Source organism: Bradyrhizobium sp. CIR48, from assembly GCF_014198315.1.
In the GTDB taxonomy this organism is placed as follows: domain Bacteria; phylum Pseudomonadota; class Alphaproteobacteria; order Rhizobiales; family Xanthobacteraceae; genus Bradyrhizobium.
In genome coordinates this window covers 1-111,015 of sequence record NZ_JACIHG010000009.1, presented here as the reverse complement: position 1 = coordinate 111,015, position 111,015 = coordinate 1, and the positions used below count along the sequence as shown (strand labels likewise).

Here is a 111,015-nt window from a genome sequence, read left to right as displayed (position 1 = left end):
GGCACCATCCGCGGCGTCGAGAGCCGCGGCATGCTGTGCTCGGCGGCCGAGCTGCAGATCTCCAACGACCATGACGGCATCATGGAATTGCCGGCGGATGCGCCTGTTGGCGCCGGCTATGCCGAATGGGCCGCGCTTGGCGATCCCGTGGTCGAGATCAATCTGACGCCGAACCGGCAGGACTGCACCGGCGTGCACGGCATCGCGCGCGATCTCGCCGCCGCCGACATGGGCAAGTTCAGGGATCCCGCGATCAAGCCAATCAAGGGCGAATTCGCGTGCCCCGTGAAGGTCACGGTCGAGGATTCCACGCTGTGTCCGGGCTTCGCACTCCGCCTCGTGCGTGGCGTCAAGAACGGTCCGTCGCCGGAATGGCTGCAGAAGCGGCTGACCGCGATCGGGCTGCGCCCGATCAACGCACTGGTCGACATCACCAACTTCATGACCTACGACCGCGCGCGGCCGCTACACGTGTTCGACGCCAGGAAGGTGAAGGGCAATCTGGTCGTGCGCCGCGCGCGTGAGGGCGAAACCCTGCTCGCGCTCGACGGCCGCACCTACAATCTCGATCCCGCCATTTGCGTGATCGCGGACGAGCACGGCGTCGAATCGCTCGCCGGCATTATGGGCGGCGAAGCCTCCGGCTGCGACGAAGACACCACCGACGTGCTGATCGAATCGGCGCTGTGGAACGAGATCAACATCGCCCAGACCGGCCGCAAGCTCGGCATCAATTCGGACGCGCGCTACCGCTTCGAGCGTGGCGTCGATCCGGCCTTCATGGTGCCGGGTCTGGAGCTGGCGACCAAGCTGGTGATGGAGATGTGCGGCGGCACGCCGTCCGAGACCGTCGTGGTCGGCAAATCCTTCGGCGACGACCGCGTGATCGACTTCCCCGTCACCGAGGTCAAGCGTCTCTCCGGCATCGAGGTGCCGCAGGTCGAGATGAAGCGCATCCTGACCCATCTCGGCTTCATGATGGCGGGCCCCGGCCCCGTCGTGAAGGTCGCGGTGCCCTCGTGGCGCTCGGATGTCCACGGCAAGGCCGACATCGTCGAGGAGATCGTCCGCATCTTCGGCGTCGACAAGGTGCCGATGACGCCGTTCGAGCGCGGCGAGGACGCGCGCAAACCGGTGCTGACGCCACTGCAGCTGCGCACCCGCCGCGCCAGGCGCGCGCTCGCGAGCCGCGGCATCATCGAAGCGGTGACCTGGTCCTTCATCACGAAGTCCGCGGCAAAATTGTTCGGCGGCGGCCAGCGCGAGCTCGAAGTCGCCAACCCGATCGCGTCTGATCTCTCCGACATGCGCCCGACGCTGCTCGCGGGCCTGATCGCGGCCGCACAAGCCAACGCCAATCGCGGCGTCAGCGATGTCGCGCTGTTTGAAGTCGGCCAAATTTTCAAGGGCGATCGCCCGCAGGATCAGTTCATGGCGGCGAGCGGCGTGCGCCGCGGCTTTGCCTCCTCTGAAGGTCTGGGACGGCACTGGTCGGGCTCGGCCCAGGCTGATGTGTTCGACGCCAAGGCGGACGCGCTGGCTGTGCTGACTGCGGCCGGTGCGCCGATGCAGGCGCTGCAGATCGTCGCCGGCGGTCCGGCATGGCTGCATCCGGGTCGCTCCGGCACGATCCAGATCGGGCCGCAGAACGTGCTCGGCTATTTTGGCGAGGTGCACCCCCGTGCGCTCGAGGCGCTCGGCGCCGACGGCCCGCTGATGGTGTTCGAGGTGATCCTCGACCGCATCCCCGAGGCGAAGAAGAAGCCGACCCGCGCCAAGCCCGTGATCGAGCTGTCGGCATTCCAGCCCGTCACGCGCGACTTCGCCTTCATCGTCGATCGCACCGTGAAGGGTGGCGACATCGTGCGGGCCGCGCAAGGCGTCGACAAGAAGCTGATCACCGGCGTGAACGTGTTCGACGTCTACGAGGGCAAGGGCATCGACGACGACAAGAAGTCGATCGCGATCGCGGTGACGATCCAGCCGCGCGAGAAGACGCTGACCGATCAGGAGATCGAGGCTGTCGCGGCGAAGGTCGTGGCCGAGGTCACGAAGAAGACCGGCGGCACGCTGCGGGGATGAGTATTGCGGACTTCCTTCCGAAGGACGTCAGCCTCACCATCGCGATGGCGCTCTGCGCCGTCGCCTTCGTTTCCGGCACTGCACGCGGCTTCTCGGGCTTCGGCTCGGCGCTGATCTTCATGCCGCTGGCAAGCAGCATTGCTGCGCCACGGCTCGTCGCCGCCTTGCTTCTGGTGATCGATTTCGTCGCGGCGGCGCCGCTGCTGCCGGACGCATGGCGGAAGGCCGACCGCAAGGCGACCGCGGTGATTGTGCTGGGCGCGCTGGTCGGCGTGCCCGTCGGCACATACTTTCTCAGCGTACTCGAACCCGTCACCACGCGCTGGATCATCTCCTGCTTCGTCGCGGCGCTGTTGCTCCTGCTGCTGTCGGGCTGGCGCTATCGTGGCAAGGACCACACCTGGCTTTCGGTCGGCATCGGCGGCCTCTCCGGCTTCTGCAGCGGTCTCGCGCAGACCGGCGGCCCGCCGATCGTCGGCTATTGGCTCGGCCGTCCGATCGCGCCGATCGTCGCGCGCGCCAACATCGTGCTGTTCTTCGGCGCGTCTGACTTCTTCTCGATGATCAGCTACGCGGCCACGGGGCTGATCAGCCGCGAATCGCTCGCGCTCTCGCTGATCGTCGGCCCGGTCTATGCGATCGGCGTCGCATTCGGCGCCTCGCTGTTCGGCCGCGCCAGCGAGCGGGTGTTTCGCGCGATTTGCTATGGTCTGATCGCGATGGCGGTGATCGCGGGACTGCCGGTGCTGGACGGTGTGTTGCGGTAACCACCGCTGTCGTCCCTGCGAACGCAGGGACCCATACCGCGTGATCTATCGATAAGACACAAGTGACAGTCCCGACGACGATCTCTCAACTGCGAGGCTTCGTCAAATGTCTCCCTGTGGTTATGGGTCCCTGCGTTCGCAGGGACGACGGCGGAGTGTTTGGCGGCTTGACTGCCTTACTACCTTGGCGCCCGCCGCTTCTTCGTCGACTGCGTCGGCACATCCGCCGAATCGTCCTTGAGCGCACCGATCTTGCGCAAGGCTGCGTCCGCGGCGCGCTCGCCGCTTTCCCAGGCGCCGTCGACGGTGCCCCACAGCGTCTCATGCGTGGCTTCGCCGGCGAGGAACACATTGCCGATCGGCTCGCTCAGAATTTTTCGCGAGAGCTGACCGCCGGGGGAAGCCGCCGACATCGCACCCAGGACGTAGGGCGAGGCGTTCCAGCGCGTAGCGCTGGTCTTCCCGACGGTAGCCGCAGCCTCGCTACCGAACAATTTCGTGATCCATTCCCTGGCGAAGGCGACCATCGCCTTCTCACCCTGCTCGGAGAGATCGCGGCCAAACGCGCCGCCAACGTCAATCGAGCACAGCGAAGAGCCGCCGATATTGGCGAACATCAGCGCGGTGCGTGTCGAATTGCTTTGCTCGATGAGGCTATCGTCGCGCGATAGGCCGAGCGGATTGCCCGGCAATTGCAGCACGATGCGATCATAGCTGCCGAGGCCGAGCTTCGACGCCGCGTCCAGCGTGCGTTTGGGAATGTCGGGCGTGAACTTGATCACGCCCGATGTCAGCACGTTGGTCGAGACCGTGACGATGACGGCGCGCGCGGCGATCTTGCCGGCTGGCGTCTCGACGCTGACGTCGCGGTTGCTCCAGCTGATGCGGCTCGCCGGCGTCGACAGCGCCACCGGCGCCTGCTCCCCGAGTTTGGTGATCAGCGTGCCCAGACCCTGACGGCAGGCGATCGCCGCGTTGCGATCCTGCGCGCGTCCCTTGTCGATCGCCGACAGCTCCTTCAGGTCCTTGCCGGCAAAGCCCGCGCCCAGCATGAATTCGGCCGCGCCGGCCCAGTCGCCGAGATCCTTCGGCAGCACGGAGGCGCAAGAGGTATCCAGCTTAGCCCGCGAGGCATCGTCGATGGCGCGGTTGGCGCGCACCAGCGCCGCCAGGAATTGCTCGGTCTCGCCCGCGCGCGCGTTACGGCGGCCGATGCGCATCTTCTGGCCCGATGGCGCCGGCAGCACGTCCAGCCCGACACTGCGCGCCAGCCGGATCATCGGATTGGTGTCGGGATTGTGCATCCAGCGTGCGCCGCGGTCGAACGGCACCTCGAAGGTTGTGCTGTCGGTGATACAGCGGCCGCCGATCTGCGATGCCGCTTCCATCACGACGACCTTGCGGCCCGTTGCCATGATGCGCCGCGCCGCAGCGATTCCCGCGGCTCCCGCACCGATCACGACGATGTCGGCCTCGCGCGGCAGGGGCGCGGCGGTTGCGCGCAGGACCGGCATTGCTGCAAGGCCCGCCGACGCGACAAGGAAACCGCGGCGCGTGATTGTCATGTCATGGTTTCCGAGGACTTGCGGCGAACGGGAACAGTCAGCGAACCTTGCCGCATCTGATGTTGCACGGCAACCATCATGGTGAATCAATCGTGCTTGATGTCACGGAGTGATGAACCGAATTGCAACACGTTCCGACCATGATAGAGAAGGGAAAAAGACGGCCGCAAAAGGTCGTGGGGGGAGTTGGAAATGGGGACGGTCCTAGATTCAGTCGGCAAGCTGATTGCCGCGTACCTCTCCAAGGAGGTGCCGGGCTACGAGCCGTTCACGCCGAGCGACCCGGAGCACCTGCGCGGCGTGATCGAGCCAGGCGACGTGCTGCTGGTCGAGGGCAACAACCGCATCTCCGGCATCATCAAATATCTGACGCAGTCGACCTGGTCGCATGCCGCGCTCTATGTCGGCCCGGTCGAGGGCGCCACGGAGCCCGACGGCGAACCGCATGTGCTGATCGAGGCCAATATCGGCGAAGGCGTCACCTCTGCGCCGCTGTCGAAATATTTCCCCTATCACACCCGCCTCTGCCGCCCGGTCGGGCTGTCCTACGAGGACCGCACCACCGTCTGCCGCTATGCGATCAACCGCATCGGCTTCGGCTACGACACCAAGAACATCGTCGACCTCATGCGCTTTCTGTTCCCGTTGCCGGTGCCGCAGCGCTGGCGGCGACGCATGATCGCGATCGGCTCGGGCGATCCGACCAAGATCATCTGCTCGGCGCTGATCGCACAGGCGTTCGACGCGGTGCGCTATCCGATCCTGCCCAAGATCACCAAGGCCGGCAGCCGCGCCGCCCGCCGCGAGATCCTGCACATCCGCGATTCCTCGCTCTACATGCCCCGCGACTTCGACATCTCGCCCTATTTCGAAGTCGTCAAACCCACCATCGTGCACGGGTTCGACTACACCGCCCTGCACTGGGCCGACAAGCAGAAGCCGCTCGAGGAGGTAGCGGGCACATTCAGTGTGTTTCCAGAAACGATCAGTGCGCCGCCGCTCGTTCCTGAGGCGGTTGACCAAGAAGCGCCGGCTGAAATTCCGGCTGCGCAAATGAGTGAGTGCCTTGCGGGGACGTCTGAACGCGTTCCCGGGCATGTCCCGCTGCTGAAGAAGCTGGCGATGTACCGCCCGAGGCGCCGTGGCCGGGTGCGCGAGAGGGCGGCGTAACGGCTGTCGTCCCTGCGAAAGCAGGGACCCATACCGCGTGATCTATCGGCTGCGCACGGTAGAAATCCCGAACTCCCAGTCTTCGTCAAACCCTTTCCTGGGGTTATGGGTCCTTGCGTTCGCGGGGACGACGCCTGTGAGTGTGGCGCGAGCACCTCAACGACCGTTATTGCAAGGAGCTCTTGCCACGAAGCAATCCAGACTACTTCCTCGGGGACAGTCTGGATTGCTTCGCTCGCAATGACGGGAGTAAAGACCTACCGCTCCGCCCGCCCGATCACCGCCATCAGCTCTGCGATCTTCTCGCGTTGGTCGGCCTTGTCGCCGCTCGCGATCGCGTGCTCGACGCAATGGGCGACGTGGTCCTTCAGGACCTCCTCCTCGACCCGGCGCAGTGCGGCTCGCACCGCCGAGATCTGCGTCACGATGTCGATGCAGTAGCGGTCCTCCTCTACCATTTTCGAGAGGCCGCGAACCTGGCCCTCGATCCGGCCGAGGCGTTTTCCGATAGATGCCTTGATGTCCTTGCGCATGAGGCCTATATACCCCTACCGGGTACGGGTTGCAAGACCCTGGGTACAAGGCCGGAGCAAGGCAATGAACGAACACAGGCATCATCAGGGCGCGGACGGACATTCCGGATGCGGTTGTTCCGGCAAGACGGAAGCGGCCAAGACGGAAGCGACCAAGCCGGCGGCCTCCTGCTGCGGCGGGCACGGCGATCATGCCGGCCACGACCATCATCACGCGCATGACCATGGCGATGCGGTCAGCAAGGTGCACGATCCCGTCTGCGGCATGACGGTCGATCCCGCGACCTCGAAGCACCGCTTCGACCATCACGGACAGACCTTCCATTTCTGCTCGGCCGGCTGCCGCACCAAGTTCGCCGCCGATCCCGCCAAATATCTCGCCAAGGACAAGGCGCCCGAGCCGGAGATGCCAGCTGGCACGATCTACACCTGCCCGATGCATCCGGAGATCCGCCAGATCGGACCCGGAAGCTGTCCGATCTGCGGTATGGCGCTGGAGCCGGAAGTGGCAAGCTTGGAAACCGGCCCCAACCCCGAGCTCGCCGACATGACGCGGCGGTTCTGGATCGGCGGCGCGCTGGCACTGCCGGCCGTGGTGCTGGAGATGGGCGGTCATCTCGCGGGCCCGCACAACTGGATCGATCAGACGCTGTCGAACTGGATCCAGCTCGCCTTCGCCACCCCGGTCGTGCTGTGGGCCGGCTGGCCGTTCTTCGTTCGCGGCTGGCAGTCGCTGCTGACGCGCAACCTCAACATGTTCACGCTGATCGCGATGGGCACCGGGGTTGCCTATGTCTACAGCATCATCGGCACCGTCGTGCCGCAGATCTTCCCTGCGACGTTCCGCGGCCATGAGGGTGCGGTCGCCGTCTATTTCGAAGCGGCTGCCGTCATCACCGTGCTGGTGCTGCTCGGCCAGGTGCTGGAGCTGCGGGCCCGTGACGCAACCTCCGGCGCGATCAAGGCGCTGCTTCAGCTCGCGCCGAAGACCGCGCGCCGCGTCGATGACGACGGCAGCGAGCACGAGGTCGAAATCGACGCGCTCCATGCCGGCGAACATCTGCGCGTCCGTCCGGGCGAAAAGGTGCCGGTCGACGGCGTGATCCTCGAGGGCCGCTCCTCGCTCGACGAATCGCTCGTCACGGGCGAATCCATGCCCGTCACCAAGGAAACCGGCGCGAAGGTGATCGCCGGCACGCTGAACCAGTCGGGCAGCTTCATCATGCGCGCCGACAAGGTCGGCCGCGAGACGCTGCTGTCGCAGATCGTGCAGATGGTCGCAGACGCGCAGCGCTCGCGCGCGCCGATCCAGCGGCTGGCCGATCAGGTCGCGGGCTGGTTCGTGCCGATGGTGATCGTCGTCGCCCTCGCCGCCTTCGGCGCCTGGGCCTGGTTTGGTCCGGAACCGCGGCTGGCCTTCGGTCTCGTCGCCGCCGTCAGCGTGCTGATCATCGCCTGCCCCTGCGCGCTGGGCCTCGCAACCCCGATGTCGATCATGGTCGGCGTCGGCCGCGGTGCGCAAGGCGGCGTGCTGATCAAGAACGCCGAGGCGCTGGAGCGGATGGAGAAGATCGACACGCTGGTGGTCGACAAGACGGGCACGCTGACCGAGGGCAAGCCCAAGGTGGTCGCGATCGTGCCGGCGTCAGGCTTTGCGGAGGATGATATCGTCAAGCTTGCCGCCAGCATCGAGCGCGCCAGCGAGCATCCTTTGGCTGATGCCATCGTGCGCGCGGCCAAGGAGAAGCAGCTGGCCCTCGGCCAGGTCGAGCACTTCGACTCGCCGACCGGCAAGGGCGCCACCGGCAAGGTCGACGGCAAGACCATCGTGCTCGGCAATGCCAGGTATCTGACGTCGATCGGGATCGACACCAAAACGCTCGACGCCGAGGCCGAGCGGCTGCGCGGCGACGGCGCCACGGTGATCAACATGGCCGTCGACGGCCGGCTCGCCGGCCTGTTCGCGATCGCCGATCCGGTCAAGGCCTCGACCCCGGAGGCGCTGAAGGCGTTAGCTGCCGAAGGTATTAAGGTCATCATGCTGACGGGCGACAACCGCACCACGGCGGAAGCGGTGGCGCGCCGGCTCGGCATCGCCGAAGTCGAGGCCGAGGTGCTGCCGGATCAGAAGAGCGCGGTGGTGACGAAACTGCAAAAGGCCGGCCGCAGCGTCGCGATGGCCGGTGACGGCGTCAACGACGCGCCGGCGCTGGCCGCCGCGGAAGTCGGCATCGCCATGGGCACCGGCACGGATGTGGCGATGGAGAGCGCCGGCGTGACCCTGCTCAAGGGCGACCTCGTCGGCATCGTCCGGGCGCGAAAGCTGTCGCAGGCGACGATGAGCAACATCCGGCAAAACCTGTTTTTCGCCTTCATCTACAACGCCGCCGGCATTCCGATCGCGGCCGGCATCCTCTATCCCGCCTTCGGCGTGTTGCTCTCGCCGATCATCGCCGCGGCGGCGATGGCGCTGTCCTCGGTGAGCGTGGTCGGAAATGCGCTGCGGCTGCGGGCGACGCGGCTGTGAGGACACTGCGTAGCCCGGATGGAGCGCAAGCGAAATCCGGGGGTCTTGCCCGCAAATTGGTACCGTCCCGGATTGCGCTTCGCTCCATCCGGGCTACGGTTCACGGAACACAGGCGAGGCACGCGGGGAATATCTGATGCAGCGAATTACCATCACGATCGAGGACGATCTGTTGGCGGAGATCGACGCGGCGGCGGAAGCGCGCGGCTACCAGAACCGCTCCGAGATCATCCGCGACCTCGCCCGCGCCGGCCTGCAGCAGAGCACCGAGGACACCGCGCAGACCGGCCAATGCGTGGCCGGTCTCGTCTATGTCTACGACCACGCCGCCCGCGATCTGTCAAAACGCCTGGTGCAGGAATTCCACGGCCATCACGACCTCGCGCTGGCAACGCTGCACGTCCATCTCGACGACAACAATTGCATGGAGATGACGGCGCTGCGGGGGTCGGCGGATGAGGTCAAGCATTTCGCCGACCATATCATCGCCGAACGCGGCGTCCGCTACGGCCGCGTGATGATGATCCCGACCGGCGAAGGCAAGGCGGTGAAGGCGCGAAAGCATGGGCACCGGCACGAGTAGGCTATTCTAGGAGAGCGTGGCGGCTCTTACCCTCCCCTGGAGGGGGAGGGTCGATCGCGCGCAGCGCGAGCGGGGTGGGGTGACGGTCTCTCCGCGTCGAACAGTGCCCGTGGGGAGGGTAAGCAAGGGCTCGCGCCGCGTTTGCGGCCGTCAGCAGCGCGGCAAGCCCTCCCTTGCCGAAGCCGCATTGGGTGTCTACCTCTCGCGCAGTGTTTACCTCAGAGGGCCCCTCCGATGCTGGATGCCGCCGTGAAGGCGCTGTCGCAAATGATCTCGCCGCCGATGCGCTCGATCCTGTGGCGGTCGATCGGGCTTGCGCTCGTGCTGATCACCGCGCTGGCGATCGGCTTGCAGCGGCTGCTCAGCTGGTTTGCGACCCATGGCGAGGTCTGGTTGGAAGGCCTGCTCGGGCCGGGCTGGCACACCTCTCTCGAGGTCTTGTCCTGGATCGTCTCGATCGCGGCGGGCCTCGGCGTCGTGTTCGGCGGCGTCTTCCTGATGCCCGCGATCACCTCGCTGGTGGCGAGCCTGTTCGTCGACGACGTCGCCGACATCGTCGAGCGCGAGCATTATCCCGCCGAGCAGCCGGGGCTCGCGCTGCCGTTCAACCAGGCCATTTTCGAGGGCATCAAGACCGCGCTCCTGACCATCCTGGTCTATCTGATCGCGTTGCCGCTGGTGCTTTTCGCCGGCGCAGGCTTCCTGATCTTCTTCATCGCCGCCGCCTGGCTGCTCGGCCGCGAATATTTCGAGCTCGCCGCGATGCGCTTCCGCTCGCCGGAAGAGGCCAAGGCGATGCGGCGCGACAATGCCGCCACCACCTTCACTGCCGGCCTCTTCATCGCCGCCTTCGTCTCGATCCCGATCGTGAATCTGGCGACGCCGATCTTCGGCATGGCCTTCATGGTCCACATGCACAAGCGGCTGTCGGGCCCGAGGCCCGAGCTGATCGAGCCGGCGCGGCAGATGCGGTAACGCGCTTCACGTCACCTGCACGCCGCACTTCCGCAGCACCGTCTTGGCGAAGCCGAACGGCGCCGGCGTGAACGGGCCGGGCGGGGCGCGAGTGATCAGTGCGAGGACACCGAGCGCGGCTATCGCGAGCCAGAAGCACAGCCAGAAGCCGTCGACATAGGCGAGCACATTGGCCTCGCGCTGCACGATGCCCGCCAGCGTGCCGAGCGCGCGCGGCTGCGCCAGCCCGGCGCCGTGGGCAGCGAAGTGATCGGCAAGCTGCTTCAGGACGCGGACCACATCGACGTCGCCGACGCCGAGGTTCTGGCCGAGATAGAAGGAATGGACCTGCTCGCGGACCCGCAGCCATGTCCCCATCAGCGCCACGCCGATCTCGGCGCCGCCGAGCCGCATGATCTGGATATAGGCGGCAAAGGAGGTGGCGCGGCTCGGATCGGAGTTCGACAGCAGCGTGATGATCAGCGGCAGCAAGGTCAGCGACTGCCCGATCGCCTGGAGCAGCACGATGCCGACAAAGTCCTCGCGCGCCCAGTCATGGGTGAGCTGCGTGCCCCAGAGATTGGCGGCGGCGAAGCAGGCGAAACCCACGACAATCACGGTGCGCGTATCGAAATGCCTGAGCAGCCAGATCGAGAGCGGCACCAGCACGAACATCGGCAATGCGCCATAGGTGAGCAGCAGCAAGCCGCTCTGCTCCGGCCTGAGCAGCGCGATGGCGGCAAGGAAGTTCGGCACCAGCGAGGCGTTGGACAGGCTCGTCAACGTGTAGAGCAGGATCAGCACCAGCCCCAATCCGATATTGCGCGAAAACAAGACGTTCACATGCGCCCAGGGCTGCCGCACCAGCGACTCGTTGAGGAGGAAGCCTGCGAACAGCACCGCGCCACTGGCGAGCAGCGCCATCACCGTCCCCGAGCCGAGCCAGTCCAATCGATTGCCCTGATCAAGCCCGGCATAAATCATCGAAACGGATGCGCCGAGCAGCAGCATGCCGCCCCAATCGGCCTCGCGCAGCAGCGCGCGGTTCACGGGCTCGTTCGGCGTGCCGAGATAGACCATCAGGCCCATCAGCGGCGCGATCACGACGCTCTGCCAGTACAGCCATTGCCAGCCGAGATGGTCGACATAGAAGCCGACCAGCGAGGTCGAGGTATCCAATGCGAAGCCGACGCGGATCGAATAGATCGAGATCGCCGGCAGCCACCAGCGGATCGGCAGATTGCGGAACACGATCATCAGCGTCGCCGGCACGAAGGTGCCGAGCAGCAGGCCATGCACGACGCTGAGCGCGAGCAGCGTCGGATAGTCGTGCACGAAGGGAACGATCAGCGAGACGGCGGCATAGATCAGGCTCGGAATGCCGAGCACGCGGCGCAGCCCGAACACGGTCGCGAGCCATGCCACTGCGGGCGCGATGAAGATCTGCGAGCCGATGCCGGCGGTGGAGAGCCAGGCGCCCTCGTCGAATGAGAGCGAGAACGCGCCGCGCAAATCGGGCAGGCCAACCGTGGTCAGGCGGCTGTCGAAATTGGCGAGAAAGGAGCCGAGCAGCACCGCCGCCACGGCGAACAGCGGCTGCGGCGCAACGCCGCCGCGCGAGAGCGGTCCGCGGTCTGTGTCGTCATTTTCCGCCATTGCCGGCCTTGGTGTCGATGCTGGTGACGACCGACATGCCCGGCACCAGCCGCGCCAGCAGCGGCTGGCCGTCGTCGAGCTGAATCCGCACGGGAATGCGCTGCACGACCTTGGTGAAATTGCCGGTGGCGTTATCAGGCGGCAGCAGCGCGACCTGTGATCCCGTCGCCGGCGCGATGCGCTCGACCTTGCCGCGCAGCGTCTCGCGCGGAAAGCTGTCGACGGTGATCTCGACCGGCTGGCCCGGCTGCACATGAGTGAGCTGGGTCTCCTTGTAATTCGCGATCACATAGACCTGCGGCAGCGGCACCACGTTGATGAGGTTGGTGCCGATATTGACGTAGTCGCCAGGTTGCACCTGGCGCTCGCCGACGACGCCGTCGAACGGCGCCGATATTCTGGTGTAGCCGAGCTTGAGCTTCGCACCCGCCAGCGTTGCCTTGGCCGCCGCGACATCGGCGGCACGCTGCTTCCGGGTGCCTTGCAGGACTTCGAGCTGGTGCTGCTGGGCTGCGATCACCGCGCGGCTCGCACGCACGTCGGCCTGCGCCTTGGCGTAAGCAGCCACCGCCTGCTCGAGCCGCTGCCGCGTGCCGGATTCGGTCTGCGACAGCGATTGCTGACGCTCCTGCTCCTGCCGTGCCTCGACTTCCATGGCTTCCGCGGAAAGCCGCGCCGCCTGCGCCTGCGCGATCGTCGCATATTGCAGCTCGACCTGGTTGGCCAGATTGTCGAGCGCGGCCTGAGCGGCGGCGACCGAAGCTTCGGACTGCGCGACCTGGGCTTCGTAATCGGCGGGATCGATCTGGATCAGGAGATCACCGGCCTTGACCCGCTGGAAGTCGGTGACGGCGACGGTCAGCACTTCACCCGAGACGCGGCTCGAAAGCCGTGTTAGCTCGGCGCGCACATAGGCATCATTCGTGGTCTGGATCACGGCATTGCCGACCCATTCGTCGAAGCGCAGCGTCGCCAGCGCGACGAAGCCGAGCGCGACGATCACAGCGAATAGCGGGATCGCGAACCGGCTCCACAGCGAAGTCGCTGGCCGCTGCGTCGGCTTCGGTGGTGGGACAGGCGTTGCAGCGGCAGCCGGGGGTGGGACTTGTTCCTGCTGACTCACGATTTTACCCCAAGACGCTCTGCTCTCACCGCCATCACACCGTCTTCTCCGGCCACCGGCACAGATCGTTGATCAGACAGACCTCGCAGCGCGGCTTGCGCGCGAGGCAAGTATAGCGCCCATGGAGGATCAGCCAATGATGGGCATGCAGCATGAACTCGGCCGGGATCACCTTTTCGAGACCAAGCTCGACCTCCAGCGGCGTCTTGCCGGGCGCAAGTGCCGTGCGATTGCCGACGCGGAAGACATGCGTGTCGACCGCCATGGTGTGCTCGCCGAAGGCCATGTTGAGCACGACGTTGGCGGTCTTGCGGCCGGCGCCGGGCAACGATTCGATCCCGGCGCGCGTGCGCGGCACCTCGCCGCCGAACTCGCTGAGCACCTTGGCCGACAGCGCGATCACGTTCCTGGCCTTGGTGCGGTAGAGGCCGATCGTCTTGATGTACTCGCGTAAAGACTCCTCGCCGAGATCGAGCATCTTCTGCGGAGTGTCGGCGACCTCGAACAAGGCGCGCGTCGCCTTGTTGACGCCGGCATCGGTTGCCTGTGCCGACAGCACCACGGCGACCAGCAGCGTGAACGGATTGACGTGCTCGAGCTCGCCCTTCGGCTCCGGATTGGCCTTGCGGAAACGGCTGAAGACCTCATGGACCTCGGCCGGCGTCCAGCGCTTGATCGCCTTGAGCGTCTTTTTGGCGGGCGCGTTCGGCTTTGCGACGACCGCCTTTGCCTTCTTCTTCGGCACCGGCGCTTTGCGCGGAGCCGGCTTGCGGGTGATTTTCGCCATGATCGGGATATACTGAGGGACGATGAGCACAGGCAACGAAATTGACGGCAGCGATCCTGATCCGCGCGACGCGCAGATCTTCTCCGCGCGGCTGACGCCGCACCGCTCGCTGAACCGCACCGGCTTCCTCGCCGTGATGCTGTTCCTGAGCGTGGTCAGCTTCGTCACGGGCCTCGCCTTCCTGATGATGGGTGCCTGGCCGGTGTTCGGTTTCTTCGGCCTCGACGTTCTCGTGATCTGGTGGGCCTTCAAGGCCAATTTCCGCGCGGCGCGGGCCAGCGAGGAGATCGTGGTCACGCCGTCGGAGCTGCGCGTGCGCCGCGTCAGCCATCGCGGCCAGGTCTCGGAATGGACATTCAATCCGCTCTGGGTCCGGATCGACCAGGAGGTCGACGAGGAATACGGCATCGAGCACCTCTATCTGATCTCGCGCGGCCGCCGGATTCTCATTGCCGGCTTTCTCGGGCCGGAGGAAAAAGCGAGTTTTTACAATGCCTTGGTCGGCGCCCTGAATGCCGCCCGGCGCGGCCCGACCTACAATCCGGTGACCTGAGCGCAGTCAGAAATCGGGTGGTTTCCCACCCGTCCCTCTCCTACATTTCCAGTCATGATGACACTCGCCATACATGACCAGCGCCTGGCCAGGCCGGGCACCCAGAACGCCGCGCTGCGCGACTATGATTCGGTACGCCGGGCGATCGCCTTCATCTCGGAGAACTGGCGCGCGCAGCCGACCATCGAGGCGATGGCGGATGCGGCCGGGGTCACGCCGGATGAGCTGCACCATCTGTTCCGCCGCTGGGCCTCGATCACGCCGAAGGCTTTCATGCAAGCGCTGACGCTCGATCACGCCAAAGGCCTCTTGCGCGATTCCGCGAGCATTCTCGACGCCGCGCTCGACTCCGGGCTGTCAGGCCCGGGACGGCTGCACGATCTCTTCGTGACCCACGAAGCCATGTCGCCGGGCGAATGGAAGAACGGCGGCGCCGGCCTGACCCTGCGTTACGGCTTTCACCCCTCACCGTTCGGCACCGCGATCGTGATCGCGACCGACCGCGGCCTGTCGGGGCTTGCCTTCGCCGATCACGGCGAGGAGAAGGTTGCGCTCGCTGACATGACCCGGCGCTGGCCGAACGCCACCTATGTCGAGGATCACGAAGGCACCGCGCCGCTCGCCGCACGCATCTTCGATACGAAGCTGTGGCGGCCGGACCAGCCGCTGCGCGTGGTGATGATCGGCACCGATTTCGAGGTGCGGGTATGGGAGACGCTCTTGAAGATCCCGATGGGACGCGCGGTGTCCTATTCCGACATCGCCTGCAACATCAACAGCCCGAAGGCCTCACGCGCCGTCGGCGCGGCGGTCGGCAAGAACCCGGTCTCGTTCGTCGTGCCCTGCCACCGCGCGCTCGGCAAGAGCGGCACGCTCACCGGCTATCACTGGGGCATCACCCGCAAGCAGGCGATGCTCGGCTGGGAGGCCGGACAGCTGGGGATGCAGTAGGCACCGCAAGCACACTGCCGTAGGGTGGGCAAAGCGAAGCGTGCCCACCTTACGTCAGCTATCATGGAAAGATCGTGGGCACGCGCTGTGCGCCTTTGCCCACCCTACGGGACCGTCCTTAATCCGCCAGATCGAGCTTCGAGGCCACGGTCGAATCCGCGTTAAGGCGGTAGATGATCGGCACACCCGTCGCCAGCTCGCGCTTCAAGATGCCTTCGGGCGAGAGCTTTTCCAGCACCATGATCAGCGCGCGCAGCGAATTGCCGTGGGCGGCGACGAGGGTACGCTTGCCGTTGAGCACGCCGGGCAGAATCTCCTGCACGTAATACGGCAGCGCGCGCGCGAGGGTGTCCTTCAGGCTTTCGCCGCCGGGCGGCGGCACGTCGTAGGAGCGGCGCCAGATCAGCACCTGGTCCTCACCCCATTTCTTGCGCGCGTCGTCCTTGTTGAGGCCGGAGAGATCGCCGTAGTCGCGCTCGTTCAACGCGAGGTTCTTCGTCGTCGGCAGGCCCTCCTGGCCGAGCTCGCCGAGAATGAGATCGAGCGTGTGCTGCGCGCGCGTGAGCACCGAAGTGTAGGCGACGTCGAACACGAGGCCCTGCGCCTTCAGCTTGCGGCCGGCGTCCGTGGCTTCCTTGACGCCGAGCTCGGTGAGGTCAGGGTCCTTCCAACCCGTGAACAGGTTCTTCAGATTCCATTCGCTCTGGCCGTGGCGCACGAGCACGAGAAGACGTTCGCTCATTGACTGCTTTCCGTTAAGTTCGATTAGATGTCGGACAGGCCGAGCACGTCGGCCATGGAGTAGTGCCCGGGCTTCTTGCCGTGTGCCCAGAGCGCCGCCTTCAGCGCGCCATGCGCGAACAGCATGCGGTCCTCGGCCTGATGCGACAGCGTCAGGCGCTCGAACGGGCCGAGGAAGGTGACGCTGTGATCGCCGGCGACGGTGCCGCCGCGTAACGAGGCGAAGCCGATATTGCCCGGCCTGCGCGCGCCGGTGATGCCGTCACGGCCGCGCTCGGAATGGTCATCGAGGGTGACACCGCGACCGCTGGCTGCGGCCTGCCCCAGCATCAGCGCGGTGCCGGACGGCGCATCGACCTTCATCCGGTGATGGGTCTCGACGATCTCGATATCAAAACTCTGGTCGAGCGCCTTGGCGACGCGCTTGACCACGGCGGCCAGTAGATTGACGCCGAGGCTCATATTGCCTGATTGCACCACGACGGCGCGGTTGGTGACGCTCTTGATCACGGCGTTGTCGGAGCCGGACAATCCGGTCGTGCCGACGACATGCACGATCCCGCGCTGTGCCGCGATCGCGACATTGGCAATGGTCGCCGCCGGAACGGTGAAGTCGAGGATGCCGTCGGCCTCCTTCGACATCGCCCAGAGGTCAGCGGAGAGCTTGATGTCGTTGGCCGGCAGTCCTGCGAGCACACCGGCATCCTTGCCGAGCAGCTCCGAGCCGGGGGCCTCGAGCGCGCCGGCCAGCACCGCGCCTTTGCTCTCGGCAATCGCCCGCACCAGCGCGCGGCCCATCCGGCCACCGGCTCCAGCAACAATCAGGCGCATGTCGGACATGGTGTGATCCTCTCACGGCCGTTGTAGCGGGGGGACGCAGTTCCGGCAACCGAGGGGGATTTACCTAGATCGCAGCGACGCGCCGCCTCTTACCCTCCCCTGGAGGGGTCCGAGACGAGCGTAGCTCGCTCGTGGGCGCTGGGCATGCAGCGAAGCGGAATGCACAGCGGGGTGGGGTGACGGTCTCCCCCCCGGCGCACAGTGCCCGAGTGGAGAGATCACCCCACCCCGCTCGCGCTGCGCGCGATCGACCCTCCCCCTCCAGGGGAGGGTAAGAGAGCGCCGCAGTCGAAATCTACGAGTCAGACGGCTGCGGGCCGTCATACCCCTCGATGATGATGAGGTCGGCGACCGAGTGGGGCTGGCGCACCTTGATGTTGGCCTGGTATTCCGGCGAATTGTAGCAGGCGATCGCGGTCTCGTAGTCCGGGAATTCGATCACGACGTTGCGGGTGCGGCTGGCGCCTTCGACGGTGGTGAACTTGCCGGCGCGGACAACGAAGCGGCCACCCCACTTCTTGAAGATCGGACCATTGGCGACGGCATAGGGCTTGTAGCCCTCGTCACTGCTCACATCGACGCGCCCGATCCAGTAGCCTTTTGCCATTGTTCTTCTCCCTTGTTTGTTGATTAGCCGAGCGCTTGCGCGATCTCGGCCTGGATGGCTTCCGCAATCGCCTTCGGGTCGGCGGCTTCGACGACCGGGCGTCCGACGACGAGATAATCGGCGCCGGCCGCGATCGCGCGGCCCGGCGTCATGATGCGCTTCTGGTCGCCGGTCGCCGAACCGACCGGCCGGATGCCGGGGGTGACGAGATGCATCTGGTGCCCGACGATCTTGCGCAAGGCCCCAACCTCCTCAGGCGAGGACACCAGTCCGTCGATGCCAAGCACCTGGGCCTGCTGCGCGCGGGCCTCGACCAGCTCGGAGACGCCGAGCCGATAGCCGGCCGCGTGCAGATCGTCCTCGTTGTAGGAGGTCAGCACCGTGACGGCGAGGATCTTCAGGCTGGAATTGCCGCGGCCTTCGACCGCGCCCTTCATGGTCTGCGGATAGGCGTGCACGGTGAGGAATGTGGCGCCAAGCCTGGTGATGCTTTCGACGCCTTGCATTACGGTGTTGCCGATGTCGTGCAGCTTGAGATCGAGAAAGACCTTCTTGCCCTGGTCGGCGAGCTTGCCGACCAGCGGCAATCCGCCGGCATAAGCGAGTCGGTAACCAATCTTGTAGAAGCTGACGCTGTCGCCGAGACGGTTGATCGTCGCCTCCGCGGCATCGACGCTGGGCAAATCGAGCGCGACGATCAGGCGGTCCTTTGGGGCGATCTCGGCTGGCGTCATGTCACCTCACATCATGCGTTGGGAAATGTCGATCAATTGCGCCACCAGCTCCTTCAACGCGGCGATATCACCCTCGTTCTTGAGCCTGTCCATATCGTCATAGGCCTGGTCGGCAAAGGCGAGCGTGAGCTGGCTGGCAATCACATTGGCGTGGCAGGAGGACAGGATCAGCCGCAACGCCTGCAGCGCGCGAGCCGCACCGAGCCGGCTCTGCGAGGCGCCGGCGAGCGCGAAGGCGCGGTTGCGAAACACATCGCCGCGCGCCTCGTGCAGATCGTGCACGCGGCTGACCCAGTCGATCGCGTTCTTGAGCAGCGGCGGCACCGAGGCATTGTATTCGGGCGAGACGATCAGCACGCCATGATGCGCGCCGATCATGCGCTTGAGGTTGATCGCGTGCTTGGGCAGGCCGGACTTGGCCTGGAGATCGCCGTCATAGATCGGCAGCGGAAAATCGGCGAGCGAGATGCGGGTGACGTCGACGCCGGCCCGGGCGAATTCATAGGCTATGACGGCCGCCAGCTTCGCATTGTGCGAGCCGGTGCGCAGCGAGCCGGGAATGATCAGGATCTTGGGAGCTGACATTCAATCCAATGCGTTCGGCGAAACGAGCCCGCCGCGCAAAGAACCAAGCCGGCGGAATTAGTCCTTGCGATACACCCAGACGCGGGCCGGCGGAAGGTTCATCCAGATCCGTTCCGACGCCTCTGTGGACACGCCGGGCAGCGATTTCGGGATCGGCGGCACCACCGCATAGGTGAACTGGACGAAGGGCGCGCCGGGCGCGAGCGCCGTGAAGGCGTCGCGGATCAGCCGCAGCCGCGTCAGCATCGGTTTCGTCACCAGCGGCAGGCCGGAGACAACTGCGGAGGCCGGCGCGCTCAGGACGTTCCAGAGCGTGTCACGCAGGCGATAGGCGTCGCCCTGCACCACTTTGGCCTGCGGATAGCGGTCGCGCAGCAGCGCGCAGAAGCCGGGATTGTATTCGACGAGGACGAGACGTTTCTGGTCGACGCCGCGTTCGATCAGGGCTGAGGTGATTGCGCCGGTGCCAGGCCCGAGCTCGACCACGGGCGCGTCTGAATCGACATCGACATAATGGGCCATGGTCCGGGCCAGCAGCTTGCCCGACGGCATCACGGCGCCCATGTGCAGGGGCTTTTCGATCCATGATCTGAGGAAGCGCACCTCGTCATCGAGACGAGGCTTCTTCAACGCACGCGCGGACGATGGCAATGGCATGTCAGGACCGGACGGGACCGCGGGACCGCGTGTCAGAAAATGGTCATAAAGACGTATAGGCCGAAAGCGGTATGGTCAAGCCGGGTCAACTCGCCCGATTACCGAAGAAATCCTTGACCTTGGCGAAGAAGCCCTCGGATTCCGGCTGGGTGTTGCCGCTTGACAGCTTTTCGAACTCGGCCAGCAATTCCTGCTGCTTCTTGGTGAGGTTCTGCGGAGTCTCGACCACGACCTGAACATACATGTCGCCCATCTGGCGCGACCGCAGCACCGGCATGCCTTTTGATGCAATGCGGAACCGGCGGTTGGACTGGGTCCCGGCCGGCACCTTCACCTTGGCCTTGCTCTTCTCGATGGTCGGCACCTCGAATTCGCCGCCGAGCGCGGCCGTCACCATCGAGATCGGCACACGGCAATGCAGATCGGCGCCATCGCGCTGGAAGAACTGGTGCTGGGCCAGCGACAGGAAGATATAGAGGTCGCCGGGCGGACCACCGCGGACCCCGGCCTCGCCCTCGCCGGCGAGCCTGATCCTTGTGCCGTCCTCGACACCCGGGGGAATGTTGACCGAAAGATTCCGCTCGCGGGTCACGCGGCCTTGGCCCGAGCAGGACGGGCAGGCATCCTCGATCATCTGGCCGCGGCCCTGGCAGCCCGGACAGGTGCGCTCCAGCGTGAAGAAGCCCTGCGACTGCCGCACGCGGCCGGCGCCGCCGCAGCTCGAACAGGTCTTCGGCTTGGTTCCCGCCTTGGCGCCGATGCCCGAGCAGGCCTCGCAGGTGACCGAGACCGGAATCTCGATCTGCGCGGTCTTGCCGCCGAAGGCTTCCTCAAGCGTGATTTCCATATTGTAGCGCAAGTCGGCGCCGCGCTCGCGGCCGCCGCGGCCGCGCTGCCCGGCCATGCCGAACAGATCTTCGAAAATGTCGGAGAAGGAAGAGGCAAAGCCCGCACCGAAGCCGGCGCCGCCGCCGCCCTGCTCGAAGGCGGCATGGCCGTAACGGTCATAGGCGGCGCGCTTGTCCTTGTCCTTGAGGACCTCGTAGGCCTCGTTGATTTCCTTGAACTTGACTTCGCTGGTGTCGTCCCCGGGATTGCGGTCCGGATGGAACTTCATCGCCAGCTTGCGGAACGACGATTTCAAGACGGATTCGTCGGCATCGCGCTCGACTTCGAGGGTTTCGTAATAGCAGCGCTTGGTGGACGTGGACATGTGGGACTCGGTCTATCCAATCGCGATTCAAGTCGGAGCGAAACGACGTCGCCACACGACGATATAGGCAGCCTTCTGCTTGGCGGCAGAGGGCGGCGTGGCGGCGTTCAGCATAACGGCTGGGAATTGATCGATCGTAACGGGCGACCCGCCCGTCCGTCCCGACACGGCGGCCTCCCCCGCGAAGGAGGAGGCCGGTAGAGCGTGTGGGGTCCAAGCCGTCCGCATCATGACCCTCTTGGGGTTCAGGCGGACTTCTTGTTGTTCTTGTCGTCGTCGACTTCGGTGAATTCCGCGTCGACGACGTCGTCCTTGGCCGCGTCCTTCTTGGCGTCGGCCTCGGCCTGCTGCTTGTACATGGCCTCGCCGAGCTTCATCGAAGCCTGGGCCAGCGTCTGGGTCTTGGCCTTGATCGCCTCGGCATCGTCGCCCTTCAGCGCTTCCTTGAGGTCGCCGACGGCATCCTCGATGGCGCGGCGCTCGGTCTCGCCGACCTTCGAACCGTGCTCGGCCAAAGCCTTCTCGGTCGAATGCACCAGACCATCCGCCTCGTTCTTGGCGGTGACGGCCTCGCGGCGCTTCTTGTCGGCCTCGGCATTGGCCTCAGCGTCCTTGACCATCTTCTCGATGTCGGCTTCCGACAGGCCGCCGGAGGCCTGGATGCGGATCTGCTGCTCCTTGCCGGTGGCCTTGTCCTTGGCCGAGACGTTGACGATGCCGTTGGCGTCGATGTCGAAGGTCACCTCGATCTGCGGCATGCCGCGCGGAGCCGGCGGAATGCCCATCAGGTCGAACTGGCCGAGCATCTTGTTGTCGGCCGCCATTTCACGCTCGCCCTGGAAGACGCGGATGGTGACCGCGTTCTGGTTGTCCTCGGCGGTCGAGAACACCTGGCTCTTCTTGGTCGGGATCGTGGTGTTGCGGTCGATGATGCGGGTGAACACGCCGCCCAGCGTCTCGATGCCCAGCGACAGCGGGGTGACGTCGAGCAGCAGCACGTCCTTGACGTCGCCCTGGAGCACGCCGGCCTGGATCGCAGCGCCGATCGCCACGACTTCGTCCGGATTGACGCCCTTGTGCGGCTCCTTGCCGAACAGCTGCTTCACGACTTCCTGGACCTTCGGCATGCGCGACATGCCGCCGACCAGAACCACTTCGCCGATCTCACCGGCGGTGACGCCGGCGTCCTTCAGCGCCTTGCGGCAGGGCTCGACGGTCTTCTGGACGAGGTCGTCGACCAGCGCTTCGAACTTGGCGCGGGTCAGCTTCATCGTCAGATGCTTCGGGCCGGTCTGGTCCGCGGTGATGAAGGGCAGGTTGATCTCGGTCTGCGTCGTCGAGGACAGCTCGATCTTGGCCTTTTCAGCGGCTTCCTTCAGGCGCTGCAAGGCGAGCTTGTCGTTGCGCAGGTTGATGCCCTGCTCCTTCTGGAATTCGTCGGCGAGATAGCCGACCAGGCGCATGTCGAAGTCTTCGCCGCCGAGGAAGGTGTCGCCGTTCGTCGACTTAACCTCGAACACGCCGTCGCCGATCTCGAGGATCGAAATATCGAACGTGCCGCCGCCGAGATCGTACACGGCGATCGTGCCGGTCTTGGTCTTGTCGAGTCCATAGGCGAGCGCGGCCGCGGTCGGCTCGTTGATGATGCGCAGCACTTCGAGGCCCGCGATCTTGCCGGCGTCCTTGGTCGCCTGGCGCTGGGCGTCGTTGAAGTAGGCGGGAACGGTGATGACGGCCTGATCGACTTTCTGGCCGAGATGGGCTTCCGCGGTCTCCTTCATCTTCTGCAAGATGAACGCCGAGACCTGCGAGGGCGAGTAGGTCTGGCCGTCGGCCTCGACCCAGGCGTCGCCGTTGGAAGCCTTCACGATCTTGTAGGGGACGAGCTTCTTGTCCTTCTCGACCATCGGGTCGTCGTAGCGGCGGCCGATGAGGCGCTTCACTGCGAAGAAGGTGCGCTCGGGATTGGTGACGGCCTGGCGCTTGGCCGGCTGGCCGACGAGGCGCTCACCGTCGTCCGTCACGGCGACGATCGAAGGCGTCGTGCGCATGCCTTCGGAATTCTCGATGACTTTGGCGTTCTTGCCATCCATCACGGCGACGCACGAATTCGTGGTGCCGAGGTCGATCCCAATGACCTTTCCCATGGTCCTGATATCCTTGTTTTTGCGGCAGGTTGGCTGGGCCCAGAAGGCACCCGACCGAAACCCCCTAAGATCAAACATCCGCGATATTGCGATGATTGAGGCTCATATAGGAGGGGGGGAGGGGCCCGCAAGGACCGAAGCTACGTTTCTGCCGTGAAAACATTGGGTTTTGGACGATGATATCCGGGCTTCACCGCCCTTGCGGGTGAGGAATTATTAACAGGTTCAGGCTTCAGCAAGCCCCCGCTACCGCAAGTCCGCCCGCCCTGTTGCCGCACGCCCAAACCCGGTAAAAGGCGGACCGGCCGGTCAGCCGCCACAGCTGCTTCGCGCGACAATGCGGCCCGGTGGCCGACCATCGAACGGCCTCAATGTGAACCAATCAGAGTGCCCATGAAGCTGATCCGCCCCCTCGCCGCGCTCGCCCTCCTGATCGCCTCAGCGTTTCCGGCCCTCGCCGCCGATGCCGTGTTTCCGCCCGGCTTGCGCCTCGGCATGGTGCCGCTGGTCGGTCTCAGCACGGCAAAAACCTTTCCGGGCTTCGAGAGCGAGGACGGCAGCGTCAAGGTGTTGATCACCGAGCTGCCGCCGGCGGCCTATGGCGAGGTCGTGAGCGCCTTCAATTCCAATCCGGCCGGCGCCGGCGGCGTCAAGCAGGACAAGATCGAGACGCCGGCGGGCCTCGCCTATTTCACCACCGAAAGCGGCAAGGCCGGCGACACCCCGGTGAAGCGCTATTCGATGATCGTGCCGGGCGCCGGCTTCTCCGGCTATGTCGCGGTGCAGGTCCCGGAGAATGCGACCAAGATCTACACGGATGAAGCGGTGCGGCAGATGTTCGCCAGCACCGTCACCCGCAAGCAGGTCTCGGTCGAGGAGCAGATCGCGCTGATGCCGTTCAGGATCACCGATCTCGCCGAATTCAAGGACATCCGGACCCTCGCGCCGGGCAGCAGCATCATCCTCGCCGACGGCAATGAGAGCGCAGGCTATGAGTCGAAGCCATTCATGATCCTCGGTCTGATCGGCGCCACGCCGCAAGCCGCCGACGACCGCGCCCGCTTCGCCCAGGAGGCGGCGCTGCAGATCCCCGGCGTGCGTGAATCGCGCGTCACCATGTCCGAGCCGATCCGCATCAACGGCCAGCAGGGCTTCGAGACCCGGATCGACGGCGTCAGCGGCAAGGACAAGGTCCCGGTGACCGTGGTGCAGTGGATCCGCTTCTCGAGCGGCGGCGCCTCGCTGCGCATCATCGCCAGCGCGCCGCGCGACCAGTGGCTGGCCGCCTTCACCCGCTTCCGCGCCGTGCGCGACGGGATTCAGCCGAAGGGCTAGGCTACATCTCCGACCGAAATGCGCTCCCTCCCCCGCTTGCGGGGGAGGGTTGGGGAGAGGGTGCTTCCGCATAGGGGCACTCCCGATGTGGAGAGAGCCCCCACCCGGCCCTTCGCGCCGACCTCCCCCGCAAGCGGGAGAGGTTGCACCGAGCACGCGGCAACAGCCCACCCCCCTCGCCAATACCGGCCGCATTTTCGGGCTTCTGTTCGTATACGAACGGAACTAGGCTTCGTCTCCGTTGGATCATCCTGGAGGGAGGCGAACGATGCTGGATCGGCGACAAGTCTTGGCAATGCTTGGAACGACGGCGCTGGTGACTCTCGCGCCCAACGCGCTCTTTGCAGCGGCATCGATCAAGCCGGACGATGCCTCCGCGCTGCTGGTGATCGACGTGCAGAACTGCTTCCTGCCGGGCGGCAGCCTCGCCGTGAAGGAAGGCGAGCAGGTGGTGCCCGTCATCAACAAGATCTCGAAGGCGTTTGCCAACGTGGTGATGACGCAGGACTGGCACACGCCGGGCCACATCTCGTTTGCGTCGGTGCATTCCGGCAAGAAGCCGTTCGAGACCGTCGACCTTCCCTACGGCAAGCAGGTGCTGTGGCCCGACCATTGTGTGCAGGGCACCGACGGCGCTTCGCTCTCGAAGGACCTTGCAATCCCGCACGCCGAGCTGATCATCCGCAAGGGCTTTCATAAGGACGTCGACAGCTATTCGGCCTTCCTCGAAGCCGACGGCAAGACCTCGACCGGACTTGCCGGCTATCTCAAGGGGCGCAAGATCAAGCGCGTCTTCGTCGCAGGGCTCGCGACGGATTTCTGCGTCGCCTGGACCGCGCTCGACGCGCGCAAGGCTGGCTTCGAGGTCTATGTGGTGGAAGACGCCTGCCGCGGCATCGACAATCAGGGCTCGCTGGCAAAAGCCTGGGCCGATATGGCCAAGGCCGGCGTGAAGCGGATTCAGTCCGCGGATATCTCGGTGAGCGCGTAGGACTCGCGCGACACTGTCAGACCCTCATCCTGAGGAGCGCGCTTCTTCGCGCGCGTCTCGAAGGATGCAGGCCCCGCCGTTGCATCTTGGCCTTCATGGTTCGAGACGCCGCGCAAACGCGCGGCTCCTCACCATGAGGGTCTGAACCTCAATTCGCCGCGCCGCTCGACTCGTTGTTGTTCGCCGCGGCCGCCGCCTTCGCGCCGCCCTTGGCGACACCGACCAGAGCCGGGCGCAGCACGCGCTCGCCGATGGTGTAGCCGGCCTGCATGATCTGCACCACGGTGCCTGACGGCACCGACGGATCAGGCACTTCGTACATCGCCTGGTGGAAGTTCGGGTCGAACTTCTGGCCCTGCGGATCGAGCTTCTTGACGCCGTGCTTTTCCAGCGCGTTGAGCAGCGAACGCTCGGTCAGCTCGACGCCCTCGATCAGCGCGATCAGGCCGGGATCGGCTGCGGCACGGGCCTCGGCCGGAACGGCATCGAGCGCGCGCTGGAGATTGTCGGCGATGTCGAGCACGTCGCGGGCAAAGCCGGTGATGCCGTAGAGGCGGGCGTCGGCGACCTCCTTGGTGGTCCGCTTGCGCAGATTCTCCATCTCGGCCAGCGTCCGCAACATGCGGTCGCGCGCCTCGGCGGCTTCCTTCTGCAACAGCTCGACCGAGCCGGGCTCGGGATCGTCGGGCATGATGTAGGGTTTTGACACCACGGGCTCGCCGGTCGCTGCAGTCGTGTCTTCGGGTTGCCGGTCTTGCTCGGTCATCGGCTCTAATCTCGAACTCGTTTCCAGGGATTGTTGGCCCGGATATCGTGCCTAAAGCGCCGAAAATCAAGCGCCCGTGATCGGCGGAAACGCCGGTCAGCCTCCCAAAAGGCGGCTGACGATGCGGGCGGCGTAGTCCACGGTCGGGATCACACGGGCATAATTCAGCCGTGTCGGCCCGATCACGCCCAGAACGCCGACGATATGGCCGGCGGCATCCCGATACGGCGAGATGATGGTGGAGGACCCCGAGAGCGAAAACAGCTTGTTCTCGCTGCCGATGAAGATGCGCACGCCCTCGGCGGTCTCGGCGCGTCCCAGCAGGTCGATCACGCCGCGCTTGGTCTCGAGATCGTCGAACAGCAGGCGCACCCGTTCCAGATCCTCCAGCGCGTGCAGGTCTTCGAGCAGATTGGCGTGGCCGCGGACGATGAGCTGGCGATCCTCGTTCTCGCCGCCGGACCAGCTGGCGATGCCGGCGGAAATCACCTTCTGTGCAAGCTGATCGAGCTCGGCGCGGGCCTGTCCAAGTGCCGTCTCGAGCTCGAGCCGCGCCTCGGCCAGGGTGCGGCCACGGATGCGCGCATTGAGGAAATTGCCGGCCTCGGTGATTGCCGAGGAGGGAACTCCGGGGGGTAGCGACAGCACGCGGTTTTCAACCTGGCCGTCCTCACCGACCAGGATCACCAGCGCCCTCTCGGGTTCCAGCCGGACGAATTCGATGTGCTTCAGCCGCGCATTGGATTTCGGCGTCAGCACCACCGCGGCGGCCCGCGTGAGGCCGGACAGACGCGTCAGCGCCTGGTCCAGCGCTGCCTCGACCGATTGGGCCTGGCCGACGGAGGTGAGTTGGCTCTGGATCGATTGCCGCTCGGCCTCGTTGAGGTCGCCGACCTGCATCAGGGCATCGACAAAGAAACGCAGCCCGAGTTCCGTCGGCAGCCGGCCGGCGGAGGTGTGCGGGGCGTAGATCAGACCGAGCTGTTCCAGATCGGCCATGACGTTGCGGACCGAGGCCGGCGATAGCGGCATGGCGATGAGGCGCGAGATATTGCGCGAGCCCACCGGCTCACCGGTCGCGAGATAACTTTCGACAATTTGACGAAAGATGTCGCGAGAACGCTCGTTGAGCTGGGCGAGGCCTGCGCGCGGCGCGATCAGATGGATCGGATCGTGATGGGCCACAGACGGTAACTCCTCTCAGATGCTCATAATTTGTCCATCCAGGAGGGTTCTGACAAGCGTCGCGTTTGCAGGGTGGAAAACCGACGGTGAAAAAGCCTTGTCCTTTCCCCTTGCCGCATACCCTCACCCCACCTACAAGCACCGCGAACAGCCCTATACCGACGAGTTTTGGAGGATTTCCCATGCGGCCAAGCCGCCGTGCGCCCGACGAATTGCGCCCCGTGACGCTGGAGCGCGGCGTGGTCAAATATGCGGAAGGCTCCTGCCTGGTGAAGTTCGGCGACACCCATGTGCTGGTCACCGCCACGCTGGAAGATCGCCTGCCGCCGTGGCTGAAGGGCCAGGGCCGCGGCTGGGTCACCGCTGAATACGGCATGCTGCCGCGCGCGACCTCCGAGCGCACCCGCCGCGAGGCTTCCGCCGGCAAGCAGAGCGGCCGCACCGTCGAGATCCAGCGCCTGATCGGCCGCTCGCTTCGCACCATCGTCGATCTCGAAGCGCTCGGCGAGCGCCAGATCACGGTCGATTGCGACGTGCTCCAGGCCGACGGCGGCACGCGCACGGCCTCGATCACCGGTGCCTGGGTCGCGCTCGCCGATTGCATCAACTGGATGAAGGCGCGCAACATGATCAAAGCCAACGTGATGCGCGACAACGTCGCCGCGATCTCCTGCGGCATCTACAACGGCACGCCGGTGCTCGATCTCGACTATGCCGAGGATTCGGAAGCCCAGACCGACGCCAATTTCGTCATGACCGGCGATGGCCGCATCATCGAGGTGCAGGGCACCGCGGAACGCGAGCCGTTCACGCAGGACGAGTTCCTGAAGCTGATCGCCCTGGCGCAAAAAGGCATCGCGCGTCTCGTGGACTTGCAGAAACTGGCTGTGGCGTAGTCAATAGGCCCATGCACCGCCGAATCACCGGAAAGCTCGTCATCGCCACCCATAATCCCGGCAAGCTGGCCGAGATGAAGGAGCTGCTCGCGCCGTACGGCATCGAGGCGGTGTCGGCCGGTGAGCTCGGCCTCGCCGAACCGGACGAGACCGGCAACGATTTCCGTAGCAATGCCGCGATCAAGGCGATCGCGGCGGCGCAGGCGACCAGGCTTCCCGCCTTTGCCGACGATTCCGGCATCGTGGTCGACGCACTGGATGGTGCGCCCGGCATCTACAGCGCGCGCTGGGCCGGCCCAGGCAAAGACTTCAACGCGGCGATGGCACAGATCGAACGCCTGCTGCAGGAGCGTGGCGCGACGAGCCCGGAGAAGCGCAAGGCGCATTTCGTCTCCGCGCTCTGCGTCGCCTGGCCCGACGATCATCTCGATGAGGTCGAGGCGCGCGTCGACGGCACGCTGGTCTGGCCGCCGCGCGGCACCGCCGGGTTTGGTTACGATCCGATGTTCCTGCCTGACGGATATGATCGCACCTTCGGCGAGATGGAGAGCATCGAGAAGCACGGCCTGCCGCCGCTTGGCCTCGGCCTGTCGCATCGCGCCCGCGCCTTCGTGAAACTGGCGGAGATCTGCCTTGAGCCGCGATAGAGCGTTTTCGAGCGAAGTGGATACCGGTTCGCGCCAGGAAAACGCGTCAAAACAAGAATCCGCAGCCTTCGGCGTCTACGTGCACTGGCCGTTCTGCCTGTCGAAGTGTCCCTATTGCGACTTCAACAGCCATGTCCGTCACGCCGCGATCGACGAGGCGCGCTTCGCATCCGCCTTCGCGCAGGAGATCGCGGCCACCGCCGAGCGCTCGCCCGGCCGTGAAGTCACCTCGATCTTTCTCGGCGGCGGCACGCCCTCGCTGATGCAGCCCGCAACCGTCGGCGCGGTGCTCGACGCGATCGGCAAGCACTGGACCGTCGCCGGCGATGTCGAGGTGACGCTGGAGGCGAATCCGACCAGCGTCGAAGCCACGCGCTTTGCCGGCTATCGCACCGCCGGCGTAAACCGCGTTTCGCTCGGCGTACAAGCGCTCGATGATGCCTCGCTGAAAGCTCTGGGCCGCCTGCACAGCGCGCGCGAGGCGCTCGATGCGGTCGCGATCGCGCGCCGCTCGTTCGATCGCTATTCGTTCGATCTGATCTACGCCCGTCCCGACCAGACGCCGGCGATGTGGGCCGATGAACTGCGTCTCGCTATCGACGAAGCGGCCGAGCATCTGTCGCTCTATCAATTGACGATCGAGGAAGGCACGCCGTTCTTCGGCCTGCACCAGGCCGGCAAATTGAAGACGCCGGACGAAGCGGTCTCGCGCGCGCTCTACGACGTCACGCAGGAGACCTGCGACAAGCTCGGCCTGCCCGCCTACGAGATCTCCAATCACGCGCGGCGCGGCGCCGAGTGCCGGCACAATCTGGTCTACTGGCGCGGTGAGGAATATGCCGGCATCGGCCCCGGCGCGCATGGCCGGCTCGACATCGACGGCGTCAGGCATGCGACCGCCACCGAGAAGCGTCCCGAGGCCTGGCTGATGCGGGTCGAGACCAACGGCCATGGTGTCGTCACCGACGATCTCCTCAACAGCGAAGAGCGCGCCGACGAATTCCTGCTGATGGGATTGCGTCTCGCCGAAGGCATCGACCCCGAGCGCTACAAAGCCCTCTCCGGTCGCCCGCTCGATCCGAAGCGCATCGCGCTCCTGCGCGAGGAAGGCGCGATCACGGTGGATGCGACGGGCCGGCTGCGCGTGACCAGCAGCGGTTTTCCGGTGCTGGATGCGGTGGTCGCGGATCTCGCGGCGTAGCGAGATGCCGTAGGGCGGGCAAAGGCGCACTTGCGCCGTGCCCACCTTCTCTCAGCAATTCGCATGAAGTTCGTGGGCACGCTTCGCTTTGCGCACCCTACGGCACCGTCGTCCTGAGCTACGCCCCAAAACTCTTCGGCGAGCCCGCGACCGCAACGCCGCCGCCGTTCGTCACTTTCATCACCGCAAGCCCGCGCTCATTGGTGCCATCCGCGCGGAAACGAAACAGGCCGTCGATGCCGGCGAAGCCGGACGGATTGGTCAGCACGTCGGGCGAGAAGCGCGTGGTGCCTTGCGTCCGCGCCAGCGCGGCGACCAGAGCGACCGCGTCATAGGCCAGCGTTGCGGTGCGAATCGGCTCCGCGCCGTATTTGGTGCGGTAGCGACCGGAGAAGGCGCGGAAGCCGGCCGGGTCGGGCGCGGCATAGAGGCCGCCTTGCAGGTTCGCATTCGCATAGACCCGCGGATTGTCCCACAGGCCGGTGCCGAGCAGCTGGATGTTGCGTAAGTTCGCGCCCGCCGCGGTCATCGCATCTGCGACCGTCACCACGGCATCGCCGTCATCGGCAATGAACAACGCATCCGCGCTGCCGAGCTGCTGCGCCACGGTGCGCGCCGGTGTGGCGCGATCGGCGCCGTATTTCTCGAAGGCGACGATGCGCCCGCCCCGGCGCGGCACGGCCGCCTTCACCGCGGCCTCGACGACATTGCCATAGGCATTGTCGGGCACCAGCACGGCGACGGAACGCTTTCCGATGCTGGCGGAATATTCGACGATGCGATTGACGTCGGACTCTGGCAGGAAGGAGAGCAGATAGACGCCGCGGCCGGCGATGCTGGAATCGGTCGAGAACGCGATCACCGAGATGCCGCGCGTGCGCGCGACCTGCGCCACCGCCGGCACCGATTGCGCGAACAGCGGTCCCAGAATGATCTCGGCGCCTTCGTCGACGGCCTGCTGCGCGGACGCCTGCGCGCCCTGCGGGCTGCCATTGTCGTCCTTGATCAGCAGCTGGATGTTCGGGTTCTGGAACTCGGCCAGCGCCATCTCGGCGGCGTTGCGCATGGATTGTGCGGCCAAGCCGGCATTGCCGGCGGCCGAGAGCGGCAGGATCACGGCGACCTTCACGCCGCCGGTGCCGGCGGTCGTCGCCTGTTGCGGGGGACCTGCGGGTTGAGCCGGCGGCGTCGAGCTCGAGAACGGGTTGGAGAACTGGCTCAGGCTCTGCTGCACGCCGGCGCAGGCCGACAGCAGGGGCGTGCCGAGCAACAGGCCGAGCGCGCTCCGGCGGGTCGCCCCTGACATCAGGGACCCCGGAACGGGAGATTTTGGATGACGCGGGCCCACCATTTCAGCTTCTCTTCTGACCCGCCGGCGCCGGCCAGTCACGACATTCTTTCCACGACACAAGCCGCGGATTCAGGCATATTGTCGGCAAATAGTTAACCGAAACAAAAGGATAATAGCCGCTTAACGCGGCCGCCTTGCTGTCCCGGCAGCTGTTTGCCCTCGCTCATTCAGCAACAAGGCGGCGTTTCGGTCGCGAATATGGCGTGAGAGCCCTCACTCCCCCTCGACGTGATCCTGGATCGATCACATTCCCGTCCGTTCCTCGCCCCTCACCTCGGCACGATCTTTTTCGGCGAGCCGGTTCCCAGCCCTGCGGATCGTGCCTAAGTTGCTTTCATTATGCGCGCAAAGCCGGCCCCGATAAATACGCCTGAAGCTCAAGACGCCGCCTCGCGCGGTTTCTCCATCGATGCCCATCGGCTTGCGGCGCCGAAGGCGGCACCGGGCCTCCATCTGGTCGCAACCCCGATCGGCAATCTCGGCGACATCACGCTGCGGGCGCTGCAGACCCTCGCTGGCGTCGATGTCATCGCCTGCGAGGATACCCGCATCACCCGGCGCCTGACCGAGCGCTACGCCATCGCCGCGCAGCTCAAGCAATATCACGAGCACAATGCGGAAGCCGCGCGTCCAAAAATCCTGGAGGCGCTGGGGCAGGGCGGCTCGATTGCACTGGTCTCCGACGCCGGCACGCCGTTGATCTCCGATCCCGGCTTCAAGCTGGTGCGCGAGGTCTGCGCCGCCGGCCATGCGGTGTATGCCCTGCCCGGCCCGTCCTCGGTGCTGGCGGCGCTGTCGGTCGCGGCACTGCCGACCGACCGCTTCTTTTTCGAAGGCTTTTTGCCGGCGAAGTCAGCCGCGCGAAAGGCGCGCTTGACCGAGCTCGCGCGCATCGATGCGACGCTGGTGATGTTCGAGTCCGGCAACCGCGTGCAGGACACGCTCGCAGAGCTCGCCGAGATCATGGGAGCGCGCGAGGCCGCGATCTGCCGCGAGCTGACCAAGCTGCACGAGGAGATTTCGCGCGCACCGTTGAGCCAGCTGGCGCGCGAGGCCGATACGCTGGAGACGCGCGGCGAGTTCGTGCTGGTGATCGCTCCGCCAGCGGCCGACGCCGAGATGCTGACATCGGATGCGCTGGACGATCTCCTGCGCGAACAGCTTGCCGCGCACAGCGTCAAGGACGCCGTGGCGCATGCGGTCGCGCTCTCGGGCCGGCCGCGCCGCGAAGTCTATGCCCGCGCGCTCGAGCTTGCCAAAGACTTAAGGGGCGGCGATGGCAAAGACTGAGGTCCCGGCGGAACCGAAGGTCGCCTCGCCCGAGCGCGTCGCCGCGTTTCACACCGGCATCTCCGCGGAGAGCCGCGCAGCGGCCTATCTGATGGCCAAGGGTTACCGCATCCTGGCCAAACGCTACCGCACCCCGCATGGCGAGATCGACATCGTGGCACGCCGCCGCAATCTGATCGCCTTCGTCGAGGTCAAGGCGCGGGCCACGCTGGATGACGCCGCCTTCGCCGTGACGCCGCGCCAGCAGCAGCGCATCATCGCCGCCGCGCAAGGCTGGCTCGTGGCGCATCCCGAGCATGCCGAATTCGAATTGCGATTCGACGCCATGCTGATTGCGCCGCGCTCACTTCCGCGCCATGTGTTGGCGGCATTCGACGCCTCGACCTGAAAGGCAGACCATGAAACTGAACGTCGCCGTCCAGATGGACCCCATCGCCCGCATCAACATCAAGGGCGATTCCACCTTTGCGCTGCTTCTGGAGGCGCAGAAGCGCGGCCACGGCCTGTCCTATTATACGCCCGACAAGCTCTCGATGGTCGGCGAGGAGATCGTGGCGCCGGTTCAGCTCCTGACCGTGCGCGACGAGTCCGGCGACCATTTCACGCTCGGCGAACCCAGGCGCGAGGCGCTGAACGGCTTCGACGTGGTGCTGCTGCGCCAGGACCCGCCGTTCGACCTCGCCTACATCACCTCGACGCATCTTCTGGAGCGCATCCATCCGAAGACGCTGGTGGTCAACGATCCCGCCTCGGTGCGCAACGCGCCGGAAAAACTGTTCGTAATGAATTTTCCGCAGTTGATGCCGCCGACCCTGATCTCGCGCGACTTAGATGAGATCAACGCGTTCCGCGACAAGCACGGCGCCGTCGTCATGAAGCCGCTGCACGGCCATGGCGGCGCGGCGGTATTCCGCGTGATGCCGCAGGACATGAATTTCGGCTCGCTGTTCGACATGTTCTCGGTGACGTTCCGGGAGCCCTGGGTGATCCAGCAATTCATCCCCGAGGTGAAGCACGGCGACAAGCGCATCATCCTGGTCAACGGCGAGTTCGCTGGCGCAGTGAACCGCGTGCCGGCCACCGACGACCTCCGTTCCAACATGGTGCGCGGCGGCGCGGCGCAGGAGACCGAGCTCACCCCGCGCGAGCGCGAGATCTGCGCCACCGTCGGCCCGGCGCTGCGCGAGAAGGGCCTGCTGTTCGTCGGCATCGACGTCATCAACGGCAATCTCACCGAGATCAACGTGACCTCGCCGACCGGCATCCGCGCGATCGCGCGGCTTGGCGGGCCGGATGTGGCGGCGAAGGTGTGGGACGTGATCGAGCAGAAGCGGGCGAAGTAGCACTCTGCAATGATGACGTTGGGGAGCGCGCGAACTCTCCTCAACGTCGTCCCGGCGAACGCCGGGACCCATACTGCGGAATCTATCCGGGGAGCTTGGTCGCGGTACCGGGCGCTCAATCTTCGTCAAACTGCTCCCTGGGGTTATGGGTTCCGGCGTTCGCCGGGACGACACCGATGTTGTGGAGCGCTGCTGCGATCCCATTGGCATGATCGCACCCACCCACCACTAACCACCCATTCACCATGACGCCGCGCATGTCATTCGAACGGACGCTCCGTACTGCGTGAATCTACGGGGCCGCTGGCCGACCGGATAACGCCGCGTTCACCATCTGCCGAAAACCAGCATCGTGGCCGGCCATCGCATTCGGCCTCGCAACACCCCTTATACTTTTACTCCCTACTCATCGACGCGGGGGAACACGCCAGGTGCGGTTCGAGTGCCCCGCGTATGAGTAAAAGCGTATGAATACCGCACGCATTGTCGTTCTCGTCATCGCGCTGGGCGCCGGCGGCGTCGCGGCGTATCTGGCGAGCGGCTTCGACAACAAGCCCGCAACCGTTCTGCCCGCCGCCGAGAAGCTGCCGACCGTCGAGGTCCTCGTCGCCAAGTCCGACATCGGGCTCGGCCAGGCCGTGAAGCCCGAGGACCTGCAATGGCAGGCCTGGCCGGCAGCGACCGCGAGCAGCGCCTTCATCCGCCGCGACAGCAGGCCCGAGGCGCAAACCCAGATCGCCGGCTCGATCGCCCGCGTCCCGCTGATGCAGGGTGAGCCGATCCGCGAGCAGAAGCTGGTCAAGGCCGACGGCTCCGGATTCATGGCCGCGATCCTGCCCGCCGGGATGCGCGCCGTTTCCACCGAGATCTCAGCCGAGACCGCCGCTGGCGGCTTCATCCTTCCGAATGACCGCGTCGACATCGTCCTGACCCGCCGCCTGAAGAACCCCGACGGCGCCAACAACAACGGTCCGACCGGCGGCAACGATCTCGTCCTGTCCGAGGTCATCCTGACCAATATCCGCGTGCTCGCGATCGACCAGGCGCCGAAGGAGAAGGACGGCCAGAACGCCGTCGTCGGCAAGACCGTCACGCTTGAGCTCCGGCCCGACCAGGTCGCAGTGCTCGCAGCCGCGCGTCAGGGCGGCACGCTCCAGCTCGCGCTGCGGAGCATCGTCGATGCCAACGCAGTGGACGGCACGCCTGAGGACCAGGGGATCAAGCGTGCGGGCGGCGTGAACGTAATCCGTTACGGGGTGCAGGCACGGCAATTGACGTCACAGAAGTGATGATGGGGATAGCATGAACTACGGGGATGATCGGACGGGCGTGCGCCCTCGGGGGAAGCGCACGCGCTCGTTCTGGACGGGGACGATGCTGATGCTGGGGCTGCTCGCAGCCCCCGACCTGGTCAGCGCGACGGATGCGCCGGTCGGCGACCAGGCGCCGATGCAGGCACCGGATTTCGGCGTGTCGTCGGTCGCGACCATCGCACCGGCGAAGACGCGTTTTCTCTCGCTTGGCGTCGGCAAGTCCGTCGTCATCGACCTGCCTCGGGAGGTCAAGGACGTGCTGGTGGCCGATCCCAAGATCGCCAATGCAGTGATCCGCTCGGCCCAGCGCGCCTATATCATCGGCGGTCAGGTCGGCCAGACCAACGTCGTGTTCTTCACCGCCGACGGCCAGCAGGTCGCCTCCTATGACATCGCAGTGAAGCGCGACCTCAACGGCATGCGCGCGGCCCTGCGCCAGTCGCTGCCGGGCGTCCAGATCGAAGGCGTCGGCGACAGCGTGATGCTGACCGGATCGGTGTCGAGCCCGGTCGAGGCCCAGCAGGCCGGCGAGGTCGCCGCAAAGCTGGTCGGCGGCTCGGACAAGGTCGTCAACAGCATCGTCGTGCGCGGCCGTGACCAGGTGATGCTCAAGGTCGTCGTCGGCGAAGTGCGCCGCGACATCGTCAAGCAGCTCGGCGTCGATCTCAGCGCCAGCCTGAACGCCGGCACCGCGGTGGTGAATTTCAACAATTCCAACCCGTTCTCGGTCTCGGGCGGACCGATCGTCGGCAGCAACGGGCTCGGCGTTGCCGGCCTCGCCAAGGGCGTCGCCACCGTCAGCGCCACCATGCGCGCAATGGAAAGCGCCGGCGTCATGCGCACGCTCGCCGAACCGAGCCTGACCGCGATCTCCGGCGAATCCGCCACCTTCATTGCCGGCGGCGAATTCCCGATTCCGGCAGGCTATTCCTGCGATCCGGTCACCCACGTCTGCACCACCCAGGTCACCTACAAGAAGTTCGGCATCTCCCTGAACTTCACCCCGGTCGTGCTCAGCGAAGGCCGCATCAGCCTGCGCGTGATGACCGAGGTCTCGGAGCTGTCGAATACGAATTCGATCACGTTGACGCAGGCGGTGTCCTCGACCTCGAGCAACTCGATCACCATCCCCTCGATCCAGACTCGCCGCGCCGAGACGACGCTGGAGATTCCCTCCGGCGGCTCGATGGCGATGGCCGGCCTGATCCAGCAACAGACCAAGCAGGCGATCAACGGCCTGCCCGGCGTCGACCAGGTGCCTATCATCGGCGCGCTGTTCCGCAGCCAGGACTTCGTCAACAACGAGACCGAGCTGATGGTGATCGTGACGCCCTATGTGGTGCGCGCGGTTGCCCAGAAGGAATTGGCGCGGCCCGACGACGGCTTCGCCCCGGCCTCGGACGCGCAGACCGCGCTGCTCGGCCGTATGAACCGCCTCTATGGCATCGCGCGTCGCGTCGATCCGATCGCCGGCGCGCCCGGCGATTTCGGCTTCATCATCGACTGAGACGAACGGACGGCTGGAGAACGGGGCGGGATTTGGGGCAAGAGGGGATGAAGCGATGACGAAGACGACAGCCGATCGACGTCGCAATCTGGGCGTCGCGCTGGCACTGACGGGACTCTCCCTCATGCTGGGCGCCTGCAACACCACCGGCGAGATCGTCACCCAGACGGTGCCGACCGACTATCGCCAGCGCCACCCGATCGCGGTGCAGGAAGGCAAGAAGTCGATCGTGATCTTCGTCGGCAAGGCGAGGGGTGGCCTGTCGGCCGCGCAGCATTCGGACGTCGCGGGCATCGCCCGGGACTGGGTGCGAGAAGGCACCGGCTCCGTCGTCGTCGACGTTCCCGTCGACAGCGCGAATTCGCGCGCGGCGGCTGCGACCTATCGGGAAATCCGTTCCGTGCTCGCATCCAGTGGCGTGCCGTCGCGTGCCATCGTCCAGCACCCCTATCGCCCTGAGGATCCCGGGCTGCTGCCCACCATCCGCCTGAGCTATTCGAAGATCGCCGCGGTCGCCGGCCCTTGCGGGCTGTGGCCGGAAGACCTGGGTCCTAACATCCTCGATCCCGGCTACAACGAGAATCGGCCCTACTTCAATCTGGGCTGCGCCAGCCAGCGTAATCTCGCCGCGATGATCGACAATCCGGCCGACCTGGAGCAGCCGCGATCCGAGACGCCGGCCTATACCGCGCGGCGCGACATCGCCTTTGATCGCTATCGCAAGGGCACTGCGATCTCGACTCCCAATTCCGAGGCCGACAAGGCCAAGCTCAGCGACACAGGCAAATGACGGGCATTCACGACGAAGAAGCGGACGATCCGCAGCACCCCGAGGAACACATTGCGCCGGTTCCCCGCATCTCGGTGCAGGCTTTTTGCGAGACCGATAAGACGCTCGCCGCGGTGACCGCGGCAGGGCAGGACCGCCGGCTCGCCAAGGCGCACCTCACCGCCAAGGACGGTGGCCTTGCCGCGGCGATCGAAGTCTATGAATCGATGCCGACGCCGAACGTGATCGTGATCGAATCCGACGGTACGCGCGACATTCTCGAGGGACTGGACGACCTCGCCGGCGTCTGCGACCCCGGCACCCGCGTGGTCGTGATCGGCAATCCCAACGACACCGCGCCCTATCGCGAGCTGGTGCGCCGCGGCGTCAACGATTACGTGGTGGGACCGGTCGAAACCCTCGACGTCGTCCGCTCGATCTGCAGCCTGTTCTCGGCCTCCGAGGCCATCATCACCGGCCGCGTCATCGCGGTGGTCGGCGCCAAGGGCGGCGTCGGCGCCTCCACGGTCGCACACAATGTGGCCTGGACCATCGCGCGTGACCTCGCGCTCGATTCCGTCGTGATCGACCTCGACCTCGCCTTCGGCACCGCGGGCCTCGACTACAACCAGGACCCCGTGCAGGGCATCGCCAACGCGGTGCTGTCGCAGGACCGGCCGGACACGGCGCTGATGGAGCGCCTGCTCTCCAAATGCACCGAGCGCCTCAGCCTGCTCGCGGCGCCTGCCACCCTCGACCGCGTCTATGATTTCGGCGCCGAAGCTTTCGACGCCGTGTTCGACACGCTGCGCATGACCACGCCCTGCATCGTGCTCGACGTTCCCCACCAATGGTCCGGCTGGACGCGGCGCGCACTGGTGAACGCCGACGACATCGTCATCGTGGCCGAGCCCGATCTCGCCAATTTGCGCAACACCAAGAACATGCTGAGCGTGCTGAAGGCGGCGCGGCCGAACGATCGGCCGCCGTTGTACTGCCTCAACCAGGTCGGCATGCACAAGCGCGCGGAGATCGAGGTCAAGGCGTTCGCCAAGACCATGGAAAGCCAGCCGATCGCGGTGATCCCGTTCGATTCGAAACTGTTCTCCACCGCGGCCAATAACGGCCAGATGATCGCGGAGGTCTCCAAGAGTCACCGCACCACCGAGCTGTTCCAGAACATGGCGAACCGCCTTGCCGGACGCGGCGAGGTGAAGAAGCCGAAGCGCTCGCTGCTCGGACCGCTGCTGAAGAAGCTGAAGGGCAAGTCAAGCCGCAACTCGGCGCCGCATCGCAAGGCGTCGTAAGCGTACACCAAAAGGGGCGGATTACTTGTCCGCCCGCTGCTGCTTCTTCGCCAGCAGCTGCCGCAGCGCCGCGACCTTGGCCGCGGCCTGGTCCGGCGGCAAATCTGCCTTCACGAGGATTTCGGCCTCGGCCTCGCGGCCCTGCAATCCCAGCACGAGCGCGAGATTGGCCCGGACCCGCGCATCGTTCTGATTGCGCTGATAAGCGCGGCCGAGCACCTGTTCGGCCTTCGGCAAATTGTTTTGCAGCATATAGGACAGGCCGAGATTGGACAGCACGGTCGGCTCGTCCGGCACGATCTTCAACGCCGCGGCATAATATTGCTGCGCCTCCTCGTTGCGGCCAAGCTGATCGAGCGCCGCACCCTGCGCCGACAGGATGCGCCAGTCCGGATCCTCGGGCGTATGCGCGCGGCTGAGGACGTCGAAGGCCTGCTGGAAATTGCCGCTGTCGGCAAGCGCGCGGCCATAGCCGGCGAGCAGCGCCTTGTTGCTGGGATGGGCGAGCACCGCCTGCTCCATGACCGCAACCGCCTGCGCGCGCTGGCCGGACTCGCGCAGCGCCTTGCCGTAGGCAAGCGCAATGTTGGGATCACTGGGCTTGGCGCGATAGCGCTCGCGCAACGCATCCATTTCCGGCTTGGCATCGGCCTTGACGGCCGTTTCCGATCTGACACCGAGCGCGCCGGTCACATCCTCGATGCCGGCGGTCTGGCAGCCACCCAAGGCGAGCACCAGGAGTGCGGGAAGCAGCAATCTCGCCGGGGGAGAGGCGAGGGACGAACGCTTGGACATACTCTGATCACTCGGCAACTGATCAGAGATGCTTACCGATTAACGCTAAATTCCCGTTAAGGACGCGGCTTGGGAGATCTCAAAGCATGATCCGGAAAAGTGCGCAGCGGTTTTCCGAAAAGACCTTGCTTGAACAACAACCTAAAGCGCGATGCGATTCATCCTCATCGCGTCGCGCTTTAGTCGGTGAACTCGGCACCGAATTCGCAGCCGATGCGCCAGCGCAGGCGGCACTGGCGGGAATAATCGGGTGCGAAGATGATGGTGAATTGCGGCGGCACTTCCAGGAATTCCGCCACCACTTTCACGCCGCCATCCGAAATATCGGTGATCGTGCAGTCCCGCGGCAGCGAGCCCGCGCCAAAATGGATCTTGGCGAGCCGGCTGCATACCCGACGTTCGCTTCTCCGGCGATTTGCAAGCATTTGAATTGTTCACCCGTTAGACCACGGCCCATCCCGCAGCCTTAGGAGTAGCGGACATTCGTTGGAATGTGCTGAGGACAGAAGCCGGCATTCGAGGCTTAGTGTCGGCATGTCGTTTACGACTGGTTAGGGCTGCTCCCCGCCCCAGATCGTTCCCGTATTGTTCTTGCGGAAACCGCCCGCCTCTGCTACCCCTAATTGTGCGAGAGGGGCAGGCTGGTTTGAGCATGGTTCAGCGGGTTTCCACCGTCGCCTTTGAGGGGATCGAGGCCCGTGCGGTCGACGTGCAGGTGCAGGTCGCGCCGGGCCTGCCGGCCTTCGCGATCGTCGGCCTGCCGGACAAGGCGGTGTCGGAGGCGCGCGAGCGGGTGCGCTCGGCGCTGATCGCCTCGGGGCTGGCACTGCCGGCGCGGCGGATCATCGTCAATCTGGCGCCGGCCGACCTGCCGAAGGAAGGCAGTCATTACGACCTGCCGATCGCACTCGGCCTGATGGCGGCGATCGGCGCGATCCCGCCGGATGCGCTGACCGGCTTCACCGTGCTCGGCGAGCTCGGCCTCGACGGCTCGATCGCGCCCGTGGCCGGCGTTCTTCCCGCCGCGTTCGGCGCCAATATGCGCGAGGAAGGGCTGATCTGCCCGGTCTCGTGCGGTTCTGAAGCGGCGTGGGCGAGCCCGGACATCCAGATCATCGCGGCAAGCTCGCTAATCCAGATCGCCAACCACTTCAAGGGCACGCAGGTGCTGTCGCGGCCATCACCGAAGGTGCATGAGCCCGCGGCCTCGACGCTCGACCTGCGCGACATCAAGGGCCAGGAAAGCGCCAAGCGCGCGCTGGAGATCGCCGCCGCCGGTGGGCATCATCTGCTCATGATCGGCGCGCCCGGCGCCGGCAAGTCGATGCTGGCGGCGCGCCTGCCCTCGATCCTGCCGCCGCTGTCACCGAGCGAACTGCTCGAGGTCTCGATGATCGCCTCCGTCGCCGGCGAGATCGAGGGCGGCGCGCTGACCGCGCGGCGGCCGTTCCGCTCGCCGCATCATTCCGCCAGCATGGCCGCGCTCACCGGCGGCGGCATGCGCGCAAAGCCCGGCGAGATCTCGCTGGCGCATCAGGGCGTGCTGTTCCTCGACGAATTGCCGGAGTTCGATCCGCGCGTGCTGGATTCACTGCGGCAGCCGCTGGAGAACGGCGAAGTCGCGGTGTCGCGCGCCAATCACCGCGTCACCTACCCTGCCCGCTTCATGCTGGTCGCGGCGATGAATCCGTGCCGCTGCGGCAACGCGTTCGAGCCGGGCTATGCCTGCAAGCGCGGCCGCGTCGACCGCTGCACCGGCGACTATCAGGCGCGCATCTCCGGCCCGCTGATGGACCGCATCGACCTGCGCATCGAAGTGCCGGCCGTGACCGCGGCGGATCTGATCCTGCCACCGCCGGCGGAAGGCTCCGCCGAGGTCGCCGCCCGCGTGGCCGCGGCGCGCGACATTCAGCTCGCGCGTTATGCCGATGCCGGCCTGCCCAAGGTTCGGACCAATGCCGAGGCCCCAGCCTCCGTGCTGGAGGAGATCGCAAAGCCGGACGCGCAGGGCCAGAAGCTGCTGCGCGACGCCGCCGAGACCATGCGGCTGTCGGCGCGCGGCTATCACCGCGTGCTGCGGGTGGCGCGCACGCTGGCCGACCTCGATCGCGCCGACAAGATCGGCCGGCTGCATCTCGCCGAAGCCTTGTCCTACCGCGCACTCGCGGAGGATGTGCGGCAGATGGCTTGATCATTCCGCGCATCAACCCGGTGGTAACGAGTTTCCTTTACGCTCTGCAAACCATAAGGCCCGCTAAGTTTCGATTACGAGTTCCCGGGGCCCCGGCGAGTAGAGTGTCATGTTGCGTTTCAAGATCCTGACCTCGGTTGTTCCCTTGTTGGCGGCTGCGGTGTTCGCCCGCGCGGAGATCGGTTCGGTCTCGCATCCCTGCATCGCCCTCGGCGAAACCTCGGTCGAGCTCACCTCCCTGTTCTGGACGGCCGCCGTCCATGTCGCCTTCACCGAAGATCCCGCCCGGGCCACAGTGCGGGTTCAGACCACCGACGATGCCGATACTGCGGACTTCGCCGTGGTCGACGACGGTCTCGGTTCCGAGCCGGATTCCTGTCAGGCCAATCCCTCGACGCGCCTGGTCTCGATTGCCGCTCAGCCCGTCGATGGCGGCCAGGTGATCTATCTCTCCACCGAAGGGCCGGCGGATTACCGCATCTATGTGCGCTCGAAGTCGTTCTCGCAGCGCGAGGCCGCGGCGCTGATCGTCGGCGCCCATGGTGGCCATCGCCCGCTCCCGCTCCAGGCCGCCTCGCTCTGAAGCGTTAACACCTCGTCAACCCTGTTTGGAGGCAGCGCCAAAGCCTCAAGCTGTTCGCAAGGTCGGCGCGACATCGTCGCAGACGGCGGGTGGCGGGATTCGAAAAAGAGTCGGGGTCGGTGCGATGGGTCGGACGTTCCGGATCAAGGTGCGCATGCGCCGTTTCAGGCGACAGCATCCTCGCATCGCCTTCGCGATCCGCTCTTTCATGATCTTCTCGGCGACGTTCGGCGGCGCCTATGGTTTCGTGTCCGGCAGCCGGTCCGAAAGCTCCGGCTACGATCCCCACACCTTTGCGATCGGCGCGAGCTTCCTGTTCGCGCTCGCCTGCCTCGGCCTTGCGACGCTGAGCATGCGCCTGCGTTTCGTGAACAAGCGGCTGCGCACCCTCGCCGCCCACAACGAGGCGCTGATCGACCGCAATTGGGAGCTGAAGGAAGCGGAAGAACGCGCCCGCAGCCTATTCGAGCAACAGGGCGACCTCATCGTGCTGCGCGCTACCGATGGCCGCATCACCTTTGCCAACGAAGCCTATTGCGCGCTCGCAGGACAGACGCGCAGCGCGCTGGTCGGCACGCGTTTCGATTTCGACCTGCTGGAGCAGGGCGACAGCGCCCGCGAGAGCAGCGGCACACGCATCCACGACCAGAAGATCGCAACCCCGCTCGGCGCGCGCTGGATCGCCTGGCGCGAAGGCTATGTCCGCCTCGATGCCGGACAGCCCGCCGAATTGCAGAGCGTGGGGCGCGACGTCACCGACCGCACCGAGACCGAACGCGCTCTGTCCGACGCGCGCGACCAGGCCGACGCTGCCAACCGCGCCAAATCGCGCTTCCTCGCGATGGCTTCGCACGAAATCCGCACGCCGCTGAACGGCATCATCGGCATGGGCGGCCTCCTGCTCGACACCAATCTGACTCCGGAGCAGGGGACGTACGCCAAAGCGGTGAAAACCTCGGGCGAAGCCTTGATGGCGCTGATCGAGGAACTGCTCGACTATTCCAAGATCGAGGCCGGCAAGCTTGATCTGGAGCAGCGTCCCTTCGCGCTCTCGACCCTGGTCGAGGAGATCACCGAGTTGCTCGCGCCCCGCGCGCAGGCCAAGACGCTGGAGATCGCCGCCTATGTCGACGAGCGCCTGCCGCTGGAGGTGGTCGGCGATGCCGCGCGGCTGCGCCAGGTGCTGCTCAATCTCGCCGGCAACGCCATCAAGTTCACCGGGAGCGGTGGCGTCGCGCTGATCGTCGAGCCCGGTATCTGGCCGAACGAGATCAGCTTCCTGGTCCGCGACTCCGGTATCGGCATTGCGCCGGAGGCGCAGCAGCGCATCTTCCGCGAATTCGAGCAGGCCGACGAGCGCGTCGCCCGCACTTATGGCGGCACCGGGCTTGGCCTTGCCATCAGCGAACGCATCGTCAAGCGCATGGGCGGCCGGATCACGCTCGCAAGCGAGCCGGGCAAAGGCTCGACCTTCGAGATCGCGGTGCCGCTTCCGCCCTCGCAAGCCAGTGCGGGACAGACGGCCTTTCCGAGCCCCGACCTCACCGGCAAGTCGATGCTCCTCGTCGCCGACGGCATCGAGGCCTCGCTGATCGCGCGGCGCCTCGAGCGCTGGGGTGGCCAGACCTGCATGGTTGCGGATGCCGCGGTCGCCGAAGCGCTGCTGCCGGAACGCTCATGGCACGCGGTGCTGATCGATCGTGGGATCGGCCCTGCCGCGGCCGACCAGCTGGGCGAACTGGCCCGCGCGCATGCGCTGCAGCGCCTCGTGCTGCTGACCTCCAGCTCGCGCCACGAAAAGCTGTCGCCGGCCTTCACCGGTTTTCTGGTGAAGCCGCTTCGGGCGGCCTCGCTTGCCGCGCGCCTTGCGATGACGCCGGAGGTGGCCTCGCCCGATCTGGCGCCGGAACCGCCGGTGGAAGCTGCCGGCGCGACACCGGCCAAGGGAGCGACCAAAGGCCTGTCGATCCTCGTCGCCGAGGACAACGAGATCAACGCGCTGTTGATGCGCTCGCTGCTGACGAAGCTCGGCCATCGCGTCGTCATCGCCGTCCACGGCGAGGCCGCGCTGGAGTCCTGGCTCGCCGCTTCATCGGCGGGCACGCCCTATGATCTCGTGCTGATGGACATCCAGATGCCGCAGCTCGACGGCATCGAGGCGACGAAGCGCATCCGCGCGCATGAGGCCGCGACCGGCGGCCACCACACGCCGATCCTCGCGCTCACCGCCAATACGCTGGTGGAGGACCGCTATGCCTGCTTCGAGGCGGGCATGAACGGATTCCTGATCAAGCCGCTCGATCGCGACAAGCTGGACGAAGCGCTGGCAGGGCTGGCGGCGTCACGGCGGCTGGCTGTCTGATCCGAAAACATCACGGGAACTTCGTCCCGTCAGCAATCGATAATTGAAATCGACCGCGTTGCGCGCCACCATCCTCCGGGGGCCTTTGCAGGAGGGTTTCGCGCATGACCGTGCTTTGCCGCCTCGTATTCATTGTTCTTCTCGCTGGATTTTCCCGACACGCCGCGGCCGATACGCCGGAGCTCATCGCCTCGCTCAAGCAAGGCGGCTACGTGCTGATCTTTCGGCACACCGCCACCGACGACAGTCAAAAGGACGTCTACCCCTTCAAGTTCGACGACATGAGCGCCCAGCGTCAGCTCAGCGAAAAGGGCAGGGACATGGCGCGCCAGATCGGGGCAGCGATCAAGGACCTCGAGATTCCGATCGGCGATGTCTACACCAGCCGACTCAACCGTGCGATCGAGGCCGGCAAGCTGATCTCCGGCCGCGAGGTCAAGCCGGTCGACGCGTTGACGGACAGCAGCAGCGCCAGCGCATCGGGAATGGCAAACCCGACCGGCGCCAATGCAAAGGCCGGACAGGCGGTGCGCCAGCTCGTCGACGCGCCGCCGAAAGCTGGTACCAACAATTTCCTGGTCACCCACAAGACGAACGTCGCCGATGCCTTTGGCAAGGAGGCCGGTGACGTCGGGGAAGGCGAGGCTTTCGTTTACAAGGCCGGCAGCGCCGGCCCCGCCACCTTTGCCGGACGCATCAAGCCTGCGGATTGGAGCGCCAAAGCCGGCAAGTGAAGCGCCCGCCTTCGACCCTGTTCGCTGGTGTGATGGAGGGGCCGGATTTCCCCGGCCTCGACGAGCCGGCTCACGTGGAGGGTATCCGGCCAAAGTCTCGGCAACTGAGATTTGCCGAGACATTGCCGAAACGCCGCGGACAGATTGACCTTGTCCGACTTGCCCCCGCACGATCGTCTTGTGATACCCACGTCTTGCGAGTTCCGACTGAAAGGCTGGCGAACACGTGAGAACATCGGAAGACCGCTCATTTCTAGTATTGCTTGCCGCAATCACGGTCGCGTTTGGCTGGGTGCTTTGGCCTTTCTCCGGAGCATTGCTGTGGGCCACGCTGCTGGCCATCATCTTCGCCCCGCTCTATCGACGCTTCCTGGAAACCCTGCCGGGAAAGCGTAACCTTGTCGCATTCTCCACCGTCGTCGTCGTGGTGGTGATCGTCTTGATCCCTGTCGCGATCGTCATCGCCTCGCTCATCGACCAGGGAGGGGAGCTGTATCAGCGGGTTCAGTCGGGGGAGATCAGTTTTGCTCATCCGCTTCAGCAGCTGAAATCCGCACTGCCCGACTGGGCTGCTCCCATGGCGGATCGCCTCGCCAGCATCGATTTTTCGGCCCTGAAGGAACGCCTGTCGGGTCTGCTCGTCCCGGCCGGCCAGCAGCTGGCCGGGCACGCGATCAACATCGGTCAGTTGACCCTCGAATTCGTCGCAAGCTTGCTCGTGATGTTGTACCTGCTGTTCTTTCTGCTGCGCGACGGTGACGAGCTGAACGCACGCATCCGCGACGCCCTGCCGCTGCGTGCGAGCCACAGCGCCGAGATTCTGACTGCGTTCACCCTGGCTGTTCGCGGGACGATCAAGGGAATTATCCTCGTTGCCCTGATTCAGGGCGCGCTTGGCGGGGTGATCTTCTGGTTGCTCGGACTGACCGCACCGCTCCTGGCCGGCGCGCTGATGGCGCTGCTCTCGCTTCTGCCCGTGCTCGGCTCCGCGCTGGTGTGGTTTCCGGCCGGGCTCTATCTGCTCGTGGCAGGCTCAGTCACGAAGGGAATCATCCTGCTCGCTTTTGGCACCTTCGTGATTGGCCTTGCGGACAACTTTCTTCGCCCCATCCTGGTCGGGCAGTCGATCCGGATGCCAAGCTACATTGTGTTGCTCGCCACCCTGGGCGGCCTTGCGGCTTTCGGTGCAAACGGCTTCGTCATCGGCCCACTCGTCGCGGCCATGTTCCTGACGGCCTGGCAGGTCTACGTCCGCTCGAAAGAGCAACAGGAAGCCCGGAAATGACCTGCTACGCGGCGTAAGCGATGAAGCGCGGCGCGGAGAGCTTGTCGGGCGGCCCCGGAGTGTTCTGGAAGACGGTGTCCGTTTTTGCCGCCCGCTTGCAATGCGGGCATACGAAGAGATGCGCGATCACCGGAACCGGCTCGTCCGCGAGCAGTTCCGAGCGGAACCACCTCATCTCGACATGGCAATCCGGACAGGTCGGTGCTTCGAGTTGTTCCGCAGCACTTCTGAGACGATCAACCATCGAGACCTCGCGTTTTCCAAGGTCTTAGCCCAATACCTCTCGTCGGTCTGCAACAAAAGACACCGCTGCACGAACGCGCAGGATCCGCCGACCGCCGCGATTACAAACGCCTGAGCGCCACGCTCTCCACGGTGTGGTCGGCGCCCTTCTTCAGGATCAGCGTCGCGCGAGGGCGGGTCGGCAGGATATTGTCCTCGAGATTGGCGAGGTTGGTGCGTTCCCAGATCGCGATCGCGGTGGCAGTGGCTTCCTCGTCCGACAACAGCGCATAGCGGTTGAAGTAGGACTTCGGATTGGTGAATGCGGTGTCGCGCAGCGCCAGGAAGCGCTTGATGTACCATTGCCGCAGCGCGGCTTCGTCGGCGTCGATATAGACCGAGAAATCGAAGAAGTCGGAGACCACGGGCACCGCCTTGCCGTCGCGCGGCAGCTTGCCGGTCTGCAGCACGTTGACGCCCTCGACGATCAGGATGTCGGGCTGGTCGATCTCGGCCCACTGGTTCGGCACGATGTCGTAGGTCAGATGCGAGTAGACCGGCGCACGCACATGGCGGCGGCCGGACTTGATGTCGGACAGGAAGCTGAGCAGCAGCGGCAGGTCGTAGCTTTCCGGAAAGCCCTTCTTCTGCATGATGCCCTGCCGGTCGAGCACGGCGTTCGGATAGAGGAATCCGTCGGTGGTGATGAGTTCGACCTTCGGACGCGGCGACCAGCGCGCCAGCAGGGCCTGGAGCACGCGGGCCGTGGTGGATTTTCCGACCGCGACCGAGCCGGCGACGCCGATGATGTAGGGCACCTTGCGGTCGCGGATGTTGAGGAACTGGCGCTCCGCATAATACAGGCGCTGCATCGCATCGACATAGATCGAGAGCAGGCGTGACAACGGAAGATAAATATCCTCGACTTCCTTGAGATCGAGGCGATCGTGCAGCGAGCGCAGCCGGTCGAACTCGCCCGGCTCCAGCGTCATCGGCGTATCGTCGCGCAGACGTGCCCACTCCTCACGCGAATAGATGCGGTACGGATTATACTGCTGCTCGGGTGCGCGGATATCCATAACGCGACCTTTCCGTTGCGGCTTATACTAGCCCTTACGCGACGCTTTCTCTTCCAACCCTGACATATTCGTCCGCTTGTCGAGCGCCGCTTCCACCTCTTCCAGCTTTACGCCGCGGGCCTTGAGCAAGACAAGGAAGTGATAGAGCAGGTCTGCGCTCTCCGCGATCAGATGCGCGCGATCGTTTTCGACTGCTGCGATTACGGTTTCGACTGCTTCCTCACCGAACTTCTTGGCGCAATGCTCGGCGCCCTTGTCGAGGAGCTTGCGGGTATAGGACGCTTCGCCGCCCGCCGCCGCGCGGGCGTCGATGGTCTCGGCCAGATCGTGGATCGTGAAACGCGGCATCGGAATTACTCGGAAACACGCTTGGCAACACACTTGGCCACGGAGGCCATTCCCCGCTACCTCATGTAGCACTTTTATGAACGGGAGTCGTCATGCATCGAGGCGCATGGCCAGTCCGCGCCGGGCCATGTGCTCCTTGGCTTCGCGGATGGTGAATTCCCCGAAATGGAAGATCGAGGCGGCCAGCACGGCCGTGGCGTGGCCGTCGCGGATACCGTCAACGAGATGGTCGAGATTGCCGACGCCGCCCGAGGCGATCACGGGGACGGCAACGCTGTCGGCGATCGCCCGGGTCAGCGGGATGTCGAATCCCTGCCTCGTGCCGTCGCGGTCCATCGACGTCAGCAGAATTTCACCGGCACCGAGCGAGACCACTTCCTGGGCATATTCGATCGCGTCGATGCCGGTCGAGTTGCGCCCGCCATGGGTGAAGATCTCCCAGCGGTCGCCGCCGGGGCGCTTGACGCGCTTGGCATCGATCGCAACTACCACGCATTGCTCGCCGAATTTTTCGGCCGCTTCCTTGACGAACTCGCGCCGGGATACAGCGGCGCTGTTGATCGAGACCTTGTCCGCACCGGCGCGCAGCAGCGTCTTGATGTCGTTGACCTCACGCACGCCGCCGCCGACGGTCACGGGCATGAAGCAGGCCTCCGCCGTGCGCCGTACCACGTCCAGCATGATGCCGCGGTTCTCATGGGTCGCGGTGATGTCGAGGAAAGTGAGCTCGTCAGCGCCGGCGGCGTCATAGGCGATGGCGGCTTCGACGGGGTCGCCGGCATCTCTGAGATCGACGAAGTTGACGCCCTTGACGACGCGGCCGTCCTTGACGTCGAGGCAGGGGATCACGCGCACCTTGAACATGTGTCAGCTCCTGCGCGCGTCGCGGATCAAGGTGAGGGCCGCAGCTGGATCGAGCCGGCCGTCATAGAGCGCCCGGCCGGCAATCGCGCCAGCGAGCTTCCTGGCGCGCGGCGTCAGCATGGCTTTCACATCTTCGATCGAGGCGAGGCCGCCGGAGGCGATCACGGGAATCGAGATGGCGTCGGCCAGCGCAATGGTCGCATCGAGGTTCAGGCCCTTGAGCAGGCCGTCACGCGCGATGTCGGTGAAGATGATGGCGGCAACGCCGGCATCCTCGAAGCGCTTTGCGATCTCCAGCACGGTCACTTGCGAGGTTTCGGCCCAGCCTTCGACCGCGACCTTGCCGTCGCGGGCGTCGAGCCCGACCGCAACACGGCCGGGAAATTTCTTCGCGGCAGCCTTTACCAGCTCCGGATCGCGCACCGCGGCGGTGCCGATAATGACGCGGGTGATGCCCTTGTCGAGCCAGGCTTCGACGGTGGCGAGATCGCGAATGCCGCCGCCAAGCTGCACCGGAATCTTGATCGTCTTCAGCATCGCCTCGACGGCCTCGGCATTCACCGGCTTGCCGGCGAAGGCACCGTCGAGGTCGACGACGTGGAGATACTCAAAGCCCTGCTCGGCAAAGCTCTGCGCCTGCGCCGCAGGATTGAGGTTGAACACCATCGCACGCGCCATGTCGCCTTGCTCGAGGCGCACGCATTGGCCGTTCTTGAGATCGATCGCGGGAAAGAGAATCATGATTGAGCCAGAATTTTTCCGCGCACACAGTGCGCTCCCTCCCCCCTTGTGGGGGAGGGTTGGGGAGAGGGGTAAGCCACGGGCACCGCCGTTGCCGCTACCCCCCTCCCGAATGCTGCGCATTCGACCTCCCCCACAAGGGGGGAGGTAACAAGAGCGGTAGGCATCACGGTTTCCATCGCAAAAAATTCGAGATCAGAGCGAGGCCAAAGCGCTGGCTCTTCTCGGGGTGGAATTGGGTGCCGATGGCGGTGTCCTTGCCGACGATCGCGGTGACAGGCCCGCCATAATCGACGCGCGCGAGCACGTCCGCTTCGTTGGCGGCGTTGAGGTGGTAGGAGTGCACGAAATAAGCGTGCTGGCCCTTCGGACCGAGCGGCAGCTTGTTCAGCACCGGATGCTCCTGCAGCACGTCGAGCGTGTTCCAGCCCATGTGCGGGATCTTCAGGCTTTCGTCGCGCGGCGTGATCTTCTCGACATCGCCGCCGATCCAGTTCAGGCCATCGGTCGTGACATGCTCCTTGCCACGGGTCGCCATCAGCTGCATGCCGACGCAGATGCCGAAAAAGGGCCGCGCCTTGACGCGCACCGCCTCCGTGATCGCCTCGACCATGCCGTTGACGGCGTCGAGCCCGCGCCGGCAATCGGCAAAGGCGCCGACGCCCGGCAGCACCAGACGGTCGGCCTCATAGGCCTGATCGGGATCACTGGTAACGAAGACCTTCTGCGGATTTTCGAGGCTGCGCGCGGCGCGCTCGAACGCCTTGGCGGCGGAATGCAGATTGCCGGAACCGTAATCGATGATGGCGACGCTCATCTTGACCCTCCCGGTTCTGGAAACAACCCGATGATGCCGCCGGCCGGAAGCGGCGGCGGATTCGAGAATTGCTGACCCGGCACGCTGCGGGTCGGCGGCGGGCCACCGCGATCGACCGCCCATTGATCGTTGACGATGCCGTGCTGCTTCTGGCTCCAGCGCTCGAAGAAGCGGCGCTCGGCGGTGTCCTCGTCATCGCCAACCACCACGTCGAGCTGTCGCCATTTGCCGCGCGACAGCGTCCAGCGGCGCAGGCTCGAGGCCTCGAAGCCCATCAGCAGCGCGACGATGAGATCGGCGAAGAAGATCGAGCCGCGTCCGACGCCGAGGCTCGACAGTCCCGCATTGAACGCCGCCACGAAAACCACCCAGCCGATCAGCGCCAGCCACAGCCGATTCCACAGCAGCCAGAACGGACCGAGGATCATCGCCCAGAAATGGAATCCGTCGCGCACGAACACGAACTTGTCGGTCGCGCGCAGATCGGCTCCGGCAGGGGAGGGAGCATGAACTGTGTAGACAGGCATGGTAATGCCCCGTTCTTAAGGATTCAGTGATGCCGCAAGCGGCGCGTGCCGCTAGCCGAAAGAGGTCAGCCGCCGAGCGAGCCCTTGGTGGACGGGATTTCTCCCGCCGCTTTCGGATCGATCGCGACCGCGGTGCGCAGCGCCCGCGCCAGGCCCTTGAAGCAGGACTCGGCGATATGGTGGCTGTTATCGCCATATAGGGTCTCGACGTGGAGAGTCACGCCGGCGTTCATGGCGAAGGCCTGGAACCACTCGCGCACCAGCTCGGTGTCGAACTCGCCGATCTTGTCGCGGGGGAAGTCGGCCTTGAACACCAGGAACGGGCGGCCCGAGATGTCGATGACCACGCGCGACAGCGTCTCGTCCATCGGCATGTGCACGCCGGCATAGCGGGTGATGCCCGCCATGTTGCCGAGCGCCTGCTTGACCGCCTGGCCGAGCGCGATGCCGGTGTCTTCGGTGGTATGGTGGTAATCAATGTGCAAATCGCCCACCGCCTTGACCGTGAGGTCGATACGGGAATGGCGGGCGAGGAGATTGAGCATATGGTCGAAAAAGCCAATGCCGGTCGTGATGTTGGCCACGCCGGTGCCATCGAGGTTCACGGAGACCTCGATGTCGGTTTCCTTGGTCTTGCGCTTGATCGTCGCGGTGCGCATTGAAACTAGCTCTCATCCTGGCTCGGGGCCGAAAACGCCGGTCTTTTAACAGCCAAATGACGCCTTCGCTACCGCGGGATCGCCTTGGCAGGCCGGCACTTCCACCTATGGTGAGCGAAATTCGGCCCGGAACGGCCCGTTGTGCCCCCGCCCCCGACCGCCTAAATCAGGCCGAACAACGAGGATCATTCATGCAGGATTCCCAGAACAGCTCGCCAGGCTGGCACGGCACCACGATCTTGACCGTCCGCAAGGGCGGCAAGGTGGTGGTCGGCGGCGACGGCCAGGTCTCGATCGGCCAGACCGTGATCAAGTCCAACGCCAAGAAGGTCCGAAAACTGGGCAAGGGCGACGTGATCGGCGGCTTTGCCGGGGCCACCGCCGACGCCTTTACCCTGTTTGAGCGGCTGGAAGCCAAGCTCGAGCAATATCCGGGGCAGCTGACCCGGGCCGCGGTCGAGCTGGCCAAGGACTGGCGTACCGACCGTTATTTGCGGCGGCTGGAGGCCATGATGATCGTGGCCGACAAGGACGTCTCCCTGGTGCTGACAGGCACCGGCGACGTGCTCGAACCCGAGGCCGGCGTGATGGCGATCGGCTCCGGTGGCAATTACGCGCTGGCGGCGGCACGGGCCCTGCTCGACACCGACAAGGACGCCGAGACCATCGTCCGCCGCTCCCTCGACATCGCCGCCGACATCTGCGTCTACACCAACCGGAATCTCACCATCGAGAGCCTGGCAGCGGGATAAGCCATGGCGCCCGCCTACACCTTCCGCCCGATGACCGCGGCCAATCTGCCGATGATCCGGCGCTGGCTGGACGCGCCGCACGTTGCCGAATGGTGGCATGATCCGGAGACGCTCGAGTTCGTCGGCGGCGACCTCGAGCATCCCGACTTGGCGCAGTTCATCGTCAGCGTTGACGGCCGGTCTTTCGCCTATCTGCAGTGCTACCAGATGAGCGATTGGCATGTTAGCTTCGGCCCGCAGCCCGTAGGGACCCGCGGCCTCGATCAGTTCATCGGCGAGGCCGACATGCTCGGATGCGGCCACGGCTCCGCTTTCATCCGCGCTTTCATCGACCAGCTCTTTGCCCGCGGCGTGCCGCGCATCGTGATCGATCCCAGCCCCGCCAATCCGCGCGCAATTCGTGCCTATGAGAAGGCTGGATTCGTGCCGCAGCACGAGATCGTTACGCCCGATGGTCCCGCCCTCCTGATGATCCGACAGCCATGACGCTTGCCGCAACCACCACCGTCAAGACGGCGTTTCCGCCGCTCGCCTGGGCCGGCATCGCGCTGCTGCTGCTGGCGCTGCAGGCCGCGATCCTGTTCGCGATGGGGCGGGTGCCGATCTGCACCTGCGGCTATGTCAAGCTGTGGCACGGCGTGGTGAACAGCTCGGAGAATTCCCAGCATATCGCCGACTGGTACAGCTTCTCGCATGTCCTCCACGGCTTCCTGTTCTACGGCCTGACCTGGCTGCTGTTTGCGCGATTGCCCCTGCTGTCTCTGTCCTGGCCGGCCCGCCTGATCATCGCCATGCTGATCGAAGGCGCCTGGGAGATCGTCGAGAACTCGCCCTTCATCATCGAGCGCTACCGCGCCGGCACGATTTCGCTGGATTATTACGGCGACAGCATCGTCAATTCGGTCTCCGACAATCTGGCCATGATCCTGGGGTTCCTCGCTGCACGCGCGCTGCCTGTCAGTGCGACGGTTCTGCTCGGGCTCGCCTTCGAGATCATGCTGGCGCTGCACATTCGCGACAATCTGACGCTCAATATCCTGATGCTGATCCATCCGATCGAAGCCGTGAAGCAATGGCAATCGGGTCCGCCCATCATCTGAGCTAAAAAGCGACTTGTCCTTAACCGCCTCCCGCCCTAGCTAGACAGACATGACAGACTTCTCTCCCCGCGAAATCGTTTCCGAACTCGACCGCTTCATCGTCGGCCAGGCCGACGCCAAGCGCGCCGTCTCGATCGCGCTGCGCAACCGTTGGCGCCGGCAGCAGCTCGAAGGCTCCTTGCGCGAAGAGGTGCTGCCGAAGAACATTCTGATGATCGGCCCCACCGGCGTCGGCAAGACGGAAATCGCGCGGCGGCTCGCCAAGCTGGCGAATGCGCCGTTCCTGAAGGTGGAAGCGACCAAATTCACCGAGGTCGGCTATGTCGGCCGCGACGTCGAGCAGATCGTGCGCGATCTCGTCGAGGTCGCGATCGCCCAGGTCCGCGAGAAGAAGCGCAAGGACGTGCACGCCCGCGCGCAGCTCGCCGCCGAGGAGCGTGTGCTCGACGCGCTGGTCGGCGCCAATGCCTCTTCCGCGACGCGTGAATCCTTCCGCAAGAAGCTGCGTGCCGGCGAGCTCAACGACAAGGAAATCGAGATCGAGACGCAAGGCGGCGGCAGCGGCATGCCGATGTTCGAGATTCCGGGCATGCCGGGCGCGCAGATGGGCGCGATCTCGATCGGCGACATCTTCGGCAAGCTGGGCGGGCGCAGCAAGACTCGGCGGCTGACGGTCGAGGGCTCGCACGAGATCCTCGTCAACGAGGAATCCGACAAGCTGCTGGACACCGATCAGCTGACGCTGGAGGCGATCAACGCGGTCGAGAACAACGGCATCGTGTTCCTCGACGAGATCGACAAGATCTGCGCGCGCGAAGGCCGTGCCGCCGGCGACGTCTCGCGCGAGGGCGTGCAGCGCGATCTGTTGCCCTTGATCGAGGGCACCACGGTCTCGACCAAGCACGGCGCGGTCAAGACCGACCACATCCTGTTCATCGCCTCCGGCGCCTTCCACGTCGCAAAGCCGTCGGACCTGCTGCCGGAATTGCAGGGCCGCCTGCCGATCCGCGTCGAATTGCAGGCGCTGACCCGCGACGACATGCGCCGCATCCTGACCGAGCCCGAGGCCTCGCTGATCAAGCAATATGTCGCCTTGATGCAGACCGAGGGCGTGACGCTCGACATCACCGACGGCGCCATCGACGCGCTCGCTGACGTCGCGGTCGCCGTCAACTCCACCGTCGAGAACATCGGCGCGCGCCGGCTGCAGACCGTGATGGAGCGGGTGCTGGACGAGATCTCCTTCACCGCGCCCGACCGCAGCGGCGAGACCGTCAAGGTGGATGCGGATTTCGTGCAGAAGCACGTGGGTGATCTCGCCAAGAACGCGGATTTGAGCCGGTTTATTTTGTAATTTGGATTCAGTCCGCTATCTATTCCGCTGTCGTCCCCGCCTAGTGCGCTATTGCGCACGGGCGCGGGGACCCATAACCACCAGCGGTCCTTGTTAGAAAAGATGGCGGCTCCAGCCTTGGCTCAAACAGCGTCCTGTGGTTATGGGTCCCGGGTCGCGCTTCGCTTGCCCGGGACGACAGCGGTGGTCGATCGCGCCAGCTCAGGTGCGGCGTGATCGCTCAAATTCAGAAAAATCCCTGGCGCCTTCTGCTCGTGGTCAACGCCGCCATCCTCGTCGGCGTGTTCGTTCACAAGATCCAGCTGCCGCCTTACGTCCCCTACATCCATCTCGTGGTCGACTACCATTTCGGCTTCATCAAGCGCGCGCTGATCGGGGCCATCGTCGCGCTGTTCACGGACAAGGTGCCGGTCTGGTCGGTGTTCGCGATCGGCGGGGTGACGTGGCTGGTGACGCTGGCCCTCTACGCAAGGCTGTTTCAGAAGAGCTTTGGCTTCACCGCAAAGACGTTGCCGCTGTTCGTCTTCGTCGCGGGCTCGCCGTTCTTCCTGAAAAATTTCATGCACACGCTCGGCCATTTCGACATCTATGGTTGTGCGCTGGCGATCGTCCTGCTGCTGATGCCGGCGGGATCGCTGCTGTTCGTGGCGACGGCTGCGCTGTTCGCGATCGTTCTCGTGCTGATCCACCACATTCACCTGCTGATGTATGTGCCGACGATCGTCACCATCGTCGTGATCAGGCACTATCTCGCTTGCGGGCTCAATCGCGGCAACGTCGCCTTCGGCATCGTCGCCCTGCTCATCGTCGCGGTGCTGTTCTTTGCGGCGCAATTTTTGGGAACGATGCCAATTCCCGAAGCGGATTTCGTCGCGTATCTGAAAACGCGGATGGCCGACCCGTCGCGAACCGACCTGCTGCAATTCGCTTACATCTGGTACCAGCCGCTGGCGAAGGAGGTCTCGGATACCTGGGGGCGCCTGCCGCACAACATCCTCGGCGTGCCCGTGTTCGCGCTGCTGATCTGGCTGCACACGCCGCTGTGGCGCTATTTTGCCAGGCTGATCGCCGCGCTCGCAAGCGAGACGCACCGCCGCCTCGTGCTCGCGGCGCTGACCGGCGTCAGCCTCGCCTATCTCGTGATGTTCGCGATGGTGTTCGACTATTCGCGCTGGATCTCGAACTGGGCGGTCTGCATGTTCCTGATCCTGCATGCGGTGAAGATGCTGCCGGCCGCGCGTGAGACGGCGCTGATCGCAGCGGAGGATCGGAAGACCAACGTCTTCGGCCTGATCCTCACGCTGATCCCGCGCGTCGGAATCATCCGGCCGTTTTAGAATCTCGCCCGCCTGATCCGCACATACAGCGCGCCCTCGCCGCCATGGCCGATATGCGCCGTCTCGAAGCCGACGACGAAGGCGCGGAATTCCGGCAGGCTCAGCCATTCCGGCACCAGGCGGCGCAGCACGCCGCTTTCGCCGCCGCTGCGGCCCTTGCCGGTGATGACGAGCACGAAGGTCATGCCGTCGTGATGAGCGCGGTGCAGGAAGCCGGTCAGGGCGCGATGCGCGCGGGTCTGGGTCATGCCGTGCAGATCGAGCCGCGCCTCGATCTCGCTGCGGCCGCGCGACAGTTTTGTACGCTCGCGCTTGCCGAGCGGCGCCAGAGGCGGGACGGCCGGTTTTGCGGCGCGCGGCGCCGGTGCAGCAGCGACCGGCCGTGGCGATGACGCAGGCCGCGTGACCGGGGCTGCGGGCAAAGGCTCTGTGCGCGGAGCGGCATGCGCCTTCGCCGCGCGGTGCTTCCGCAGCGGCTTGACCTGCTTGGCAACGACCTCCCACAGCGCGCGCTCCTCCTCGCTCAGCGCGCGGCGGCGCGGCGAGGGGCGAGGCTCCAGCACGGGCGGACGGGACGATCGCTTCATTGCTGCCGATGGGGACGTTTCTTCGCCGGCCGCTGCGGTTCGGAAGCGGGCTCGATCACGGGACGCGGCGTGGGCAGCGGGACTGGACCCGCGATAGCGACCGTGTCGGTCTTGGCTTCCACAGGACCGGCGGCAGCAGCGGGCTTGGCCGTCACCTTCCCAGGATCGGTCTGCGGAAACAGCTTTGCGATCTTCTCCGAGGGCCGCGGATCGGGCACCGGCAGCCGCACAGCCCGCGCCGAGGGATCGAGGCCCTTCGGCACCAGCATCACGAAATGCATGGGATGGCGCAGCCGGCCGGAGACGCGGCCGGCCTCTTGGCCCGCGCCGAAAAACAGATCGGCGCGCGCGGGTCCGATGATGGCCGAGCCGGTGTCCTGCGCGATCATCAGCCGATGGAACGGTGTCTTGGAGCGCTCGGAATCGATCGGCAGCTCGCCCTCGATGAAGAACGGCGTGCCGTAGACATGCAGCGCCTTGTCGACCGCGATCGAGCGTCCCGCCGTTAGCGGAATGCCTTGTGCGCCCACCGCCTCGTCCTTGTCGGAGAGATTGATCTCGCGGAAGAAGATGTAGGCGCGGTTCGCGCGCCGCAGCTCCTTGGCGCCATCAGGGTTTTGCGTCATCCACTCCCTGATCTTCTGCATCGACATCTCTTCCTTCGGAATGATGCCGCGCTCGATCAGGATGCGCCCGACGGCGGTGTAGGGATAACCGTTATAAGCGTCGTAATTGAGCCGAACCGAGCTGCCGTCGTCGAACTTGATCCGCGCCGAACCCTGGATCTGCGCGAACAGCAGATCGGTCGGATCCTTCAGCCAGGCGATCTCGAGCCCGCGGCCCGCGATCTTGCCGTCCTCGATCTCGCCGCGGTCGTAATAGGGCACCAGCTTGCGGCGGCCGATCTTGCGATAGACCGGGCCCTTGTTGGGCAGGCTCACCGAATCCTGCTTGTAGCCGCGCACGAACAGATTCGACGGACGGCGGTAGACCGGAACATTGTAGACGTCGGTCTGGGTGCGCGATCCCTCCAACACCGGCTCGTAATAGCCGGTGACGAAACCGTCGGGCTCGCCGAGTCGCGAGATCCGCAGCGGCGCGAAGTTCTCCTCGAAGAAGGTCTTTGCCTTGGCGTCGTCGCTGAGATCGAGCGCTTTTGCCGACCGGCAAGGTTCGTTCAGCGAGCCTGCCAGCGCCTTCGGTTCAGTCGCGCCGGTTTGTGCATTGATCGTCTTGCAGCTGGCGCGGAACGTCTTGTACGCCGCGAGATGATTGTCATCGCTCCAGCCTTTCACGTCCGCCCAGGCCAGCGGCAGATATTGCGCGCCCGGAATTTCGAACGGCAGCGGGAGCTGCGGATAGGGCAAGGCCCGCGGCGGAGCGGCAGGCAACGCTGGAGCATGATGGTGATGGCTGCGATAGTGGCGCCGCGCCGCCTCGGCGCCGAGCGAAAACGACGACAGCACGACGACACCTGCGCAAAGCGCCGTCGCGCCGGTCTTCAGATAGACCTTAATTCGCGCTTCCGGTGCCAACCAGCTTCCAGTTCGGATCGCGAGAGGTGACGTCGCGGGCGAAAGTCCAGATATCGGTGATGTCGGCGACCGTGTCGGCGCTGCCGTCGACGATGTTGCCGGCCTTGTCTCGGGTGGCCGAGATCATCTGCGAGACGAAGCGGATCGTGAGCTGGGCGGTACGGTCGCGCAGCTCGGCGCCGACGAGCTCGGCCTTGTCGATCGAGACGAAGCGGGTCTCGGTCTTCTGCTCGTTCTTCTCGCGTTCCTTGATCGCGGCCTCGAAGCTGTCATAGACGTCCGACGACAACAGGTCGCGCAGCGCGCGGCGGTCGCCATTGGCAAAGGCCAGCACGATCATCTCGTAGGCGCCGCGGGCGCCCGAGATGAAATGCCGCGGGTCGAAGGTGGAATCCTTTTCGACGATGGCATCGAGGCCCTGCGCCAGCGCGGTGCCCGGCTCGGTCAGGCCCTTCCAGCGATCGGAGGGTGGGGTCGGCTCGGCCGTCGGCGCCAGCGGGGCCTGGTCGATCACCTTGCCCGGCATGGTCACGACGTTGTTGTCCTGGGTACCCCCGAGCGCATTGCGGGCGGCAGTCCGATCGAACGGCGGCCGCTCGTTGCCGGTCCGCTGCCCGAGCACGCTGCGCAGCCGCAGAAAGATGAAGACCGCCAGCGCCAGGAAGATGATGGTGTAGATGTCCACGTCGGATTCGCTTTCTGGTCTTTGCTCTGGGTCTTTGCTTTGGGGTCGTCGCCGGGAAAATCAATCCGGCCAGTAGACCGTTCCATACGGGAACGGCAAGTCTACATCACCATTTTAGGTCCGCGTCAGGTCCGTGGGATGTAGGCACGAAATCTTGCCCGGCCAATGGCGCCTTTTGGCACAGCACCGAGTGTAGCGCGTTTTATGCTTAAGGGGAAACCCGATCCTGCCCGGAAATCGCGCATCTTCAATCATTTAAGGCGCAGATTTGCGGAAAAGGCAGGATGAACGCGGCAGTTGCGGCGCGGCCGGAATCCCGCCTCCGGGACCGTTCGTCCTTGTGGAACGAGGCGGCCCTATGTTAGCCAACCGCCGCGAAATTCAGCCCAAATCGGGTAAGGAGAGACTCTCATGACCAACGGTAACGGCACCCCTCCCGAGGCGGCCCAGGCTCCCCAGCTCAACGTGCTGGCGCAATATACCAAGGACCTTTCGTTCGAAAATCCGAACGCGCCCAGCTCGCTCCAGCAGCAGAGCCAGCCCCCCCAGATCAACATCCAGATCAATGTCAGCGCCAACAATCTCAGCGAACAGGAGTTCGAGGTGACGTTGTCGGTCGAAGGCAAGGCCGAGACCGCGGGCAAGATCATGTTCTCGTTCGAGCTCGCCTATGCCGGCGTGTTCCGCATCGCCAACGTGCCGAAGGAGAATCTGCATCCGCTGGTCATGATCGAGTGCCCGCGCCTGCTGTTCCCGTTCGCCCGCGAGATCATCGCGACCGCGGTGCGCGACGGCGGGTTCCCGCCCCTGATGCTGGATCCGGTCGACTTCGTCGGTCTCTATCGCCAGAACATGGAGCGGCAAATGGCCGCTCAGCCGAGCGGCCAGGCCTAACCAGCCGGAGGAGCTGGAGCGGGCAAAAACTCGTTCCAGATCGCCTTGTCGCCGAGCGTTGCAATGAAGGCCTTGTGGGCCTCGCGCTCGGCATCGGAAACCCGCGGCGCGAGCGGCACCAGACGTTGCCGCCGCGGCGCATCGCCAGCCGCATTGACGCGAATCTCCTGAGCGTCCGACGCCAGGAGCAGCTGCGACTGCCGCGCCCCGACCAGATCGACATAGACCTCGGCCAGCAGCTCGGCGTCCAGCAGCGCGCCGTGCTTGGTGCGGTGTGAATTGTCGATCGCATAGCGCGAGCAGAGATCGTCGAGCCGGTTGGACACGCCGGGATGCTTGCGCCGCGCCAGCAGCAACGTATCGACCAGCCGCTCGCGCGGGATCGCCGCGCGCTTGATCTTGTCGAGCTCGGCATTGATGAAGCCGATGTCGAACGAGGCGTTGTGAATCACCAGCGGCGCATCGCCGATGAACTCCAGAAATGCATCGGCGACCTCGTGGAACAACGGCTTGGTCGACAGAAATTCGGCCGACAGCCCATGCACCGCAAAGGCTTCCGCCGGCATGTCCCGTTCAGGATTGATATAGACGTGGTACGTCTGCCCGGTCGGCATGCGATTGAGGATCTCGACGCAGCCGATTTCGACCAAACGATCGCCGCGAAGCGGATCGAGGCCGGTGGTTTCGGTATCGAGAACGATTTCGCGCATGTCTTGAGATCAGTGGCGTGAGAGCAGCGTCTTGAGAGCCGTGTGCGGCGGCGAATCAGGCCCGCCGCTGCGGCATCTTAACGACCTCGGCCAGGATGTGGGCGATTTGCGCGCGCACCGGGTCAAGTCCATGTGACGTATCCACCACGAAATCGGCCCGCTTGCGCTTCTCCGCGTCCGGCGTCTGCTTGGCGATGATCGCGTCGAGCTTGGCCTCGTCCATCGTGCCGCGGGCCAGCACTCGCTCGCGCTGGAGTTCCGGCGAGGTCGAGACCACGACCACGGCGTCGACCCGCTTCTCGCCGCCGGTCTCGAACAGCAGCGGGATGTCCAGCACCACGACCGGCGCCTTGGCGGCTTCCGCCACGGCGAAGAACTTTTGCCGGGACGCACCGAGCATCGGATGGACGATCTGCTCGAGCTGCTTGATTGCGGCCGGATCGTGCACGACGCGCGCCGACAGTTTTGGCCGGTCCACCTTGCCGTTCGCGGTGGTGCCGGGAAAGGCTGCCTCGATGGCGGGCGCCGCTTCGCCCTCATAGAGCTGATGCACGGCGGCATCGGCATCGTAGACGGGCACACCGGCCTCCGCGAACAGTTTCGCAGTGGTGGATTTTCCCATCCCGATCGAGCCGGTCAGTCCCAGGATCCGCATCAGCGCTCAGCCCTGTCTGTCATTCACACCGCAACTAGCCGCTCGCCTCGCAGGAACGCAAGCAGCGGCAGCAGCGGCAGACCGAGAATGGTGAAATGATCGCCTTCGATCCGCTCGAACAGATGGATGCCCAGGCTTTCAAGCTGATAGGCCCCGACGCTGGTGGTGACGGCGTCACCGGCAGCGTCCAGATAGGCTGAAAGCTCGTCCTCGGTCATCTCGCGCATGGTCATGCGGGCGACCGCGACGTCTTCGAAAACAATCTGGCCGTCATGTGCCACGGCCACGGCGGAATTCAGCTCATGGCTGTTGCCGGCGAGATCGCGCAATTGCGCCAATGCCTGCGGACGGCCTGCAGGCTTGTTGAAAAGACGGTTGCCAAGGGCCAGTGTCTGATCGGCCCCGATCACGTAACTTCCGGGATGATTGGCCGAGATCGCCTTGGCCTTTTCGCGCGCCAGCAGCAGAGCAATCTCGCGCGGATTTGAAAGCGCTGAAGCGGCTTGAATACCGCGCTCGTCGATATCGGCGGTAACAGCCTTGAACTCCAGCCCGGCATTGGCCAGCAGCATTTTTCGCGCGCTGCTCTGCGAGGCCAGGATCAACGGAGATTTGCCGAGCCACAGACCCATGGCGAAAGCTATCCGGAAGGCCGGTTGCGCTGGCGATCGCTGTAGAGCTTCATGATCGCCGCCGCGGTTTCCTCAATCGAGCGTCGCGTGACGTCCAGCAGCGGCCAATCATGCTTGGCACTGAGCTTGCGCGCAAACGCAACTTCCTCGGTGACCGACTGCCTGTCGGTATAGGTGTCGTTGCCGGAATCGGTCCCCATCGAGAGCAGGCGATTCTGACGGATCTGGATCAGGCGTTCCGGCGTCGCGTGCAGGCTGACGACCAGCGGCCGCGTCAGCGTCTCCAGTTGCGAAGGCACCGGAATGCCGGGAACTAGTGGCACGTTGGCGGTGCGGATGCCGCGATTGGCCAGATAAATCGACGTCGGCGTCTTGGAAGTGCGGGACACGCCGACCAGCACGACGTCGGCATCGTCGAGGCCTTCGACATGCTGACCATCGTCATGGATCATGGTGTAGTTCAGCGCATCGATGCGCTTGAAATATTCCGCGTTGAGGACGTGCTGGGCGCCGACGCGGCCGGTGGTCGCAGCCCCGAGATAAGCTTCGAACAGCTGCATCACCGGACCGATGATCGACAGGCTCGGAACATTGATCTCCTTGCACTTGTCCTCGAGCCTGGAGACCAGATCCTTCTCCAGCAGCGTGAACAGTACGATCCCCGGCGCTTCCTCGATTTCGTCGAGCACGCGGTCGAGCTGCTTCTGGCTGCGCACCAGCGGATAGACGTGCTCGACCGGGGTGACGTTGGCGTATTGCGCGGCGACGGCCCGCGCCACGGTGATCAGCGTCTCGCCGGTGGAGTCGGACACGAGGTGCAGATGGAAATAATTGTTCGAGGTTGGCACGAAAACTCTTTGGATGAAGGCGGGGTGATTTGTGGATTTCTGTGGAGCTTAACCCCTCGGAAAGGGTTGCGCGACACCAGGGGCGGGACAAGTGCCAATTTTCTTCACACCGCTGCCCGGCAGGACAAGTCCGGCGCCCTCGCTGCAGGGAAACGGGATTGCGCGGACAACCCCCTTGATAAGCTGCCGACAGAAAGGCGCAAGCCTTTGAAGCTGGCCGACTTATCGCAAGTCGCCAGAGCGATCAGGGATATGTTGATGGATGTGAACAAGCGCGCGTGAACACGCGGACGGAATTGTGTGAGTCCAATTCACGGTCACATAGACTCAAACCTTAAGAATCTAAGATTCTAGATTTGAGGAAGGCGCTACGGACGGATATGTGTGCAGGCAAGACCTTAACGAGTTCTTACTATCCCCAGCGTTCCCTCGGCTGGGTCGGAAATCCGGAAGCAGAAAATGTTTGAAGACGTCTATCTCTGGATCAAGGCGCTGCATGTGATTGCCGTCATCGCCTGGATGGCGGGCATGCTCTATCTGCCGCGGCTGTTCGTCTATCACAGCGAGGCCGAAATCGGCTCGAAGCAGTCCGAGACGTTCAAGATCATGGAACGCCGGCTGCTCAAGGCCATCATCAACCCGGCCATGACCGTCACCTGGCTCGCCGGCCTTTACCTTGCTTGGTCCGGCCATTGGTTCTCATTCGGCTGGTTGCACGTAAAACTGGCACTGGTCCTGGCGATGTCGGCGGTCCACGGCTTTTTTTCCCGCTGGCTGAAGGATTTCGCTGCCGACCGGCGCCCCCGGACCAAGAAATTCTATAGAATTATCAACGAGGTGCCGACCGTTCTGATGATTTTCATCGTCATCATGGTGATCGTGAAGCCGTTCTAGGCAAGACGCGCGACGATTAGCTCAGCGCTTCGGCTTGCGGAGCGGGGAGCGATTTTCTATATTATCGATATCCCACCCAACGCAGGCGGATGTGGTTGTGTCTGAGCTTTCCAGAGGCCGGACACCGCATCAGGTTTGAAGCCTCATCGGCACTTAACCTTGCCAGACCTGCGGACCTTATCTTCTCACGTCCGCATTTCAGAGCCTCCTCGCACCCCTCCCAAGGTTACCCCACAGGACCACCCCAATGCGGGAAATTAAACTCGAAGACCTCAAGTCCAAAACGCCGGCCGAGCTCGTCTCGTTCGCGGAGGAAAATGGGGTCGAGAATGCCAGCACCATGCGCAAGCAGGAGCTGCTGTTCGCCATCCTCAAGCAGCTCGCGCTCGCCGAGACCGATATTGTCGGCCAGGGCGTCGTCGAGGTTCTCTCCGACGGCTTCGGCTTCCTCCGCTCGCCCGATGCGAATTATCTGCCGGGCCCGGACGACATCTACGTTTCGCCGTCGCAGATCCGCCGTTTCGGCCTGCGCACCGGCGATACCATCGAAGGCCACATCCGCAGCCCGAAAGAGGGCGAGCGCTATTTCGCGCTGCTGAAGGTCAATACGCTCAATTTCGAGGACCCGGAAAAGGCCAAGCACAAGGTCAATTTCGACAACCTCACGCCGCTGTTTCCGAATCAGCGTTTCCGCATGGAGATCGACGATCCGACGCGGAAAGACTTGTCTGCACGCGTGATCGACATCGTCGCGCCGATCGGCAAGGGCCAGCGCGCCTTGATCGTCGCGCCGCCGCGCACGGGTAAAACCGTGCTGATGCAGAACATCGCGCACTCGATCACGCACAATCACCCCGAATGCTATCTGATCGTGCTGTTGATCGACGAGCGTCCGGAAGAAGTCACGGACATGCAGCGCTCGGTGAAGGGCGAGGTCGTGTCATCGACCTTCGACGAACCAGCGGTGCGTCACGTCCAGGTCGCCGAGATGGTGATCGAAAAAGCAAAACGTCTGGTCGAGCATGGCCGCGACGTCGTGATCCTGCTCGATTCGATCACGCGGCTCGGTCGCGCCTACAACACCGTGGTGCCGTCATCCGGCAAGGTGCTGACCGGCGGTGTCGACGCCAACGCGCTGCAGCGCCCGAAGCGCTTCTTCGGTGCCGCCCGCAACATCGAGGAGGGCGGCTCGCTGACCATCATCGCGACCGCGCTGGTCGATACCGGCAGCCGTATGGACGAAGTCATCTTTGAAGAGTTCAAGGGCACCGGTAACTCGGAGCTGATCCTGGACCGCAAGGTCTCGGACAAGCGCACCTTCCCGGCGATCGACATCTCGCGCTCCGGCACCCGCAAAGAAGAGCTCATCACCGATCCGCAGGTGCTCAAGAAGATGTACGTGCTCCGCCGCATCCTCAACCCGATGGGCACGATGGACGCGATCGACTTCCTGCTCGACAAGCTGCGCTCGACCAAGAGCAATTCGGAGTTCTTCGACTCCATGAACACCTGATTGCAGTGCAGTATGAAATTTGAGGGCGCCTTCGGGCGCCCTTTTCGTTGTGCAGCTTTGCTGCAGCGAAGGTGCAGCATGGAGCTATATCGAAGCGCAGATCCGGGCTGCTCGGAAGATGTTGATAGGTCTACACAATACTTGACGCTCGTTGTGCGGACCTTCCAACCGGCGAGATTTTTGCAGCAAATTCCCGGGTCTTTGCTGCAACGCAATATGATCTTTGCTGCGGCAAATGCGCAGCAAACGGACCCACCGCGGTCTAAGGAATGGCCGGTTTGCCTTTTTGGCGCGAGCCGGACAAATAGGCCATGCACCCGCGAGACCAGACCATCTTTGCGTTATCGTCCGGCCGAGCACCGAGCGCGATTGCCGTGGTGCGCATTTCGGGTCCACAGGCCGGCCTGGCGTTGACGACCCTGGCGGGGAAGCTGCCGGCGCCGAGGCAGGCCAGCCGCCGGCTGCTTCGTGACGGCGCGGGCCAGCCGATCGACGATGCGGTCGTGCTGTGGTTTCCGGGGCCGGCCAGCGCGACCGGCGAGGACGTCGCCGAATTCCACGTGCATGGCGGCCGCGCGGTCCTGGCCGCGCTGCTTGCTGCTATTTCTGTAATTCCGAATACGCGTGCGGCCGAGCCCGGCGAGTTCACGCGGCGCGCCTTCGAGAATGGCAAGCTCGACCTCACCGAAGCCGAGGGCCTCGACGATCTCATCCACGCGGACACCGACCGCCAGCGCCGTCAGGCGCTGCGCCAGTTGCAGGGCCTGCTCGGGGACCGTGCGCGCGACTGGCGCGAGCGCATCATCGAGGCGTCGGCGCTGATCGAGGCCGGCATCGATTTTTCCGATGAGGGCGATGTGCCGGCGGAGCTAAGGGCGCCGGCAGTGCAAGCGATCAAAGCGCTGCACGATGAAATTGCAGAAGTCCTTGCAGCACAGGGACATGCTGAACGTCTGCGCGAGGGCCTCGTGGTTGCGATCGCGGGCGAGCCGAATGTCGGCAAGTCGACCCTGATGAATCAGCTCGCGCGCCGCGAGGTCGCGATCGTCTCGCCGTATGCCGGCACGACGCGCGACGTGATCGAGGTCCAGCTCGATCTCGATGGCTATCCCGTCACGGTGATCGACACTGCCGGCATTCGCGAGACGGATGATCCGGTCGAGCAGGAGGGCGTGCGCCGGGCGAGGGCCCGCGCCGAAGACGCCGACCTCGTGCTGTGGCTGGTGGAGGCGGAGCAGGCCGTCGATCCCAGTGCGATGCGGTCGCCGCGGACGTCTGATGAGGGCGATCCGTCCAATGGACCGGTCTGGATCGTCCGCAACAAGATCGACCTGAGCGAGGGCGTCGTACCGCGGGCCGAGTTCGGGATCTCGGCGAGTCGGGGGGATGGTGTCCCGGACCTTGTGGACGCGCTGGTTAAATTCGCCTCTGAGTTTTTCGGAGCCACCGAGGGCGCGCTGGTGACCCGGGCTCGCCAGCGGGATCTGTTGGTCCGGACGTCAGAAAGCTTGCGCCGGAGCCTGGACCTTGTAGAAGACGGCGAGGAGCTTGCGGCCGAAGAGCTGCGCGCTGCCGCTTATGCCTTGGGCCGATTGCTGGGCCGGGTGGATGTCGAAGACGTCCTCGGAGCCATCTTCCAAAAGTTCTGTATCGGAAAGTAAGTCTAGTTCTTCATTGTAGAACTAGCCCTTGTTCCATTCTTTGTGTTTCACGTGAAACATTCCAGGGCTCGCTCGATATCTGGATCCGCTTTGAAGTTCGGATGGGCACAGCGCGAGCACGGCGAATGGAAGTTCCCTCTCTCTGTGCACAAAGGACCGCTTCAGCGGCGCTACGCTCGCCCAATTGCGAGGAACCTCGCGACGAAGAGACCCAGACTGCCTTCTGAGGAGGGATTCTGGATTGCGCTTTGTTCGCAATGAAGAGTGTGGCGGCGAGCGGACCCAACATCCACCGGTCGGCACTTTGTCCGGGGAATGCCGATTTCGTTTCACGTGAAACACGAGCCAATCCAACTGTCATTCTACTGTGCATGGGGTTGTTTTCGCGAAATCGCTTGGGCCCCCTGATCCGTGTTTCACGTGAAACATCCGCCCACGAGTTTCTTCTTCCGGCTTTCCCGACACTGAGCTAGAAGTCCGCCATGCGAACAGTGCGAGAAAGCTTCGACGTCATCGTGATTGGCGGCGGCCACGCCGGCTGTGAAGCCGCGGCTGCGGCCGCCCGGATGGGCGCGACGACCGCTCTGGTGACGCATCGTTTCTCCACGATCGGTGCGATGTCCTGCAATCCCGCGATCGGCGGCCTCGGCAAGGGTCATCTGGTTCGGGAGGTCGATGCGCTGGACGGTCTGATGGGTCGCGTGGGCGATGCCGGCGGCATCCAGTTTCGCGTGCTCAATCGCCGCAAAGGTCCCGCCGTCCGCGGTCCTCGCGCCCAAGCAGACCGGAAGCTCTATGCCGCCGCGATGCAGGCCGCGATCCGGCAGACCGAGGGTCTCTCGGTCATCGAGGGCGAGGCTGACGAGTTGATCGTGGCCGATAGCCGAGTCACCGGTCTGCGCCTGGCCGATGGCCGTGAGCTTCGGGCAGGGGCTGTGGTTGTCACCACGGGCACCTTCCTCCGCGGTCTCATTCATCTCGGCGAGAAGAACTGGCCGGCCGGCCGCGTCGATGAGGCGCCCGCGATGGGTCTTTCCGGCTCGTTTGAGCGCGCCGGCTTCACCCTGGGACGGCTCAAGACCGGCACTCCGCCGCGTCTGGACGGCACCACGATCGACTGGTCGGCGGTCGAAATGCAGCCCGGCGACGAGCCGCCGGAGCCGTTCTCGGTGATGACCGAGCGGATCACGACCCCGCAGATCCAGTGCGGCATCACCCGGACCACGTCCGCGACCCATGAGGTGATCCGGGCCAATGTTCATCGCTCGCCGATGTACTCCGGCCAGATCAAGAGCTCTGGTCCCCGCTATTGCCCCTCGATCGAGGACAAGATCGTCCGCTTTGGCGATCGCGACGGTCACCAGATCTTCCTGGAGCCGGAAGGGCTCGACGACAGCACGGTCTATCCCAACGGCATCTCGACTTCGCTGCCCGAGGAAGTCCAGCTCGCGATCCTCGCCAGCATTCCTGGCCTGGAGCGGGTCAAGATGGTCCGCCCGGGCTATGCCATCGAATACGACCATATCGATCCCCGCGAGCTCGATCCGACCCTGCAGACCAAGCGTCTGCGCGGCCTGTTCCTGGCCGGACAGATCAACGGCACCACCGGATACGAAGAGGCCGCCGGGCAGGGCATCGTGGCCGGCCTGAACGCGGCACTGGCTGCGAGCGGGGCCGCACTGACCGTGTTCGACCGCGCAGACGGCTATCTCGGCGTGATGATCGACGACCTCGTGACCCGCGGGATCAGCGAGCCCTATCGGATGTTCACCTCGCGCGCCGAATACCGGCTGACGCTGCGGGCTGACAATGCCGATCAGCGCCTGACCGAGAAGGGCATCACTTTGGGGTGCGTCGGAAGTGATCGGACGCTGCATCACCGCGCCAAGATGGACGCCCTCAACGCCGCTCGGACGCTGTCGAAGTCGCTGACCATCACCCCGAACGAGGCGATCAAGCACGGACTGTCCTTGAACCGGGATGGCCAACGCCGGTCGGCGTTCTCGCTGATGGCCTACCCGGATATCGGCTGGAGCCAGATCCGCGCGATCTGGCCGGAGCTGTCCGCCATCGACCCTGTTATCGCCACCCATCTCGAGATCGACGCCAAGTACGATGTCTACCTCGAGCGCCAGAGCGCCGACGTCGAAGCCTTCCGGCGCGACGAGGGGATGGTGCTGTCGGAGGTCGATTACCAATTGGTCCCGGGTCTCTCCAACGAGGTCCGCGCCAAGCTGGAGAAGGCACGGCCGTTCACGGTCGGTCAGGCCGGCCGCATCGATGGCATGACGCCGGCGGCACTCGGTATTCTCGCGGCCTATCTCCGCCGCGAGGCACGGAAGACTTCCCAGGCAATCGCATAGGCGTTTCACGTGAAACAGCGCGGACCGGGCGGGGACAGACCGCTATCGCGACGACCCGGAACGGGTGAGGGCGCTGGGCGGCGTAGCGAACCGCCGGCAAGACCGAAGATCGACAAGGCCAGCGCCAATGATCAGTCGCTCGATGCCATCATCGCCGCGGACAAGATCGCGGCGCTCAAGCTCGCGCCCGTTTCACGTGAAACCGAGATACGGCTCGACCGCTACATTGCGCTGCTGCGGGAGTGGCAGGCCAAGACCAATCTCGTCGCGCCCTCGACCCTGCCAAACCTCTGGACCCGGCACATCGCCGACTCGCTCCAGCTCGTCGATCTCGCGCCCGCCGCAATGCGCTGGGCCGATCTCGGCAGTGGCGGCGGTTTTCCCGGCGTCGTCCTGGCCTGCGCCATGGCGGCGTCGCCGGGCGCGAAAGTTCATCTCGTTGAGCGAATCGCCAAGAAGGCGGCGTTTCTGCGCGAAGCAATTCGCGTCACCACATCTCCAGGAGTCGTACATCTCGCTGAGATCGGGGATAATGTGGATAGAATCACCGGCCCCGTCGATTGCGTCACCGCGCGTGCGCTGGCTCCGCTACATCAACTCATCGGCTTTGCGGAGCCGCTGATGCGCCAGGGCGCAAAGGCGTTATTTCCTAAGGGTCAAGATGTAGAGGCTGAATTGACCGAAGCCGCTAAATATTGGAATATCGATCCTCGACTCCACCCAAGCCGCACGGGTGACGGCTGGATCGTGGAGCTCGATGCCGCCGAACGGCGCAGCTGAGGCGCTCAGGGGTTGAGTGGGGAAATTTCGATGACCGTGATTGACGAGCCGCAGCAAGAGCAGACCCAAGAACCGACCAGCGAGGTGCCGCATGGCCATCCGCGCATCCTGGCGCTGGCGAATCAGAAGGGCGGTGTGGGAAAAACAACCACAGCGATCAACCTCGGCACGGCGCTCGCTGCGATCGGCGAGCGCGTCCTGATCGTCGATCTCGATCCGCAGGGCAACGCCTCGACCGGCCTCGGCATCGATCGCCGCAACCGCTCATGCTCGACCTATGACGTGCTGATCGGTGAAGCCCCGCTGCGCGAGGCCGTGGTCTCGACCGCGGTGCCGCGGCTGCACATCGCGCCCTCGACCATGGATCTCTCCGGCCTCGAGCTCGAGCTCGGCACCACGCCAGGCCGCGCCTTCAAGCTGCGCGACGCGATCGGAGCGCTCAACAACAACGTCTCGCCGGATGCCGATTACACCTATGTGCTGATCGACTGCCCGCCCTCGCTCAACCTGCTCACGGTGAACGCGATGGCGGCGTCCGATGCGATCCTGGTGCCGCTGCAGTGCGAGTTCTTCGCGCTCGAAGGTCTGTCGCAATTGCTGCAGACGGTGGAGCAGGTTCGTTCGACGCTCAATCCGAACCTGTCGATCCACGGCATCGTGCTGACCATGTTCGACTCGCGCAACAACCTCTCGAACCAGGTCGTCGCCGACGTCCGGCAGTTCATGGGCGAGAAGGTTTACAAGACCATGATCCCGCGGAACGTGCGCATCTCCGAAGCGCCGTCCTACGGCAAGCCGGTGCTGGTCTACGATCTCAAATGCGTCGGCAGCGAAGCGTATTTGCGGCTTGCCACTGAAGTGATCCAGCGCGAGCGCGAGCTGCGCGTCACGCATTGACGGAGAGATCCGTAGGGCGGGTTAGCGCAGCGTAACCCGCCGTCTATCTCGCCTCGAACAAGCCGGCGGCGGATTACGCTACGCTAATCCGCCCTACGTCCTACAAGTTTCGAAATTCAGTTCTGGAGTGCTGTAGCGTGAATCCAAGGGAGCTGGCGATGGCCGACGAAGCGCGTTCGCGACTGGGCCGGGGTCTTGCAAGTCTGATCGGTGATGTCGGCGGCGAGGCCCAGCATGTCGATCGGCCGCGCGCGCAGCGCAAGGTGCCGATCGAGTTCATCAAGGCCAATCCCCGCAATCCGCGCCGCACCTTTTCGGACACCGAGCTGAAGGAGCTCAGCGAGTCGATCAGGCAGCACGGCGTGATCCAGCCGATCGTGGTGCGTCCGGTGAAGGGCGCACAGGATCGCTTCGAGATCATCGCCGGCGAGCGGCGCTGGCGCGCCTCGCAGATGGCCGGCCTGCACGAGGTGCCCATCGTTCCGGTCGACATCAGCGACAGCGACGCGCTGGAGTTCGCGATCGTCGAGAACGTGCAGCGCGAGGACCTCAACCCGATGGAAGAGGCGCAGGGCTACCACGCGCTCGCCAACGAGTTCAAACGCAGCCAGGACGACATCGCAAAGGTCGTCGGCAAGAGCCGCAGCCACGTCGCCAACATGATGCGGCTGACGAAGCTGCCGGCGGAGGTGCAGGCCTTCATCGCGACCGGCGAGCTGACGGCCGGTCACGCCCGCGCCCTGATCGGCGTGCCGGATCCGCTCGCCGCCGCCAAGCGCATCGTCGAGGAAGGACTCAACGTCCGCCAGGCCGAGGCGCTCGCGCATGAAGAGGGCGTGCCGGAGCGCAAGCCGCAGAAGGCGCGCGCCAGCGGGGGCAAGGAGAAAGACCCTGATACGATCGACCTCGAAAAGCGCGTCAGCGATGCGCTCGGTCTCAAGGTCACCGTCAATCACCGCGACCCCGGCGGTTCGGTCCAGATCAACTACCGCAACCTCGATCAGCTCGACGAGGTGATGAAGCGGCTGGCCAAGGGCGCGCTGTAGGCCAAGCCCTCGCTGTCGTCCCCGCGAACGCGGGGACCCATACCGCGTGATTTAGCGATCGGGCCGGGGGCGCAGTACCGGACTGCAAGTCTTCGCCAAACCACTTCCTGTGATTATGGATCCCCGCGTTCGCGGGGATGACAGCGTGGCTCAGCCCCGCCGCTTTGCATTCGCAGCAATGGCCATCAATGTCCGCTGGGCGATGGCGGCGGCTAGCGTGGACTGCTTGCGGGTGTCGAGCGCCGCGGTTGCGAGCTGCTCGATAATGGCGGCGAGCCGCGCCACGCTGAAATTTCGCAGCGCCGTTTCGACCGCGGGCTTACGTGAGAAATGCAGGCGCGGATAGCCGCCGTCGAGCACAGCGGAGGCAGGCTGACCCTCGGCGATCGCGAGCGCGGATTTGTGCAGCCACGCAGCCTGGCGCTGCGCGGCGGAAATGATCACGCCGGGATAGGTGCCGGCGATCATGGCTTTTGCGAATTCGGTCTCGACGATGTCGGGCCGTCCGGCAAAGGCGCCGTCGACGATCGGGTCGAGCTTCAGCTCGGAGGCGTCGGCGACCACGGCCATCACGTCATCCAGCGTGACCTCGCCCTTGCCGTGGGCGTAGAGCGTCAGCTTGCGCAGCTCGTTGCGTGAGGCCTGGCGGTCGCCGCCGAGGAACGACATCAGCGCCGCACGGGCATCCTGCGCGATGCGCAAATTGGCGATGCGCAATTCGTCATCCATCAGCTTGGCGAGGTCGCGCTCCGTGTCGGGATAGCAGCCGATCGCCACCGCGGCCTTGGCCTTCTCGCAGGCTTTTCGCAGCGGCGAGTCCGGACGCAGCTCGCCGGCCTCGATCACGATGCGGCAATCCTTCACGCTCATCTCGGCCAGCGTGTCGATGCCGCTGGCAAAGCTGCGCGAGCCGGCGCGGATGCGGATGGCGCGGCGGCCGCCGAACAGCGGCACCGTCATGGCCTCGTCGACGAGGCGCGAGGGCTCGGCGGAGAGCTCGTCGCCGTCGAGCTTGACCAGCGAGAACGGATCGTTGGGATCATCGACTGCCGATGCGATCAGCGCATCGGCGCGCTCGCGCACCAGGCCGGCATCGGGACCGTAGAGCAGGATGATCGGGCGGCCCGCATCGGGGCGGGCGAGGAAGGCGTCGATCTCTTTTCCACGCAGCGCGACCATGTTGCCTGTTGCCTTGTCATTCCGGGGCGCGCGAAGCGCGAACCCGGAATCCAGAGGTTGGGAAACGAGATTCTCAGGTGCGCAATTGCGCACCGTAGTTCTCGCTTCGCGAGCCCCGAATGACGGGAATAATCAGGTGCCAGCGGTGAAGAACGAGGCGAGCCGGGTCGTGATGTTCTCGGCGATCTCGTTGGCGGCACGATCCTCCGCGTCGCGGACGGCGCGGGTGCGGGAGAAGCGCTGATAGGACCCGGGCATGTCATAGGACACGCGCGAGAACGTGGTGCCGGTCATCACCGACTTGCCGGTCGCGACCTCGATCAGATTGTACTGGGCGTCGATGCCGAGGTTTTCGCTGGTCGGCAATCCCGTCGTGGCGCTGACGATCAGCGAAGAACGGCTGGAGATGAAGCGGATGTCCAGCCGATGGGTCGGTGGCATTCCCGTCGCAGTGCCGTAGAGCTTGAAGGCGAGAGCATTGCGGACTTCGACACCGATGCGGGCCTCGCGGGAGGCATTGGGCTTGGCGATCGGCGGGAGCTCGACCCCCATCAGCTTCTCGCGCAAGCCGGGGGTGCCGTCGCCACGCTCGGCATACATCGGCTGGAAGCAACCAGCCGTCAGCGCCGCCAATGCGGCGACCGCCAGCAAGCGGGCTGCGATGCGGATCCTAGCCGACAACATTTACGATCCTCTTGGGGACGATGATCACCTTGCGGACGGGCTTGCCGTCCAGGGCCAGTTTTACTGCATCGAGAGCCAAAACGGCAGCCTCGATTTCCGGATTCTGGGCCGCTGTTGCAACTGTGACGTCACCCCGCTTCTTGCCGTTGACCTGGACCACGAGGGTCACGCTGTCTTCAACCAGCAAATCGCGTTCGATTTGCGGCCAATTGGCCTCGGAAACCAGCCCGCTCTGGCCCAGAGCCTGCCAGCACTCTTCGGCAAGATGCGGCATCATCGGGGAGAACAGCTGGACCAGGATCTGGCTGGCTTCCCGGATCGCCCAGGCCAAATCTGCAGCGGGCTGGCCGGGTCGCTGCAGGATCTCCGATAAGGTATTGGCGAATTCGCGGATATGGGCCAGGCAGACGTTGAAGTGCAGCCGCTCGATTCCGGTGGTGACCTTGTCGAGCGCGCCATGGGCGGCCTTGCGCAAGGCAGTCGCGTCCGGGCCGAAGCTGGCCGGCCGGGCCGCCGGCGCGGCTTTGCCGAGCTCGATGGAATCGTTCACCAGCCGCCACAGCCGCTGGACGAAACGCGAGGCCCCCTGGACGCGCTCGTCGCTCCAGATCACGTCGCGGTCGGGCGGGGAATCCGACAGCATGAACCAGCGGGCGACATCGGCGCCGTAGGTCTCGATGATGTCGTCGGGATCGACCGTGTTCTTCTTCGATTTCGACATCTTCTCGATCGGGCCGATCTGGATGTCTTCGCCCGTCGTCAATAGCGTTGCGCGGCGGCCATTTCCGCCGACCTCGACCTTGACCTCGGCCGGCTGCACATAGGTGCCGTCGGCCTTCTGGTAGGTCTCGTGCACCACCATGCCTTGCGTGAACATGCCGGCGAACGGCTCGTCCAGCGCGATGTGCCCGGTCGCCTTCATCGCGCGGGTGAAGAAGCGGCTGTAGAGCAGATGCAGGATCGCGTGCTCGACGCCGCCGATATATTGGTCGACCGGCAGCATCCGGTTGGCGACGGCGGGTGTCGTCGGCGCGGTCTCGTTCCAGGGATCGGTGAAGCGCGCAAAGTACCAGGACGAATCCACGAAGGTGTCCATGGTGTCGGTTTCGCGCTGGGCTTTGCCGCCGCATTTGGGGCAGGTGACGTGCTTCCAGGTCGGATGATGGTCGAGCGCATTGCCGGGCTTATCGAAGGTCGCATCGTCAGGCAGCGTGACCGGCAAATCGGCATCCGGTACCGGCACCACATCACATTTCGGGCAATGGATGACGGGAATCGGGCAGCCCCAATAGCGCTGGCGTGAGATACCCCAGTCGCGCAGGCGGAAATTCACCTGGCGCTCGCCGACCGGCGCGTTGCCGCGCAGCTCGCTTTCCAGACGTTTGGCGACCTCGTCCTTGGCCTGCTCGATGGTCATGCCGTCGAGGAAGCGCGAATTGATCATGCGGCCGTCACCGTCATAGGCGGTGTCGGTGATGACGAACGACTTCGGGTCCTGGCCCTCGGGGCACACCACCGGCGTATTGCCGAGATTGTACTTGTTGACGAAGTCGAGGTCGCGCTGATCGTGCGCCGGGCAGCCGAAGATCGCGCCAGTGCCGTATTCCATCAGCACGAAATTCGCGACATAGACCGGCAGCTTCCAATTCGGATCGAACGGGTGCACCGCACGGATGCCGGTGTCAAAGCCCTGCTTCTCCGCGGTGTCGATGATCGACTGCGCGGTGCCGATCTTCTTGATGTCGGCAATGAACTCCGCAAGCTCAGGGTTCTTCGCGGCGGCTGTTTGTGCCAGCGGATGATCTGCCGAGATCGCCATGAATTTCGCGCCGAACAGCGTGTCCGGGCGCGTCGTGAAGATCTTCAGCTCACTCTCGCCGGCGGGCGTCGTCGCCTGATCCAGCGCGAAGCGGACCAGCAGCCCTTCCGAGCGGCCGATCCAATTGCGCTGCATCAGCCGCACCTTGTCGGGCCAGCGATCGAGCCCGTCGAGCGCGGACAGCAGCTCCTGCGAGTACTTCGTGATCTTGAAGACCCATTGGCTCATCTCACGCTGCTCGACGATCGCACCGGAGCGCCAGCCGCGCCCGTCGATCACCTGCTCGTTGGCGAGCACGGTCATGTCGACCGGATCCCAGTTGAGCTTGCGCTTCTCGCGCTCGGCGAGGCCGGCGCCGAGCATGTCCAGGAACATCTTCTGCTGATGCTTGTAGTAGCTCGGGTCGCAGGTCGCGAATTCGCGTGACCAGTCCAGCGACAGCCCGATCGAGCGGAGCTGCTTCTTCATCGCGGCGATGTTGTCGTAGGTCCAGGCTTTCGGCGCGACCTTGCGCTCGATCGCGGCATTCTCGGCCGGCAGGCCGAAAGCGTCCCAGCCCATCGGATGCAGCACGTTGAACCCCTTGGCGCGCATGAAGCGGGCCAGCACGTCGCCGAGCGTATAATTCCGGACATGGCCGATATGGATGCGCCCGGACGGGTAGGGGAACATCTCGAGCACATAGTATTTCGGCCGCGAATCGTTGTTCTTGGAGACGAAGATCGCCTGTTCGTCCCAGAGGCGTTGCCAGCGCGGTTCGGCGTCGCGGGCGTTATAGCGTTCGGAGGTCATGGAATCGTTGGGGTTTTCGTGGGTTCGGCCGTCTCAAGACGGCGGACTAGGCCATAGAAGTCCTTAGGGGGTCAATGGGTTGCCCACGGTTTGGAACCTTGCCGGCGCCTCCGCATAACTACGAAGGTCGGCGTTGGGGTGTGATTAAGGGGTCAATGCCAATTTGCGGCCCGACGAGACCGCATGAGTGCGATGGATTCCAGCTTCGACGAGCCCGATTACGACTATGCCGCGTCCATTGCCGGACGGGCGATGCGGAGCATGGCCGAACAGCGGATTGCGCCGACCCCGGCCAATTTTGCCGTCTGGTTCCTGTATTTCGGGGACGGCCATGAGGATCTGCGCAACGCGATCGATCTCCTGATCGACCACAATCGTCCGTTCGACGCCCGAACCAATCAGGACCTGTTCAAGACCTATGTCGCGCCCCAGGTGAGTGCCGCCGTGGTCGACACGTCCGAGCGGTTGCAGGCGCTCATGGGGGCCGCGAAGGAGTTTCTGGCGACCGCGATCGCCGACAATCATTCGCAGATGCAGGTCATCAGCGAGGTGGCGGACCAGGGCAAGGCCGGCGTCGATCCGAAGGCGCTGGTTGCCCAGCTCATGAACGAGCTGGCACGCGCCGCCACACGGGCGACGCGGCTGGAAGCAGGCTTTGCGGAAAAGACCCGCGAGCTCGACGTGATCCGCGATTCGCTATCGAGGTCCGAGGAGCGCGCCCGGACCGACACGCTGACCGGCCTCGCAAACCGGCGGGCGCTCGACGAATTCCTGCGCAAGGCGCTGGCGACTGCGGCGTGGGGCGAGCCGCTCAGCGTGCTGATGCTCGACATCGACCACTTCAAGACCTTCAACGACAATTTCGGCCACGGCGTCGGCGACCAGGTGCTGCGCCTGATGGCGAAGGTGCTGCGTGAAAAGGTTCGCGAGCAGGATCTGCCGGCCCGCTATGGCGGCGAGGAGCTGATCGCGGTGCTGCCGGATGCCGATCTCGCCACCTGTGCCGAGATTGCCGAGCGGATCAGGCACGCGCTCGCCGAGTGCACGATCACACGCCGCTCCACCGGCGAGGTCCTGCCCAGCATCAGCGTGTCGATCGGCGTGGCGCAGTACCGGGCCGGCGAAGCGATCACCGATCTCATCGAGCGTTGCGACCGCGCGCTCTATCTCGCCAAGGGCAGCGGCCGCAATCGCGTGGTGACGGAAACCGAGCTCGATCGCGTGGGGACTGCGGGTTAGGCGCTCGCCGCCATCATCATTTCGACGGCGCCGGTCTCGATCGCCTGCACGCCGTGCTCGACGACATTGTTGCGGCCGCGGTGTTTTGCGGCGTAGAGCGCGGCGTCGGCGGCTTCGATCAGGTCGCCGGGACGCAAGGCCTCGTTCGGCTTCGTCGCGGCAACGCCGATCGAGACGGTGACGATCATGTGGGCTGAGGTGATGTGCGGCAGGCACAGCTTCAGCACGGCCGCGCGGGCCAGCTCGCCGATTTCGACGGCGCGGTTCACATCGGTGTTCGGCAGCAGCAGGCAGAACTCCTCGCCGCCATAGCGCGCCGCAAAGCCCATCGTGTCGGCGGCGATGCCGGACAGCGACTCGCCGAGCCTGGTCAGGCAGGAATCGCCTTCGAGATGGCCATAGGTGTCGTTGAACAGCTTGAAATGATCGACGTCGATCATCAGCAGCGCGAGGTCGCTGCCATATTGCTGCGCGCGCATCCATTCGAAGTCGAGCCGGCTCTGGAAGCCGCGACGGTTGGCGAGCCCCGACAGCATGTCGATCGAGGCCATTACCGTCAGCCGGTCGTTGCTCGCGATCAGCTCGCGCTCGCGCTGGCTCAGCTGCGCCGCCATCGCGTTGAACGCGCGGGCCAGCGGCACGAACTCGGCCGGCAGGCGATTGCGCGCCGCGCGGGCCGACAGATCGCCCTCGCCGAGACGCTTGGCCATGTCGACGAGCATCTCGATCGGCTTGATGACGAGCTTTTCGGCGGCGATCAGCGCGCCGAGCAGGACGAACACGACGACGAAAGCGAGCTGGAGATAGGCGGTGCGGATGTCGCGGTTGACCGCCGCGGACACCTTGTCTTCGTCGATGCTGGCGATCAGGCGGGCGTTGGTGCCGGAGATGCGGATGTAGCTGACCGCGCGGCGCGAGCCGTCGGCGGCGAGGAAAGACAGTGAGCCTTCATCCTGGTCGGAACGCAGCGCCCTGTCGGCGATCGCCGACATCAGCGGCATGTTGTCGAGCGGACGGCCGACTGCGCTGTGCTGATCGGCCGGCGCGGCCAGCACGGTGCCTGCGCTGTCGACCAGCACGGCCGTGATGCCGGCGCGGCCGCCCAGATTGCTCATGACCTTCGACATCCAGTCGAGATTGACCGTGGCAAGGACGACGGCATCGGACACGCCGCTGAAAGCCGATACGGGATAAGCCGCCATCACCGTCGGTGCTGCTATCGGCCGCGACAGGATGAAATCGCTCAGCACGAAGCGGCCGCTCGTTTGGGCCTGCTGAAAGTAGGGCCGGTCGCTCAGGTCGAGGCCGACATACATATTGTTCGTCGCGCACTGGATGCGCCCGTCTGCGCCGGCGATCAAAAGCGTGCGGATCCAGGGCAGGTTCGACGGCAGGCTCGCGCGCAGCACGTCGCAGCTCTTGCTGACGCCGCCGGCGGAGGCGCGGATGAAGGCCTCCGATTTCAGAATGGTCTCGACCGACGAGATCACCTCGCGTTGCGCATCGGCGCTGTGCCGCGCGACGGTGGTGAATTCAACCGTGGCCTGTGCGATCTGCCGGGTGCGGGTATCTTCGAGCGAACGGATGCGCTCGAGCATCAAGGGTGCCACCAGAATCACCGCGAGCAATGCAAGCCGCGCCCGGATTCCGAGAACCTGCTTGAGTTTCGCTCGTTTGCGGTTGAGACTGATTGTTGCCATCTTCGCTACCCACCCCGTCGGCCAAGGTAAAGCGAAGGGTTCAAAAACTCTTTCTTGAACTCGGTAAAATTGGACTTACCTCGGTCAGGATCATAGCCAATCGACGTCATGACAGAAGCCAACGCCGCGCCGGTAACCGGCCATTCACCAATCGCGCTTGCCGCGGTCGAAGCCGAAATCGCCCGTGCCTGCAAGGATGCGCGACGCGATCGCGCCTCCGTGACCCTGATCGCGGTGTCCAAGACTTTCGCCGCGGATGCAATTACCCCGGTTATCGACGCCGGACAGCGCGTATTCGGCGAGAATCGGGTACAGGAGGCCAAAGGCAAGTGGCCTGCGTTAACGTCTGTTTACTCCGGCATCGCGCTGCATCTGATCGGTCCGCTGCAATCCAACAAGGCGAAAGAGGCGGTCGCGCTGTTCGATGCGATCCATTCGGTCGACCGTCCGAGCATTTGCCAGGCGTTAGCCAAGGAAATCGAATCCCAGAACAAGCACCCGCAACTCTTCGTCCAGATCAACACCGGCGAGGAGCCGCAGAAGGCCGGCATCTCGCCCGGCGAGGCCGACGCCTTCCTCGCCAGCTGCCGCGACACCTATGGGCTGACGATCTCTGGATTGATGTGCATCCCGCCGGTCGACGAGCCGCCGGCGGCGCATTTCGCGCTGACCGCCAAGATCGCCGCGCGTAATGGATTGACCAATCTCTCGATGGGCATGAGCGCGGATTTCGCCAATGCCATCATGCTAGGTGCCACCCATGTGCGCGTGGGGAGTGCGATCTTCGGGCATAGATAGTTGTTGTCGTCCCTGCGAACGCAGGGACCCATACCGCGTGATCTCCGATTGATAGGTGGTCTTCGTACCGACGAAACTCAGGTAACTCCCAATCCTCGCCAAACTTCTCCCTGGGGTTATGGGTCCCTGCGTTCGCAGGGACGACGGCGGAGTGGGTCGGGCCTACACAAACCCCACCGATACCTTCCCGAGCACGCCAAAGTCCGCCGCGAGATGATCGCTGGCCTGGATCGGCAGCGGCGGATGGCACGTGCCTGTGGTCACCACCTCCCCTGCCCGCAAGGTCAATCCAAGTCCGCCCAGCTCATTGGCGAGCCAGGCGAGCGCTACGCGGGGATCGCCGAGCACGTTCTTGCCGTGGCCGACATAGCGCTCGCCGCGCAGCGTGATCTGTGGCCGTTCCTCGACCAGATCCATCCCACGCCAGTTCGCAGTCGTCGCCGCGCCCAGCACGAACAGATGCGCGCAGGCATTGTCGGCGATCAGCTGCGCCTCGCCCGCTCCAGCGAAATCGGCAAACCGCGAATCGGGAATCTCGATCGCAGGATGGAAGGTGTCGACGGCGGCGAGCACCTCATCGACGCTGTAGGGCGTTGCACGCGGCGGCAGATCGCGTCCCATGCGGAAGGCGAATTCAGGTTCGCCGACGCGCATCTCGTTGCCCTTCATCGACGCAGTGCCGCCATCGGCGATCACGGTGTCGCTCATGATGCGACCGGCCAGCGGTCCGGTGACGTTGATGTGCTTCTGTCCTGATACGCTCGTGGCCGCGATCTTCCAGCCGAACAATGTCCCGTGCGACAGTGTTTCGAGCCCGGCCTGGATAGCATAGCCCTCCGTGCGGCTCTGCGGCCGCAGCTGCGACTCCAGCACCTCAAGCTTGGTGCCGTCGCGCCAATGTTGAACGAGGGTGCGCGAGGCGGCCGCGATCTGATCCCTGTCGAGCATGCATCCTCACCCGATGATGATTCTTGTTCGTGGCCCCAATCGCCGCAGCAATTGCAGCATCGCAGATTTCGTCATGGAGACGCAGCCCGCGGTCGGGCCGAAATTGTCGCGGGCCAGGTGCAAGAATACCGCGCTGCCGCGGCCGGCGACCCGCGGTCGCGTGTTGTGGTCGATTTCGATGATGAAGTCATAGAGATGGTCGGCCCGCTTGAGCCGGTCACCGCCCTGCCCCTCGTCGAGCCGGATTCCCTGGTTGTAATGGCGATCCCTGGGGTCCTCGCACCAGGCGTCTTCTGCGGTGATGATCCGGGCGGGCAGGAAGCTCTGCGGACGGCTGTGCCGGTCACCCCGCCACCACAAGCGCCTCGGACGGAAGCTGCCCCTGGGGGTGCCGCCGTCGCCCTCGCGCTTGTTGGCCAGGATGCCGCCCCGCCCCAGCGCAACCGGTATGGTCAGCGATCCCGCCGTCAGCCAGCCTCGGCGCGGATTCCCGGCCGCAGGCTTAACGCGGATCACAGAGAGCGGTCCGGCGCTTCGATTCTTGGTGTAACTAACTGAAGCTGCTTTATTTTTCATGTGAACGTGCAATGTCGAATTCATTACAGGACATTCATCAAACCGGCCTGCTATTCTGAGTTAGAGTGCTTCCGGCTTGTGAATCGGTAACAGCCCACTACTTCAACACGAACAACAATAATAACAGCGACCCCTAAACTTCCCCTCACGGCTGGGTGCAGCATGGATGCGCGCCGAGCCGGACCCCAAAAGGATGACCCCCTATGGCCAATGCCCGCAAGATCCTGATCGTGGATGACGATACCGATCTGCGCGACACGTTGGTGGAGCAATTATCGCTACACGAAGAATTCGAAGCTTCCGCGGTCGATACCGGCGCCAAAGGCGCGAGCGCGGCCAAGGCCAATGCTCCCGATCTCGTCCTGATGGACGTCGGCCTGCCCGACACCGACGGCCGCGAGGTGGTCCGCTCCTTGCGCAAGGGCGGCTTCAAGGCTCCGATCATCATGCTGACCGGGCACGACACCGATTCCGATACGATTTTGGGGCTTGAATCCGGCGCCAACGACTATGTGGCAAAGCCCTTTCGTTTCGCCGTCCTGCTGGCCCGCATCCGCGCCCAGCTGCGCCAGCACGAGGCCAGCGAGGACGCGGTGTTCTCGGTCGGCCCCTACTCCTTCCGGCCCGGCTCCAAGATGCTCACCGCCGCCAATGCGCGCAAGGTGCGGCTGACGGAGAAGGAGACCGCGATCCTCCGCTTCCTCTACCGCGCCGGCCAAATGCCGGTCTCGCGCGAGACCCTGCTCCAGGAGGTCTGGGGTTATAATTCCGGCGTCACCACCCACACGCTGGAAACCCACATCTACCGCCTCCGCCAGAAGATCGAGAAGGATGCCGCCAATCCGGAAATCCTGGTCACGGAAGCCGGTGGCTACAAGCTGGTGCCGTGATACGCTCGAAGGGCGTGCGAATCGTTTTAGATCGCATGCCTTTGAGCCTCGGATCTGAATGTCAATCGACGACGACGTAGCGCTTCTCGAGCGTGTCCCGACATTGCGCCTGTTGGGAGACGCCTCGTTGCGCATGCTGGCGATCGGCTCCGAGCAGCGTAACTTCGTCCGCGGCGATACCCTGTTCAATCTCGGCGACGACGCCGATGCCGGCTTCGTAGTCCAGCGCGGCGCCTTTCGGGTCGATGACGGCGCCGGCGCCGAGATGATCGCAGGTCCCGGCGCGCTGATCGGCGAGCTTGCGCTGGTGTTGCCGATGAAGCGGCCATCGAGCGCGATCGCGTTGGAGCATTCCTCCGTCATTCGCGTCGCACGCAGCCTGTTTCAGCGCGTGCTCGAAAGCGACCCCGCCGCAGCGGTTCGGCTGCGCGATGAATTCGCGGTCCGCTCCAGCCAGATTGCCAGCGATATCCTGATGGCGGGTGCGAAGCTGACGTCGTGAGAGGTTGTCGCTCCATCCGGGCTACGGGATGGTCACACCTCCAGCGTCACCGTGACAGGCACGTGGTCCGACGGCCGCTCCCAGCTCCGCGCATCGCGAAGAATCCTGAAATCGCTGACCGCATCCTTCAACGCGCGCGAGACCCAGATGTGGTCGAGCCTGCGGCCGCGATCGCCGACGGTCCAGTCGGCGGAGCGGTAGCTCCACCACGTGTAGACTTTTTCCGACATCGGAATCCGCTCGCGCGCGACGTCGACCCATTCGCCGGCGGCCAGCGCGGCCTGCAGCTTTTCGGTTTCGATCGGCGTGTGCGAGACCACCTTCAGAAGCTGCTTGTGCGACCACACATCGTTCTCGTGCGGGGCGACGTTGAGATCGCCGACCAGGATGTGGCGATCCTCTCCGCGCGGATGCAACGGCTCGCACGCCTTCATCTCGTCGAGGAAGCGAAGCTTGTGGTCGAACTTCTCGTTCAGTGCGGGATCGGGAATGTCGCCGCCGGCGGGCACGTAGAAATTATGCACGACCAGCGGCTTTGCGACGTTGGCCTTCTCGCCGAACGATACGGAGATGTGACGCGAATCCACCTTGTCGCAGAAGGTGCGGATGTCCGTCGATTCGAACGGAATCTTCGAGACGATGGCGACGCCGTGATAGCCCTTCTGCCCGTTCAGCGCGACGTGCTCATAGCCGAGCCGCTTGAAGCGCTTCAGCGGAAAGGCATCGTCGATGCACTTGGTCTCCTGCAGGCACAGCACGTCCGGCCGCGCGCTCTTGAGGAATTTCGCGACCAGATCGATGCGCAGCCGCACCGAATTGATGTTCCAGGTTGTCAGGGAAAAACGCATGGGAAATGCGTCTTAGCATGGATTGGCGCGGGGAAAATGCTTGTCCACAGCGCGCTCTCGTAGGGTGAGCAAAGCGAAGCGTGCCCACGTGCTGCCATGAGGCGAGAGATCGTGGGCACGGCGCAAGTGCGCCTTTACCCACCCTACGAAACCTATCCCGGCGCCGGGCCGTAATTGGTGAAATCGATCTTGAACATGCCGGGATCGAGCTTTTTGCTCGAGTCCAGATTGTAGACCGCGATCGTGGTGTCGTAGCCCTGCGGATCGGTGACGGTCCATTGCTTCAACTGACCGTCCTTGGCGCCGAACATCAAGAGGAGGCGGCTGGTGCCGACCAGCGCCTGCTTCTCCTCGATGGTGACGCTGACGAAGACGTCGTCGGCGGAGACGCCAACGACATTGGTGTCCTTCATCAGGTCGATGCGATCCGACAGCAGGAAACGCAGCGGCGTCTGCGACAGCGGATAGACGTCCTGGGTCGCGAGCTTGCGGTCGCGCACCACCAGCGAGGATCCGTCGGCGACAATGTCGATCGGGCTCGGCGCGTCATATTCGAAGCGCACCTTGCCCGGTTTCTGGATGTAGAAATCGCCTTGCGTCTTGCTGCCGTCGGGGCCGACCTGGACAAAATTCCCGACCAGCGTCGACAGCGATGACAGATAGGCACTGACCTTGGCCGCCTGCGCCTTCTGGTTGGCATCGAAGGTCTGGAAGATGCTGCTCGGCACGTTGCGGCGCGGATCCGGAATCACCGGATTCGGCGGCGCCTGAGTCGCACCGGTGACAGCGGGCCCGCCGCCGGCGGACGTTCCGCCGTCGCGGCCCTTCGGCGCGGGTTTCGGCACCGGGACGTTCTGCGCGAACGAGGACGCCGTCACCATCGCAGCGGTGACGAGAAGCACGCCGGCCACGCGCGCGCTTCGCGCAGCGATGGTGGCAGCGAATCGAATGTCCGGATGTCTGATCAACGCGTCGTCCTAACGTGGCTGGGCGTCTTTTAGCGTGATTTCGGGCAAAAGCAGATAACGATTTCGCGTGAAATGATGTCTGGAGGCGGCTGCCTCACATATGGCTGTCTTCTTCCTCGACCAGAATCTCGCGCTTGCCGGCGTGGTTGGCGGGTCCGACGATGCCTTCCAGTTCCATGCGCTCCATCAAGGATGCGGCGCGGTTATAGCCGATCTGCAGGCGACGCTGGATGTAGCTCGTCGAGGCCTTGCGGTCGCGTTTGACGATCGCAACGGCCTGCTGGAAGAGGTCGCCGCCGCCATCGCCGCCCATGCCGGTGGCGTCGAACACCGCACCGTCCTCGTCCTCGGTGGGCTCTTCGGCCGTGACGGCTTCGAGATATTCCGGCTGGCCCTGCGTCTTGAGGTGACGCACCACCTTCTCGACTTCGTCGTCGGAGGCGAAAGGTCCGTGCACGCGGCTGATGCGGCCGCCGCCCGCCATGTAGAGCATGTCGCCCTGGCCGAGCAGCTGCTCGGCGCCCATCTCGCCCAGAATGGTGCGGCTGTCGATCTTGGACGTGACCTGGAAGGCGATGCGGGTCGGGAAGTTCGCCTTGATGGTGCCGGTGATGACGTCGACCGACGGACGCTGCGTCGCCAGGATCACGTGCAGGCCGGCGGCGCGCGCCATCTGCGCGAGGCGCTGCACCGCGCCTTCGATGTCCTTGCCGGCGACCATCATCAGGTCGGCCATTTCGTCGACGATGATGACGATGTAGGGCAGCGGATCGAGCGAGAGCTTCTCTTCCTCGTAGATCGCCTTGCCGGTTTCCTTGTCGAAACCGGTGTGCACGGTGCGCGTCGGCTCTTCGCCCTTGGCCTTCAATTCGAGCAGGCGCGTGTTGTAGCCGTCGATGTTGCGCACACCGAGCTTGGCCATGTTCTTGTAGCGCTCCTCCATCTCGCGCACGGCCCATTTCAGCGCGACCACCGCCTTCTTCGGGTCGGTCACGACGGGCGTGAGCAGATGGGGAATGCCGTCATAGACGGAGAGTTCGAGCATCTTCGGATCGACCATGATCAGGCGGCACTGGTCCGGACGCAGCCGGTAGACCAGGCTGAGGATCATGGTGTTGATGGCGACCGATTTGCCGGAGCCGGTGGTGCCGGCGATCAGCATGTGCGGCGTGCGCGCGAGGTCGATGATCACAGGATCGCCGCCGATGGTCTTGCCGAGGCAGAGCGGCAGCTTCGCCACCGTCTCGGTGGCTTCCTTGGCGATCAGCAGCTCGCGCAGATAGACCTTTTCGCGATGCGCGTTCGGCAGCTCGATGCCGATGGCGTTACGGCCGGGCACGACCGCGACGCGCGCCGACAGCGCGCTCATCGAGCGGGCGATGTCGTCGGCGAGCCCGATCACGCGCGACGATTTGATGCCGGGCGCCGGCTCGAGCTCGTACAGCGTGACCACGGGGCCCGGATTGGCTTTGACGATCTCGCCGCGCACGCCAAAGTCCTGGAGCACGCCTTCAAGCGAACGCGAATTGGCTTCCAGCTCGGCCTTGCTGAGCGGCTGGCGATCGCCGGCCTTGGGCGCGGCCAGCACGGAGACGGACGGAAGCTCGAACTTGTCGGAGGATTTCTTCGCGGCGGCTTTCGGGGCAGCCTTCTTGCGCGGGGCGCGCGCGGCAGGCTCCTCCTCTTCCTCCTCGTCTTCTTCCTCTTCCTCGTGCTGATCCTCATAGTCCTCGTCCTCGGACTGCGGCGAGATCGAGGGGGCCGCGCGGCCGCCGCCTAGATTCGGCTCCTGGCGGCTGAACGCGACGGCCTTGGTCTTCGGGCCGCTTGAGACCAGCGAGCGGTAAGCGGCACCACACAGCCAGATCAGCCGCGCCTTCGTGCTCATCAGCGCATGGAACAGCCAGCCCAGCGACACCGAGCCGCGATCGTTCTCCTCGTCCTCGTCGAGCGGCTTGTCGTCGTCCTCGATCTCCGAGAGCTCGTCGTCGTGCTCGCGGGCGCCAAGACCGCATGCGATCAGGAATGTCGCGGCCATCGCAGCGAACAGGATCGTGCCCAGCACGATGCGATAGATCGTGCCGGCCGGCCCGAAAATCACTGCGGGCGCGCGTACGAGCGCATCGCCGACCACTCCGCCGAGGCCGGTCGGCAGCGGCCATGCGCCGCCATGCGGCCAGCAGCTGACGAAGCCTGCCGCGATCACCGTGCAGAGAATCCAGGAGCCGAGCCGCAGCGCCTCGCGGTCGAACGGGCGGTGGGTCATCATGCGCCAGCCCCAGACCGCGACGGTCAGGACCAGCATGATGGCGCCGAGCCCGAGGATCTGCATCGCAAGGTCGGCGCCGATCGCGCCGGCATAACCGAGAATGTTGCGGATCGGCCTCGAGGTCGCGTGGCTCAGGCTGGGGTCCTGCACCGACCAGGTCATCAGCGCTGCTGAGGCAACGCCCGACAACGCGATCAGGCCGAAGCCGGTGAGCTCGCGCACGCGCCGCGCCAGTCCCTCGCGGATCGAGGGCGGCAGATGGCCGACCAGTGGAATGACACGCTCGATTGCCGACATGCTCATGGGCCCCGCCTAACCCAGAGTCTCGACCAGCCGGTGCAACGCCTGCGCCGTGGTCTCGCCATCCTGCACCAGCGCCAGGCGAATATAGCCTGCACCGGGATTGAAGCCGTCGGGCTGTTGCCGCGCCAAAAAGCTGCCGGGCACCACGCGCACGCCTGCTTCCTTGAACAATTTCAGACACACGGACACGTCGTCGCCGATCTCGGACGTGTTGAGCCAGACGCAGAAGCCGGCATCAGGCCGGCGATAGCCGTAGCGGTTGCCGATGATCTGGTCGGCGAGATCGAACTTGATCCGGTAGAGCCGGCGGTTCTCCTCGACATGCGCCTCGTCGCCATAAGCAAAGGTCGCGACATGCTGGAGCGGCACCGGCACCTGCGGCGCCGCGATGTTGCGCAGCTCCAGGAACATGCCGATGAATTTCTTGTCGCCGGCGGCAAAGCCGACGCGCAGGCCCGGCAGGTTGGAGCGCTTCGACAGTGACTGGAACGCAGCCACGCGGGTGAAATCGGGGCCGGCGCATTCGAGCGCACTGCCCGGCGCTTCGCGGGTATAGATCTCCGAATAGCATTCGTCGCTGAGGATCATGAAGCCATAGCGATCGGCGAGGCTCTTCAGGCGCGTGAAGTAGTCGCGCGAGGCGACCGAGCCCTGCGGATTGGCCGGCGAGGCCAGATAGAACGCCACCGTGCGCGCCAGCGTCGCCTCGTCGATGGCATCTAGGTCAGGCAGGAAGCCGTTCTCGACCGTGGTCGGCAGATAGACCGGCTCGCACGCTGCAGCACCCGCGCCGGCGCCGTAGACCGGATAGAACGGGTTCGGCATCAGGATCGCCGGTTTGCCGGGGCGCGGGCCGACATAGCGGACGGCCGCGATCGCGGCGAGGAACAGCCCCTCGCGGCTGCCATTGAGGACGAGCATCTCGCTCTTGGGGTCGAGCGGTCGCGGCAGCTTGAAGCGCGCCGACAGCCAGGCGCTCGCGGCCTGGCGGAACGGGTCGGTGCCCTGGTTCATCGGATAGCGGCCGAAATCGGCGATATGCTTGGCCAGCACCGGGCCGACGAAATCAGGCACGGGGTGCTGCGGCTCGCCGACCGCGAGCGAAATCAAAGGCTTGCCGGGTTGATGCGGCGCCAGCAGCTCGTTCAGCCGGACGAAGGGCGAGCGTCCGGTATCGGAGCTTCCACTGGCCTGTGGCGCACGGGATGAAGCGGTCATGACCATTCTGGGCGCCAGCACTCTCGGAACAGCCGGTCGCGCGAAGGCCCCGGCGGGAAGCGGTTCAGTTCACCATAGATAGGGCGAGGTTAAGACGCGATTAACCATCGGCGGGCGGGTCCGTCCAGAGCAGGAATAATGAGGCCGGATAACAACGGGATGCGAGGCCCCCAACCTCTCCCGCTTGCGGGAGAGGTCGGCGCGTAGCGCCGGGTGAGGGCTCTCTCCTCTTGGGGTTCTCGCCCGCGGAGGCACCCCCACCCCGCCCTCCCCCGCAAGCTGGAGAGGGAGCGCACCGTCACCTTGGTTTGATTCGAACTTCAGCGCCCCGGCAGCTTCTCGAACGTCTTCATGCCGGCCGGGATCGCATGGAATTCCTGGATGTCGCAGGTGTAGATCGCCATCTGCGGATGGAACTGGGTCGGATCATCCAGCGTGCCGACTTTCACGACCACCGCCGGCAGTCCCGGAACCTTGGTCACCAGATGCGTGCCGCACTCGGCGCAGAATTCGCGCGTGACGGCGCGTTCGAGATCCTTGCGCGTGAATTGCTTGGGCTGGCCCGTGATGTAGCTGAAGCCGGCCGCCGGCATCGCGATGAAGGTGTTGGGTGCGCCGCCCGAGATGTACTGGCACTCGCGGCAATGACACTGGGCCTGCATCATCGGATCACCTTCGGCTTTGTAACGCACTTCGCCGCAATAGCATCCGCCTTCCAAGCGCATGACGACCTCCCCGATTATTGTTTCTTATGGTCGATATTTCTGCGCCGGCGGTGCGGAATGGCAATCCTTTTCTTGGCTGTGAAATCAAAAACCACCCTGCCAAAAAGAAAGGGGCTCCAGCTTGCGCTGGAGCCCCTCAACGGTCAGGGCATTGCCGGGTATGTGCCCGAACCGTAGTTCTGGACGTGGTCTCCGGGGAGACCACGCCTGGGAGGAGACTTACATGTTGTAGGCGCGCTCGGTGTGCTCGGTGATGTCGAGGCCTTCACGCTCGCTCTCGACATTGGTCCGCAGGCCAACGATCACGTCGACGACCTTGTAGAGGATCGCCGAACCGATGCCCGACCACACCAGCGTGGTGCCGACGCCCCAGATCTGGGACATCATCTGCGCCGCGAAGTCGTAGTCGCCGACCTTCGGCGGGATCGCGGTGTAGTCCATGACGCCAGCGCCACCGAGGGCGGGGTTGACGAGGATGCCGGTGCCGATGGCGCCGACGATGCCGCCGACGCAGTGCACGCCGAACACATCGAGGCTGTCATCGTAGCCGAGCGCGTTCTTCACGACGGTGCAGAAGAACAGGCAGACCACGCCGACGATGAGGCCGAGGACGATCGCGCCCATGACGCCGGAGTAGCCGGCCGCAGGGGTGACCGCGACGAGGCCCGCGACAGCGCCGGAGATGACGCCGAGCACCGACGGGTGACCCTTGATGATCCACTCCGCGAACATCCACGACAGCGCGGCGGCTGCGGTGGCGACGAAGGAGTTGGTCATGGCGAGGGCGGCGCCGCCGTTGGCTTCGAGGTTGGAGCCGGCGTTGAAGCCGAACCAGCCGACCCAGAGCAGCGAGGCGCCGATCATCGACATGGTCAGCGAGTGCGGGGCCATCAGCTCCTTGCCGTAGCCGACGCGCTTGCCGATCAGGAGAGCGCCGACGAGGCCTGCGATGCCGGCGTTGATGTGCACCACGGTGCCGCCCGCGAAGTCGATCGCGCCCTTCTTGAAGATCCAGCCGGCGTCGGCATTAATCTCGTCGAGCTTGGCCTGCGCCGCGGTCTTCGCGGCCGCATCAGTGGCGGCAGCGAGCGCCTTGGCCGCATCCTGGATCAGGTCCGGACCCTGCCAGTACCAGACCATGTGCGCGATCGGGAAGTAAATCAGCGTGACCCAGAGCGGGATGAACAGGGCGATCGCCGAGAACTTCATGCGCTCGGCGAAGGCGCCGACGATGAGGGCGGGCGTGATCGCCGCGAAGGTCATCTGGAAGCACACATAGATGAGCTCCGAGATGTTGGCGTCGACCGAGAAGGTCGCGGCCTTCGTATCGGTGGTGACGCCCATCATGAAGGCCTTGGAGAAGCCGCCGATGAAGTCGGAACCGCCGGTGAAGGTGAGGCTGTAGCCGTACACGGCCCAGATCACGGTGACGACGCAGACGGTGTAGAACACCTGCATCAGGACGGAGAGCATGTTCTTGGAACGGACGAGACCGCCGTAGAACAGCGCGAGGCCGGGGATCGTCATCAACAGCACCAGCACTGTCGATGTCAGCATCCAGGCGTTGTCTCCCTTGTTGACCGTTGGCTCGGCGTAGGCCGCGGTCGCAGCGAACAGGCCGACTGCGAGAGCCGCCAATCCCGCGCCATAGGGACGCTTGAACGTCATATTATTCACTCCTGATTGGATAAAGGTTGAGCGCGAAATCAAAGGGCCGCGGCATCGGCCTCGCCGGTGCGGATGCGCACCGCGTGGTCGAGGTTGATGACGAAGATCTTGCCGTCGCCGATCTGTCCGGTTTTCGCGGCGGACGTGATGGCGTCGATGGTCTTGTCGACCTGGTCGGAGGCGACAGCGACCTCGATCTTGATCTTGGGCAGGAAGCTCACGGCATATTCGGCGCCGCGATAGATTTCCGTATGGCCCTTCTGGCGGCCATATCCCTTGACTTCCGTCACCGTGAGACCGTGAACGCCGATGGCGGTCAGGGCGTCACGGACTTCTTCCAGCTTGAATGGCTTGATAATCGCCATAACAATTTTCATGGGTCCTATCCCCGCTTGGGCCCGGTCCGGACGTGGCCGGGCGTTCTCGACTGGTTCGCCACGAGGGAGAAAGTTCACTACGCGGGCACAGCCTGGACCCTTAGAATCAAATGCCGTGCCAGATCGGGCGCGTTGCCTAACGGGCTATGAAAACGGGTGTTTTCGCGATGAACGCGTATTGCGGTGCAGTGCGCTATTCCGTCGCGCCCAAAACGTGGTCATGCCTGCTCAAAATGCGAGCATGACAGGCTGCCGACACAATATTGCTCATGCGTCGGGCAGGGTAGAGGTAATTAAGTAGCGTCCCGCTTATTGCAGGGCTTCGCCGTGCTGCGAAATATCGAGCCCCTCGAGTTCGTGCTCACGGGATACGCGCAAGGGCACGAACAGGCCGACCAGCTTGAGCAAGATGAAGCTCAGGCCAGCCGACCAGACGAAGGTGACGGCGACGCCATAGAACTGGATCAGGAGCTGCTGCGGGTGGCCCTCCAGCAGGCCGGCGGTGCCGCCGATGGCGCTGGTTGCGAACACGCCGGCGAGCAGGGTTCCGGTCAGGCCGCCGATGCCGTGGACGCCGAACACGTCGAGCGAATCGTCATAGTTGAAGCGATGCTTCAGCCAGGTGCAGGCCCAATAGCAAACCGCCCCCGCAATGATGCCGATGACGATGCCGTGCCAGGGTGCGACGAAGCCGGAGGCCGGCGTGATGGTGCCGAGCCCGGCCACCGCGCCGGAAATCATGCCGAGCACGGACGGCTTGCGCCGCGTCGACCACTCGATCGCGCCCCAGGTCAGCGCGCCGGAGCAGGCGGCAAGATGGGTCGCGATGATCGCCATTACGGCGCGTGAATTGGCCGCGCCCGCCGAGCCGCCGTTGAAGCCGAACCAGCCGACCCACAACAGGCCGGTGCCCATCACCGCGAGCGAAAGATCGAACGGCGAGAGATTTTCGGTGCCGTAGCCGTGACGGCGCCCCATCACCTTTGCCGCAACGAGGCCGCCGGTGCCGGCCGACAGATGCACCACGAGACCGCCGGCGAAATCCAAGACGCCCATGCTGGCGAGGAAGCCGCCGCCCCACACCCAATGCGCCAGCGGAATGTAGACGAAGATGAACCAGGCGACGGAGAACAGGAGATAGGCGGAGAACCGCATCCGGTCCGCAACCGAGCCCGCGACCAGCGCCACCGTGATGATGGCAAACGTCATCTGATACAGCATGAACAGCGCTTCCGGGATGGTCTTCGCGGCCGGGTTGACGCTGTCCATGGTCATGCCGGCGAGAAACCAGCGGTCGAGCGTGCCGATCCACGGGCCGTCGCCGACGAAGCACAGCGAATAGCCGAACGCGACCCAGAGAATGGAGATCAAAGTCACCGCGGCGAGGCTCTGCGCCATGGTGGCGAGCACGTTCTTCTTGCGCACCATGCCGGAATAGAACAGCGCCAGGCCCGGGATCGTCATCATCAGCACCAGCGCGGTGGCGACGATCATCCAGGCGGTGTCGGCCGTGTTGATCTCGGAGGCCGCGGCGCGCGCCGGCGAAGCCATGATCGACACAAGTCCGATCGGCGCAGCCATGGCAGCTGCGCGGCGCAAATATCCCGCCATGTCGTTCCCCCCGGCATCAATTGGCGTCGCACATTGTGGCGTCGTTGCCCGGTGCGATCGAAGAAGATCAAAGCGTTTTCAAGCGAAGTGGATATCGGTTCGCGTGAAGAAAACGCGTCAAAAACTAAGATCTAGAGCGCGTCGCTGTCGGTCTCGCCGGTGCGGATGCGCAGCGCGTGGTCGATCGGCGTGACGAAGATCTTGCCGTCGCCGATCTGCCCGGTGCGCGCGGTCGAGGTGATCACGGCGACCGCCTTGTCGGCGACGTCGGAGGCGACCGCGATCTCGATGCGCAGCTTCGGCAGGAAGTTCACGACATATTCGGCGCCGCGATAGATTTCGGTGTGGCCCTTTTGCCGGCCATAACCCTTCACCTCGGTCACGGTCATGCCGTGGACGCCGATCGCCGTCAGGGCCTGGCGGACCTCATCGAGCTTGAAAGGTTTGATGATCGCGACGACGAGTTTCATGGTCAGGCCTATTCCCCGGGATGCGCCGCGCCGTATGTCCCCGGCGCAGCGTCAATCTGGCATCTTTCCGGGCAAATGGCACAAAAAAGTTGCAGACTGAAGCGGAAAAACGTTTGAGCTTATGAACGGCCGCCTCTGTACAGGGCATCCGTTCATCCTTCACAATGCATTTTTGGCATGGATGCGGTGAACCCGCGCCTGCCAAGCGGTACATAAGTATTTTGAGGGGACGCTTCATGGCGAGTTGGTTCTACGCATCCGAGGGCAAGCAGCAGGGGCCCTTTCCGGAAGGGCAATTCCGCGATCTCGTCGCCCAGGGCGTCGTGCGCCCGGATACGCTGGTGTGGACCGAGGGCATGGCCGGCTGGCAGAAGGCCGCCGAAATCCCCGGTCTGGTCGGGGGCGGCGGCGCGCCGCCGATGATCCCGGCGGGCGGTCCGCCGATGATGGGCTCCGGTGGTTATGCCGGCGGCGGAGGCGGAGTGGCGGGATCGCTGGCGGTCGATTTCGGCGTCCTCGAGTTCACCTGGCGCAGCATCGTCTTGATGATCGGAATGATCTTCGTCATTCCGGCGCCGTGGGCGTTCGTCTGGTACACGCAATGGATCGTGTCCTGCGTCAAGGTCCCGGGGCGGCCGAACCTCAGCTTCACCGGCAGCGCGATGACGCTGGTGCCGTGGTATTTCGGCTTCATCGTTCTCGCCATCGCGCTCGCCTTCGTCGGCAGCCAGCTGCTGAGCAATCTGCTCTTCATCGTCCAGATCGTCCTCTACTGGCTCCTGATCAAATGGATGGTCGCGAACCTCGCCTCCAACGGACAGCCGCTGGGCTTGAGCTTCACGGGTTCGATCTGGGCCTATATCGGCTGGAGCCTGCTGTTCGGGATCTCCATCATCACCATCGTCGGTTGGGCCTGGGTTGCCGCAGCCCAGATGCGCTGGTTCTGCCGCAGCATCGAAGGCACGCGGCGCGAAATCGTGTTCAAGGGCAGTGGTCTTGGCATCCTGTGGCGCGGCATCGTCGCCGCGATCCTGTGCAGTCTGATCATCCCGATTCCGTGGGTGTATCGCTGGATCATGAACTGGTTCGCGTCGGAGACCGTTCTTGCGCCGCGCGGGTCGCAGGCGGCCATGTAATGGCTGCTGGCCGCTTGTAGCGAACGGACAAGATGTCGAACCGCATCTGGTTTCACGCGTCGGGCGGCCAGCAGAAGGGGCCGTTTCCCGAGCCGCAGTTTCGCGACCTCATCGCCCAGGGCATCGTGCGCGCCGATACGCTGGTCTGGGCGGAAGGGATGGCGGGCTGGCAGAAAGCCGGCGAGGTGCCGGGCCTCATCTCCGGCGCCGCAGCGCCGCCGTCATTGCCGGTCGGTGGAAGTCCGGGCAGCGACAGCGGCGGTCCGCTATCGGTGGACCTGCCGGTCTGGTCGTTCACGGGATGGTGGATCCTGGTGATGATCGGCAGTCTGCTGGTGATCCCGTCGCCCTGGACCGGGACAGGATATTATCGCTGGCTGTTTCCGCGCATGCACGTTCCGCAGCGGCCGAACCTCGCCTTCACCGGACAGGTCGGAGACATCTGGTACGTCTTCATCGCGATGGGACTGGCGGGCTGTCTGGGCTATATCGACAGCCTCCTCCAGATTTTCGGAGTGCTAGTTCAGGCCGTTTTATCCTGGGTGCTCATTCGCTGGGTGGTCGCCAATATCAGCTCGAACGGTCAGCCGATGCGGATGACGTTCACAGGCAGCGTCTGGGGCTTCGTCGGCTGGCAGATCTTGACGTTCCTCGCGGTCTTCACGATCATCGGCTGGGCCTGGGTCATGGCCGCGTGGACGCGGTGGATTTGTCGCCACGTCAGCGGGACGCGCCGCGAGATGGTCTTCACCGCCACCGGTCTTGATCTGCTTTGGCGCACAGTCGCGTTTTGCCTCGGCTGTCTTTTCATCATTCCGATCCCGTGGCTGCTGCGCTGGTATTTTACCTGGGGCACGACGCAATTCGTGCTCATTGAGCGCAGCACTGCCGCCAATGCCTAGGACTTCCGTTCGCGCACGGAGCCTTCCTGCGCGACAGAGGCGACCAGCGTACCGTCCGGCTTGAAGATCGAGCCGCGGGTCAGGCCGCGGCCGCCGCGCGCACTCGGCGAATCCTGCGCGTAGAGCAGCCATTCGTCGGCGCGGAACGGGCGGTGAAACCACATCGCGTGATCGAGGCTGGCCGGCATCATGCGCTTGTCGAACAGCGTGCGGCCATAGCGTGCCATGATTGCATCCAGCAGTGAGAAGTCCGAGGCGTAGGCGAGCGCGCACATGTGCAGCGCCGGATCGTCAGGCAGCTTCGCGGCGGTCTTGATCCAGACGTGGATGCGGCCGTCGTCGATCTTCTGGCCGAAATAACGGCCGAGCTCGACCGGACGCAGCTCGATCGGACGATCGGATTCATAGTAGCGGCGGATGAAGTCCGGCATCTCCTTGAACATGGGCTGCTTAGCCACCTCCTCCGCGGTGAGCTTCTCCGGCGGTGGCACGTCGGGCATCTTGTCCTGATGGTCGAACGCACTCTCCTCTTCGGCGTGGAACGACACCATGATCGAGAAGATCGCGTTGCCGTGCTGGATCGCCGTGACGCGGCGGGTCGAATAGCTCTTGCCGTCGCGCAGGCGTTCGACCTGGTAGATGATCGGGATCTGCGGATCGCCCGGCAGGACGAAATAGCAGTGCAGCGAATGCGGCAGTCGGCCCTCGACCGTGCGGCAGGCCGCGACCATCGCCTGCCCGATCACCTGGCCGCCGAACACCCGCTGCCAGCTGGTCTTCGGGCTGTTGCCGCGGAACAGATTCACCTCGAGCTGCTCGAGGTCGAGGATCGAAATGAGGTCGATCAGGCTTTTGGACATGGAGTGAGCTTTCTCGCCGTCGTTCCGGGGCGGATGGTCCGGAATGACACAATGGGCCGTTCCGCCCTTGTTTCACCGCACTGTTTCGCCCACCTCAAGTCTGCTAGCAAGACCAGGATTTGACCGGGAATTTGGGTATGTCGGTACAGGGTAGCATTGTCATTGGTGGCGGCGCGTTTGCAGGGCTTGCGCTGGCCCTGGCGCTGCGACAGGGGCTCGGGCCCGAGATTCCCGTCATCGTCGCCGATCCCGCCCTCGCCACGCGGCCGAGCCGCGACCCCCGCGCCACCGCGATCGTGGCCGCCTGCCGTCGCCTGTTCGAGGCGATCGGCGCCTGGGACGACGTCAGGAGCGAGGCGCAGCCGATCCTCGACATGGTCGTCACAGACTCGAAACTCGAAGATGCCACTCGTCCGGCCTTCCTCAATTTTGCCGGCGATGTCGCGCCGGGCGAGCCCTTCGCGCACATGGTCGAGAACCGCCGCCTGATTGATGCGCTGGTGGTGCGTGCCGAGGCCGAGGGCATCGATCTGCGCGCCACCACGGTCGCATCCTACGATGCGCGCGCCGAGGGCATCGACGTGACGCTCGGGGACGGCAGCGTCATCGCGGCCAGCCTGCTGGTTGCCGCCGATGGTGCAAGATCAAAGCTGCGCGAGCGCGCCGGCATCGCCACCCATGGCTGGGAGTATGACCAATCCGGCATCGTCGTCACGGTCGGCCATGAGCGTGATCACGAGGGCCGCGCCGAAGAGCATTTTCTGCCGGCCGGCCCATTCGCGATCCTGCCGCTCTCGGGAAAACGCTCGTCGCTGGTGTGGACCGAGCGGCGAGCTGAGGCCGCGCGCATCATTGCTCTCAGCGACGAAGAGTTTCACGCCGAGCTCGAGCAGCGTTTCGGCCTGCATCTCGGCGAGGTGAAGGCGCTCGACAAGCCGCGCGCGTTTCCGCTGTCCTATTTCGTCGCGCGCTCCTTCATCGCCACCCGCCTCGCGCTGGTCGGCGATGCCGCGCATGTCATTCATCCCATCGCGGGCCAGGGCCTCAACATGGGGCTGAAGGATGTCGCGGCGCTGGCCGAAGTCGTGGTTGATGCCGCGCGGCTCGGCATGGATCTCGGCGCCGCCGACGTGCTCGAGCGTTACCAGCGCTGGCGCCGCTTCGACACCATGGCGATGGGCGTTGCGACCAACTCGCTGAACTTCCTGTTCTCCAACCAGTCGACGCTGCTGCGCACCGTCCGCGACATCGGCCTCGGCCTCGTCGACCGCGCCCCGCCGCTGAAGAACCTCTTCATCCGCCAGGCCGCGGGATTGACGGGCGAGGTGCCGAGGTTGTTGAAGGGCGAGGCGTTGTAGGTTTCGCTGGCGCCACACACCCCGTCGTCGTCCCGGCGAAGGCCGGGATCCATACTCCGCAGCAAGAGTGTTGCGAGGACTCGGAGTTACCAGCGCGTACAACAACGCAATTCGGTGGCTATGGGTCCTGGCTTTCGCCAGGACGACACCGAGGATGTTGCGCGGCTATCGCACACCAACTTCGTAGCCCGGATGGAGCGAAGCGTAATCCGGGGCAGTCGCCACGACCTCAATCGATCTTTCTTGCCTCTTCCGGCAGCATGATCGGGATGCCGTCACGGATCGGATAAGCCAGCTTGGCGCTGCGCGAGATCAGCTCCTGCTTTGCGGAATCGAACTCCAGCGGGCCCTTGGTCAGCGGGCAGACCAGAATCTCCAGCAATTTGGGATCGACGCTGGCTTCGGGACGTTCGGTAGGCGCGTTCATTGGGGTCTCCGGCATCGCTTGCCTCTAGCACAGAAATTCGCGTCCGCCCATCGCGGGCTCAGGCTGCGATCATCGTCAGGACCTCGTCGAGCAGGGCCTGGAGCCGTGCTGCCGGCACCGGCGGGCCCGACAGGGCGAAGCCGAGGAACGTCCAATACAGGATCTGCGCCCGGGCCTGCGCGGTTGCCGGGGTGAGCCCGCGTTTTTCCAGCAGCCCCTCGATATAGTCGAGCCGGCGGCGGTCGATTGCGCGCACGGCCCCTTGCGCGGCCGCATCGAAGGCCGCCCAATTGCGCACCGCGCGCTCGAGCTCGAGCCGCGCGCCGAACGACCTCCGCAGCAGCGCCTTGAGCGGTTCGTCGCCGGCGGCTTCGACATCGGCGATGATCTGCTCGGCCGCGATCTCGCGCCAGCGCTTCAGCACGGCGGCCTGGAACGCGCCGAGATCGGCGAAATGCCAATAGAAGCTGCCGCGCGACACGCCCATGGATTTTGCCAGCGGATCGGCCTTGAGCGCGGTGAAGCCGCTTTTGGCGAGCGCCTTGAGACCTTCCTTGATCCAGTCGTCGGCGGAGAGCTGTTCGGTCATCTCGGGTTCCCGGAGGCGAACCATACACTAGTGTATTGACAGGCCGCAGGCCAGCGCCTATCTCACCATACATAACTGTATGGAGAGATGATGATGCGTGATCTCTTGCTGCAATCCGCCGGCCTCGCCACCATCGCCGTAGCCCTCATTCATGGCGTCCTCGGCGAGACCAAGGTCTTCGCCCATGCCCGCATCGAGCCTGAACGGCTCCGCACCCTGATCCGCCTGGTCTGGCAGACCTCGACCGTGGCGTGGATCGGCGGCGGCGTCTTGCTGCTCGCGACTCCCTGGATGGCGTCCGAGCCCGCGCGGCACTGGATCGTCATCACGCTCGCCTGCGTGCTCGGTTTCGCCGCCTTCGCCAATGCCTGGGCCACGCGCGGCCGGCATTTCGGCTGGATGGCGCTCAGCGCCGTCGTGGCGATGACGGTCGCCGGCTACTGAGCGCCGAAACGACAAGCCACGCATGACTGCGACCCTGGGCTTCGAACCCGGTACCACGCATTCGCGGCGTCTAACCGCTGCGCAGGATCGATGGGAATAGAGGCATGCCACTGACACTCGTCACCGGCGGCACGGGGCATCTCGGGCAGGACGTCGTCGATCGCCTCCTTGGCGACGGACATCGTGTCCGGATTTTCGCGCGGTCGCGGGGCGCGCGGTCGGATGTCGAATGGGCGATCGGCGATCTCGCTACAGGCGCCGGCTTGCGCGAGGCACTGCGTGAGGTCGATACGGTCATCAATGCGGCGACGGATTCGCCGATCGCACGGCGGGGCGGCATCCGTCCGATGGACTTCTTTAGATCGCCCTCCGCCGTGGATGTTGCGGGTACGGAGCGGCTGTTGTCGCTTTGCGGGGAGGCCGGGGTTCGGCACTTGCTGCACGTTTCGATCGTCGGGCTCGACCAGGCGACCCTGCCCTACGCCCGGGTCAAGCTCGCCGGCGAACGGCTGGTGCGTGCGTCTGCGCTGTCCTGGTCCGTCGTTCGCGCGATGCCATTCTATTACCTGCTCGACCGCTTGCTCGCGGGCCTCGCCTGGCTTCCGGTGTGGCCTGTGCCAACGGCGCTGTTCAATCCCGTCGATACGTCGGGCGTCGCGGATCACGTGCTGGCTTGCGCGTTCGACGGGCAGCGCGGCATACGTGCGGAGATCGGCGGCCCCGAAGCTCTCGATCTCGTTGCCTTCGCCCGGCAATACCAGGCGGCGAGGAGATTGCACCGGAAAATCCTGCCAATCGGCCTGTCCGAGGCGAAGGCGCGCGGCATAGGCTTTGTCGTCAGCCAGGGCGTGCGCGGGCGTCTCCGCTGGGCGGACTGGCTGCAGCGCAGGTACCCGGAATGCGAAGTGCGGCCTAGCGCAATTGGCAAAGTCGGCGGTTCATCCCGGCCGTGAGGCGTAAGGCCGCAGCGCCCCTGCGAAGGCGGGCTGCGTGCGGACAGCGCTGATCTTTTGGCGGTCGTTAGAACAACTCTAAATCCAATTGGCCCCGTACCGGATTGACTTCACCATCACCTTTGCTTCCTTCAGTCCGGCTTCGCGGCTCGCGTAGCGCGCACGACAGAGGAGGAGACGTTCGTGAAGGTCATTCGTGTTGTTGCCATTGCACTGACGGTTGGAATGGGCATGGGGTCGGCGGCTATGGCCGACGGATTCAAGGACTGCACCAAGCTCGACAAGGCGTCATGGAAGCCGGCCAGCGAGGCCGAAGCCAAGGCCAAGGCGCTCGGCTACGAGGTGCGGCGCTCCAAGATCGAAGGCTCCTGCTATGAGGTCTACGGCGTCAAGGAAGGCAAGCTTTACGAGCTGTTCTACAGCCCTGAAGATCTCAGCCTGAAGCACACGATCGCCAAGTAGACCGCAAAGTAAACCGCGCGAATTGATCCGCGCAAAGCAAGGCTTGAGGATGGTCTTCGCTTGATCGAAGAAGCGATGCCAAAAGCGCGCGGGGTGTCCGACCGGACCCCCGCGGATCGAACCGCTTCGCGGACGGTCGCGGTCTGGGACCTCCCGCTGCGCCTCTGGCACTGGGCTCTCGCGGCGAGCGTTCTGGCCGCGTGGTTCACGCCGACCGTTTACGACCGGACTCATCGCATCGTCGGCTATGCGGTGCTCGGACTTCTCGCCTTTCGCCTGGCCTGGGGGTTTTGGGGAAGTCGCTATTCGCGCTTCCGCATGATCAGAGTGAGGCTTCGGGCGGCGCCAAGCTATCTCTGGAATCTGCGCCGCGGCATCACCGGCCGCTATATCGGGCTCAATCCCGCCGGCACCCTGATGCTGGTCGCGCTGCTGGCCTCGCTCGCCGTCTCGACGATTACGGGCGCGATGTCGGTTACCACCACCTTCTTCGGCGTCTGGTGGGTCGAGGACACCCACCATTATTCATCGGATGCGGTCATCGTCCTGGTCGTGCTGCACGTGCTCGGTGTGGTGCTGATGGGGCTACTCCAACGCGAGAGCCTGGTCCGCGCGATGATCACCGGGCGCAAGCGCATCCGCGGCCATTCCTAAATATCATTGCCGATCGTTGCACGCGTCCTGCACCCCGCTCGGGCACGGTCGCCGCATGGCCTCAGGCCGTTCGTCAGATCAAGTTGTACGAGTACCGTTAACATGCCGGTAAGCATGCAATCATGCACGGCACAAAATTAACGTGAATGGCGTCTAGCCGATCCACCATCGATAACAATCGACGATGGAGCGCTGCTGAATGTTCCGCGTTTTCTCCTGCCTTGCGGTCGAGCACGATTGGCGGCTCGTTGTACTCGCTGGTCTGGTCTGCTTCGCTGCAAGTATTGTCGCGGTCAGCATCTTTCATCGTGCGATCGCGACGCGCGCAAGAAGGCGGTGGATCTGGATCACGATTGCCGGCGCGGCCATCGGATACGGCATCTGGGCAACGCATTTCGTCGCGATGCTCGCCTACGAGCCGGGCGTTCCAACGGGCTACGGCATCGTGCCGACCGCGTTTTCTCTCGCTGCGGCAATGCTCCTGACCTCGGTCGGCTTCGGCGTTGCAGTCGGCACCTCCGGCCTGTGGCGCGCGATCGCAGGGGGCATCATCATCGGCGGCGGCATTGCCAGCATGCACTATCTCGGAATGTGGGCACTTGAAGTGCCGGGTCGAGTCGCCTGGTCGGTGGACCTCGTGTTCGTCTCGATCATTCTAGGCATGTGTCTCGGCTGCGCCGCGCTAGCTGTCGCGCTCAGGTACCAGGGCTACCGGGGCACGCTTGCGGCGGCAGTCCTGCTGACACTCGCCATCGTATCGCATCATTTCACGGCCATGGGGGCGGTGCAGATCACGCCAGATCCAACGCGAGCGACGACGGATAGCCTTTCGCTTTCTCCGGCCTTTCTCGCGCTTGCTATCGCCGGCGTGGCGCTGTCCGTGCTGGGAATGAGCCTGATCGGCGTGCTGGCCGATCGTCGCCTGGCGACCCGGACCGCCAGGTTCGAGGAGATCATCAACCAGCTTTCGGTCGCCCGGCAGCAGCTCGAAGGCTCGCAGAACGAACTGCAGGACCAGAAGCTCAGGCTGGATACGGCCATCAACAACATGGTCGAGGCTCTCTGCATGTTCGATGCGGAGAAGCGACTTGTGGTCTGCAACGAGCGCTATGCCCAGCTCTATCGGTTGCCGCCGGAACTGCTGACAACGGGGACCCCGCACGCCGACATCATCAGGCATCGAGTCGTGACCGGCATTCTCAAGAGCGACACCAGTGAGGGCGCAGCCGAGCAGTTCCTGTCGAAATTGGCAGCGTTGCCGTTCAATGCAGTCTCGAGCAGAATCGACGAGTTCGCGGATGGTCGGTTGATCTGCGTGACGCGACAGCCAATGGCCGGCGGCGGGTGGGTGGCCACGCATCTTGACGTCACCGAGCAACGCCGGTCCGAGGCCAGGATCGCTCATATGGCGCAACACGATGCGTTGACCGATCTGCCAAATCGCGTGCTGCTCAGGGAGCGGATGGAGCACGCCATCGCGGTTACGCGTGGCGGCGGCGTCGATCTGGCCGTGCTCATGCTCGACCTCGATCGCTTCAAGGAAGTCAACGACACGCTCGGACATCCGGCAGGCGATTCCCTGCTGCGCGCCGTTTCTGCGCGTCTGCGCGAATGCACCACGGAAACCGCGCTGATCGCGCGACTGGGCGGCGACGAGTTCGCGGTGATCGACTACGTGACCAACCCGGCCGTCGAGGCCGCCACCCTCGCCGAGAACATCAGAAAGGCGCTTTGTGAACCCTTTGATCTCGGCGATCATCGGGTCACGGTGGGCACCAGCATCGGCATTGCCATCGCGCCGCGCGATGGCAGTGATTCCGACGTTCTGATGAAGAGCGCAGATCTCGCCCTCTACTCGGCCAAGAGCGGTGGACGTGGCGCATTCCGCTTCTTCGAGCCGGAACTCGACCAGCTCATGCATGCGCGACGCAACCTGGAGCGCGACATGCGGGATGCGCTTGCTGGTCGCGAATTCGAGCTGCACTACCAGCCATTCGTCAATACCGCGACCGGCGAGATCCGCGGCTTCGAAGCCCTGCTGCGCTGGCATCACCCGAGGCGTGGTCTGGTCTTGCCCGGCGAATTCATTCCGCTCGCGGAGGAGGCCGGCTTGATCGTGCCGCTGGGAGAATGGATCTTGAGGACGGCGTGTGCGGAAGCCGCCAAATGGCCTGCCCATCTCAGGATCGCGATCAACCTGTCTCCCGCTCAATTCAGGAGCAAGGAGCTTGTTCCGGTCATTGTCGATGCACTGGCGAACTCGGGAATTGCGCCACACCGGCTCGAGCTCGAGGTCACCGAGACGGTGATCATGCATGACAGCGAAGCCGTATTCGCGGCACTTGGTCAACTGCGCGAGCTCGGCGTGCGAATCGCCCTGGACGACTTCGGCACCGGCTATTCGTCGCTGAGCTTTCTGCAAAGATTTCCGTTCGACAAGGTCAAGGTCGATCGCAGCTTCGTCAACGAACTGTCCAGCGCAAGGGCGGACGCGCACCATCTCGCGCGAGCCGTCGTTCGCTTCGCAGTCAGCCTCGGCAAGACGACCACCGCCGAAGGCGTCGAAACGAAGGAGCAGCTGGACGTCCTCCGTGAAGAGGGGTGCGTCGAAACGCAAGGCTACTATTTCGGTCGGCCGATGCCTGCATCCAACATTGCGAAAATGCTGAGGCGAGGTACCCAGGCAGCCGTCTGCGCTGCGTGAGTACCCGCATCCTCACTGCAGCGGAGGATCGCCGCTGGTGCGCTTCTTGGCGAGATCCATCTCCGTGACCGCGATCAGAATCTCGGCGCGGGTCTTCAAGTCGGGCGCTTCCAGCATGGCCTGCTTCTCCGCGGGGCCATAGGGCGACATCATCGCCAGCGCGTTGACGAGTGCTTCGTTGGGCGCGCTTTCGACGCCTTCCCAGTCAACCTTGAGATTGTTGGCCTTCAGGAAGTCCGCCAGCACGGCCAGCAGCGCCTCGCGGTCGACCTCGTCCTCGCCCATGCGCGCGGTGAAGTCGTCGACGAAGGCGAAGAAATCCACCTTGCACTGCCGGTAGGCGGTGAGCACCTCGAGCTCCTCGACCACCTTGAAGCGCGAAACGCCGGTGAGCTCGAGGATGTAGCGGCCATCGCCGGATTCGGCGAGCTGGGTGATGCGGCCGACGCAGCCGACGCGGAACAGCGTTGGCTTGTCGGAATTCTTCGGCGAGTGCGCGACATCAGGCTGGATCATGCCGATCAGGCGATGGCCGTCGCGGAAGGAATCATCGACCATCGACAGGTAGCGCGGCTCGAAGATATTGAGCGGCATCTGGCCGCGGGGCAGCAGCAGCGCGCCCGGCAGCGGAAACACCGGAATGATCTCCGGGAGGTCGGCGGGTCCGCGATATTCGATGTTGATCGGCATCTGGTCCCGGTCCCCGCTGACTTGGTCAACCGCGCCTACGAAAACAGGATCGTCGACAAGCGCTTGCGCCCCTCGACGGTTGCATCATCCGTGCCGCCCCAGGCTTCGAAGAACTGCACCAGCTGCTTGCGGGCGCCGTCGTCGTTCCATTTGCGGTCGCGCTTGACGATCGCGAGCAGCTGCTCGGTAGCGGCCGCACGATTGCCTTGCGCGTTCAGCGCGGTCGCGAGGTCGAATCGGGCCTGATGATCGAGCGGGTTTGCGGCGACTTTCTGTTCCAGCTCGGCGACCGGTCCGAGCGATTGCGCCTGCTCGGCGAGATCGATCGCGGTCTGCACGGCCTTCACCGCGGGGTCGCTGCGCTTGGATTCCGGCACCATGGCGAGCGTCTGCTTGGCCTGCTCCATCGCGCCGGAGACGGCATAGCATTTTGCGAGGCCCGCGAGCGCCGCGATGTTGGTGGCATCATGCTGGAGCACCTCGGCGTAGATCTGCGCTGCCGCAGCCGCATCGCCCTCGGCGAGCACGGCTTCAGCCTCCTGCAGGATCTCGGCGATATTGGGCTCGCCCGGCGCGGTCACGCCCTTGGTCAGCTTTTCGATGAAAGCGTTGAGCTGGCTCTCGGGCACCGCGCCCATGAAGCCGTCGGCGGGCTGGCCGTTGACGAAGGCGATCACGGCCGGGATCGACTGGATGCCCATCTGGCCCGGGATCGCCGGGTGCTGGTCGATGTTCATCTTGACCAGCTTGACCTTGCCCTTGGCCGCCTTGACCGCCTTTTCGAGCAGAGGGGTAAGCTGCTTGCAGGGGCCGCACCACTCCGCCCAGAAATCGATCAGCACCGGCTGGCGCTTCGATTCCTCGATGACGTCCTTCACGAAGGTCTGGGTGGTCGTGTCCTTGATCAGACCGGCCGCAGCCGGGCCCGCCGCTCCGTTACCCTGGTCGATGATCGTCACGGGGATCCCCTCGTCTATGTCCGGAATGGCGGGTCTTTAGCACGTTGCCATTTCATATGCTTCGCTGTCGGCTCCTAAATTGGGCCGGGACGGCCGAATTTCAATCCACCGAGGCCGATTCGCCAGTTCCGGGGCAGTTTCGGGCCATTTGGTCGCATTCAGGCTCCATATGGGGCCCCAAGAACCGAATCTAGGTCGCCGGTAGCTGTTGCATTCCCCTCCCGCTTTTGGCATACGACAGCCGTTGCCGGCGCGTCACGCGACCGACACAGGATGCGGGTGTAGCTCAGTGGTAGAGCACGACCTTGCCAAGGTCGGGGTCGAGGGTTCGAGCCCCTTCGCCCGCTCCAATTTTTCCCAAGGCATCCGAAAGGAATGGGCTATTCCCGTCGGGGCGAGTCGACGCACTGTTTTGGCCCAGGCTTTGAGGGCTGCTCCAGGTCCCAAGGCTGGATTGGGCGCCAATCCGGAATTCAGGGTGGCCGACCCCAGCTATACAGCGCGCAGGAGCTCTTTGGTCCTTTCCAGCGCTACATCCGCGGTCAGCCTATATGGATCTTTGATCGAGAGTTGATTGATCGCCGCACTCACGAAATCAGGCTTCAGGTTTTCGATTGTGGCCAGCGTATTTGAGACGCTGTCGCGATAGCCGGCCAACTCCCTGATAACCGATTCCGCGTGTTTTTCGCTGCCAGCTGCGATGTCAAATATGTCGCGCGGGGCAATGCTCTTGCCCCGGTAATGGATTTTCTTTGCAATGATCTCTGGGATCGTCTCCAGCAACACCGCTTCGCCTTCAACTGTTGCTCGCGTTGTCGGTGAGGATGTCAGCGACGGCGCGACGATGAAATCGATCTCGCCAAATTCGAAGCCAAGCTTCAGGAGGCGTGCGCCGTCTCCCCTGTAGTCAGTAGGTCTGACCTCGAAATCGAAGTCATGCTTCTGTGGATCCAGGAACGGAAGAACTTGAGGATCCGGGAGAAAGATATCGACATCGTGGCTTATCCGATGATCGATTTGCAGCATCATCGCCGTGCCGCCGCCGAACGTCCAACGATCGATGATTTCTTGTTCGGCGTTCACCTGCCGAATCATCGCGACGGCAATGCGAAACAGTTGCGCCCAATCTGATTGAGCGCTCACCGGCTACGCCGCAAGCGGATAGGTTTGTCCCGAAAACTCTGCAAACGCCTTCGCCGCGGCAACCAATTGCTCGTGGCTGATGCCATGCATCTCAGCGAAGGCGACTTGCAAGTCGGGGTGGACATCCCCAAAAAACGATGACATCGGACCGCAGGCGGCCTTCGCGGAAGAGTGGTCCAGCAGGCAATGAACAAGCTCCTGCACGCTCAGCCTCTTGCGATACGGCGCATTCACGGTTGCCATAACCAGGACGGGGATATTCATCTGCGTCACTATCTGATTGCCTGGTCAATATAGGATCGACTGAACGGGCTTGGCAATCGATTGGTTTCCTCTTTGTTCCGTCCGCAGGGGTGGCTGGCAGCGCGCCTCGCCAGAATTCCTCAGCGGAACGTCCTTCCGCCGTTCAGATAGGGGCAGTTGGGATCACATGACAATTCTGGTCACCGGCAGTGCCGGCCATCTCGGCGAAGCCATCCTCCGCACCCTGCGCGGGCGCGGTTCCCCAGCGCGCGGGCTCGATCTGAAGCCCTCGCCCTTCACCGACGCGGTCGGCTCAATCGTCGATCCTGGCTTCGTGCGCAGCCAGATCCACGGCGTCAACGCCGTCATCCACACCGCGACGCTGCACAAGCCGCATGTGGCAACCCACGGCAAGCAGGACTTCGTCGATACCAACGTCACCGGCACGCTCAACCTGCTCAAGGCGGCGGCGAGCGCCGGCGTGCGCAGCTTCGTCTTCACCAGCACCACCAGCGCGTTCGGCTCGCAGCTCCGCTCCGGGGCCGGGCAGGCGGCGGTCTGGGTCACCGAGGATCTGCCGCCGGTGCCGAAGAACATCTACGGCACCACAAAACTGATGGCGGAGACCCTGTGCGAGCTGTTCTATCGCGAGCGCGCCCTGCCGGTCGTCGTCTTGCGGACCTCGCGCTTCTTTCCGGAAGAGGATGACGATCCGGCGATGCGCTCGGCTTACACGCTGGAGAACGCGCAGGCCAACGAGCTGCTCTATCGCCGGCTGGATATCGCGGACGCCGTGAGTGCGCATCTGCTCGCCGCCGAACGCGCCCCGAAGATCGGCTTCGCCCGCTACATCGTCTCCGCCACCAGCCCGTTCGAGCTGCGCCATCTCGCCGCGCTTGCGCGCGATGCGGCCGGTGTCGTGCGCGAGCTCTACCCGGATTGCGCGCAGCTTTACGCGGCGCGGGGCTGGAACCTCCTCCCCGAGATCGACCGTGTCTATGTCAACGAACGCGCGCGGCGCGAGCTGGGCTGGCGGCCGGAATTCGATTTCGCGCATGTGTTGCACAGCCTGCGCACGGAGCGCGATTTCCGTAGCCCGCTGGCGCGTGAGATCGGCTCGAAGGGCTATCATGACGCGGTGTTCGACGACGGACCCTACCCGGTCGCCTCTTAGGCGCCGGATTTGCTGTTTTGCTCGACCCGTCAGATGTCTGTCTGGTCTCGCCGGGAGCAAGCCGCTTGAACCGTTCTACTGTGCATGGGGTTGTTTTCGCGTTTTTGTAGGTCCACCCCCTCCTGCCGGCTGCGAACGATCCGCGCGCCAATTGATTCCGCGCTGCAGCGAGAGCGGTGTCGCGGCGTTCGTCCGTTGACATTCCGTCTCAATTTTTCCGGAGCGCAACGGCGGCGCACGCGGCGCGCTTCTCACCGGTCGCAGATGTGCTAACCTTTTTGCGTCTGTCGTGCCGACGGACTTAAAACTTCGCCTCTCGACTAGCAAAATAAAATAATGCGCAGCCCTGACGGCTGCCTTAGGGGAGTGACGCGATGAAATTCCATCGATCCGTCTTTCAATCCGTTCTGGCGCTTGCAGCGGTTGCCTTTCTCGCGGGGACCAGCGCTGGCAATGCGCAGCAGCAGGACAAGAACCGGGCGCTGAAGAAATACGAATCCGGCACCAAGGAGTTCTGGACCCATCCGCCCGATGACTGGTTCCTCGGCGACGAGACCGAGGCGCAGAAGGGTCTCGCGCCGCCCTCGGGACCGCCGACCGGCGCGTCCGATGCCGAGCTCGCCAACATCGTCAAGAAGATCAAGCTGCCGGCAGGCTTCAAGGTCGAGGTCTACGCCTCCGGCGTGCTGGCCGCGCGGCAGATGGCCTGGGGTGACAAGGGCACGCTGTTCGTGGGCTCGTTCGGGCTCGGCAACGTCTATGCCATCAAGGACAACAACGGGAAGAAGGAGGTCAAGACCGTCCTCAAGGGCCTGAACATGCCCACCGGTCTCGCCTTCAAGGACGGCGCGCTCTACGTCATCGCCGTCGACAAGCTGATCCGCTACGACAATGCGGAGGCCAATCTCGACAAGCTTGGCGACGGCAAGGTCGTCTATGACGACATGCCGTCCTATGCCGCGCATGGCTGGAAATACATCGCGGTCGACAAGGAAGGCTGGTTCTTCCTGCCGTTCGGACCTCCCTTCAACGTCGGCATCCCGCCGACCAGCGTGTCGCAGATCCGGCGTGTCGATCCCAAGACCGGCAATGCCGAAATCTGGGCGCTGGGCGTCCGCAACTCGGTCGGCGGCGACGTCGATCCGCGCACCGGCAAGCTCTGGTTCACCGAGAATGCCCGCGACTGGATCAGCGATGATCTGCCCTCGGACAAGCTGAACATGATCAACCGGATCGGCGAGCATTTCGGTTATCCCTATTGCCACCAGGGCAACCTGCCGGACGACAAGTTCGCCATGGGCCACAAGTGCTCCGAGTTCACGCCGCCGGTGCTGAATCTCGGCGCGCATGTTGCTCCGCTCGGCATGAAGTTCTACACCGGCAATCAATTCCCCGCCGATTACAAGAACAACATCCTGATCGCCGAGCACGGCTCCTGGAATCGTCACAAGTACCAGGGCGCGCGCATCGTGCGCGTAATCGTCGGGCCCGACGGCAAGAATCCCAAGCAGGAGATCTTCGCCTCCGGCTGGCTCGAGGGTGACCAGGGCTATCTCGGCCGTCCCAATGACATCCTGCTCGACAAGGATGGTTCGATCCTCGTCGCGGACGACTGGGCCGGCGCGATCTACCGCATCAGCTACAGCAAGAAGTAGCACGGGTACGATACGAGGCTGCGGTGGCCGGAAGGTGCCGCAGTCTCTTTCATTTCAAAGCCACGCTGTCGTTCCGGATTGCGCGCCAGCGCAAGTCCGGAACCCATAACCACGAATCGGGGTTATGGAGTCTGAGATGCGCAATTGCGCATCTCAGCTCGTGCTTCGCACGCCCTGGAATGAGCTAGATAGATCGGAATTCCCACGATGCGCCGCCAGTTTTCTTCGTACGCCATCGGCGCGCTTTCGCTTGCAGCGCTCGCATTCGTCCCGGCTCAGGCTGCGGACAACGCTGCGATCAAGGAGAAGGCAGCCGTCTGCTCCGGCTGTCACGGCGAGAACGGCATTTCGCAGACCGAGAACATCCCCTCGCTGGCCGGCCAGCCTGATCAGTTCATCCAGTGGCAGCTCGTGTTCTTCCGAGCGGGCTCGCGCAAGAACGACCAGATGCAGCCGATCGTCGAGGAGATCACCAATGAGGACATCCGCAATCTCGGCGCCTATTTCTCGCAGCTGACGCCGCCGAAGGGACCGGAGGACAGCGATCCGGACCTGTCGAAGAAAGGTGCGCAAGTTTCCGCCGGCCGTCGCTGCGCCTCATGCCATACGGACAGCTTCGCCGGGACCAAGGGCGTGGCGCGACTGGCTGGCCAGCGCGAGGAATATCTGGTCAAGGCGTTGCGCGACTACAAAGCTGGCCAGCGCGTCGGCGGCGGCGTCGCCGCGATGGCCGATGTCGCCTATCACATGAGCGACGAGGAAATCACCGCCGTCTCGCACTATCTGTCGCATTTGAAATAGCGCGGTGCCGTTGCCACAAGTTCCGCTGTCGTCCCGGACAAGCGAAGCGCAGAGCCGGGACCCATATGTGGACGGCCCCCGTGGCACAAGAGCTTTGTGAGGTTTGACCGGATCGCTTGCATCCATATGTGCGGCCTGTTGGGTGCAGCTT

General features: G+C 64.6%; 109 protein-coding genes and 1 tRNA gene (1 of these 110 only partly in view). 55 read left to right on the top strand and 55 right to left on the bottom strand.

The genetic code is table 11. The features are described 5' to 3' along the window. Positions 1 to 2,082, top strand: partial view of a phenylalanine--tRNA ligase subunit beta gene (gene pheT, locus GGD66_RS26620; protein WP_183259473.1) — the 3' portion only. It extends 327 nt beyond the left edge of the window; only the last 2,082 of its 2,409 coding nucleotides appear in the window; the start codon falls outside the window, past its left edge; the stop codon is at positions 2,080 to 2,082. Next, complete coding sequence (locus tag GGD66_RS26615; RefSeq protein ID WP_183259472.1) at positions 2,079 to 2,849, top strand: sulfite exporter TauE/SafE family protein; 771 nt, start codon at positions 2,079 to 2,081, stop codon at positions 2,847 to 2,849. Before pheT ends, GGD66_RS26615 begins: the two co-directional genes overlap by 4 nt. Before the next feature lie 179 nt (positions 2,850 to 3,028). Here the strand turns inward: GGD66_RS26615 and GGD66_RS26610 are convergent, their stop codons facing one another. Continuing rightward, positions 3,029 to 4,414: an NAD(P)/FAD-dependent oxidoreductase gene (locus GGD66_RS26610; RefSeq protein ID WP_183259471.1), complete on the bottom strand. Its 1,386-nt coding sequence runs from the start codon at positions 4,412 to 4,414 to the stop codon at positions 3,029 to 3,031. Between the two features lie 192 nt (positions 4,415 to 4,606). On the opposite strand from GGD66_RS26610, the gene GGD66_RS26605 reads away from it, so the two are divergent. Beyond that, positions 4,607 to 5,584, top strand: coding sequence for a YiiX/YebB-like N1pC/P60 family cysteine hydrolase (locus GGD66_RS26605; protein WP_183259470.1), 978 nt, complete (start codon positions 4,607 to 4,609; stop codon positions 5,582 to 5,584). Between the two features lie 257 nt (positions 5,585 to 5,841). Here the strand turns inward: GGD66_RS26605 and GGD66_RS26600 are convergent, their stop codons facing one another. Beyond that, on the bottom strand, positions 5,842 to 6,117 hold the full coding sequence (locus GGD66_RS26600) for a metal-sensitive transcriptional regulator (protein ID WP_183259469.1): 276 nt from the start codon (positions 6,115 to 6,117) through the stop codon (positions 5,842 to 5,844). Positions 6,118 to 6,181: 64 nt separating this feature from the next. Here GGD66_RS26600 and GGD66_RS26595 point away from each other — a divergent pair, with 64 nt between their 5' ends. The 3 genes from GGD66_RS26595 (at position 6,182) to GGD66_RS26585 (ending at position 10,202) form a co-directional block, all read left to right on the top strand. Further along, positions 6,182 to 8,644, top strand: coding sequence for a heavy metal translocating P-type ATPase (locus tag GGD66_RS26595; RefSeq protein WP_183259468.1), 2,463 nt, complete (start codon positions 6,182 to 6,184; stop codon positions 8,642 to 8,644). A gap of 136 nt (positions 8,645 to 8,780) precedes the next feature. Further along, positions 8,781 to 9,227, top strand: a complete 447-nt coding sequence (gene nikR, locus GGD66_RS26590) for a nickel-responsive transcriptional regulator NikR (RefSeq protein ID WP_092251392.1) — start codon at positions 8,781 to 8,783, stop codon at positions 9,225 to 9,227. Positions 9,228 to 9,461: 234 nt separating this feature from the next. Then, positions 9,462 to 10,202, top strand: coding sequence for a sulfate transporter family protein (locus GGD66_RS26585; RefSeq protein ID WP_183259467.1), 741 nt, complete (start codon positions 9,462 to 9,464; stop codon positions 10,200 to 10,202). 6 nt (positions 10,203 to 10,208) lie between these two features. Here the strand turns inward: GGD66_RS26585 and GGD66_RS26580 are convergent, their stop codons facing one another. The 3 genes from GGD66_RS26580 to nth are packed head-to-tail and all read right to left on the bottom strand — an operon-like array spanning position 10,209 to position 13,747. Beyond that, complete coding sequence (locus tag GGD66_RS26580) at positions 10,209 to 11,837, bottom strand: MFS transporter (protein WP_183259466.1); 1,629 nt, start codon at positions 11,835 to 11,837, stop codon at positions 10,209 to 10,211. Further along, entirely contained in the window at positions 11,824 to 12,960 is a 1,137-nt protein-coding gene (locus GGD66_RS26575) for an HlyD family secretion protein (RefSeq protein WP_183259465.1), read from the bottom strand. Before GGD66_RS26575 ends, GGD66_RS26580 begins: the two co-directional genes overlap by 14 nt. A gap of 34 nt (positions 12,961 to 12,994) precedes the next feature. After that, positions 12,995 to 13,747 carry an endonuclease III gene (gene nth / locus GGD66_RS26570; RefSeq protein WP_183259464.1) on the bottom strand — a complete coding sequence of 251 codons (753 nt, stop codon included), beginning with the start codon at positions 13,745 to 13,747 and terminating at the stop codon, positions 12,995 to 12,997. A gap of 22 nt (positions 13,748 to 13,769) precedes the next feature. Between nth and GGD66_RS26565 the strand changes: the two genes are divergently transcribed. Together GGD66_RS26565 and GGD66_RS26560 are read left to right on the top strand one after the other, a co-directional pair. Next, complete coding sequence (locus GGD66_RS26565) at positions 13,770 to 14,300, top strand: DUF2244 domain-containing protein (RefSeq protein ID WP_183259463.1); 531 nt, start codon at positions 13,770 to 13,772, stop codon at positions 14,298 to 14,300. Between the two features lie 54 nt (positions 14,301 to 14,354). Further along, the gene (locus GGD66_RS26560) at positions 14,355 to 15,251 is read left to right on the top strand and encodes a bifunctional helix-turn-helix domain-containing protein/methylated-DNA--[protein]-cysteine S-methyltransferase (RefSeq protein WP_018323490.1); all 897 of its coding nucleotides are present in this window, start codon (positions 14,355 to 14,357) and stop codon (positions 15,249 to 15,251) included. A 118-nt stretch (positions 15,252 to 15,369) separates the two neighbouring features. On the opposite strand, the gene GGD66_RS26555 is transcribed toward GGD66_RS26560, so the two are convergent. The 8 genes from GGD66_RS26555 to dnaK all read right to left on the bottom strand — a co-directional run bounded on the left by GGD66_RS26555 (position 15,370) and on the right by dnaK (position 22,775). Next, entirely contained in the window at positions 15,370 to 15,993 is a 624-nt protein-coding gene (locus GGD66_RS26555; protein WP_183259462.1) for a 2,3-bisphosphoglycerate-dependent phosphoglycerate mutase, read from the bottom strand. Positions 15,994 to 16,016: 23 nt separating this feature from the next. Next, positions 16,017 to 16,832: a 4-hydroxy-tetrahydrodipicolinate reductase gene (dapB, locus tag GGD66_RS26550; RefSeq protein ID WP_026202940.1), complete on the bottom strand. Its 816-nt coding sequence runs from the start codon at positions 16,830 to 16,832 to the stop codon at positions 16,017 to 16,019. A gap of 295 nt (positions 16,833 to 17,127) precedes the next feature. Next, entirely contained in the window at positions 17,128 to 17,439 is a 312-nt protein-coding gene (locus GGD66_RS26545) for a DUF1330 domain-containing protein (RefSeq protein WP_092251380.1), read from the bottom strand. 23 nt (positions 17,440 to 17,462) lie between these two features. Further along, positions 17,463 to 18,173 carry an orotidine-5'-phosphate decarboxylase gene (gene pyrF / locus GGD66_RS26540; RefSeq protein WP_183259461.1) on the bottom strand — a complete coding sequence of 237 codons (711 nt, stop codon included), beginning with the start codon at positions 18,171 to 18,173 and terminating at the stop codon, positions 17,463 to 17,465. Between the two features lie 6 nt (positions 18,174 to 18,179). Then, the gene (locus GGD66_RS26535; protein ID WP_183259460.1) at positions 18,180 to 18,758 is read right to left on the bottom strand and encodes an NADPH-dependent FMN reductase; all 579 of its coding nucleotides are present in this window, start codon (positions 18,756 to 18,758) and stop codon (positions 18,180 to 18,182) included. Positions 18,759 to 18,815: 57 nt separating this feature from the next. Then, a complete protein-coding gene (locus tag GGD66_RS26530; protein ID WP_018323496.1) occupies positions 18,816 to 19,415 on the bottom strand; it encodes a class I SAM-dependent methyltransferase in 600 nt (199 codons plus the stop codon). An 85-nt stretch (positions 19,416 to 19,500) separates the two neighbouring features. Further along, positions 19,501 to 20,628: a molecular chaperone DnaJ gene (gene dnaJ, locus GGD66_RS26525; protein ID WP_018323497.1), complete on the bottom strand. Its 1,128-nt coding sequence runs from the start codon at positions 20,626 to 20,628 to the stop codon at positions 19,501 to 19,503. Positions 20,629 to 20,873: 245 nt separating this feature from the next. Then, on the bottom strand, positions 20,874 to 22,775 hold the full coding sequence (dnaK, locus tag GGD66_RS26520) for a molecular chaperone DnaK (protein ID WP_092251376.1): 1,902 nt from the start codon (positions 22,773 to 22,775) through the stop codon (positions 20,874 to 20,876). A gap of 393 nt (positions 22,776 to 23,168) precedes the next feature. Here dnaK and GGD66_RS26515 point away from each other — a divergent pair, with 393 nt between their 5' ends. Further along, positions 23,169 to 24,110: a hypothetical protein gene (locus GGD66_RS26515; protein WP_026202941.1), complete on the top strand. Its 942-nt coding sequence runs from the start codon at positions 23,169 to 23,171 to the stop codon at positions 24,108 to 24,110. Between the two features lie 268 nt (positions 24,111 to 24,378). After that, positions 24,379 to 25,101 (top strand): bifunctional nicotinamidase/pyrazinamidase, encoded by a 723-nt coding sequence (pncA, locus tag GGD66_RS26510; protein ID WP_183259459.1) that lies wholly within the window; start codon positions 24,379 to 24,381, stop codon positions 25,099 to 25,101. 148 nt (positions 25,102 to 25,249) lie between these two features. Here the strand turns inward: pncA and grpE are convergent, their stop codons facing one another. Both grpE and hrcA read right to left on the bottom strand, forming a co-directional pair. Beyond that, positions 25,250 to 25,867 (bottom strand): nucleotide exchange factor GrpE, encoded by a 618-nt coding sequence (grpE, locus tag GGD66_RS26505; RefSeq protein WP_183259458.1) that lies wholly within the window; start codon positions 25,865 to 25,867, stop codon positions 25,250 to 25,252. A gap of 96 nt (positions 25,868 to 25,963) precedes the next feature. Then, positions 25,964 to 27,052 carry a heat-inducible transcriptional repressor HrcA gene (gene hrcA, locus GGD66_RS26500; protein WP_018323502.1) on the bottom strand — a complete coding sequence of 363 codons (1,089 nt, stop codon included), beginning with the start codon at positions 27,050 to 27,052 and terminating at the stop codon, positions 25,964 to 25,966. 182 nt (positions 27,053 to 27,234) lie between these two features. On the opposite strand from hrcA, the gene rph reads away from it, so the two are divergent. From rph to hemW, 3 genes are read left to right on the top strand one after another with little or no spacing between them, the layout of a single operon-like run. Next, the gene (rph, locus tag GGD66_RS26495; RefSeq protein WP_018323503.1) at positions 27,235 to 27,948 is read left to right on the top strand and encodes a ribonuclease PH; all 714 of its coding nucleotides are present in this window, start codon (positions 27,235 to 27,237) and stop codon (positions 27,946 to 27,948) included. 11 nt (positions 27,949 to 27,959) lie between these two features. After that, entirely contained in the window at positions 27,960 to 28,595 is a 636-nt protein-coding gene (gene rdgB, locus GGD66_RS26490; RefSeq protein ID WP_092251373.1) for an RdgB/HAM1 family non-canonical purine NTP pyrophosphatase, read from the top strand. A gap of 16 nt (positions 28,596 to 28,611) precedes the next feature. Next, positions 28,612 to 29,796: a radical SAM family heme chaperone HemW gene (gene hemW / locus GGD66_RS26485; RefSeq protein ID WP_092251371.1), complete on the top strand. Its 1,185-nt coding sequence runs from the start codon at positions 28,612 to 28,614 to the stop codon at positions 29,794 to 29,796. Between the two features lie 118 nt (positions 29,797 to 29,914). Here hemW and GGD66_RS26480 read toward each other — a convergent pair whose 3' ends face one another. Then, on the bottom strand, positions 29,915 to 31,147 hold the full coding sequence (locus GGD66_RS26480; protein WP_183259457.1) for a penicillin-binding protein activator: 1,233 nt from the start codon (positions 31,145 to 31,147) through the stop codon (positions 29,915 to 29,917). A 339-nt stretch (positions 31,148 to 31,486) separates the two neighbouring features. Here GGD66_RS26480 and rsmI point away from each other — a divergent pair, with 339 nt between their 5' ends. From rsmI to GGD66_RS26445, 7 genes are all read left to right on the top strand, one after another. Continuing rightward, positions 31,487 to 32,437: a 16S rRNA (cytidine(1402)-2'-O)-methyltransferase gene (gene rsmI / locus GGD66_RS26475; RefSeq protein WP_092251369.1), complete on the top strand. Its 951-nt coding sequence runs from the start codon at positions 31,487 to 31,489 to the stop codon at positions 32,435 to 32,437. Further along, positions 32,424 to 32,825 (top strand): YraN family protein, encoded by a 402-nt coding sequence (locus tag GGD66_RS26470; RefSeq protein ID WP_092251366.1) that lies wholly within the window; start codon positions 32,424 to 32,426, stop codon positions 32,823 to 32,825. The genes rsmI and GGD66_RS26470 overlap by 14 nt, the downstream gene beginning before the upstream one ends. Before the next feature lie 10 nt (positions 32,826 to 32,835). Continuing rightward, on the top strand, positions 32,836 to 33,780 hold the full coding sequence (gene gshB, locus GGD66_RS26465; protein WP_092251365.1) for a glutathione synthase: 945 nt from the start codon (positions 32,836 to 32,838) through the stop codon (positions 33,778 to 33,780). Positions 33,781 to 34,247: 467 nt separating this feature from the next. Then, positions 34,248 to 35,069 (top strand): Flp pilus assembly protein CpaB, encoded by an 822-nt coding sequence (gene cpaB, locus GGD66_RS26460; RefSeq protein WP_018323511.1) that lies wholly within the window; start codon positions 34,248 to 34,250, stop codon positions 35,067 to 35,069. Positions 35,070 to 35,082: 13 nt separating this feature from the next. Then, on the top strand, positions 35,083 to 36,600 hold the full coding sequence (locus GGD66_RS26455; protein ID WP_092251361.1) for a type II and III secretion system protein family protein: 1,518 nt from the start codon (positions 35,083 to 35,085) through the stop codon (positions 36,598 to 36,600). 55 nt (positions 36,601 to 36,655) lie between these two features. After that, complete coding sequence (locus tag GGD66_RS26450) at positions 36,656 to 37,390, top strand: CpaD family pilus assembly protein (RefSeq protein WP_183259456.1); 735 nt, start codon at positions 36,656 to 36,658, stop codon at positions 37,388 to 37,390. Then, positions 37,387 to 38,676 carry an AAA family ATPase gene (locus GGD66_RS26445; RefSeq protein ID WP_092251357.1) on the top strand — a complete coding sequence of 430 codons (1,290 nt, stop codon included), beginning with the start codon at positions 37,387 to 37,389 and terminating at the stop codon, positions 38,674 to 38,676. Before GGD66_RS26450 ends, GGD66_RS26445 begins: the two co-directional genes overlap by 4 nt. Positions 38,677 to 38,697: 21 nt before the next feature. On the opposite strand, the gene GGD66_RS26440 is transcribed toward GGD66_RS26445, so the two are convergent. After that, entirely contained in the window at positions 38,698 to 39,471 is a 774-nt protein-coding gene (locus GGD66_RS26440; protein ID WP_183259455.1) for a tetratricopeptide repeat protein, read from the bottom strand. 179 nt (positions 39,472 to 39,650) lie between these two features. Continuing rightward, the gene (locus GGD66_RS26435) at positions 39,651 to 39,896 is read right to left on the bottom strand and encodes a PilZ domain-containing protein (protein ID WP_011083489.1); all 246 of its coding nucleotides are present in this window, start codon (positions 39,894 to 39,896) and stop codon (positions 39,651 to 39,653) included. Positions 39,897 to 40,123: 227 nt separating this feature from the next. Between GGD66_RS26435 and GGD66_RS26430 the strand changes: the two genes are divergently transcribed. The 5 genes from GGD66_RS26430 (at position 40,124) to GGD66_RS26410 (ending at position 46,626) form a co-directional block, all read left to right on the top strand. Further along, positions 40,124 to 41,662 carry a YifB family Mg chelatase-like AAA ATPase gene (locus GGD66_RS26430; RefSeq protein ID WP_018323516.1) on the top strand — a complete coding sequence of 513 codons (1,539 nt, stop codon included), beginning with the start codon at positions 40,124 to 40,126 and terminating at the stop codon, positions 41,660 to 41,662. Positions 41,663 to 41,771: 109 nt separating this feature from the next. Further along, positions 41,772 to 42,245, top strand: a complete 474-nt coding sequence (locus GGD66_RS26425; protein WP_183259454.1) for a hypothetical protein — start codon at positions 41,772 to 41,774, stop codon at positions 42,243 to 42,245. Positions 42,246 to 42,369: 124 nt separating this feature from the next. Next, positions 42,370 to 44,607 (top strand): ATP-binding protein, encoded by a 2,238-nt coding sequence (locus GGD66_RS26420; protein WP_183259453.1) that lies wholly within the window; start codon positions 42,370 to 42,372, stop codon positions 44,605 to 44,607. 104 nt (positions 44,608 to 44,711) lie between these two features. Then, on the top strand, positions 44,712 to 45,341 hold the full coding sequence (locus tag GGD66_RS26415) for a histidine phosphatase family protein (protein WP_183259452.1): 630 nt from the start codon (positions 44,712 to 44,714) through the stop codon (positions 45,339 to 45,341). 226 nt (positions 45,342 to 45,567) lie between these two features. After that, entirely contained in the window at positions 45,568 to 46,626 is a 1,059-nt protein-coding gene (locus tag GGD66_RS26410) for an AI-2E family transporter (protein ID WP_026202944.1), read from the top strand. Positions 46,627 to 46,630: 4 nt separating this feature from the next. On the opposite strand, the gene GGD66_RS26405 is transcribed toward GGD66_RS26410, so the two are convergent. The 8 genes from GGD66_RS26405 to hisB form a co-directional block, all read right to left on the bottom strand. After that, positions 46,631 to 46,870, bottom strand: a complete 240-nt coding sequence (locus GGD66_RS26405; RefSeq protein WP_092251335.1) for a hypothetical protein — start codon at positions 46,868 to 46,870, stop codon at positions 46,631 to 46,633. A 100-nt stretch (positions 46,871 to 46,970) separates the two neighbouring features. Continuing rightward, on the bottom strand, positions 46,971 to 47,927 hold the full coding sequence (coaA, locus tag GGD66_RS26400; RefSeq protein WP_018323521.1) for a type I pantothenate kinase: 957 nt from the start codon (positions 47,925 to 47,927) through the stop codon (positions 46,971 to 46,973). Between the two features lie 27 nt (positions 47,928 to 47,954). Beyond that, a complete protein-coding gene (locus GGD66_RS26395) occupies positions 47,955 to 48,275 on the bottom strand; it encodes a phosphoribosyl-ATP diphosphatase (protein WP_018323522.1) in 321 nt (106 codons plus the stop codon). A 90-nt stretch (positions 48,276 to 48,365) separates the two neighbouring features. Beyond that, a complete protein-coding gene (hisF, locus tag GGD66_RS26390; protein WP_018323523.1) occupies positions 48,366 to 49,139 on the bottom strand; it encodes an imidazole glycerol phosphate synthase subunit HisF in 774 nt (257 codons plus the stop codon). A 3-nt stretch (positions 49,140 to 49,142) separates the two neighbouring features. Then, positions 49,143 to 49,880 carry a 1-(5-phosphoribosyl)-5-[(5-phosphoribosylamino)methylideneamino]imidazole-4-carboxamide isomerase gene (gene hisA / locus GGD66_RS26385; protein ID WP_183259451.1) on the bottom strand — a complete coding sequence of 246 codons (738 nt, stop codon included), beginning with the start codon at positions 49,878 to 49,880 and terminating at the stop codon, positions 49,143 to 49,145. Between the two features lie 166 nt (positions 49,881 to 50,046). Continuing rightward, a complete protein-coding gene (hisH, locus tag GGD66_RS26380) occupies positions 50,047 to 50,697 on the bottom strand; it encodes an imidazole glycerol phosphate synthase subunit HisH (protein WP_183259450.1) in 651 nt (216 codons plus the stop codon). Continuing rightward, complete coding sequence (locus GGD66_RS26375; protein WP_018323526.1) at positions 50,694 to 51,224, bottom strand: DUF2628 domain-containing protein; 531 nt, start codon at positions 51,222 to 51,224, stop codon at positions 50,694 to 50,696. The genes hisH and GGD66_RS26375 overlap by 4 nt, the downstream gene beginning before the upstream one ends. 65 nt (positions 51,225 to 51,289) lie before the next feature. Further along, a complete protein-coding gene (gene hisB / locus GGD66_RS26370; protein WP_183259449.1) occupies positions 51,290 to 51,883 on the bottom strand; it encodes an imidazoleglycerol-phosphate dehydratase HisB in 594 nt (197 codons plus the stop codon). Between the two features lie 191 nt (positions 51,884 to 52,074). Here hisB and hslV point away from each other — a divergent pair, with 191 nt between their 5' ends. The 5 genes from hslV to GGD66_RS26345 all read left to right on the top strand — a co-directional run bounded on the left by hslV (position 52,075) and on the right by GGD66_RS26345 (position 56,426). Beyond that, positions 52,075 to 52,635 carry an ATP-dependent protease subunit HslV gene (hslV, locus tag GGD66_RS26365; protein ID WP_018323528.1) on the top strand — a complete coding sequence of 187 codons (561 nt, stop codon included), beginning with the start codon at positions 52,075 to 52,077 and terminating at the stop codon, positions 52,633 to 52,635. Positions 52,636 to 52,638: 3 nt separating this feature from the next. After that, positions 52,639 to 53,121: a GNAT family N-acetyltransferase gene (locus GGD66_RS26360; protein WP_183259448.1), complete on the top strand. Its 483-nt coding sequence runs from the start codon at positions 52,639 to 52,641 to the stop codon at positions 53,119 to 53,121. Further along, positions 53,118 to 53,735, top strand: a complete 618-nt coding sequence (locus GGD66_RS26355; protein WP_092251329.1) for a DUF2585 domain-containing protein — start codon at positions 53,118 to 53,120, stop codon at positions 53,733 to 53,735. The genes GGD66_RS26360 and GGD66_RS26355 overlap by 4 nt, the downstream gene beginning before the upstream one ends. 49 nt (positions 53,736 to 53,784) lie before the next feature. After that, complete coding sequence (gene hslU / locus GGD66_RS26350) at positions 53,785 to 55,089, top strand: ATP-dependent protease ATPase subunit HslU (protein ID WP_092251328.1); 1,305 nt, start codon at positions 53,785 to 53,787, stop codon at positions 55,087 to 55,089. A 212-nt stretch (positions 55,090 to 55,301) separates the two neighbouring features. Next, a complete protein-coding gene (locus tag GGD66_RS26345; protein WP_183259447.1) occupies positions 55,302 to 56,426 on the top strand; it encodes a hypothetical protein in 1,125 nt (374 codons plus the stop codon). Here the strand turns inward: GGD66_RS26345 and GGD66_RS26340 are convergent. From GGD66_RS26340 to GGD66_RS26330, 3 genes are read right to left on the bottom strand one after another with little or no spacing between them, the layout of a single operon-like run. After that, positions 56,423 to 57,013, bottom strand: a complete 591-nt coding sequence (locus GGD66_RS26340; protein WP_092251326.1) for a Smr/MutS family protein — start codon at positions 57,011 to 57,013, stop codon at positions 56,423 to 56,425. The two genes, GGD66_RS26345 and GGD66_RS26340, sit on opposite strands and share 4 nt — an antisense overlap. Beyond that, complete coding sequence (locus GGD66_RS26335) at positions 57,010 to 58,548, bottom strand: murein transglycosylase A (RefSeq protein ID WP_177236835.1); 1,539 nt, start codon at positions 58,546 to 58,548, stop codon at positions 57,010 to 57,012. The genes GGD66_RS26340 and GGD66_RS26335 overlap by 4 nt, the downstream gene beginning before the upstream one ends. After that, on the bottom strand, positions 58,526 to 59,233 hold the full coding sequence (locus tag GGD66_RS26330; protein WP_092251324.1) for a Tim44/TimA family putative adaptor protein: 708 nt from the start codon (positions 59,231 to 59,233) through the stop codon (positions 58,526 to 58,528). The genes GGD66_RS26335 and GGD66_RS26330 overlap by 23 nt, the downstream gene beginning before the upstream one ends. A 411-nt stretch (positions 59,234 to 59,644) precedes the next feature. Here GGD66_RS26330 and secB point away from each other — a divergent pair, with 411 nt between their 5' ends. Beyond that, positions 59,645 to 60,127, top strand: coding sequence for a protein-export chaperone SecB (secB, locus tag GGD66_RS26325; protein WP_018323536.1), 483 nt, complete (start codon positions 59,645 to 59,647; stop codon positions 60,125 to 60,127). Here the strand turns inward: secB and dnaQ are convergent. The 4 genes from dnaQ to GGD66_RS26305 are packed head-to-tail and all read right to left on the bottom strand — an operon-like array spanning position 60,124 to position 62,972. Beyond that, positions 60,124 to 60,837, bottom strand: a complete 714-nt coding sequence (dnaQ, locus tag GGD66_RS26320; RefSeq protein ID WP_179732480.1) for a DNA polymerase III subunit epsilon — start codon at positions 60,835 to 60,837, stop codon at positions 60,124 to 60,126. The genes secB and dnaQ overlap by 4 nt on opposite strands. Positions 60,838 to 60,892: 55 nt before the next feature. Next, positions 60,893 to 61,492 carry a dephospho-CoA kinase gene (gene coaE / locus GGD66_RS26315; protein WP_183259446.1) on the bottom strand — a complete coding sequence of 200 codons (600 nt, stop codon included), beginning with the start codon at positions 61,490 to 61,492 and terminating at the stop codon, positions 60,893 to 60,895. Positions 61,493 to 61,515: 23 nt separating this feature from the next. Beyond that, positions 61,516 to 62,124 carry a nucleoside triphosphate pyrophosphatase gene (locus GGD66_RS26310; RefSeq protein WP_018323539.1) on the bottom strand — a complete coding sequence of 203 codons (609 nt, stop codon included), beginning with the start codon at positions 62,122 to 62,124 and terminating at the stop codon, positions 61,516 to 61,518. An 8-nt stretch (positions 62,125 to 62,132) separates the two neighbouring features. Then, positions 62,133 to 62,972: a pyruvate, water dikinase regulatory protein gene (locus GGD66_RS26305; protein ID WP_018323540.1), complete on the bottom strand. Its 840-nt coding sequence runs from the start codon at positions 62,970 to 62,972 to the stop codon at positions 62,133 to 62,135. On the opposite strand from GGD66_RS26305, the gene GGD66_RS26300 reads away from it, so the two are divergent. The 8 genes from GGD66_RS26300 (at position 62,946) to GGD66_RS26265 (ending at position 72,126) form a co-directional block, all read left to right on the top strand. Then, positions 62,946 to 63,254: a hypothetical protein gene (locus tag GGD66_RS26300; protein WP_245323710.1), complete on the top strand. Its 309-nt coding sequence runs from the start codon at positions 62,946 to 62,948 to the stop codon at positions 63,252 to 63,254. The genes GGD66_RS26305 and GGD66_RS26300 overlap by 27 nt on opposite strands. 177 nt (positions 63,255 to 63,431) lie before the next feature. Beyond that, complete coding sequence (gene hemJ / locus GGD66_RS26295; protein ID WP_183259445.1) at positions 63,432 to 63,866, top strand: protoporphyrinogen oxidase HemJ; 435 nt, start codon at positions 63,432 to 63,434, stop codon at positions 63,864 to 63,866. Positions 63,867 to 64,113: 247 nt separating this feature from the next. Then, a complete protein-coding gene (gene rho, locus GGD66_RS26290; RefSeq protein WP_008133567.1) occupies positions 64,114 to 65,379 on the top strand; it encodes a transcription termination factor Rho in 1,266 nt (421 codons plus the stop codon). Positions 65,380 to 65,690: 311 nt separating this feature from the next. Next, the gene (mnmE, locus tag GGD66_RS26285; RefSeq protein ID WP_183259444.1) at positions 65,691 to 67,040 is read left to right on the top strand and encodes a tRNA uridine-5-carboxymethylaminomethyl(34) synthesis GTPase MnmE; all 1,350 of its coding nucleotides are present in this window, start codon (positions 65,691 to 65,693) and stop codon (positions 67,038 to 67,040) included. Positions 67,041 to 67,522: 482 nt separating this feature from the next. Further along, positions 67,523 to 69,403, top strand: coding sequence for a tRNA uridine-5-carboxymethylaminomethyl(34) synthesis enzyme MnmG (gene mnmG, locus GGD66_RS26280; RefSeq protein WP_183259443.1), 1,881 nt, complete (start codon positions 67,523 to 67,525; stop codon positions 69,401 to 69,403). 108 nt (positions 69,404 to 69,511) lie between these two features. After that, positions 69,512 to 70,183, top strand: coding sequence for a 16S rRNA (guanine(527)-N(7))-methyltransferase RsmG (gene rsmG / locus GGD66_RS26275; RefSeq protein WP_409362383.1), 672 nt, complete (start codon positions 69,512 to 69,514; stop codon positions 70,181 to 70,183). 30 nt (positions 70,184 to 70,213) lie between these two features. After that, positions 70,214 to 71,080, top strand: a complete 867-nt coding sequence (locus tag GGD66_RS26270) for a ParA family protein (RefSeq protein ID WP_091965364.1) — start codon at positions 70,214 to 70,216, stop codon at positions 71,078 to 71,080. 158 nt (positions 71,081 to 71,238) lie between these two features. Next, positions 71,239 to 72,126, top strand: coding sequence for a ParB/RepB/Spo0J family partition protein (locus tag GGD66_RS26265; RefSeq protein ID WP_026202946.1), 888 nt, complete (start codon positions 71,239 to 71,241; stop codon positions 72,124 to 72,126). A gap of 150 nt (positions 72,127 to 72,276) precedes the next feature. On the opposite strand, the gene holA is transcribed toward GGD66_RS26265, so the two are convergent. The 3 genes from holA to leuS all read right to left on the bottom strand — a co-directional run bounded on the left by holA (position 72,277) and on the right by leuS (position 76,600). Further along, a complete protein-coding gene (gene holA, locus GGD66_RS26260) occupies positions 72,277 to 73,305 on the bottom strand; it encodes a DNA polymerase III subunit delta (RefSeq protein ID WP_092251317.1) in 1,029 nt (342 codons plus the stop codon). Positions 73,306 to 73,437: 132 nt separating this feature from the next. After that, complete coding sequence (gene lptE / locus GGD66_RS26255) at positions 73,438 to 73,989, bottom strand: LPS assembly lipoprotein LptE (protein ID WP_092251312.1); 552 nt, start codon at positions 73,987 to 73,989, stop codon at positions 73,438 to 73,440. Further along, a complete protein-coding gene (gene leuS, locus GGD66_RS26250; RefSeq protein ID WP_183259442.1) occupies positions 73,976 to 76,600 on the bottom strand; it encodes a leucine--tRNA ligase in 2,625 nt (874 codons plus the stop codon). Before leuS ends, lptE begins: the two co-directional genes overlap by 14 nt. A 192-nt stretch (positions 76,601 to 76,792) precedes the next feature. Between leuS and GGD66_RS26245 the strand changes: the two genes are divergently transcribed. Then, positions 76,793 to 77,839, top strand: a complete 1,047-nt coding sequence (locus tag GGD66_RS26245; protein WP_183259614.1) for a GGDEF domain-containing protein — start codon at positions 76,793 to 76,795, stop codon at positions 77,837 to 77,839. On the opposite strand, the gene GGD66_RS26240 is transcribed toward GGD66_RS26245, so the two are convergent. Next, complete coding sequence (locus GGD66_RS26240; RefSeq protein ID WP_092251310.1) at positions 77,836 to 79,539, bottom strand: diguanylate cyclase domain-containing protein; 1,704 nt, start codon at positions 79,537 to 79,539, stop codon at positions 77,836 to 77,838. The genes GGD66_RS26245 and GGD66_RS26240 overlap by 4 nt on opposite strands. A 108-nt stretch (positions 79,540 to 79,647) precedes the next feature. Between GGD66_RS26240 and GGD66_RS26235 the strand changes: the two genes are divergently transcribed. Beyond that, positions 79,648 to 80,337 (top strand): YggS family pyridoxal phosphate-dependent enzyme, encoded by a 690-nt coding sequence (locus GGD66_RS26235; protein WP_183259441.1) that lies wholly within the window; start codon positions 79,648 to 79,650, stop codon positions 80,335 to 80,337. A 162-nt stretch (positions 80,338 to 80,499) separates the two neighbouring features. Here the strand turns inward: GGD66_RS26235 and GGD66_RS26230 are convergent, their stop codons facing one another. Next, on the bottom strand, positions 80,500 to 81,285 hold the full coding sequence (locus tag GGD66_RS26230) for a 2-keto-4-pentenoate hydratase (protein WP_183259440.1): 786 nt from the start codon (positions 81,283 to 81,285) through the stop codon (positions 80,500 to 80,502). 6 nt (positions 81,286 to 81,291) lie between these two features. Continuing rightward, positions 81,292 to 81,885 (bottom strand): L,D-transpeptidase family protein, encoded by a 594-nt coding sequence (locus tag GGD66_RS26225; protein WP_092251307.1) that lies wholly within the window; start codon positions 81,883 to 81,885, stop codon positions 81,292 to 81,294. Positions 81,886 to 82,064: 179 nt separating this feature from the next. On the opposite strand from GGD66_RS26225, the gene GGD66_RS26220 reads away from it, so the two are divergent. Together GGD66_RS26220 and GGD66_RS26215 are read left to right on the top strand one after the other, a co-directional pair. Further along, entirely contained in the window at positions 82,065 to 82,751 is a 687-nt protein-coding gene (locus GGD66_RS26220; RefSeq protein ID WP_007598630.1) for a response regulator transcription factor, read from the top strand. Between the two features lie 58 nt (positions 82,752 to 82,809). Further along, positions 82,810 to 83,253, top strand: coding sequence for a cyclic nucleotide-binding domain-containing protein (locus GGD66_RS26215; RefSeq protein WP_183259439.1), 444 nt, complete (start codon positions 82,810 to 82,812; stop codon positions 83,251 to 83,253). A gap of 32 nt (positions 83,254 to 83,285) precedes the next feature. Here the strand turns inward: GGD66_RS26215 and xth are convergent, their stop codons facing one another. The 9 genes from xth to GGD66_RS26170 form a co-directional block, all read right to left on the bottom strand. Continuing rightward, a complete protein-coding gene (gene xth, locus GGD66_RS26210; protein WP_092251306.1) occupies positions 83,286 to 84,101 on the bottom strand; it encodes an exodeoxyribonuclease III in 816 nt (271 codons plus the stop codon). Positions 84,102 to 84,253: 152 nt separating this feature from the next. Continuing rightward, positions 84,254 to 85,012, bottom strand: coding sequence for an outer membrane lipoprotein carrier protein LolA (locus tag GGD66_RS26205; protein ID WP_179733022.1), 759 nt, complete (start codon positions 85,010 to 85,012; stop codon positions 84,254 to 84,256). Between the two features lie 151 nt (positions 85,013 to 85,163). Further along, positions 85,164 to 87,641, bottom strand: coding sequence for a DNA translocase FtsK (locus GGD66_RS26200; protein ID WP_018323559.1), 2,478 nt, complete (start codon positions 87,639 to 87,641; stop codon positions 85,164 to 85,166). 9 nt (positions 87,642 to 87,650) lie between these two features. Next, complete coding sequence (locus tag GGD66_RS26195) at positions 87,651 to 88,865, bottom strand: aminotransferase class I/II-fold pyridoxal phosphate-dependent enzyme (protein WP_183259438.1); 1,215 nt, start codon at positions 88,863 to 88,865, stop codon at positions 87,651 to 87,653. Between the two features lie 314 nt (positions 88,866 to 89,179). Further along, positions 89,180 to 89,584, bottom strand: coding sequence for a GFA family protein (locus GGD66_RS26190; protein ID WP_179732460.1), 405 nt, complete (start codon positions 89,582 to 89,584; stop codon positions 89,180 to 89,182). A gap of 219 nt (positions 89,585 to 89,803) precedes the next feature. Beyond that, entirely contained in the window at positions 89,804 to 91,252 is a 1,449-nt protein-coding gene (locus GGD66_RS26185; protein ID WP_018323562.1) for an ammonium transporter, read from the bottom strand. Positions 91,253 to 91,290: 38 nt separating this feature from the next. Then, positions 91,291 to 91,629: a P-II family nitrogen regulator gene (locus GGD66_RS26180; RefSeq protein ID WP_008142813.1), complete on the bottom strand. Its 339-nt coding sequence runs from the start codon at positions 91,627 to 91,629 to the stop codon at positions 91,291 to 91,293. Between the two features lie 309 nt (positions 91,630 to 91,938). Next, entirely contained in the window at positions 91,939 to 93,240 is a 1,302-nt protein-coding gene (locus GGD66_RS26175) for an ammonium transporter (protein WP_179732458.1), read from the bottom strand. A 131-nt stretch (positions 93,241 to 93,371) separates the two neighbouring features. Continuing rightward, the gene (locus tag GGD66_RS26170; RefSeq protein WP_018323564.1) at positions 93,372 to 93,710 is read right to left on the bottom strand and encodes a P-II family nitrogen regulator; all 339 of its coding nucleotides are present in this window, start codon (positions 93,708 to 93,710) and stop codon (positions 93,372 to 93,374) included. A 236-nt stretch (positions 93,711 to 93,946) separates the two neighbouring features. Between GGD66_RS26170 and GGD66_RS26165 the strand changes: the two genes are divergently transcribed. Both GGD66_RS26165 and GGD66_RS26160 read left to right on the top strand, forming a co-directional pair. Next, a complete protein-coding gene (locus GGD66_RS26165) occupies positions 93,947 to 94,846 on the top strand; it encodes a DUF4339 domain-containing protein (protein ID WP_183259437.1) in 900 nt (299 codons plus the stop codon). A gap of 32 nt (positions 94,847 to 94,878) precedes the next feature. Continuing rightward, positions 94,879 to 95,748 carry a DUF4339 domain-containing protein gene (locus GGD66_RS26160; RefSeq protein WP_183259436.1) on the top strand — a complete coding sequence of 290 codons (870 nt, stop codon included), beginning with the start codon at positions 94,879 to 94,881 and terminating at the stop codon, positions 95,746 to 95,748. Here the strand turns inward: GGD66_RS26160 and tesB are convergent. Beyond that, entirely contained in the window at positions 95,745 to 96,608 is an 864-nt protein-coding gene (tesB, locus tag GGD66_RS26155; protein WP_183259435.1) for an acyl-CoA thioesterase II, read from the bottom strand. The two genes, GGD66_RS26160 and tesB, sit on opposite strands and share 4 nt — an antisense overlap. Before the next feature lie 137 nt (positions 96,609 to 96,745). Between tesB and GGD66_RS26150 the strand changes: the two genes are divergently transcribed. Next, entirely contained in the window at positions 96,746 to 97,966 is a 1,221-nt protein-coding gene (locus tag GGD66_RS26150) for a ubiquinone biosynthesis hydroxylase (protein WP_183259434.1), read from the top strand. Positions 97,967 to 98,195: 229 nt separating this feature from the next. Here GGD66_RS26150 and GGD66_RS26145 read toward each other — a convergent pair whose 3' ends face one another. Further along, complete coding sequence (locus tag GGD66_RS26145) at positions 98,196 to 98,393, bottom strand: Trm112 family protein (protein ID WP_007598651.1); 198 nt, start codon at positions 98,391 to 98,393, stop codon at positions 98,196 to 98,198. A gap of 58 nt (positions 98,394 to 98,451) precedes the next feature. Further along, positions 98,452 to 98,982, bottom strand: a complete 531-nt coding sequence (locus GGD66_RS26140; RefSeq protein ID WP_177236833.1) for a TetR/AcrR family transcriptional regulator — start codon at positions 98,980 to 98,982, stop codon at positions 98,452 to 98,454. A gap of 93 nt (positions 98,983 to 99,075) precedes the next feature. Between GGD66_RS26140 and GGD66_RS26135 the strand changes: the two genes are divergently transcribed. The 5 genes from GGD66_RS26135 to GGD66_RS26115 all read left to right on the top strand — a co-directional run bounded on the left by GGD66_RS26135 (position 99,076) and on the right by GGD66_RS26115 (position 104,199). Then, positions 99,076 to 99,426: a hypothetical protein gene (locus GGD66_RS26135; protein ID WP_092251900.1), complete on the top strand. Its 351-nt coding sequence runs from the start codon at positions 99,076 to 99,078 to the stop codon at positions 99,424 to 99,426. 104 nt (positions 99,427 to 99,530) lie between these two features. Further along, positions 99,531 to 100,379 (top strand): SDR family oxidoreductase, encoded by an 849-nt coding sequence (locus tag GGD66_RS26130; RefSeq protein ID WP_183259433.1) that lies wholly within the window; start codon positions 99,531 to 99,533, stop codon positions 100,377 to 100,379. Between the two features lie 183 nt (positions 100,380 to 100,562). Beyond that, positions 100,563 to 100,841, top strand: a complete 279-nt coding sequence (locus GGD66_RS26125) for a PepSY domain-containing protein (protein WP_018323571.1) — start codon at positions 100,563 to 100,565, stop codon at positions 100,839 to 100,841. A 60-nt stretch (positions 100,842 to 100,901) separates the two neighbouring features. Next, positions 100,902 to 101,495 carry a cytochrome b/b6 domain-containing protein gene (locus tag GGD66_RS26120; protein ID WP_177236832.1) on the top strand — a complete coding sequence of 198 codons (594 nt, stop codon included), beginning with the start codon at positions 100,902 to 100,904 and terminating at the stop codon, positions 101,493 to 101,495. Between the two features lie 199 nt (positions 101,496 to 101,694). Next, complete coding sequence (locus GGD66_RS26115; protein WP_183259432.1) at positions 101,695 to 104,199, top strand: EAL domain-containing protein; 2,505 nt, start codon at positions 101,695 to 101,697, stop codon at positions 104,197 to 104,199. A gap of 12 nt (positions 104,200 to 104,211) precedes the next feature. Here GGD66_RS26115 and GGD66_RS26110 read toward each other — a convergent pair whose 3' ends face one another. Together GGD66_RS26110 and trxA are read right to left on the bottom strand one after the other, a co-directional pair. Continuing rightward, complete coding sequence (locus GGD66_RS26110; protein WP_018323574.1) at positions 104,212 to 104,889, bottom strand: LON peptidase substrate-binding domain-containing protein; 678 nt, start codon at positions 104,887 to 104,889, stop codon at positions 104,212 to 104,214. Positions 104,890 to 104,924: 35 nt separating this feature from the next. Then, positions 104,925 to 105,848 carry a thioredoxin gene (trxA, locus tag GGD66_RS26105; RefSeq protein ID WP_183259431.1) on the bottom strand — a complete coding sequence of 308 codons (924 nt, stop codon included), beginning with the start codon at positions 105,846 to 105,848 and terminating at the stop codon, positions 104,925 to 104,927. 275 nt (positions 105,849 to 106,123) lie between these two features. On the opposite strand from trxA, the gene GGD66_RS26100 reads away from it, so the two are divergent. Next, positions 106,124 to 106,198 (top strand) — tRNA-Gly (locus GGD66_RS26100). A gap of 142 nt (positions 106,199 to 106,340) precedes the next feature. On the opposite strand, the gene GGD66_RS26095 is transcribed toward GGD66_RS26100, so the two are convergent. Beyond that, positions 106,341 to 106,991 (bottom strand): nucleotidyl transferase AbiEii/AbiGii toxin family protein, encoded by a 651-nt coding sequence (locus GGD66_RS26095; RefSeq protein WP_312014186.1) that lies wholly within the window; start codon positions 106,989 to 106,991, stop codon positions 106,341 to 106,343. A gap of 3 nt (positions 106,992 to 106,994) precedes the next feature. Further along, positions 106,995 to 107,255: a hypothetical protein gene (locus GGD66_RS26090; RefSeq protein ID WP_018323579.1), complete on the bottom strand. Its 261-nt coding sequence runs from the start codon at positions 107,253 to 107,255 to the stop codon at positions 106,995 to 106,997. 166 nt (positions 107,256 to 107,421) lie between these two features. On the opposite strand from GGD66_RS26090, the gene GGD66_RS26085 reads away from it, so the two are divergent. From GGD66_RS26085 to GGD66_RS26075, 3 genes are all read left to right on the top strand, one after another. Then, on the top strand, positions 107,422 to 108,408 hold the full coding sequence (locus GGD66_RS26085; RefSeq protein ID WP_183259430.1) for an NAD(P)-dependent oxidoreductase: 987 nt from the start codon (positions 107,422 to 107,424) through the stop codon (positions 108,406 to 108,408). Positions 108,409 to 108,782: 374 nt separating this feature from the next. Continuing rightward, positions 108,783 to 110,063 carry a sorbosone dehydrogenase family protein gene (locus tag GGD66_RS26080; protein ID WP_183259429.1) on the top strand — a complete coding sequence of 427 codons (1,281 nt, stop codon included), beginning with the start codon at positions 108,783 to 108,785 and terminating at the stop codon, positions 110,061 to 110,063. A 207-nt stretch (positions 110,064 to 110,270) separates the two neighbouring features. Further along, on the top strand, positions 110,271 to 110,864 hold the full coding sequence (locus GGD66_RS26075; protein ID WP_183231041.1) for a cytochrome c: 594 nt from the start codon (positions 110,271 to 110,273) through the stop codon (positions 110,862 to 110,864). Positions 110,865 to 111,015 lie beyond the last annotated feature (151 nt).

Bases quoted from the DNA above. Each gene is read 5' to 3' on its own strand.
- GGD66_RS26615 (WP_183259472.1), top strand. From the start codon at position 2,079: ATGAGTATTGCGGACTTCCTTCCGAAGGACGTCAGCCTCACCATCGCG.
- GGD66_RS26610 (WP_183259471.1), bottom strand. From the start codon at position 4,414: ATGACAATCACGCGCCGCGGTTTCCTTGTCGCGTCGGCGGGCCTTGCA.
- GGD66_RS26605 (WP_183259470.1), top strand. From the start codon at position 4,607: ATGGGGACGGTCCTAGATTCAGTCGGCAAGCTGATTGCCGCGTACCTC.
- GGD66_RS26600 (WP_183259469.1), bottom strand. From the start codon at position 6,117: ATGCGCAAGGACATCAAGGCATCTATCGGAAAACGCCTCGGCCGGATC.
- GGD66_RS26595 (WP_183259468.1), top strand. From the start codon at position 6,182: ATGAACGAACACAGGCATCATCAGGGCGCGGACGGACATTCCGGATGC.
- nikR (WP_092251392.1), top strand. From the start codon at position 8,781: ATGCAGCGAATTACCATCACGATCGAGGACGATCTGTTGGCGGAGATC.
- GGD66_RS26585 (WP_183259467.1), top strand. From the start codon at position 9,462: ATGCTGGATGCCGCCGTGAAGGCGCTGTCGCAAATGATCTCGCCGCCG.
- GGD66_RS26580 (WP_183259466.1), bottom strand. From the start codon at position 11,837: ATGGCGGAAAATGACGACACAGACCGCGGACCGCTCTCGCGCGGCGGC.
- nth (WP_183259464.1), bottom strand. From the start codon at position 13,747: ATGGCGAAAATCACCCGCAAGCCGGCTCCGCGCAAAGCGCCGGTGCCG.
- GGD66_RS26565 (WP_183259463.1), top strand. From the start codon at position 13,770: ATGAGCACAGGCAACGAAATTGACGGCAGCGATCCTGATCCGCGCGAC.
- GGD66_RS26560 (WP_018323490.1), top strand. From the start codon at position 14,355: ATGATGACACTCGCCATACATGACCAGCGCCTGGCCAGGCCGGGCACC.
- GGD66_RS26555 (WP_183259462.1), bottom strand. From the start codon at position 15,993: ATGAGCGAACGTCTTCTCGTGCTCGTGCGCCACGGCCAGAGCGAATGG.
- dapB (WP_026202940.1), bottom strand. From the start codon at position 16,832: ATGTCCGACATGCGCCTGATTGTTGCTGGAGCCGGTGGCCGGATGGGC.
- GGD66_RS26545 (WP_092251380.1), bottom strand. From the start codon at position 17,439: ATGGCAAAAGGCTACTGGATCGGGCGCGTCGATGTGAGCAGTGACGAG.
- pyrF (WP_183259461.1), bottom strand. From the start codon at position 18,173: ATGACGCCAGCCGAGATCGCCCCAAAGGACCGCCTGATCGTCGCGCTC.
- GGD66_RS26535 (WP_183259460.1), bottom strand. From the start codon at position 18,758: ATGTCAGCTCCCAAGATCCTGATCATTCCCGGCTCGCTGCGCACCGGC.
- GGD66_RS26530 (WP_018323496.1), bottom strand. From the start codon at position 19,415: ATGCCATTGCCATCGTCCGCGCGTGCGTTGAAGAAGCCTCGTCTCGAT.
- dnaJ (WP_018323497.1), bottom strand. From the start codon at position 20,628: ATGTCCACGTCCACCAAGCGCTGCTATTACGAAACCCTCGAAGTCGAG.
- dnaK (WP_092251376.1), bottom strand. From the start codon at position 22,775: ATGGGAAAGGTCATTGGGATCGACCTCGGCACCACGAATTCGTGCGTC.
- GGD66_RS26515 (WP_026202941.1), top strand. From the start codon at position 23,169: ATGAAGCTGATCCGCCCCCTCGCCGCGCTCGCCCTCCTGATCGCCTCA.
- pncA (WP_183259459.1), top strand. From the start codon at position 24,379: ATGCTGGATCGGCGACAAGTCTTGGCAATGCTTGGAACGACGGCGCTG.
- grpE (WP_183259458.1), bottom strand. From the start codon at position 25,867: ATGACCGAGCAAGACCGGCAACCCGAAGACACGACTGCAGCGACCGGC.
- rph (WP_018323503.1), top strand. From the start codon at position 27,235: ATGCGGCCAAGCCGCCGTGCGCCCGACGAATTGCGCCCCGTGACGCTG.
- rdgB (WP_092251373.1), top strand. From the start codon at position 27,960: ATGCACCGCCGAATCACCGGAAAGCTCGTCATCGCCACCCATAATCCC.
- GGD66_RS26480 (WP_183259457.1), bottom strand. From the start codon at position 31,147: ATGGTGGGCCCGCGTCATCCAAAATCTCCCGTTCCGGGGTCCCTGATG.
- rsmI (WP_092251369.1), top strand. From the start codon at position 31,487: ATGCGCGCAAAGCCGGCCCCGATAAATACGCCTGAAGCTCAAGACGCC.
- GGD66_RS26470 (WP_092251366.1), top strand. From the start codon at position 32,424: ATGGCAAAGACTGAGGTCCCGGCGGAACCGAAGGTCGCCTCGCCCGAG.
- gshB (WP_092251365.1), top strand. From the start codon at position 32,836: ATGAAACTGAACGTCGCCGTCCAGATGGACCCCATCGCCCGCATCAAC.
- cpaB (WP_018323511.1), top strand. From the start codon at position 34,248: ATGAATACCGCACGCATTGTCGTTCTCGTCATCGCGCTGGGCGCCGGC.
- GGD66_RS26455 (WP_092251361.1), top strand. From the start codon at position 35,083: ATGAACTACGGGGATGATCGGACGGGCGTGCGCCCTCGGGGGAAGCGC.
- GGD66_RS26450 (WP_183259456.1), top strand. From the start codon at position 36,656: ATGACGAAGACGACAGCCGATCGACGTCGCAATCTGGGCGTCGCGCTG.
- GGD66_RS26445 (WP_092251357.1), top strand. From the start codon at position 37,387: ATGACGGGCATTCACGACGAAGAAGCGGACGATCCGCAGCACCCCGAG.
- GGD66_RS26440 (WP_183259455.1), bottom strand. From the start codon at position 39,471: ATGTCCAAGCGTTCGTCCCTCGCCTCTCCCCCGGCGAGATTGCTGCTT.
- GGD66_RS26435 (WP_011083489.1), bottom strand. From the start codon at position 39,896: ATGCTTGCAAATCGCCGGAGAAGCGAACGTCGGGTATGCAGCCGGCTC.
- GGD66_RS26430 (WP_018323516.1), top strand. From the start codon at position 40,124: ATGGTTCAGCGGGTTTCCACCGTCGCCTTTGAGGGGATCGAGGCCCGT.
- GGD66_RS26425 (WP_183259454.1), top strand. From the start codon at position 41,772: ATGTTGCGTTTCAAGATCCTGACCTCGGTTGTTCCCTTGTTGGCGGCT.
- GGD66_RS26420 (WP_183259453.1), top strand. From the start codon at position 42,370: ATGGGTCGGACGTTCCGGATCAAGGTGCGCATGCGCCGTTTCAGGCGA.
- GGD66_RS26415 (WP_183259452.1), top strand. From the start codon at position 44,712: ATGACCGTGCTTTGCCGCCTCGTATTCATTGTTCTTCTCGCTGGATTT.
- GGD66_RS26405 (WP_092251335.1), bottom strand. From the start codon at position 46,870: ATGGTTGATCGTCTCAGAAGTGCTGCGGAACAACTCGAAGCACCGACC.
- coaA (WP_018323521.1), bottom strand. From the start codon at position 47,927: ATGGATATCCGCGCACCCGAGCAGCAGTATAATCCGTACCGCATCTAT.
- GGD66_RS26395 (WP_018323522.1), bottom strand. From the start codon at position 48,275: ATGCCGCGTTTCACGATCCACGATCTGGCCGAGACCATCGACGCCCGC.
- hisF (WP_018323523.1), bottom strand. From the start codon at position 49,139: ATGTTCAAGGTGCGCGTGATCCCCTGCCTCGACGTCAAGGACGGCCGC.
- hisA (WP_183259451.1), bottom strand. From the start codon at position 49,880: ATGATTCTCTTTCCCGCGATCGATCTCAAGAACGGCCAATGCGTGCGC.
- hisH (WP_183259450.1), bottom strand. From the start codon at position 50,697: ATGAGCGTCGCCATCATCGATTACGGTTCCGGCAATCTGCATTCCGCC.
- GGD66_RS26375 (WP_018323526.1), bottom strand. From the start codon at position 51,224: ATGCCTGTCTACACAGTTCATGCTCCCTCCCCTGCCGGAGCCGATCTG.
- hisB (WP_183259449.1), bottom strand. From the start codon at position 51,883: ATGCGCACCGCGACGATCAAGCGCAAGACCAAGGAAACCGACATCGAG.
- hslV (WP_018323528.1), top strand. From the start codon at position 52,075: ATGCAGGATTCCCAGAACAGCTCGCCAGGCTGGCACGGCACCACGATC.
- GGD66_RS26360 (WP_183259448.1), top strand. From the start codon at position 52,639: ATGGCGCCCGCCTACACCTTCCGCCCGATGACCGCGGCCAATCTGCCG.
- GGD66_RS26355 (WP_092251329.1), top strand. From the start codon at position 53,118: ATGACGCTTGCCGCAACCACCACCGTCAAGACGGCGTTTCCGCCGCTC.
- hslU (WP_092251328.1), top strand. From the start codon at position 53,785: ATGACAGACTTCTCTCCCCGCGAAATCGTTTCCGAACTCGACCGCTTC.
- GGD66_RS26340 (WP_092251326.1), bottom strand. From the start codon at position 57,013: ATGAAGCGATCGTCCCGTCCGCCCGTGCTGGAGCCTCGCCCCTCGCCG.
- secB (WP_018323536.1), top strand. From the start codon at position 59,645: ATGACCAACGGTAACGGCACCCCTCCCGAGGCGGCCCAGGCTCCCCAG.
- dnaQ (WP_179732480.1), bottom strand. From the start codon at position 60,837: ATGCGCGAAATCGTTCTCGATACCGAAACCACCGGCCTCGATCCGCTT.
- coaE (WP_183259446.1), bottom strand. From the start codon at position 61,492: ATGCGGATCCTGGGACTGACCGGCTCGATCGGGATGGGAAAATCCACC.
- GGD66_RS26310 (WP_018323539.1), bottom strand. From the start codon at position 62,124: ATGGGTCTGTGGCTCGGCAAATCTCCGTTGATCCTGGCCTCGCAGAGC.
- GGD66_RS26300 (WP_245323710.1), top strand. From the start codon at position 62,946: ATGGAAATAATTGTTCGAGGTTGGCACGAAAACTCTTTGGATGAAGGC.
- hemJ (WP_183259445.1), top strand. From the start codon at position 63,432: ATGTTTGAAGACGTCTATCTCTGGATCAAGGCGCTGCATGTGATTGCC.
- rho (WP_008133567.1), top strand. From the start codon at position 64,114: ATGCGGGAAATTAAACTCGAAGACCTCAAGTCCAAAACGCCGGCCGAG.
- mnmE (WP_183259444.1), top strand. From the start codon at position 65,691: ATGCACCCGCGAGACCAGACCATCTTTGCGTTATCGTCCGGCCGAGCA.
- mnmG (WP_183259443.1), top strand. From the start codon at position 67,523: ATGCGAACAGTGCGAGAAAGCTTCGACGTCATCGTGATTGGCGGCGGC.
- GGD66_RS26270 (WP_091965364.1), top strand. From the start codon at position 70,214: ATGACCGTGATTGACGAGCCGCAGCAAGAGCAGACCCAAGAACCGACC.
- GGD66_RS26265 (WP_026202946.1), top strand. From the start codon at position 71,239: ATGGCCGACGAAGCGCGTTCGCGACTGGGCCGGGGTCTTGCAAGTCTG.
- holA (WP_092251317.1), bottom strand. From the start codon at position 73,305: ATGGTCGCGCTGCGTGGAAAAGAGATCGACGCCTTCCTCGCCCGCCCC.
- lptE (WP_092251312.1), bottom strand. From the start codon at position 73,989: ATGTTGTCGGCTAGGATCCGCATCGCAGCCCGCTTGCTGGCGGTCGCC.
- leuS (WP_183259442.1), bottom strand. From the start codon at position 76,600: ATGACCTCCGAACGCTATAACGCCCGCGACGCCGAACCGCGCTGGCAA.
- GGD66_RS26245 (WP_183259614.1), top strand. From the start codon at position 76,793: ATGGATTCCAGCTTCGACGAGCCCGATTACGACTATGCCGCGTCCATT.
- GGD66_RS26240 (WP_092251310.1), bottom strand. From the start codon at position 79,539: ATGGCAACAATCAGTCTCAACCGCAAACGAGCGAAACTCAAGCAGGTT.
- GGD66_RS26235 (WP_183259441.1), top strand. From the start codon at position 79,648: ATGACAGAAGCCAACGCCGCGCCGGTAACCGGCCATTCACCAATCGCG.
- GGD66_RS26230 (WP_183259440.1), bottom strand. From the start codon at position 81,285: ATGCTCGACAGGGATCAGATCGCGGCCGCCTCGCGCACCCTCGTTCAA.
- GGD66_RS26225 (WP_092251307.1), bottom strand. From the start codon at position 81,885: ATGAATTCGACATTGCACGTTCACATGAAAAATAAAGCAGCTTCAGTT.
- GGD66_RS26220 (WP_007598630.1), top strand. From the start codon at position 82,065: ATGGCCAATGCCCGCAAGATCCTGATCGTGGATGACGATACCGATCTG.
- GGD66_RS26215 (WP_183259439.1), top strand. From the start codon at position 82,810: ATGTCAATCGACGACGACGTAGCGCTTCTCGAGCGTGTCCCGACATTG.
- xth (WP_092251306.1), bottom strand. From the start codon at position 84,101: ATGCGTTTTTCCCTGACAACCTGGAACATCAATTCGGTGCGGCTGCGC.
- GGD66_RS26200 (WP_018323559.1), bottom strand. From the start codon at position 87,641: ATGAGCATGTCGGCAATCGAGCGTGTCATTCCACTGGTCGGCCATCTG.
- GGD66_RS26195 (WP_183259438.1), bottom strand. From the start codon at position 88,865: ATGGTCATGACCGCTTCATCCCGTGCGCCACAGGCCAGTGGAAGCTCC.
- GGD66_RS26190 (WP_179732460.1), bottom strand. From the start codon at position 89,584: ATGCGCTTGGAAGGCGGATGCTATTGCGGCGAAGTGCGTTACAAAGCC.
- GGD66_RS26185 (WP_018323562.1), bottom strand. From the start codon at position 91,252: ATGACGTTCAAGCGTCCCTATGGCGCGGGATTGGCGGCTCTCGCAGTC.
- GGD66_RS26180 (WP_008142813.1), bottom strand. From the start codon at position 91,629: ATGAAAATTGTTATGGCGATTATCAAGCCATTCAAGCTGGAAGAAGTC.
- GGD66_RS26175 (WP_179732458.1), bottom strand. From the start codon at position 93,240: ATGGCGGGATATTTGCGCCGCGCAGCTGCCATGGCTGCGCCGATCGGA.
- GGD66_RS26170 (WP_018323564.1), bottom strand. From the start codon at position 93,710: ATGAAACTCGTCGTCGCGATCATCAAACCTTTCAAGCTCGATGAGGTC.
- GGD66_RS26165 (WP_183259437.1), top strand. From the start codon at position 93,947: ATGGCGAGTTGGTTCTACGCATCCGAGGGCAAGCAGCAGGGGCCCTTT.
- GGD66_RS26160 (WP_183259436.1), top strand. From the start codon at position 94,879: ATGTCGAACCGCATCTGGTTTCACGCGTCGGGCGGCCAGCAGAAGGGG.
- tesB (WP_183259435.1), bottom strand. From the start codon at position 96,608: ATGTCCAAAAGCCTGATCGACCTCATTTCGATCCTCGACCTCGAGCAG.
- GGD66_RS26150 (WP_183259434.1), top strand. From the start codon at position 96,746: ATGTCGGTACAGGGTAGCATTGTCATTGGTGGCGGCGCGTTTGCAGGG.
- GGD66_RS26145 (WP_007598651.1), bottom strand. From the start codon at position 98,393: ATGAACGCGCCTACCGAACGTCCCGAAGCCAGCGTCGATCCCAAATTG.
- GGD66_RS26140 (WP_177236833.1), bottom strand. From the start codon at position 98,982: ATGACCGAACAGCTCTCCGCCGACGACTGGATCAAGGAAGGTCTCAAG.
- GGD66_RS26135 (WP_092251900.1), top strand. From the start codon at position 99,076: ATGCGTGATCTCTTGCTGCAATCCGCCGGCCTCGCCACCATCGCCGTA.
- GGD66_RS26130 (WP_183259433.1), top strand. From the start codon at position 99,531: ATGCCACTGACACTCGTCACCGGCGGCACGGGGCATCTCGGGCAGGAC.
- GGD66_RS26115 (WP_183259432.1), top strand. From the start codon at position 101,695: ATGTTCCGCGTTTTCTCCTGCCTTGCGGTCGAGCACGATTGGCGGCTC.
- GGD66_RS26110 (WP_018323574.1), bottom strand. From the start codon at position 104,889: ATGCCGATCAACATCGAATATCGCGGACCCGCCGACCTCCCGGAGATC.
- GGD66_RS26090 (WP_018323579.1), bottom strand. From the start codon at position 107,255: ATGAATATCCCCGTCCTGGTTATGGCAACCGTGAATGCGCCGTATCGC.
- GGD66_RS26085 (WP_183259430.1), top strand. From the start codon at position 107,422: ATGACAATTCTGGTCACCGGCAGTGCCGGCCATCTCGGCGAAGCCATC.
- GGD66_RS26080 (WP_183259429.1), top strand. From the start codon at position 108,783: ATGAAATTCCATCGATCCGTCTTTCAATCCGTTCTGGCGCTTGCAGCG.
- GGD66_RS26075 (WP_183231041.1), top strand. From the start codon at position 110,271: ATGCGCCGCCAGTTTTCTTCGTACGCCATCGGCGCGCTTTCGCTTGCA.